At 45.9% G+C, this 115,343-nt stretch carries 99 protein-coding genes, 4 tRNA genes, 3 rRNA genes, 8 pseudogenes, 2 riboswitches and 1 other annotated feature (2 of these 117 cut by a window edge); of the genes and pseudogenes, 83 read left to right on the top strand and 31 right to left on the bottom strand.

Translation table 11 applies throughout. From position 1 onward, the window contains the following. Both ACVC9U_RS16485 and ACVC9U_RS16480 read left to right on the top strand, forming a co-directional pair. Window positions 1-93, top strand: partial view of a DUF2306 domain-containing protein gene (locus tag ACVC9U_RS16485; protein WP_075754011.1) — the end only. It extends 540 nt beyond the left edge of the window; 93 of the gene's 633 nt are visible here — the last part of the coding sequence; the start codon falls outside the window, past its left edge; it ends in the stop codon at window positions 91-93. Between the two features lie 241 nt (window positions 94-334). Further along, on the top strand, window positions 335-694 hold the full coding sequence (locus ACVC9U_RS16480) for a putative zinc-binding protein (RefSeq protein WP_065643214.1): 360 nt from the start codon (window positions 335-337) through the stop codon (window positions 692-694). Between the two features lie 133 nt (window positions 695-827). On the opposite strand, the gene ACVC9U_RS16475 is transcribed toward ACVC9U_RS16480, so the two are convergent. Together ACVC9U_RS16475 and ACVC9U_RS16470 are read right to left on the bottom strand one after the other, a co-directional pair. Next, window positions 828-1,652 (bottom strand): alpha/beta hydrolase, encoded by an 825-nt coding sequence (locus tag ACVC9U_RS16475; protein ID WP_237562701.1) that lies wholly within the window; start codon window positions 1,650-1,652, stop codon window positions 828-830. Window positions 1,653-1,784: 132 nt separating this feature from the next. Next, the gene (locus tag ACVC9U_RS16470; RefSeq protein WP_065643213.1) at window positions 1,785-2,048 is read right to left on the bottom strand and encodes a CD3324 family protein; all 264 of its coding nucleotides are present in this window, start codon (window positions 2,046-2,048) and stop codon (window positions 1,785-1,787) included. 345 nt (window positions 2,049-2,393) lie between these two features. Here ACVC9U_RS16470 and ACVC9U_RS16465 point away from each other — a divergent pair, with 345 nt between their 5' ends. The 3 genes from ACVC9U_RS16465 (at window position 2,394) to ACVC9U_RS16455 (ending at window position 5,875) form a co-directional block, all read left to right on the top strand. Further along, entirely contained in the window at window positions 2,394-2,891 is a 498-nt protein-coding gene (locus ACVC9U_RS16465) for an RNA polymerase sigma factor (protein ID WP_025810032.1), read from the top strand. Continuing rightward, entirely contained in the window at window positions 2,891-3,751 is an 861-nt protein-coding gene (gene rsiV, locus ACVC9U_RS16460) for an anti-sigma-V factor RsiV (RefSeq protein ID WP_020450311.1), read from the top strand. Before ACVC9U_RS16465 ends, rsiV begins: the two co-directional genes overlap by 1 nt. Window positions 3,752-3,979: 228 nt before the next feature. Continuing rightward, window positions 3,980-5,875, top strand: coding sequence for an acyltransferase family protein (locus tag ACVC9U_RS16455; RefSeq protein WP_020450312.1), 1,896 nt, complete (start codon window positions 3,980-3,982; stop codon window positions 5,873-5,875). 23 nt (window positions 5,876-5,898) lie between these two features. Here the strand turns inward: ACVC9U_RS16455 and ACVC9U_RS16450 are convergent, their stop codons facing one another. Continuing rightward, on the bottom strand, window positions 5,899-6,348 hold the full coding sequence (locus ACVC9U_RS16450) for an NUDIX hydrolase (RefSeq protein ID WP_020450313.1): 450 nt from the start codon (window positions 6,346-6,348) through the stop codon (window positions 5,899-5,901). A gap of 197 nt (window positions 6,349-6,545) precedes the next feature. On the opposite strand from ACVC9U_RS16450, the gene ACVC9U_RS16445 reads away from it, so the two are divergent. Beyond that, window positions 6,546-7,751 carry a Bcr/CflA family efflux MFS transporter gene (locus ACVC9U_RS16445; protein ID WP_020450314.1) on the top strand — a complete coding sequence of 402 codons (1,206 nt, stop codon included), beginning with the start codon at window positions 6,546-6,548 and terminating at the stop codon, window positions 7,749-7,751. Between the two features lie 38 nt (window positions 7,752-7,789). Here the strand turns inward: ACVC9U_RS16445 and ACVC9U_RS16440 are convergent, their stop codons facing one another. The 3 genes and pseudogenes from ACVC9U_RS16440 to ACVC9U_RS16430 all read right to left on the bottom strand — a co-directional run. Continuing rightward, entirely contained in the window at window positions 7,790-8,962 is a 1,173-nt protein-coding gene (locus ACVC9U_RS16440; protein WP_023857815.1) for an iron-containing alcohol dehydrogenase, read from the bottom strand. 203 nt (window positions 8,963-9,165) lie between these two features. Beyond that, entirely contained in the window at window positions 9,166-10,176 is a 1,011-nt protein-coding gene (locus ACVC9U_RS16435) for a response regulator (RefSeq protein ID WP_224067391.1), read from the bottom strand. Window positions 10,177-10,338: 162 nt separating this feature from the next. Next, window positions 10,339-11,598 (bottom strand): annotated as a pseudogene (locus ACVC9U_RS16430) (sensor histidine kinase); the annotation flags it as partial. An 802-nt stretch (window positions 11,599-12,400) separates the two neighbouring features. Here ACVC9U_RS16430 and ACVC9U_RS16425 point away from each other — a divergent pair. The 16 genes and pseudogenes from ACVC9U_RS16425 (at window position 12,401) to tsaD (ending at window position 32,186) form a co-directional block, all read left to right on the top strand. Beyond that, a pseudogene (locus tag ACVC9U_RS16425) lies at window positions 12,401-13,483 on the top strand (response regulator). A gap of 286 nt (window positions 13,484-13,769) precedes the next feature. After that, window positions 13,770-19,675, top strand: a pseudogene (locus ACVC9U_RS16420) (SpaA isopeptide-forming pilin-related protein). Window positions 19,676-19,773: 98 nt separating this feature from the next. After that, the gene (locus ACVC9U_RS16415; protein ID WP_020450319.1) at window positions 19,774-20,406 is read left to right on the top strand and encodes a class A sortase; all 633 of its coding nucleotides are present in this window, start codon (window positions 19,774-19,776) and stop codon (window positions 20,404-20,406) included. 569 nt (window positions 20,407-20,975) lie between these two features. Beyond that, the gene (locus tag ACVC9U_RS16410; protein ID WP_277868567.1) at window positions 20,976-22,397 is read left to right on the top strand and encodes a sugar porter family MFS transporter; all 1,422 of its coding nucleotides are present in this window, start codon (window positions 20,976-20,978) and stop codon (window positions 22,395-22,397) included. Window positions 22,398-23,004: 607 nt separating this feature from the next. Continuing rightward, window positions 23,005-23,081: transfer RNA gene (locus tag ACVC9U_RS16405), tRNA-Arg, on the top strand. Window positions 23,082-23,093: 12 nt separating this feature from the next. After that, window positions 23,094-23,167 (top strand) — tRNA-Gly (locus ACVC9U_RS16400). A 98-nt stretch (window positions 23,168-23,265) separates the two neighbouring features. Beyond that, window positions 23,266-24,814 (top strand): 16S ribosomal RNA (locus tag ACVC9U_RS16395). A gap of 171 nt (window positions 24,815-24,985) precedes the next feature. Next, window positions 24,986-27,915, top strand: a 23S ribosomal RNA gene (locus ACVC9U_RS16390). Between the two features lie 132 nt (window positions 27,916-28,047). Further along, window positions 28,048-28,163: ribosomal RNA gene (gene rrf / locus ACVC9U_RS16385) — 5S ribosomal RNA — on the top strand. Together the 16S, 23S and 5S rRNA genes with 4 tRNA genes alongside form the textbook arrangement of a ribosomal RNA operon. A gap of 12 nt (window positions 28,164-28,175) precedes the next feature. Further along, window positions 28,176-28,252 (top strand) — tRNA-Met (locus ACVC9U_RS16380). A gap of 36 nt (window positions 28,253-28,288) precedes the next feature. Further along, window positions 28,289-28,365: transfer RNA gene (locus tag ACVC9U_RS16375), tRNA-Asp, on the top strand. Window positions 28,366-28,561: 196 nt separating this feature from the next. Further along, window positions 28,562-29,536 carry a thiamine-phosphate kinase gene (gene thiL / locus ACVC9U_RS16370; RefSeq protein WP_023855530.1) on the top strand — a complete coding sequence of 325 codons (975 nt, stop codon included), beginning with the start codon at window positions 28,562-28,564 and terminating at the stop codon, window positions 29,534-29,536. A 17-nt stretch (window positions 29,537-29,553) separates the two neighbouring features. Further along, the gene (gene tsaE / locus ACVC9U_RS16365; protein ID WP_020450323.1) at window positions 29,554-30,030 is read left to right on the top strand and encodes a tRNA (adenosine(37)-N6)-threonylcarbamoyltransferase complex ATPase subunit type 1 TsaE; all 477 of its coding nucleotides are present in this window, start codon (window positions 29,554-29,556) and stop codon (window positions 30,028-30,030) included. Beyond that, the gene (tsaB, locus tag ACVC9U_RS16360) at window positions 30,011-30,700 is read left to right on the top strand and encodes a tRNA (adenosine(37)-N6)-threonylcarbamoyltransferase complex dimerization subunit type 1 TsaB (protein WP_095293010.1); all 690 of its coding nucleotides are present in this window, start codon (window positions 30,011-30,013) and stop codon (window positions 30,698-30,700) included. The genes tsaE and tsaB overlap by 20 nt, the downstream gene beginning before the upstream one ends. 12 nt (window positions 30,701-30,712) lie before the next feature. Beyond that, a complete protein-coding gene (gene rimI, locus ACVC9U_RS16355; protein WP_095293008.1) occupies window positions 30,713-31,171 on the top strand; it encodes a ribosomal protein S18-alanine N-acetyltransferase in 459 nt (152 codons plus the stop codon). Further along, window positions 31,161-32,186, top strand: a complete 1,026-nt coding sequence (gene tsaD, locus ACVC9U_RS16350; RefSeq protein WP_145929757.1) for a tRNA (adenosine(37)-N6)-threonylcarbamoyltransferase complex transferase subunit TsaD — start codon at window positions 31,161-31,163, stop codon at window positions 32,184-32,186. Before rimI ends, tsaD begins: the two co-directional genes overlap by 11 nt. 239 nt (window positions 32,187-32,425) lie before the next feature. Here the strand turns inward: tsaD and ACVC9U_RS16345 are convergent, their stop codons facing one another. Continuing rightward, a complete protein-coding gene (locus tag ACVC9U_RS16345; protein WP_441391297.1) occupies window positions 32,426-34,351 on the bottom strand; it encodes an ABC-F family ATP-binding cassette domain-containing protein in 1,926 nt (641 codons plus the stop codon). 146 nt (window positions 34,352-34,497) lie between these two features. Between ACVC9U_RS16345 and moaC the strand changes: the two genes are divergently transcribed. From moaC to tatC, 4 genes are read left to right on the top strand one after another with little or no spacing between them, the layout of a single operon-like run. Next, complete coding sequence (gene moaC / locus ACVC9U_RS16340; RefSeq protein WP_048350303.1) at window positions 34,498-35,004, top strand: cyclic pyranopterin monophosphate synthase MoaC; 507 nt, start codon at window positions 34,498-34,500, stop codon at window positions 35,002-35,004. 3 nt (window positions 35,005-35,007) lie between these two features. Then, on the top strand, window positions 35,008-35,652 hold the full coding sequence (locus ACVC9U_RS16335; protein ID WP_020450329.1) for a redox-sensing transcriptional repressor Rex: 645 nt from the start codon (window positions 35,008-35,010) through the stop codon (window positions 35,650-35,652). A 38-nt stretch (window positions 35,653-35,690) separates the two neighbouring features. After that, the gene (locus ACVC9U_RS16330; protein WP_020450330.1) at window positions 35,691-35,864 is read left to right on the top strand and encodes a twin-arginine translocase TatA/TatE family subunit; all 174 of its coding nucleotides are present in this window, start codon (window positions 35,691-35,693) and stop codon (window positions 35,862-35,864) included. A 17-nt stretch (window positions 35,865-35,881) separates the two neighbouring features. Beyond that, window positions 35,882-36,649 (top strand): twin-arginine translocase subunit TatC, encoded by a 768-nt coding sequence (gene tatC / locus ACVC9U_RS16325; RefSeq protein ID WP_023855535.1) that lies wholly within the window; start codon window positions 35,882-35,884, stop codon window positions 36,647-36,649. Between the two features lie 44 nt (window positions 36,650-36,693). On the opposite strand, the gene ACVC9U_RS16320 is transcribed toward tatC, so the two are convergent. Together ACVC9U_RS16320 and ACVC9U_RS16315 are read right to left on the bottom strand one after the other, a co-directional pair. Further along, window positions 36,694-36,885: a YdiK family protein gene (locus tag ACVC9U_RS16320; RefSeq protein ID WP_023855536.1), complete on the bottom strand. Its 192-nt coding sequence runs from the start codon at window positions 36,883-36,885 to the stop codon at window positions 36,694-36,696. Continuing rightward, window positions 36,885-37,619, bottom strand: coding sequence for a CPBP family intramembrane glutamic endopeptidase (locus ACVC9U_RS16315; protein WP_026578972.1), 735 nt, complete (start codon window positions 37,617-37,619; stop codon window positions 36,885-36,887). The genes ACVC9U_RS16320 and ACVC9U_RS16315 overlap by 1 nt, the downstream gene beginning before the upstream one ends. Window positions 37,620-37,844: 225 nt before the next feature. On the opposite strand from ACVC9U_RS16315, the gene groES reads away from it, so the two are divergent. Both groES and groL read left to right on the top strand, forming a co-directional pair. Continuing rightward, window positions 37,845-38,129, top strand: a complete 285-nt coding sequence (gene groES / locus ACVC9U_RS16310; RefSeq protein WP_003179248.1) for a co-chaperone GroES — start codon at window positions 37,845-37,847, stop codon at window positions 38,127-38,129. A 44-nt stretch (window positions 38,130-38,173) separates the two neighbouring features. After that, entirely contained in the window at window positions 38,174-39,808 is a 1,635-nt protein-coding gene (groL, locus tag ACVC9U_RS16305; RefSeq protein ID WP_020450334.1) for a chaperonin GroEL, read from the top strand. Window positions 39,809-39,885: 77 nt separating this feature from the next. On the opposite strand, the gene ACVC9U_RS16300 is transcribed toward groL, so the two are convergent. Next, window positions 39,886-40,320, bottom strand: coding sequence for a tyrosine-type recombinase/integrase (locus ACVC9U_RS16300; protein WP_249727128.1), 435 nt, complete (start codon window positions 40,318-40,320; stop codon window positions 39,886-39,888). A gap of 148 nt (window positions 40,321-40,468) precedes the next feature. Then, a complete protein-coding gene (locus tag ACVC9U_RS16295; RefSeq protein ID WP_441391296.1) occupies window positions 40,469-41,098 on the bottom strand; it encodes a hypothetical protein in 630 nt (209 codons plus the stop codon). A gap of 512 nt (window positions 41,099-41,610) precedes the next feature. Between ACVC9U_RS16295 and ACVC9U_RS16290 the strand changes: the two genes are divergently transcribed. After that, complete coding sequence (locus ACVC9U_RS16290) at window positions 41,611-41,952, top strand: antibiotic biosynthesis monooxygenase family protein (RefSeq protein WP_145654483.1); 342 nt, start codon at window positions 41,611-41,613, stop codon at window positions 41,950-41,952. Window positions 41,953-42,850: 898 nt separating this feature from the next. On the opposite strand, the pseudogene ACVC9U_RS16285 reads toward ACVC9U_RS16290, so the two are convergent. Continuing rightward, window positions 42,851-43,024, bottom strand: a pseudogene (locus ACVC9U_RS16285) (LysR family transcriptional regulator); the annotation flags it as partial. Between ACVC9U_RS16285 and ACVC9U_RS16280 the strand changes: the two are divergent. From ACVC9U_RS16280 to ACVC9U_RS16265, 4 genes and pseudogenes are all read left to right on the top strand, one after another. Beyond that, a pseudogene (locus ACVC9U_RS16280) lies at window positions 43,007-43,219 on the top strand (HNH/ENDO VII family nuclease); the annotation flags it as partial. The pseudogenes ACVC9U_RS16285 and ACVC9U_RS16280 overlap by 18 nt on opposite strands. An 18-nt stretch (window positions 43,220-43,237) precedes the next feature. Beyond that, window positions 43,238-43,702 carry an SMI1/KNR4 family protein gene (locus ACVC9U_RS16275; protein WP_145654482.1) on the top strand — a complete coding sequence of 155 codons (465 nt, stop codon included), beginning with the start codon at window positions 43,238-43,240 and terminating at the stop codon, window positions 43,700-43,702. Between the two features lie 1,097 nt (window positions 43,703-44,799). Continuing rightward, window positions 44,800-45,717 (top strand): VanW family protein, encoded by a 918-nt coding sequence (locus tag ACVC9U_RS16270; protein ID WP_023855539.1) that lies wholly within the window; start codon window positions 44,800-44,802, stop codon window positions 45,715-45,717. 116 nt (window positions 45,718-45,833) lie between these two features. Beyond that, window positions 45,834-46,283, top strand: a complete 450-nt coding sequence (locus ACVC9U_RS16265; protein ID WP_105979243.1) for a YfmQ family protein — start codon at window positions 45,834-45,836, stop codon at window positions 46,281-46,283. A gap of 25 nt (window positions 46,284-46,308) precedes the next feature. Here ACVC9U_RS16265 and ACVC9U_RS16260 read toward each other — a convergent pair whose 3' ends face one another. Beyond that, window positions 46,309-46,575 carry a hypothetical protein gene (locus ACVC9U_RS16260; RefSeq protein ID WP_142396735.1) on the bottom strand — a complete coding sequence of 89 codons (267 nt, stop codon included), beginning with the start codon at window positions 46,573-46,575 and terminating at the stop codon, window positions 46,309-46,311. Between the two features lie 97 nt (window positions 46,576-46,672). On the opposite strand from ACVC9U_RS16260, the gene ACVC9U_RS16255 reads away from it, so the two are divergent. Then, complete coding sequence (locus ACVC9U_RS16255; protein ID WP_106071196.1) at window positions 46,673-47,134, top strand: GNAT family N-acetyltransferase; 462 nt, start codon at window positions 46,673-46,675, stop codon at window positions 47,132-47,134. 68 nt (window positions 47,135-47,202) lie between these two features. Here ACVC9U_RS16255 and ACVC9U_RS16250 read toward each other — a convergent pair whose 3' ends face one another. Together ACVC9U_RS16250 and ACVC9U_RS16245 are read right to left on the bottom strand one after the other, a co-directional pair. Further along, window positions 47,203-47,877, bottom strand: coding sequence for an SOS response-associated peptidase (locus ACVC9U_RS16250; protein WP_106071195.1), 675 nt, complete (start codon window positions 47,875-47,877; stop codon window positions 47,203-47,205). Window positions 47,878-47,916: 39 nt separating this feature from the next. Further along, window positions 47,917-48,147, bottom strand: coding sequence for a hypothetical protein (locus ACVC9U_RS16245; protein WP_020450373.1), 231 nt, complete (start codon window positions 48,145-48,147; stop codon window positions 47,917-47,919). A 160-nt stretch (window positions 48,148-48,307) separates the two neighbouring features. Between ACVC9U_RS16245 and ACVC9U_RS16240 the strand changes: the two genes are divergently transcribed. Next, on the top strand, window positions 48,308-48,922 hold the full coding sequence (locus tag ACVC9U_RS16240) for a TetR/AcrR family transcriptional regulator (protein ID WP_026578969.1): 615 nt from the start codon (window positions 48,308-48,310) through the stop codon (window positions 48,920-48,922). 15 nt (window positions 48,923-48,937) lie between these two features. Beyond that, the gene (gene ppsA, locus ACVC9U_RS16235) at window positions 48,938-51,562 is read left to right on the top strand and encodes a phosphoenolpyruvate synthase (protein ID WP_146874363.1); all 2,625 of its coding nucleotides are present in this window, start codon (window positions 48,938-48,940) and stop codon (window positions 51,560-51,562) included. Between the two features lie 26 nt (window positions 51,563-51,588). Here ppsA and ACVC9U_RS16230 read toward each other — a convergent pair whose 3' ends face one another. From ACVC9U_RS16230 to ACVC9U_RS16220, 3 genes are all read right to left on the bottom strand, one after another. Continuing rightward, entirely contained in the window at window positions 51,589-51,873 is a 285-nt protein-coding gene (locus tag ACVC9U_RS16230) for a hypothetical protein (protein ID WP_020450376.1), read from the bottom strand. A gap of 65 nt (window positions 51,874-51,938) precedes the next feature. Continuing rightward, window positions 51,939-52,301 carry a DUF488 domain-containing protein gene (locus ACVC9U_RS16225; protein ID WP_035337100.1) on the bottom strand — a complete coding sequence of 121 codons (363 nt, stop codon included), beginning with the start codon at window positions 52,299-52,301 and terminating at the stop codon, window positions 51,939-51,941. 83 nt (window positions 52,302-52,384) lie between these two features. After that, window positions 52,385-53,149 carry an SDR family oxidoreductase gene (locus ACVC9U_RS16220; RefSeq protein ID WP_326250460.1) on the bottom strand — a complete coding sequence of 255 codons (765 nt, stop codon included), beginning with the start codon at window positions 53,147-53,149 and terminating at the stop codon, window positions 52,385-52,387. A 153-nt stretch (window positions 53,150-53,302) separates the two neighbouring features. Here ACVC9U_RS16220 and ACVC9U_RS16215 point away from each other — a divergent pair. Continuing rightward, window positions 53,303-54,775, top strand: a pseudogene (locus tag ACVC9U_RS16215) (carboxylesterase/lipase family protein). Between the two features lie 20 nt (window positions 54,776-54,795). Here the strand turns inward: ACVC9U_RS16215 and ACVC9U_RS16210 are convergent. Further along, the gene (locus ACVC9U_RS16210; RefSeq protein ID WP_020450380.1) at window positions 54,796-56,073 is read right to left on the bottom strand and encodes an MFS transporter; all 1,278 of its coding nucleotides are present in this window, start codon (window positions 56,071-56,073) and stop codon (window positions 54,796-54,798) included. A gap of 369 nt (window positions 56,074-56,442) precedes the next feature. On the opposite strand from ACVC9U_RS16210, the gene ACVC9U_RS16205 reads away from it, so the two are divergent. The 5 genes from ACVC9U_RS16205 to ACVC9U_RS16185 all read left to right on the top strand — a co-directional run bounded on the left by ACVC9U_RS16205 (window position 56,443) and on the right by ACVC9U_RS16185 (window position 61,239). Continuing rightward, window positions 56,443-57,123, top strand: coding sequence for a PspA/IM30 family protein (locus ACVC9U_RS16205; protein WP_039073312.1), 681 nt, complete (start codon window positions 56,443-56,445; stop codon window positions 57,121-57,123). A 35-nt stretch (window positions 57,124-57,158) separates the two neighbouring features. Continuing rightward, on the top strand, window positions 57,159-58,184 hold the full coding sequence (locus ACVC9U_RS16200) for a TFIIB-type zinc ribbon-containing protein (RefSeq protein WP_026578964.1): 1,026 nt from the start codon (window positions 57,159-57,161) through the stop codon (window positions 58,182-58,184). After that, the gene (locus ACVC9U_RS16195) at window positions 58,184-58,951 is read left to right on the top strand and encodes a TPM domain-containing protein (protein ID WP_441391295.1); all 768 of its coding nucleotides are present in this window, start codon (window positions 58,184-58,186) and stop codon (window positions 58,949-58,951) included. The genes ACVC9U_RS16200 and ACVC9U_RS16195 overlap by 1 nt, the downstream gene beginning before the upstream one ends. A gap of 21 nt (window positions 58,952-58,972) precedes the next feature. Next, the gene (locus ACVC9U_RS16190; protein ID WP_065643584.1) at window positions 58,973-59,947 is read left to right on the top strand and encodes an SPFH domain-containing protein; all 975 of its coding nucleotides are present in this window, start codon (window positions 58,973-58,975) and stop codon (window positions 59,945-59,947) included. A 236-nt stretch (window positions 59,948-60,183) separates the two neighbouring features. Further along, window positions 60,184-61,239, top strand: coding sequence for an LLM class flavin-dependent oxidoreductase (locus ACVC9U_RS16185; protein WP_065643585.1), 1,056 nt, complete (start codon window positions 60,184-60,186; stop codon window positions 61,237-61,239). Window positions 61,240-61,274: 35 nt separating this feature from the next. Here the strand turns inward: ACVC9U_RS16185 and ACVC9U_RS16180 are convergent, their stop codons facing one another. Further along, window positions 61,275-62,102, bottom strand: coding sequence for a TrmB family transcriptional regulator (locus ACVC9U_RS16180; RefSeq protein ID WP_020450386.1), 828 nt, complete (start codon window positions 62,100-62,102; stop codon window positions 61,275-61,277). Between the two features lie 147 nt (window positions 62,103-62,249). Here ACVC9U_RS16180 and ACVC9U_RS16175 point away from each other — a divergent pair, with 147 nt between their 5' ends. The 4 genes from ACVC9U_RS16175 to ftsW all read left to right on the top strand — a co-directional run bounded on the left by ACVC9U_RS16175 (window position 62,250) and on the right by ftsW (window position 66,032). Then, window positions 62,250-62,882, top strand: coding sequence for a homoserine/threonine efflux transporter (locus ACVC9U_RS16175; RefSeq protein WP_020450387.1), 633 nt, complete (start codon window positions 62,250-62,252; stop codon window positions 62,880-62,882). Window positions 62,883-63,075: 193 nt separating this feature from the next. Continuing rightward, complete coding sequence (locus ACVC9U_RS16170) at window positions 63,076-63,720, top strand: helix-turn-helix domain-containing protein (protein WP_441391294.1); 645 nt, start codon at window positions 63,076-63,078, stop codon at window positions 63,718-63,720. 15 nt (window positions 63,721-63,735) lie between these two features. Next, window positions 63,736-64,893 carry a rod shape-determining protein RodA gene (rodA, locus tag ACVC9U_RS16165; RefSeq protein ID WP_065643587.1) on the top strand — a complete coding sequence of 386 codons (1,158 nt, stop codon included), beginning with the start codon at window positions 63,736-63,738 and terminating at the stop codon, window positions 64,891-64,893. After that, a complete protein-coding gene (gene ftsW, locus ACVC9U_RS16160; protein WP_035337089.1) occupies window positions 64,890-66,032 on the top strand; it encodes a putative lipid II flippase FtsW in 1,143 nt (380 codons plus the stop codon). Before rodA ends, ftsW begins: the two co-directional genes overlap by 4 nt. A gap of 319 nt (window positions 66,033-66,351) precedes the next feature. Here ftsW and ACVC9U_RS16155 read toward each other — a convergent pair whose 3' ends face one another. Both ACVC9U_RS16155 and ACVC9U_RS16150 read right to left on the bottom strand, forming a co-directional pair. Then, a complete protein-coding gene (locus tag ACVC9U_RS16155) occupies window positions 66,352-66,438 on the bottom strand; it encodes a putative holin-like toxin (protein WP_003179417.1) in 87 nt (28 codons plus the stop codon). Window positions 66,439-66,699: 261 nt separating this feature from the next. Continuing rightward, the gene (locus ACVC9U_RS16150) at window positions 66,700-67,125 is read right to left on the bottom strand and encodes a VOC family protein (protein WP_023855557.1); all 426 of its coding nucleotides are present in this window, start codon (window positions 67,123-67,125) and stop codon (window positions 66,700-66,702) included. Window positions 67,126-67,219: 94 nt separating this feature from the next. On the opposite strand from ACVC9U_RS16150, the gene ACVC9U_RS16145 reads away from it, so the two are divergent. From ACVC9U_RS16145 to pgmB, 13 genes are all read left to right on the top strand, one after another. After that, window positions 67,220-68,167, top strand: a complete 948-nt coding sequence (locus ACVC9U_RS16145; protein ID WP_080131263.1) for a helix-turn-helix transcriptional regulator — start codon at window positions 67,220-67,222, stop codon at window positions 68,165-68,167. 293 nt (window positions 68,168-68,460) lie between these two features. Further along, complete coding sequence (locus tag ACVC9U_RS16140) at window positions 68,461-69,138, top strand: DUF3298 and DUF4163 domain-containing protein (protein ID WP_035337087.1); 678 nt, start codon at window positions 68,461-68,463, stop codon at window positions 69,136-69,138. 71 nt (window positions 69,139-69,209) lie between these two features. Next, window positions 69,210-70,589 carry a polysaccharide deacetylase family protein gene (locus ACVC9U_RS16135; RefSeq protein ID WP_441391293.1) on the top strand — a complete coding sequence of 460 codons (1,380 nt, stop codon included), beginning with the start codon at window positions 69,210-69,212 and terminating at the stop codon, window positions 70,587-70,589. A 130-nt stretch (window positions 70,590-70,719) separates the two neighbouring features. Further along, window positions 70,720-72,258 carry an alpha-amylase gene (gene amyS / locus ACVC9U_RS16130; RefSeq protein ID WP_025811956.1) on the top strand — a complete coding sequence of 513 codons (1,539 nt, stop codon included), beginning with the start codon at window positions 70,720-70,722 and terminating at the stop codon, window positions 72,256-72,258. 167 nt (window positions 72,259-72,425) lie between these two features. Next, complete coding sequence (locus ACVC9U_RS16125; RefSeq protein WP_025810299.1) at window positions 72,426-73,376, top strand: LacI family DNA-binding transcriptional regulator; 951 nt, start codon at window positions 72,426-72,428, stop codon at window positions 73,374-73,376. Between the two features lie 115 nt (window positions 73,377-73,491). After that, a complete protein-coding gene (locus ACVC9U_RS16120; RefSeq protein ID WP_441391292.1) occupies window positions 73,492-75,255 on the top strand; it encodes a glycoside hydrolase family 13 protein in 1,764 nt (587 codons plus the stop codon). A 94-nt stretch (window positions 75,256-75,349) separates the two neighbouring features. After that, a complete protein-coding gene (locus tag ACVC9U_RS16115; protein ID WP_075755255.1) occupies window positions 75,350-76,603 on the top strand; it encodes an extracellular solute-binding protein in 1,254 nt (417 codons plus the stop codon). 41 nt (window positions 76,604-76,644) lie between these two features. After that, a complete protein-coding gene (locus ACVC9U_RS16110) occupies window positions 76,645-77,952 on the top strand; it encodes a carbohydrate ABC transporter permease (protein WP_441391291.1) in 1,308 nt (435 codons plus the stop codon). Next, window positions 77,953-78,804 carry a sugar ABC transporter permease gene (locus ACVC9U_RS16105; protein WP_075755258.1) on the top strand — a complete coding sequence of 284 codons (852 nt, stop codon included), beginning with the start codon at window positions 77,953-77,955 and terminating at the stop codon, window positions 78,802-78,804. Between the two features lie 4 nt (window positions 78,805-78,808). Continuing rightward, window positions 78,809-79,690, top strand: coding sequence for a DUF1189 domain-containing protein (locus tag ACVC9U_RS16100; protein ID WP_003179460.1), 882 nt, complete (start codon window positions 78,809-78,811; stop codon window positions 79,688-79,690). Then, the gene (locus tag ACVC9U_RS16095) at window positions 79,668-82,004 is read left to right on the top strand and encodes a glycoside hydrolase family 65 protein (protein WP_441391290.1); all 2,337 of its coding nucleotides are present in this window, start codon (window positions 79,668-79,670) and stop codon (window positions 82,002-82,004) included. Before ACVC9U_RS16100 ends, ACVC9U_RS16095 begins: the two co-directional genes overlap by 23 nt. Continuing rightward, a complete protein-coding gene (locus tag ACVC9U_RS16090; RefSeq protein WP_075755260.1) occupies window positions 81,946-83,652 on the top strand; it encodes a glycoside hydrolase family 13 protein in 1,707 nt (568 codons plus the stop codon). Before ACVC9U_RS16095 ends, ACVC9U_RS16090 begins: the two co-directional genes overlap by 59 nt. After that, window positions 83,649-84,329, top strand: coding sequence for a beta-phosphoglucomutase (gene pgmB, locus ACVC9U_RS16085; RefSeq protein WP_075755261.1), 681 nt, complete (start codon window positions 83,649-83,651; stop codon window positions 84,327-84,329). The genes ACVC9U_RS16090 and pgmB overlap by 4 nt, the downstream gene beginning before the upstream one ends. Before the next feature lie 262 nt (window positions 84,330-84,591). Here the strand turns inward: pgmB and tyrS are convergent, their stop codons facing one another. Both tyrS and ACVC9U_RS16075 read right to left on the bottom strand, forming a co-directional pair. Further along, window positions 84,592-85,842 carry a tyrosine--tRNA ligase gene (tyrS, locus tag ACVC9U_RS16080; protein WP_075755263.1) on the bottom strand — a complete coding sequence of 417 codons (1,251 nt, stop codon included), beginning with the start codon at window positions 85,840-85,842 and terminating at the stop codon, window positions 84,592-84,594. 43 nt (window positions 85,843-85,885) lie between these two features. Beyond that, window positions 85,886-86,103 (bottom strand) — a binding site (T-box leader). Then, the gene (locus ACVC9U_RS16075; RefSeq protein WP_142238648.1) at window positions 86,098-86,637 is read right to left on the bottom strand and encodes a MarR family transcriptional regulator; all 540 of its coding nucleotides are present in this window, start codon (window positions 86,635-86,637) and stop codon (window positions 86,098-86,100) included. Its footprint overlaps the feature before it by 6 nt. A 293-nt stretch (window positions 86,638-86,930) precedes the next feature. Here ACVC9U_RS16075 and ACVC9U_RS16070 point away from each other — a divergent pair, with 293 nt between their 5' ends. Then, entirely contained in the window at window positions 86,931-87,311 is a 381-nt protein-coding gene (locus tag ACVC9U_RS16070; protein WP_020450411.1) for an RlpA-like double-psi beta-barrel domain-containing protein, read from the top strand. Between the two features lie 56 nt (window positions 87,312-87,367). Next, window positions 87,368-88,387 (top strand): TolB family protein, encoded by a 1,020-nt coding sequence (locus ACVC9U_RS16065; RefSeq protein ID WP_075755370.1) that lies wholly within the window; start codon window positions 87,368-87,370, stop codon window positions 88,385-88,387. A gap of 44 nt (window positions 88,388-88,431) precedes the next feature. On the opposite strand, the gene ACVC9U_RS16060 is transcribed toward ACVC9U_RS16065, so the two are convergent. From ACVC9U_RS16060 to ACVC9U_RS16050, 3 genes are all read right to left on the bottom strand, one after another. Beyond that, on the bottom strand, window positions 88,432-89,427 hold the full coding sequence (locus ACVC9U_RS16060; RefSeq protein WP_075755265.1) for a DUF4003 domain-containing protein: 996 nt from the start codon (window positions 89,425-89,427) through the stop codon (window positions 88,432-88,434). Window positions 89,428-89,521: 94 nt separating this feature from the next. Continuing rightward, a complete protein-coding gene (locus ACVC9U_RS16055; RefSeq protein WP_075755266.1) occupies window positions 89,522-89,824 on the bottom strand; it encodes a small nuclear ribonucleoprotein in 303 nt (100 codons plus the stop codon). A gap of 122 nt (window positions 89,825-89,946) precedes the next feature. Beyond that, window positions 89,947-90,186, bottom strand: a complete 240-nt coding sequence (locus ACVC9U_RS16050; RefSeq protein WP_075755267.1) for a hypothetical protein — start codon at window positions 90,184-90,186, stop codon at window positions 89,947-89,949. A gap of 289 nt (window positions 90,187-90,475) precedes the next feature. On the opposite strand from ACVC9U_RS16050, the gene lepB reads away from it, so the two are divergent. From lepB to ACVC9U_RS16035, 3 genes are all read left to right on the top strand, one after another. Continuing rightward, on the top strand, window positions 90,476-91,024 hold the full coding sequence (lepB, locus tag ACVC9U_RS16045; protein WP_003179488.1) for a signal peptidase I: 549 nt from the start codon (window positions 90,476-90,478) through the stop codon (window positions 91,022-91,024). 549 nt (window positions 91,025-91,573) lie between these two features. After that, window positions 91,574-91,843 carry a methyltransferase gene (locus ACVC9U_RS16040; RefSeq protein ID WP_075755268.1) on the top strand — a complete coding sequence of 90 codons (270 nt, stop codon included), beginning with the start codon at window positions 91,574-91,576 and terminating at the stop codon, window positions 91,841-91,843. Between the two features lie 364 nt (window positions 91,844-92,207). Next, a complete protein-coding gene (locus tag ACVC9U_RS16035; RefSeq protein ID WP_026578946.1) occupies window positions 92,208-92,852 on the top strand; it encodes an SDR family oxidoreductase in 645 nt (214 codons plus the stop codon). Between the two features lie 43 nt (window positions 92,853-92,895). Here ACVC9U_RS16035 and ACVC9U_RS16030 read toward each other — a convergent pair whose 3' ends face one another. Both ACVC9U_RS16030 and ACVC9U_RS16025 read right to left on the bottom strand, forming a co-directional pair. Beyond that, the gene (locus ACVC9U_RS16030) at window positions 92,896-93,768 is read right to left on the bottom strand and encodes an effector binding domain-containing protein (RefSeq protein ID WP_075755269.1); all 873 of its coding nucleotides are present in this window, start codon (window positions 93,766-93,768) and stop codon (window positions 92,896-92,898) included. A 108-nt stretch (window positions 93,769-93,876) separates the two neighbouring features. Next, window positions 93,877-95,418 (bottom strand): multicopper oxidase family protein, encoded by a 1,542-nt coding sequence (locus ACVC9U_RS16025; protein WP_075755270.1) that lies wholly within the window; start codon window positions 95,416-95,418, stop codon window positions 93,877-93,879. 274 nt (window positions 95,419-95,692) lie between these two features. Between ACVC9U_RS16025 and ACVC9U_RS16020 the strand changes: the two genes are divergently transcribed. Continuing rightward, window positions 95,693-96,700, top strand: coding sequence for an acyltransferase family protein (locus ACVC9U_RS16020; protein ID WP_075755272.1), 1,008 nt, complete (start codon window positions 95,693-95,695; stop codon window positions 96,698-96,700). 36 nt (window positions 96,701-96,736) lie between these two features. Here ACVC9U_RS16020 and ACVC9U_RS16015 read toward each other — a convergent pair. Together ACVC9U_RS16015 and ACVC9U_RS16010 are read right to left on the bottom strand one after the other, a co-directional pair. After that, a pseudogene (locus ACVC9U_RS16015) lies at window positions 96,737-97,048 on the bottom strand (DUF4352 domain-containing protein); the annotation flags it as partial. Window positions 97,049-97,312: 264 nt separating this feature from the next. After that, a pseudogene (locus tag ACVC9U_RS16010) lies at window positions 97,313-97,657 on the bottom strand (DUF4064 domain-containing protein); the annotation flags it as partial. Between the two features lie 451 nt (window positions 97,658-98,108). On the opposite strand from ACVC9U_RS16010, the gene ACVC9U_RS16005 reads away from it, so the two are divergent. The 18 genes from ACVC9U_RS16005 to purL all read left to right on the top strand — a co-directional run. Further along, the gene (locus ACVC9U_RS16005; RefSeq protein WP_075755274.1) at window positions 98,109-98,981 is read left to right on the top strand and encodes a cation diffusion facilitator family transporter; all 873 of its coding nucleotides are present in this window, start codon (window positions 98,109-98,111) and stop codon (window positions 98,979-98,981) included. Window positions 98,982-99,137: 156 nt separating this feature from the next. Next, window positions 99,138-100,100: an AAA family ATPase gene (locus ACVC9U_RS16000; protein ID WP_020450424.1), complete on the top strand. Its 963-nt coding sequence runs from the start codon at window positions 99,138-99,140 to the stop codon at window positions 100,098-100,100. After that, on the top strand, window positions 100,100-101,311 hold the full coding sequence (locus ACVC9U_RS15995; RefSeq protein WP_075755276.1) for a DUF58 domain-containing protein: 1,212 nt from the start codon (window positions 100,100-100,102) through the stop codon (window positions 101,309-101,311). The genes ACVC9U_RS16000 and ACVC9U_RS15995 overlap by 1 nt, the downstream gene beginning before the upstream one ends. Before the next feature lie 4 nt (window positions 101,312-101,315). Next, window positions 101,316-103,541: a DUF4129 domain-containing transglutaminase family protein gene (locus tag ACVC9U_RS15990; RefSeq protein WP_075755278.1), complete on the top strand. Its 2,226-nt coding sequence runs from the start codon at window positions 101,316-101,318 to the stop codon at window positions 103,539-103,541. 188 nt (window positions 103,542-103,729) lie between these two features. After that, entirely contained in the window at window positions 103,730-105,271 is a 1,542-nt protein-coding gene (gene guaA, locus ACVC9U_RS15985) for a glutamine-hydrolyzing GMP synthase (RefSeq protein ID WP_145653737.1), read from the top strand. 5 nt (window positions 105,272-105,276) lie between these two features. Next, window positions 105,277-105,402, top strand: a complete 126-nt coding sequence (locus ACVC9U_RS15980) for a hypothetical protein (protein WP_256700785.1) — start codon at window positions 105,277-105,279, stop codon at window positions 105,400-105,402. Window positions 105,403-105,621: 219 nt separating this feature from the next. After that, window positions 105,622-105,723, top strand: a riboswitch (purine riboswitch). Window positions 105,724-105,856: 133 nt separating this feature from the next. Next, window positions 105,857-107,179 (top strand): NCS2 family permease, encoded by a 1,323-nt coding sequence (locus ACVC9U_RS15975; protein WP_075755282.1) that lies wholly within the window; start codon window positions 105,857-105,859, stop codon window positions 107,177-107,179. Window positions 107,180-107,398: 219 nt separating this feature from the next. Beyond that, window positions 107,399-108,154, top strand: a complete 756-nt coding sequence (locus tag ACVC9U_RS15970; protein ID WP_020450430.1) for a BAR domain-containing protein — start codon at window positions 107,399-107,401, stop codon at window positions 108,152-108,154. A gap of 112 nt (window positions 108,155-108,266) precedes the next feature. Beyond that, window positions 108,267-108,455, top strand: coding sequence for a hypothetical protein (locus tag ACVC9U_RS15965; protein WP_075755284.1), 189 nt, complete (start codon window positions 108,267-108,269; stop codon window positions 108,453-108,455). A gap of 219 nt (window positions 108,456-108,674) precedes the next feature. Further along, window positions 108,675-109,196: a DUF2179 domain-containing protein gene (locus tag ACVC9U_RS15960; RefSeq protein ID WP_369878949.1), complete on the top strand. Its 522-nt coding sequence runs from the start codon at window positions 108,675-108,677 to the stop codon at window positions 109,194-109,196. Next, window positions 109,196-109,393 carry an NETI motif-containing protein gene (locus ACVC9U_RS15955; RefSeq protein WP_020450432.1) on the top strand — a complete coding sequence of 66 codons (198 nt, stop codon included), beginning with the start codon at window positions 109,196-109,198 and terminating at the stop codon, window positions 109,391-109,393. Before ACVC9U_RS15960 ends, ACVC9U_RS15955 begins: the two co-directional genes overlap by 1 nt. Before the next feature lie 78 nt (window positions 109,394-109,471). Next, window positions 109,472-109,574: riboswitch (purine riboswitch) on the top strand. A gap of 136 nt (window positions 109,575-109,710) precedes the next feature. Then, window positions 109,711-110,199, top strand: a complete 489-nt coding sequence (gene purE, locus ACVC9U_RS15950; RefSeq protein ID WP_075755286.1) for a 5-(carboxyamino)imidazole ribonucleotide mutase — start codon at window positions 109,711-109,713, stop codon at window positions 110,197-110,199. Continuing rightward, the gene (gene purK, locus ACVC9U_RS15945; RefSeq protein ID WP_081379957.1) at window positions 110,192-111,334 is read left to right on the top strand and encodes a 5-(carboxyamino)imidazole ribonucleotide synthase; all 1,143 of its coding nucleotides are present in this window, start codon (window positions 110,192-110,194) and stop codon (window positions 111,332-111,334) included. The genes purE and purK overlap by 8 nt, the downstream gene beginning before the upstream one ends. Next, complete coding sequence (purB, locus tag ACVC9U_RS15940) at window positions 111,331-112,626, top strand: adenylosuccinate lyase (protein WP_020450435.1); 1,296 nt, start codon at window positions 111,331-111,333, stop codon at window positions 112,624-112,626. The genes purK and purB overlap by 4 nt, the downstream gene beginning before the upstream one ends. A gap of 74 nt (window positions 112,627-112,700) precedes the next feature. After that, window positions 112,701-113,417: a phosphoribosylaminoimidazolesuccinocarboxamide synthase gene (gene purC, locus ACVC9U_RS15935; protein ID WP_020450436.1), complete on the top strand. Its 717-nt coding sequence runs from the start codon at window positions 112,701-112,703 to the stop codon at window positions 113,415-113,417. A gap of 1 nt (window position 113,418) precedes the next feature. Beyond that, complete coding sequence (gene purS, locus ACVC9U_RS15930) at window positions 113,419-113,673, top strand: phosphoribosylformylglycinamidine synthase subunit PurS (RefSeq protein WP_003179532.1); 255 nt, start codon at window positions 113,419-113,421, stop codon at window positions 113,671-113,673. Then, the gene (purQ, locus tag ACVC9U_RS15925; RefSeq protein ID WP_075755290.1) at window positions 113,670-114,353 is read left to right on the top strand and encodes a phosphoribosylformylglycinamidine synthase subunit PurQ; all 684 of its coding nucleotides are present in this window, start codon (window positions 113,670-113,672) and stop codon (window positions 114,351-114,353) included. Before purS ends, purQ begins: the two co-directional genes overlap by 4 nt. Then, window positions 114,337-115,343: the beginning of a phosphoribosylformylglycinamidine synthase subunit PurL gene (purL, locus tag ACVC9U_RS15920; RefSeq protein WP_075755292.1), read on the top strand. 1,222 nt of this gene lie beyond the right edge of the window; the window shows 1,007 of its 2,229 coding nt (coding positions 1-1,007); the start codon lies at window positions 114,337-114,339; the stop codon falls past the right edge of the window. Before purQ ends, purL begins: the two co-directional genes overlap by 17 nt.

The following is a 115,343-nucleotide window of genomic DNA, read 5'->3' as shown; positions in this document are numbered from 1 at the left end:
ATTGTGCTCTGCATCGCGTTGGCCGAATGGATCATTCGGTTCGCCTTTAAAAAGCCAGCGCAAATTTTTCATGCAAATCACAGGGGCTTTTAAGCCCCTGATCTTTTTCCTGAGGCCTCCATATATTGACTGAAGGGATCAAGGAGGCGAGTATTCTCATTGAATACGGGAAAGGATCGTGAAGCCGTTTTGTTTTTGCTTGAGCTGTTTGATTCAGCTCATAGAGTAACAGAAAAAGTGATCTGGCTCACAGTTTTCATCACGCACCTCATGTAAAGTAAATGATAGTTTTTTTGCCGGCGAAAATAAAGAAAAACAGGGGATGAGTCAACCGATGAAAAGAACAGATTTGCCTTTAGTGTATTCGTGCTCCGGGTGTTCCTCGGCCGCGCAAACGGCCAACATGATTGCCATTAAAATGGATCGGGAGAAAACGGCCGAAATGTCGTGCATTGCCGGAGTCGGCGGCGATGTGAAACCGCTTGTCAATACAGCAAAATCCGGGCGGGATATCATTGCGATTGACGGCTGCCCTTTATGCTGCGTCAAGAGCTGTTTAGCTAAGCATGATGTTCAGCCAAAACATCATTTTGTATTATCGGATTTTAACGTGCCGAAGAAAAAAGGAGCAGATCCCGACCCTGTCCTTTATATGAATGCGTATGAACAAATTTTGCAGCTCTTAAAATGCTAGGCCTTTTGGAAATGTTTATTTAGGGTGCTGTTTAGAGTATCAATGAACGAATGCAATTGATTTGAAAATCGAATGCCGATTACAGGCCATACGCTTCCTGCGAACGGCGGATTGATTAAAAATACCGAGGGTTTCATCCCTTGGTATTTTTGTTGTTAAATCTTCTAAAAACCATGTCCAGCCTTTCGGCAAATTCCTCCGGGTATAAAACGCATCCCACATGATTGCCTGGAAAATCGACCACTTTCGTTTTCAAATGACCAGCCAATGCTTCTGCATACTTGTACGGGAGACAGCCTTTTGAATCAATGCCGCCGGCAGGTACGACTGTAACTGATGAAGCTTTAAGCCTGCCGATGTCAGGTGAATATTCTCTTAAACCCGGCACCTCGGACAGGATAAAATAGTCAATGTTGGCCCTGAGCTGCTCCGTCCGGGATTTTGGACGCTCCGGCTGGGCTGTGGACGTAATGCCCATCGCTTTCGCGAATGCTTCTAAAGCCTGTAATCCGCTTCGTTTGTATTGTTTTTCAAGGTTCTCCAAGCTTTCGAACCCTTTGGTGCGGTCACTGCCGGCCAACAATTGCGGAATCGGAGGCTCGTGTGCGACCAACATGCGAATTTGTTCAGGATGGCGGATGGCAAGATCAAGGCCGATGACCGCGCCGGAGCTGCAGCCGAATACATAGGCCGGTTCATCCGTCAGAGCGGCCAGCAGCCGGCTCGCATCATCGCCGTGTACGGAAACCTGGTACTTTTCGTTCGGATCTTCCAGCCTGCTGCGGGAATGCCCGCGGCGGTCGTATGTGACGACCGTGTAACGGTCGGATAGGCGGTCTGTAATCGGGTATGATTCTGCATCGCCATTGCCCCCGTGAATCATAAGCAAGACAGGCCCCGAGCCGCGCACTTCGTAGTAGAGCTTTGCTCCGAGTACTTCCAATACACCGTGTTTCATGACAATATTCTCCTCTCGTTGCATGATCACTTTTACATTACATGACGGAGAAAGCATAGAAAATGCAGAAAATAGCTAATAAACAAACTCGCCATATTAAAAAGCACCGATCACAAGGATCAGTGCTCCAGTTTATTTTGTGTAAACGATTTTTTTCATCGTTTCGATGGAAAGATGATGTTCCGCTGCTAAGTGCTCAATCGTTTCGCCATTTTTAAAGGCCTTTTTTATCGCAGTGTTGCGATCATCGATCAGCTTTCTTGCTCCTGAACGTGCACCCCATTTTTTGTAGGCGGATTCAGTCTTGGGAATATAGATCGTTTCCCCTTGAACATACTTTTGAATTTCCGATATCAGCTTTTCAGGTAGTACAGCGGCAGCCTTTACGTATGCCATGTTTGCCAGCTCCTTATTCCTTTGATTGCAAAATAAGGGGCAAAGCCGATTGCCAGAAAAGCTTACTCTCAGGCGATTTTATTTGTCCACCCCATGCAAAGTATCGCCTTTTCCGATAACAGGCTTTGCATGAGACGCTGCATGATCCGGCATTCTGATGCTTGCCATGTGATCACCTCCTTCGAATTTGCTATTCATTATAAATGAAATCGAGATTGGCGGCACTTGATGATAAAATATTTTTAAAAAGAATGACCAGTCCGCAAACTATTTTTCACGCTCCCGCGTCTATCCTAATGTAACAGCCGTATATACGTATATTCGAAAAAGGAGTTCTTTATTGCAATGAAGAAACAAGCAGCCAGAGCGTCTCTTGTCGCTTGCATAACAGACCGGAAAGAAGACTTTTACCGGCTGGCGTACAGCTATGTGAAAAATCAAGAAGACGCCTTAGATATTGTCCAGGAATCAATCAAAAAAGCGCTCGATTCCGTCGATTCTGTTCGCAATCCGGATACGATCAAAAGCTGGTTTTACAAAATTTTGGTGCGGACGGCAATCGATTTTTTGCGCAAACGGAAAAAACTAAAGGTTATGGATGATCAAACGATCGAATTTTTAAGCAAGGGCAAGGAAGATATCTACCGGGATACAGACCTTCATGAGGCGCTTGACGAGTTGCCGCATCCCTACCACACCATTATTGTTCTGCGATTTTTTGAGGATCTCAAACTGGAAGAGATTGCGGAAATCACAGGCGAAAATTTGAATACGATCAAAACGCGCCTTTACAGAGGATTGAAGCTTATGCGCATCCAATTGACGAAGGAGGATCTTTCTTAATGGAAAAGAAATTGGAACAGCTGAGAAAAGCATATCAAAACGTCCCCATTCCGAAGGAACTGGATCAGGTTGTCGAAACTGCGCTTCAGCATAAACCGAAGAAGAAGAGAAGGCTGGTGGTATGGCCTGCATCAACGCTTGTCGCGGCGGCTGTACTATTGGCTGCCGTCGTGAATATCAATCCCGGAGCAGCCCAGGCCATGTCGCGTTTACCCGTCATCGGCAAGGTCGTTAAGGCCATCACATTCACCGAGATCAAACAGAAAGATGGAGAATCGAGTATTGACGTGAAAACACCGGCTCTGTCCGGCTTGAATAACCGGGAGCTTGAAAATGGCATTAACGAGAAATATGTAAAGGAAAGCCGTCAGCTTTACCGGGAATTCATGAAGGAGACGTCCCGGAATAAAAAAGGGCATCTCAGCATCTACAGCGATTATGAGACAGTCACGGATACGAAGGATTTGATTTCGATTCGGCGAAGCGTCGAAAGAACGGAAGCGTCCAGCTATACCGAACGGCGCTATATCACCATTGACAAAAAGAATGAAATTCTGCTTACCTTGAAGAGTTTGTTTAAAGACGACCGGTATATTACGGCCATCAGCGAAAACATTAAAGAACAAATGAAACAGCAAATGAAAGATGATCCTGATAAAATATATTGGATCAATGACGAGGAAGTCGAGCCATTCAAACGAATCAAGGCCGACCAAAATTTTTATATTACAGAGAATCATAAACTCGTGATTTCATTTGACGATTATGAAGTCGCACCCGGATATATGGGCGCGGTAGAGTTTGAAATTCCGACTAAGGCGATTTCGAGCCTGCTGATCGGCGACCGCTACATCCGCTAGTCAAAAAATCCATGATTCGCTGAAATCATGGATTTTTTACTTTTTACAACTTTGTAACACCATATTCAGCTTGAAACTTTTATACTAGAGAGACGGCATCATTCAGGGTAGATAAAAATGACGATTTTTTGAAACAAAAAACGGTCCTGACTTCGTCTATAATATCGGAGCCGTAAAAGGCGCGAAACATAAAGAAGAACCGTACGTACATATCATTGGAGGAATACCATGCGAGATCAGACACAACAACACCGTTACATACCGGGGTTAGACGGGCTTCGGGCTTTTGCCGTTTTGGCGGTTATCGCTTACCACCTCAACATGAGCTGGGCCGACGGAGGCTTTATTGGCGTTGATATCTTTTTTGTTTTATCAGGATATTTGATTACATCGATTATCCTGCCGGCGTATGGAAATGACATTTCCCTCACATTCAGAGATTTTTGGGTGCGCCGGATACGGCGGCTGCTTCCAGCGGCGACGCTCATGATTTTCGCAACCGTCATATGGGTCGCTTTGTTTAACAGAGAGCTGATGCATACCGTGCGGGGAGATGCGATCTCCTCTCTTTTATATGTCAGCAATTGGTGGTTTATCTTTCACGACCTCTCATATTTTGATAGTTTCGGATCGCCGTCTCCTTTAAAAAACTTGTGGTCACTGGCGATTGAAGAACAGTTTTATTTCATCTGGCCGATCATTTTGCTGTTGGGCATCTACATATTTAAAAAGCGGGAGAGGCTGGCTGCGGCGGTTGTGCTGTGTGCGCTTTGTTCAGCCGTATGGATGAGCATCTTGTACGTCCCTGGCGGCGATCCGAGCCGCGTATATTACGGGACTGATACGCGCGCCTTCGAGCTGTTGATCGGATGCGCATTAGCCCTTGTGTGGCCGATGAAAAGACTATCTGGGAACAGGCTCCCAAGCAGCCTGAAGCACGCGTTGCACGGAACTGAGCTTGCCGCTTTCGCGCTGCTTATGATGAGCATTTATTTTGTCGATGAATTCAGCCCGTTTCTCTATCATGGCGGAATGCTTCTGATCAGCATAATCGCAGCGATTTTGATTGCATGCGTCAGTCATCCGAGCAGCTTCTTGGGCTTTGTCCTTTCCGTGAAGCCGCTGCGCTGGATCGGGAAAAGGTCGTACGGCATTTATCTTTGGCACTATCCCGTCATCGTGCTGAGCACACCTGTTCAAGAGATTGGAAATCCGGTGTTCTGGCATGTTGCGATTAAGGTCGCTGTTACGTTTATTCTGGCGGAACTTTCGTATCGCTTTATCGAGAAGCCAATCCGACAAGACGGTTTTAAACCGTTTGTCAGCCGGGTTTTTCTGGATAAGATCACGGAATGGAAAACCGCTTCCGTTCCCAGCAAAATATCAATCGGACTGATGTTTGCCGCACTCCTCATTTTTGCAGGAGGCCTGTCGGGATTGGCCGACGAAAAGAAACAGCCGCAACAGGCCTATTCCAAATCTTATGAGGAAACAAGCGCCTCAGCGGATCAGCCGGCTGACAAAAGTGAAGAACGGAAGGATGATAAGAAAGCACAAGCTGAAAGCGGGAAAGATGATGAAACTAAAAGCCGGCAGAAAGCCGGCGGGGATGAATCGTCAAATACAAAAGATGAGCAGTCTGCGGAAAAAGAGCCTGATCATATCGAGAAAGAGGTATTGGCTGTCGGGGATTCGGTCATGCTTGACATTGCTTCCAGCCTGCGTAAGAAAATTCCGGGAATCACAATCGACGGTCAGGTTGGAAGGCAAGTGAGGGAAGCGCTTCAATTGACATCAACCTACGCTTCCTTTAATCATTCGGACAAAGCCGTCGTGATTGAACTGGGAACAAACGGCTATTTTACGGACAGTCAGATGGACGCTTTGCTTGATGCGTTCTCAAACGCTGATGTCTATCTCGTGAACACGCGCGTCCCCCGTCAGTGGGAGAGCAAGGTGAATGAATCGCTTCGGAAGCAAGCGGACAGCCGTCAAAACGTGACATTGGTCGATTGGCATACTGAAGCCCTGAAACATCCCGAATATTTCACCGCTGACGGCGTACACCTGATGCCGAAAGGGACCGAAGCTTTGGCATCGCTTATCGTCAAAGCGATGAAATAATGCTTAAACATAAAAAGAGGCTGTTATTTCTTGAATTTCGTGATAAATCTAATCAAATAAGGTGTTTTTAAAGTTTCTTTTACTAGTTTGTTATGATGTTTTGTAAAATTTTTTATTTGTTTTCTTCTATGGGGAACCATTAACAAAGGTAATCTATCTTTGCGAAACCATCCGATTTTTGCTGTTTCTGGCCCTTGTTTAATGGGTTCCCCACCTAGTAATTTTCCTGAATAGATGTACTGTATGTCATGATATTGCGGTTGATCGTACTCTCCTATTTTGCACATAATAGAAATACGGTAGCCTGTTTCTTCTTCCATTTCCCTCATGGCGCATGTTTCCGGCTGCTCGTGCTTTTCCATTCTGCCTCCTGGCAAGTCCCAGACAGGATAATCTTTTCTTTTAACCAGAAGTATTTTTCCTTTGCTATTTTCCACAATTGTAAAGCAACCTACAGTGTTTACTGCATTCAAGTTAAGATAACTCCTTCCTGTGTTTCACTTCAATTATAAATCATCTGACCGATTCGATCTCCGATCTTAACCGGTCATGAGCAATCCTCTTTCACAGCCAAAAAAATATGTTACAATATACAAATGTTTTGCGATCCTCCAGTTTATTTCATGATGAAACAATATATTTTACTAGCTTGAAAGAAAGGTTTGATACTATGCTCCATAATCCAACAGGAAAGGAACGCCTTGCATTGGCTTTTCTGCTCGGCATGCTTGCGATACTGGGCCCGCTGAATATCGATATGTATTTGCCAAGCTTTCCCGAAATTGCCGATGATTTATCAGCTGGAGCCTCGCTCGTACAGCTAAGCTTAACAGCGTGTTTGATCGGGCTTACGTTTGGTCAGCTCGTTATTGGGCCGGTCAGTGATGCACAAGGAAGACGGAAGCCCTTATTAATATCCATCTTTTTATTTGCGTTGTCTTCTTTGTTTTGCGCGCTTTCCCCGAACATTATTATGCTGGTCATTGGTCGTTTTTTACAGGGTTTTACCGCTTCGGCGGGAATTGTGCTGTCGCGCGCCATTGTACGGGACGTGTTTACAGGCAGAGAGCTTTCTAAATTTTTCTCGCTTTTAATGGTGATCACCGCGGTTGCGCCAATGGTCGCACCAATGACGGGGGGAGCCATCTTGCTTTTGCCGTTCGCTACTTGGCATACGATTTTTTATACTCTGTCATTGATCGGATTGTTCCTAGTGCTCGTTATCTCAATGAAATTGACTGAAACATTGCCGCCTGAAAAACGGATTCCAAGCTCAATCGGTTCGTCTCTCAAAACGATGGGAAGCTTGTTGAAGGACCGGTCTTTCATCGGCTATGCGCTGACTGTCGGTTTCATTCACGGAGGCAGCTTTGCATACGTGTCCGGAACCCCTTTTGTATATCAGGACATCTATGGGGTTTCTCCTCAAGTGTTCAGCGTGCTGTTCGGCATTAACGGCCTCGCCATTATTTCGGGAAGCTTTATCATCGGGCGTTTCGGGGGAATCATTCATGAGAGGAAGCTCTTGCGGATCGCGGTTATTACCGCTGTCATCGCGACATCCGTTCTCCTGACGATGACGATTTTGAAAGGACCGCTTGCAGCGATTGTCATTTCCATCTTTATCTACATGATAACCATCGGAATGACGTTGACAAGCACATTTACGCTGGCGATGGAAAACCAGGGACACCGTGCGGGCAGTGCAAGCGCGATGCTCGGCATGCTTCCGCTTCTGCTCGGTTCGATCGTTTCGCCTCTCGTTGGAATGAATGAAACAACGGCCGTTCCAATGGGTGCGATCATGTTTATTACAGCTGTGATCGGATCTTTCACTTTTTTTGCCTTAACACGGGAAAGGCAGGGGGAGCGGTAAAGATAAGGACGGAATCACTTGATTCCGTCCTTTTGTTGTTATAGAGAAGCCCGGAGAATGGCGAGTACGTCATCTTTGTTTAGTTTTTGGAAATTGGCGAAGCCGCCGTGCTCGATTTCTTTAGCGGCGATGTCTGCGATCAGATCGAGCTTTTCTTCGCCGATGCCGTAGTCGGCAAGGCGGGAAGGAGCGCCAAGGCTTGTCCAGAACGCGGACAGCTTATCGATTCCTTCAAGCGCGATGTCTTTATCGGTTTTGCCTTCTGTGTCAATGTCAAACATGTTCAGCATAAGGGCTTTGAAGCGGCTGACATTCGTATCAAGCGTATATCTCATCCAGTTCGGGAACAAGATCGCAAGGCCGCCCGCATGCGGAATGTCGTAAACGGCCGAAACGGCGTGCTCCATTGTATGGGAAGCCCAATCGCCGAAATAGCCCATTTGCAGCGTGCCATTCAAAGCGATTGTGCCTGCGTATAAAATGGTTTCCCGGTGCTCATAGTTTTGCAGGTCTTCCAACAGCTTCGGTGCCGTTTCGATGACCGTCTGCAAAACGGAAAAGCACATTCTGTCCTGAAGCGGCGTGTTTTTGACATTATGAAAATATTGTTCAAACACATGGCTCATCATATCAACAATGCCGTAAACCGTTTGGTTTTCCGGGACGCTGAACGTATTTTCAGGGTCTAAAATGGAGAACTTCGGATGCGTGACATCGCTTCCCCATACATATTTTTCATTCGTTTCCCAGTTTGTAATGACGGAATCGGGGTTCATTTCAGATCCGGTTGCAGCTAAGGTTAAAATCGTACCGAACGGCAGGGCGTCTTTTGCTGTCGTTTTTTTGCTGAAGATATCCCAAGGGTCGCCGTCGTATTTTGCTCCGGCAGCAATCGCTTTTGTGCAGTCGATGACGCTTCCTCCGCCGACAGCGAGGAGAAAATCGATTTCATGCCGGGCACACAATTCGATCCCTTTTTTAACCGTAGCAAGACGCGGATTTGGTTCTACTCCGGAAAGCTCGTGCATGTCAGCGCCTTCTTCTTTCAACACGCGCGTAACTTCGTCATATAGACCGTTCTTTTTAATACTGCCGCCTCCATAAACAAGCAATACATTTTTTCCGTATTCCTTTAATTCTTTTCTTAACTGTTCAAGCTGGCCTTTTCCGAAGATCAATTTCGTTGGATTGTAATAGCTGAAATTTTCCATTGATGAACAAACCTCCTATGGTATATGTAAAAACAGTTTTCTACTATAACATATTGAATCGTATAGAAAAAGAGGCCGTGTTCTTACAAAGGACAGGGTCAAATTGTACAGAGGGGAGGAAGCACACACCTGATTTACTGCATAAAAAAGCTTGCCGACTTTGCCGGCAAGCTGAGGAGGCCGTTCTGTCTTCAGGTTAAAACCTATACTGAGACGTCCGCCGATTCGTTGATAGAGATGACCATTGAGACAGCGGTTCCGTCATCCGGCGCACTCTCGATATTCAGTTCGCTCCCGCAGAAGTGCTTCAGTCTTCGGTTGATATTTTTCATACCGACGCTATGAGTGAAATGAGAGGAAAAGATATCGTGTTGTTTTTCCGGCGGCATGCCGATTCCATTGTCCTCTATCTTGATATAATAGCGGTTTTCGCTTTCTTTTTTTGCCGTCAGCTTGATCCAGCCTCCGCCTCTTTTTTTGCTGATGCCGTGGTGGACGGCATTTTCGACAAGAGGCTGAATCATTAATGGCGGAAGGGCAAAGTCAATGTCTTCGTCAATATCGTAAATGACGTCCAGCCGATCGCCGAAGCGCGTTTTTTCAATAGAAAGATACGAATTCACAATCGACAGTTCATGTTTGAAAGAACTCATCCCTGATGTATTTTGAAAATCAAAACTCATTCTTAAGTAGTTTGTAAAATCAGCCGTTACTTCGCGCGCTTTTTCAATATCCAAATGACTGAGCGCGATAATTGTATTTAATACGTTGAAAAGAAAGTGCGGCTTGATCTGCGACTGGAGGAATGCCATCTCCATATTGGTCGCTTGGGCTGCCGTATCTTTCATCATGATCAGGTTTTTAACGCGGGCTGCAAATTCAGTGTAGTTGTACGGTTTTTGCAAAATGTCATTTGCCCCGGCGTGAAAAGCCTTGTATTTATCATGATCGATGATGGCTGCCGTAATAATGAGAACCGGAAGTTCCACCATTGTGAATCTTTCACGGATTTTCATAGAGACTTCAAACCCTGTCATATCGGGCATCATCAGATCCAAAATCACCAAGTCAAGCTTTGAACGGGAGGCGACTTCGAGAGCCTCTTTGCCGCTTTTTGCTGCGATGACTTGATAAGGAACGCCTTCAAGCATATCGGCCAAAATTTTTAAGCTTTCAATGTTATCATCGACGATCAGAACAGTTGGAGCATCCATTTTCTTTGAATAATACGGCGTGCTGATTGAAACATCGGGCAAACTCCTGACGGCGTGCTGTTGAGGCATGTTCTCCTTATCGTCAAGAAGCGAGTCATCCTTTGCGACAGGCAGTGTGAAATGAAATGCCGATCCTTTCCCTTCTTCCGATTCTACCCAGATCTCCCCATTTTGAAGCTGAACGAGCTGCCTGACGATGCTTAAACCGAGCCCGGCTCCGTCATCTTTATGGTTTCTTGCTTGTTGAAAAGATTCGAATATCGATTGACGGACGGCCTTTGGTATGCCGACTCCTGTATCCGCTACAGTGATTTTGACCTTCTCTTGGTTGATCCTCTCGGCAGAGAGCGTAATTTGTCCCTCCGGCGTATACTTGATTGCGTTATCTACCAGGTTGGTCATGATTTGCCGGAAGCGGTTTTCGTCAGCTAAGACGAGCGGCAGTCCGGATGGAACCCGGTTTACAATCCGGACCTGTTTATTTTTCGACAACAGCCGATAGAAGCCCATTTCCGTACTGATCGCTGAATGGGTATCGACAGGAACGTCTTGAATCTGCAGCATGCCCTGCTTCATTTTTTCCAAATCGAGAATGTCATTCACCAGGCTGGAGAGCCTGTATCCCATGCGGATGACCAGCTGCAGATTTTCTTTTTCTTCCTCTACCGTCCTTTTGCTTTTCCTTGCCAAAAGGGTCTGGCATATATTAATCATGCTGTTCAGCGGCGTTTTAAATTCATGCGATGTTTTGGCGATAAATTCGTCTTTTAATCGATTCATTCTGAGCAATTTCAAGGATAGGACTTCATTCTCGCGGAATGCGCCTGCGAATTGCTGCGCCATCATCAGAACAGCCGCCAGCAAAGCGATGATTGACGGCACGGCATAGAGCGAATTGAACGAAAAGCCTCTTTTGCCGCTGTAAGCAGAAACGGTCGTTAAAATGACGAATGCGCTCATTGAAATCGCTGCAATCGTAAGATAAAGACTGCCTTTCATTTTCCGAAGGGCAGCAATCGCAAACACATACGTAATATAAATCAAAGTCGTGACGGCAAGAACGGAATGCAATACATATGCGAGACGGTCTGTAAAACCCCATGATATAAAATCAATCAACAAAACCAGTGCAGAAAATGCAGTCGCGCCGATTATCCATTTTTTCGAAACGATTTCTCTGTAAGCGAAATAGAGAAAAACCGCTATACTGACAAGCACCATTGTGGTTGCCCTCATTACGCTTAAAGCCGAGAATGAAACAGACGGAAAGAAAAGAAAGATCATTCGTTCTCGTCCGATTAAAAGCACAATGACTGAAAAAAGAAGACACATCGTGGAAAAAAAGAATAAGTGCTTATCCTTTTTTCGATGCAGGAAAAAGCCGAGAAAGTATAAACCGGTAATGAAGAATGCCGTGATCATGCTGGTTTCATTAAAGAAAGAAATTTTGCTTTGGTGTAAAATGTGCTGCTGCGTTCCGAAGGTAATCGGTTTTTCTATTCCCCATGAAGGTGTTTTTTTGAAGTTCGAAAATTGTACAATCAGCTCGTTGTCCCCGCGGTGAATGTCGAAAAAACTCGTATAAGGCCTGTTTTGAGCCCTGAAATTCGCTTTGCTTGAAGGAGTTCCGCTCTGCCCGATCAATTTGCCGTTGAAATAAATTCGGTTTGCGCTGTTAATAAAAGAGGTGCTGATTCCGAACATCTCATTGTCCTGCTTTGACCGGATCATCAGTCTGTATGTACCGTAATCCACGTTTTCTCCTGAATCGGTAAGTTTGACATTGTTAGGCACAGCGGAATAAATGGGGGCTTTTCCAATGCCTGAATGGATCGCCTTTGGCGAGAGAAGCTGGTTTCGATAGAGTGTCCATTCCCCAGTGAGCGCGATGTTCCCATCTTTCTGAAAATCCCATGTTTCCAGATTGATGATTCCTTGCTTTGCTTCAGGGTAATTCTGATCGGACAGTTGATTGTTAATGAATAAGAAAATAAAAAAGAAGCCGGCATAGCCGAGAATAATCGAAAGGAAAACAAATAGCTTTTTCAATATCAGCACTCCTCATTCAGCCTGCTGCAGTGTTGTCGAATCCATATGAATATTGTACTCTTAAATGTTAATAAACGACAAGAATAAGAAAATGAATCCAACTAAGTAGGGCCATTGACATGATATAATCATTATAATAATTTCCAGATGACTCGATGAAATTGGGGTGGGTGTCGTGAAAGCGTTAATTGTGGATGATGAGGAATTGGCATTGCTTCATTTTAAAAATATGCTTGAACGAACAAATTGTTTTCGATCCATTGAAATGTTTCAAGATCCGGCTGATGTTATGGAGTATCCGGATATTCAGGATATAGACACGGTGTTTCTTGACATTGAAATGCCGGGGATCAACGGGATTGAGCTCGCTGAAGCGATTCAATCGATGAATGAAAACATTCAGGTTGTTTTTATCACGGCCTATAACGATTTTGCCATAAAAGCATTTGAATTAAATGCGATGGATTATTTGCTTAAACCCGTCGATTACGTCCGGCTCGTGAAGACGGTTGAACGGATCAGAGAAAACAGCTTGCTGAAGGCTTCCGCGGAAAACGGCGGAGGAGACTATTTCATTCAATGTTTTGGGAGTTTGCAATTTTACAAAACGGAGAAGGATGTCAAAACATATATACCCGTAAAGTGGAGAACGTCCAAAGCACGCGAAATTTACGCATATTTGCTTCATCATCACGGCCATGTGATCAGCAAAGACGTGTTGATCGACCTGTTCTGGCCTGACCATGATGTCTCTAAAGCGAGCACCCAGCTGTATACGGCGATTTATCAAATCAGAAAGTTAATCGAAAGGCTTCCTTTCAGCCAATCCATCGAGAAGACTGACACCGGATATGTCCTCCGGATTTCCGGTGTGAAAGTGGATGCTGACGAATGGGAAAAGTCGCTGAAAGAGGCTCCTCCAATTCATATGGCGACGATCAACCGGCACATGGAATTGCTGCTTGCATACGAAAACCATTAATTTATGGAACACGGTTATTTGTGGGCCGAACCCGAAAAGACACGGCTTGCCCGGATATGGCTTGGAAAAGCTTATGAACTGGTCGATTTCCTTATTCGTGAAAAAGACTACCGCCGGGCGCTTGATATATGTCTGCAGGTCGAGAAATTCGAACCGTACGATCATAAAATCATCCAATACAAGATGCAGCTGTTTAATAAAACCGGGAATGTAGAAGAAGCGATCAAGGAGTATGAGCGCTACAAACTCATCAAGGACAAAATGAATGAAATGTAAACACGAGGACCGGATCAGCCGGTCTTTTTTTTATGCCATTTTCAGCTTACATGCCGATGTTCAGAAATTGTATAGTTCCATCTCATACAATGTAGTTTGGTTCGGATGATCTCAGCTGACATAAAGCAAAATTCATAGCCGCGATATCTTGATTACCGCCGCTAAACATACAGCAGCGAATTTAAAAGCCTGTCATTCTTCAAATAGAAAAGTATTTTCAGGGATTCATTTTCCAGGCTCAATCGATCCGTACACAAAAACATGATAAAAGGGGAGGAATCACAATTTGAGATCGAAAAAATATTCGTTCAGCCTCAGCAAAAAAAGAGGGCTGAAATCATTTTTGATCACTTGCCTGGCATTGTATTTGATCTTCAGTCAAGTTGTCGGCTTTACGCTGACGGCAGTGGCTGCCGGCACATCAACAGGGAGCAGCGTGTTTTTTGATTCAGTGACAATCAAAAACAGCGAAGATCAAACGGTTGACGGGTCAAAGGGAGACGACCCGGCATTAAAACCGGGTGACAAAGTGACACTCACATACGAGTGGGCGTTAAAAAACGATGAAGAAGCCGGCACCGGAAAAAGCTTCACTGTAGAGGTGCCTAAAAGCTTCGAATTCGCTCAGGATGCCAAGGGAGATGTGAAATCGGCAGATCAGCAGATCATCGGAAGCTATGAGGTGAAAGCGGACAGCAACATTTTGACCGTAACCTTGAACAGCACTGCAGAGGCAAAAGGGTCCATCACTCTGGAAGCAAAGTTTGCCGCTGCTGTGAAAAGCGGTACAAAAACGGTCACCGCTCTCTTTCAACTCGGAGCAGGTAAGACGCAGCAAGCAGTCATCCCTGTAAATACAGGCTCCGAATCGGAAACGGCGAAAAACGATTCTCCGTCATCTGAGGATGATCAGGCAGCAGCGGACGATCAATCAAAATCTTCAGGGGAGCAGGACGAAGAGGAAACGAAGACAAAAGCTGCTGGCACTGAGAGCAGCGATTCAAAACCGGCAGCATCTTCAAGACTAGCGGCAGCCGGGAGCCTTGCGTCCGGAGGTAATCAAATCACCCAAAATATTTTAACCGGCGTGACGCTGACAGATGAACACGGAAAGCCTTATGACAAAAGCAACCGGGCCGACACGAATTCTCCGGCAAAAATTTCAATCACTTGGGACATCCCGGATGAGCTCGGAAAGACGATAAATGACGGCGATCGCTATGAATTTGATCTGCCTGAAGCTTTCATTATGTACAACGATATTACGAATCAGCCATTAAGCTCAGGCGGTATCACGTACGGCTATTTTTCAATTGATACAAAAGGCCATGTTGTGATGACGTTTAATGGTGAAGTGAAAACAGATTCGAAGGTCAAAGGGACGTTATTTGTCAATACGCAGTTCAACGCGCAAAAAATAAAAGGATCGACGACTCAAAAGATTCCCTTCCCGGTGAAATCAGGCACTCCGGAGGTAACGGTTTATTTTAAACCAAACGTAAGCAAAACCATCGATAAATCAGGAATTTTTGATAAAGGCATCAATCCGGGGCAAGTCACATGGACAGTCGACCTCAACAAAAAATTGGATCAAGTCAAAAATGCCAAGTTGACCGAGAACTTTCCGGAGGGGCTGATCTATCGTTCTGTCAAAGTTTATCAACTCGATGTCAACATAGATGGTTCAGTCAGCCAGGGAGATGAAGTTCTTTCAGGCTACACTGTAGACGCAAATGGGAATGTCACATTTGACGGTGAGATAGATTCGGCTTATCGCCTGATCTATGTGACGGACATCGATGACTCCGCAAAGCCGGACGAAGGCGGAAATGCTGCATTTACGAACAAGGCGACATTCGGCGGAGACAATCTGGAACCGGCTTCTGCAGAGGCCTCTGTCACAGCCAAATACGGGAAAATGATCGAAAAATCGTCGACAGGTTATAAAAGCGATTCACAGACTTTCAGCTGGACGATTTTATATAACTATGGTGAGAAGAAGATTGACGAATCCAAGGCGAGCATAACAGACTCGTTTGGTTCCGCTAATTTGCAGCTTGTTTCAGATTCCTTGAAGGTGATTCCGATTACCTTCAATCAGAACGGAAGTGAACAGGCGGGAACGCCTCTAACGGAAGGCAAAGACTATACGCTCTCCGATAATGGAAGCGGGTTTGAAATCAAATTTAACCAAAATGTTACCGGAGCTTACAAAATCACATATCAAACCGAGGTCAAACAGCGGAGTGATCATCGATAAATCGACAACGTATACGAACAACGCAGTGACTGGAACAGGGGAATCAAAGAAAGCTTCAGGTACAGCCATTCAACAGAATTTGATAAAAGGCTATTCAAACATTGATTACAAGAATAAAACGGTCGATTGGACGATCGCAATCAACAAAAACAACTACACGATGAACAATTGGAAGTTGGATGATAATTTCGAAAGCGGCGGGCTCGCGCTCCTCGACGGATCATTCCGTCTTCAGGATGTGACGAATAACAAAACGCTTCAAGAAGGCAAAGACTATACATTGACAATAAAACCGGATCATGAAGGTTTTCTTCTGGAACTCATCGGAGATTATGCAACAACAAACAGCCAATTTAAGATCACTTATACGACGAATATGAATGCCGACTTTTCAAACGAAAATGTCAAAAACACGGCTGAATCAACCTGGACTGATCACAGCAGCACTGAACGCAAAAATAAGGAAACGAGCAGTTTTACACCGAATCGCCAGACATCCCACAACGGTTTCAAAAACGGCTCATATAACGCGGTTTCAAAAGAAATCACGTGGAAAATCGGCATCAACTATAATGGTGAGCCGTCAAAGAATCCTTATGTTAAAGATGCTTTAGCAGATGACCAGCAATTTGTTAAAGGTTCAGTGGTCGTCAAGAGCTATGCAGTCAATAAAGACGGTTCCATCACAGAAGGAGACATCCTGCCCGCTTCACAATATGATGTGGAGGAGCCGTCGGCTGACAATAAACAAACGCTGACTGTCCATTTGAAAACGGACGATTCCGTCCCGTATCTTATTGTATTTAAAACTTCGCTTAAAGGGCAGGTCATTAAGCGTGACCCTTACACCAACAAGGCGACGTATTATAATGCCGGATACTCAGAGCGTGAGTTGACGGCATCCGTTTCGGTCGCCGACGGAGGAAGCCTCGTTTTCAAAGGAGGCAAACAAAACGGAGGTTATGTCGATTGGAGTATTAATGTCAATGCGAGCCAGTCGGTATTGGAGGATGTAAAAGTCACCGATACTCCGGATACCAACCAAATTTTAGCTGAAGATTCTTTTAAAGTTTATCAAGCTAAATACGATGAAAAAGGTGCAGTCAAAGACAGCGGAGGAAATCTTGTCCCGGATGATGTTCAGCTTCAAAAAGGCGAAGACTATACACTGGACATCAAGACCGACAATGCAACCGGTGAACAATCATTTGTCCTGAAATTTACAGGTGATTACAAAAAAATCGACCGCGCCTATGTGATTCAATACCAATCATTAATCAATATTGCCGGCACGAGCGGTCATGTTCACAACAAAGTGTCGATTTCGGGAACGAATGTTCAGGAACAAACCCAGGAAAACAACAGCTCGGTCTTTGTTGCCGTTTCAAGCGGCGGCGGTTCAGGCTCAGGTGAAAGAGGCAGCTTGACAATCCTTAAAACGGGGGAAGGCGGCACACCGCTTTCTGGAGCAGATTTTCAATTGCGGACAAAAGCGGCTTCTGCGGACAGGAACGACTGACGACGACGGCAAGCTGACATTCGGTAATATCCGCTACGGGACTTACATTTTAAAAGAAATCAAGCCGCCTGACGGATATACGATCAGCGAGGCTTATGCAGACGGGGTCTCCGTTGAGATTAACAGCAGCTCTTCCAGTGCCGGAGCGCTTTACAAAGTCGTGAATGAAAAGAATAAGGTGACGCTTATCAAACAAGACGAACAAAAGAATCCTTTGGAAGGAGCCGTGTTCAAGCTGGAGAAAAAATCCGGCGATGGCACCTTTACAACAATACGTACGAGTATTAAGAGCAATGAAAACGGAAAAGTAGAAATCAACGGTTTACCGCCCGGCAATTATCGTTTGCTGGAAACGAAAGCTCCAGAAGGATATCTCTTAAATACAAAAGAAATCAGCTTCTCCGTCAAAACGAATGATAAGAATCAAGTACCTGACGTTGATTTAGGAACATTGATCAACTATAAAGGCAGAGCACATTTAACGAAAGAAGATGCAGAAGGCCGTCAATTAGAGGGGGCTGAATTCAAGCTCATTGATCATGAAGGCAAAATCGTTCATGAAAAGCTCACCTCAGATCAAGACGGGAAAATCGCAGTATCTGATCTTGCGCCTGGCCGCTATGCCTTTGTTGAAACCAAAGCCCCCGAGGGCTATGTGATAAACAGCAAGGCAATCGAGTTTACCATATCTGAATCGGCAAAAGAAAAACCGGAATCCGTGGACGCAGGCAAAGCCGTCAACTATAAAGGTTCGGTTTATTTGACAAAAGAGGATGCGGAAGGCCGTACGCTGAAGGGCGCTGAGTTTAAGATCGTTGATCATGAAGGCAAAACCGTTCATGAAAAGCTCACTTCCGATGAAGACGGAAAAATCGCAGTTTCAGGCCTGGCGCCTGGGCGCTATGCTTTCGTGGAAACGAAGGCGCCCGAGGGCTTTATGTTAAACAACGATCAAATAGAATTCACCATCCCGGGCTCAGCTGAAGGGAAACCGGAGCCGGTTGATGCAGGCGCCGCTGTTAATTATAAAGGCTCGGTTCATTTAACAAAAGAAGATGCGGAAGGCCACAAGCTTGAAGGAGCCGTTTTTAAGATCGCAGATCAAAACGGGAATACCGTACAGGAGGAACTGGTCTCAGATCGAAATGGAACTGTTACGGCTTCAGGCCTGGCGCCTGGGCGCTATGCTTTCGTAGAAACGAAAGCGCCTGATGGATTTGTATTGAACAGCGGGAAAATAGAGTTTGTCATCCCGGATGCCGCTGAAGGAAAACCTGCCCATGTAGATGCGGGTAAAGCCATCAACTACAAAGGTTCGGTTTATTTGCAGAAAGAAGATGAAGACGGCAATGGATTAGAAGGAGCCGTGTTTAAAATCATTGACAGCGAAGGCAAAACGGTCAAAGACGATTTGATCTCTAAAGAAGGCGGCAAAATCGAGGCTGGCGATTTGGCGCCGGGAAGCTATCAATTTGTTGAAAAACATGCGCCTGACGGTTACCTGCTGTCAACAGATCCGATCCCATTTTCCATTACCGGGAAACACGAAGGTGAGCCGAAACAGGTTAAACTGACGGCTCTCAACAAGAAAAACAGCGTTGTGCTCACAAAAGTCGGCCAGGATGACAAGAGCGCCGGACTTCAGGGAGCGCAGTTCGATTTGACAGATGAAACCGGCAAGGTGCTGAAAACCGGTTTGGCAACAGACGCAGACGGCCGGATCACAGTGTACGGTCTTAAGCCCGGTAACTACCAATTTGTCGAAACAAAAGCGCCTAAGCATTATCAATTGGATAAGACGCCAATATCGTTCACAGTCAAAAATACTGATACAAAGCCAATTGAAATGACTGCAGAGAATCAATTGACACCGGGCGATGCGAAACTGACGAAAGTGGACCGCAACGATAAAAAAGCTGTGTTGAAAGGAGCAGAATTCAAGCTGCTCGATGCCGATGGAAAGCCTGTTAAAGCCGCAGGCAACGGGAAAAAGCTGCCGGCAGTCTGGACTACAGATCAAAACGGTCAATTTATTGCGGAAGGTTTGGCACCTGGGCGCTATCAATTTGTCGAAACGAAGGCGCCTGACGGTTATAAGTTGGATGAAACGCCGATTCCTTTTGAAATTAAAAAAGGACAGTCAAAACCGGTCGAGATCACAGCATCCAATGAAAAGCTGAAAACGCCGGCTGTTGACAAAGGCACATCGAACCCGAATTCGGGAGACCCTAAAACAGATAACAAAGGCACACCGGACCGAAATTCGAACGGAGATCCTAAAGGCCATTTGAAAGATACGCTTCCGAAAACCGGTGATAGAGACAGCATCATTCCGATCATGATCGGCATCCTGCTGATTCTGTCTGGAGGAGTCTTCGCTTTCTACACAAGAAAGAAACAAAGAAAGGCGTAAACGAATCATTTATGCACCTGATCATGAAACCGGTCAGGTGCTTTTTTGAAAAACGGCATTCGTTCAATTGACATAAAGGTTAGAAAGGACTGTGGGACATGTATAAAAAAATGATCGTTGCCGTACTTGTCATATCAGGTATACTATTCGTCTTGTCTCCTTTTATTAAAGAAAGCATCATCATCAATCTCAGCAAGAATAAAAGTTTTGAATTGACTGCTGAACAGGCGGAACAAAACAATACGCAAAAGGCGTCATTTGATTTTGAAGCGATTCAGCCGCCTTCTTTTATGGAAGCAGTAAAAGCCGGCCTCGATCGTGAATCGAAAGCGGTCATCGGCCGGATCACCATAAGCAGCGTCAATATCAAGCTGCCGATATTGAAAGGCACAACCAATCAAAATCTTCTCTACGGAGCGACAACAATGCGTCCCGATCAGAAAATGGGCGAGGGCAACTACCCGTTGGCCGGACATCATATGAAGCGGGAGAACCTCTTATTCGGCCCTCTTATCCACATTAAAAAAGGGGACACCGTTAAAATCACAGACTTTAAAAAAGACTATATATACACTGTGACATCCAAACAATTCATTTCTGAAACGGACACAGATGTGATTCAAGAGACGAAAGAAAAAGAAATTACGCTGATGACATGTGACAAAGCCGTGAGAACCGAAGGGCGCCTTGCGGTTAAAGGAAAGCTGATTCATGTTGCTGTTCACAGATAATTGAAATGTCCGCTGCAGGCAGGAAAAAATACTGAGGGAAAGCCCCTTGGTATTTTTTTATTGGGACTAAAATTCTACACATCACAAAAAAGTGACAAAAATATAACTATGAAATGACAATAGTGAAAAAATGCTGATAAATAATAAAAAAAGAAATGGAATTATGTGAGTTGGATGAAATTCCTATCATAACGCCCTTAATTAGGCTTTTTAAAATGAAAAAAAGATAAATTTTCTGAAATTTATGTTGACTGAAAGCGCTTTTAAAATTATGATAATATCAGACATAACAAAGATATACCAAAAACATAACTATAATCTAACAATGTATTTAAACGGCATATAAATGAAAGCGATTCCAAAATATTCCGTGGTAGGCAATTGGTTGTGCGGAAGCTTTGGCTTCCATCAAAATAAAATTTTCAATTTTCTGTTAAGGGGGTGGTTGGCGAAACTTTCGAAAGTTGGGAATGAGTCTTTTGGGAAAAGAAATGAGCTCCTTTTAAGGATGTTTTCGAAAACCTTTGGAAATAAATCAATTTTTAAAAACAAAGGCGGGGGAAATCAATATGAATGAACAGGGAAATCAGAAATCATTTTTACGTACTATTATTTTAGTCTCGACGTTCGGCGGACTTCTATTCGGATATGACACCGGAGTGATCAACGGAGCTTTGCCTTATATGTCTGAAGGAGATCAGCTGAACCTGACTGCCTTTACAGAAGGGCTGGTCGCAAGTTCGCTTCTCCTGGGAGCGGCATTGGGGGCGGTATTCGGCGGAAGGCTCTCCGATTATATCGGGCGCCGCAAAAACATCATTTTTCTAGCTGTGCTTTTCTTTTTCTCGACGCTCGGATGTACGCTTGCGCCTGATGTGACGATTATGGTCATCTCTCGGTTCCTGCTTGGAGTTGCTGTAGGGGGAGCATCTGTTACGGTACCGACTTATTTGGCTGAAATGTCTCCTTCAGAGAAAAGGGGACGAATGGTTACCCAAAATGAATTAATGATTGTCTCCGGACAGCTCTTGGCATTTACTTTCAATGCCATCCTCGGAACCACAATGGGGGATAGTTCCCATGTTTGGCGTTACATGCTGGCCATTGCCGCAGTCCCGGCTGTGTTCTTGTTCTTTGGTATGCTGAGAATGCCCGAAAGTCCGCGCTGGCTTGTCTCTAAAGGGAAAAATGAAGCGGCGCTGGGCGTTCTGAAAAGAATCCGCGAGGAAAAAAGGGCGCATTCGGAAGTTGCTGAAATCGAAGCTGCGGTCATGAAAGAATCTGAAATGAAAAAAGCGAATTATAAGGATCTGGCTGTTCCATGGGTGCGCCGAATCGTATTTCTCGGAATCGGGATCGCTGTCGTTCAGCAGCTTACCGGCGTAAACTCTATCATGTATTACGGTACAGAAATACTCAAAAATGCCGGATTTGAAACAAAAGCTGCACTTATCGGAAATATTGCAAACGGTGTCATTTCAGTTTTGGCGACATTCGTGGGGATTTGGCTTTTAGGGAAGGTCGGGCGCAGACCGATGCTGTTGACCGGTTTAATAGGGACGACCTCAGCTTTGCTGCTGATCGGCATCTTCTCAAACGCCCTTCAAGGTTCAGCTGCTCTTCCGTATGTCGTACTTACGCTGACAGTAACCTTTCTTGCATTCCAGCAAGGTGCTATTTCTCCTGTAACATGGCTCATGCTTTCTGAAATATTCCCGCTTCGCGTTCGCGGTCTAGGGATGGGCGTCACCGTGTTTTGTTTGTGGATCGTCAATTTCTTTGTCGGATTTTCATTCCCGATATTGCTTGATGCGATTGGACTGTCATCGACATTCTACATTTTTGTCGGACTTGGACTTCTTTCCATTGCATTCGTGAAAAAATTCCTTCCTGAAACAAAAGGTCTCACACTTGAGCAGCTTGAGCATAATTTCCGCAACTACAAATCGGAAAAAGCACCAAGCGACGCGAGCGCTAAAATCAGCGGATGACAATTTTGTTGAGGGACATACAGGTCGAGTCCCATCGGTGGAGAATATAGATGAAGGATTTGAAGTTTGCAGGCGGAAATCTTCCTATAACAAGATTTCTGCCTGTATTTTTGTATACGGTGCGGAAAAGCAGGCTATTGGAGGCGCCTTTAGGATATCTTAAAAGCCGTTCGTAAAATAAAAGCTTCATTAAATGATCGTGCAAGAGTGATGTCGAAGTTAACGATTTACAGCTTCGGTTCCGTATATAACTTGATGAAGCAGGGAACATTCAATAAAACATCACATAAGATGAAAAGGGCAGGTAAAACGTCATCTATTATGAATGGCTGTAAGCATAATTTTTTTAGAAGTATAAAAAAACGAAAAAAGTGTTGACGGATGAATTGAAGGCATGATATATTATTATTCGTCGCTAAGACAACGAAGTTACAACTTCGAAATGCCGATATAATATTCATCATTTAAAGGGTGTACAAAAACCTTAAAATGTGTATAATGGATAAAGTCGAAACAAAAAAGCTTCATCCTTTCGGTAGAAAAACTTCAAAAAAACTTCTTGACTTTAACTGATATTCATAGTATTATAGTTAAGTCGCCTGATGAAGCGCCCGTAGCTCAATTGGATAGAGCGTTTGACTACGGATCAAAAGGTTAGGGGTTCGACTCCTCTCGGGCGCGCCATATATTCGCAATGCGGGTGTAGTTTAGTGGTAAAACCTCAGCCTTCCAAGCTGATGTCGTGAGTTCGATTCTCATCACCCGCTCCAATTTTAGAATGATCTTTGAAAACTAAACAAGACAAAACGTACCTGTTAATTCATTTTTTATAAATCGCACAGCGATGTGCGTAGTCAGTCAAACTACTTTATCGGAGAGTTTGATCCTGGCTCAGGACGAACGCTGGCGGCGTGCCTAATACATGCAAGTCGAGCGGACAGATGGGAGCTTGCTCCCTGATGTTAGCGGCGGACGGGTGAGTAACACGTGGGTAACCTGCCTGTAAGACTGGGATAACTCCGGGAAACCGGGGCTAATACCGGATGCTTGATTGAACCGCATGGTTCAATTATAAAAGGTGGCTTCGGCTATCACTTACAGATGGACCCGCGGCGCATTAGCTAGTTGGTGAGGTAACGGCTCACCAAGGCAACGATGCGTAGCCGACCTGAGAGGGTGATCGGCCACACTGGGACTGAGACACGGCCCAGACTCCTACGGGAGGCAGCAGTAGGGAATCTTCCGCAATGGACGAAAGTCTGACGGAGCAACGCCGCGTGAGTGATGAAGGTTTTCGGATCGTAAAACTCTGTTGTTAGGGAAGAACAAGTACCGTTCGAATAGGGCGGTACCTTGACGGTACCTAACCAGAAAGCCACGGCTAACTACGTGCCAGCAGCCGCGGTAATACGTAGGTGGCAAGCGTTGTCCGGAATTATTGGGCGTAAAGCGCGCGCAGGCGGTTTCTTAAGTCTGATGTGAAAGCCCCCGGCTCAACCGGGGAGGGTCATTGGAAACTGGGGAACTTGAGTGCAGAAGAGGAGAGTGGAATTCCACGTGTAGCGGTGAAATGCGTAGAGATGTGGAGGAACACCAGTGGCGAAGGCGACTCTCTGGTCTGTAACTGACGCTGAGGCGCGAAAGCGTGGGGAGCGAACAGGATTAGATACCCTGGTAGTCCACGCCGTAAACGATGAGTGCTAAGTGTTAGAGGGTTTCCGCCCTTTAGTGCTGCAGCAAACGCATTAAGCACTCCGCCTGGGGAGTACGGTCGCAAGACTGAAACTCAAAGGAATTGACGGGGGCCCGCACAAGCGGTGGAGCATGTGGTTTAATTCGAAGCAACGCGAAGAACCTTACCAGGTCTTGACATCCTCTGACAACCCTAGAGATAGGGCTTCCCCTTCGGGGGCAGAGTGACAGGTGGTGCATGGTTGTCGTCAGCTCGTGTCGTGAGATGTTGGGTTAAGTCCCGCAACGAGCGCAACCCTTGATCTTAGTTGCCAGCATTCAGTTGGGCACTCTAAGGTGACTGCCGGTGACAAACCGGAGGAAGGTGGGGATGACGTCAAATCATCATGCCCCTTATGACCTGGGCTACACACGTGCTACAATGGACAGAACAAAGGGCAGCGAAGCCGCGAGGCTAAGCCAATCCCACAAATCTGTTCTCAGTTCGGATCGCAGTCTGCAACTCGACTGCGTGAAGCTGGAATCGCTAGTAATCGCGGATCAGCATGCCGCGGTGAATACGTTCCCGGGCCTTGTACACACCGCCCGTCACACCACGAGAGTTTGTAACACCCGAAGTCGGTGAGGTAACCTTTTGGAGCCAGCCGCCGAAGGTGGGACAGATGATTGGGGTGAAGTCGTAACAAGGTAGCCGTATCGGAAGGTGCGGCTGGATCACCTCCTTTCTAAGGATATTATACGGAATATAAGACCTTGCGGTCTTATAGACAGGTGCGTTTAGATCTTGTTTAGTTTTGAAGGATCATTCCTTCAAAGCGTGTTCTTTGAAAACTAGATAACAGTAGACATCACATTCAATTAGTAATGCAAGATATCACGTAGTGATTCTTTTTAACGGTTAAGTTAGAAAGGGCGCACGGTGGATGCCTTGGCACTAGGAGCCGATGAAGGACGGGACGAACACCGATATGCTTCGGGGAGCTGTAAGCAAGCTTTGATCCGGAGATTTCCGAATGGGGAAACCCACTGCTCGTAATGGAGCAGTATCCATATCTGAATTCATAGGATATGAGAAGGCAGACCCGGGGAACTGAAACATCTAAGTACCCGGAGGAAGAGAAAGCAAATGCGATTCCCTGAGTAGCGGCGAGCGAAACGGGAACAGCCCAAACCAAGAGGCTTGCCTCTTGGGGTTGTAGGACACTCTGTACGGAGTTACAAAGGAACGAGGTAGATGAAGAGGCCTGGAAAGGCCCGCCATAGGAGGTAACAGCCCTGTAGTCAAAACTTCGTTCTCTCCTGAGTGGATCCTGAGTACGGCGGAACACGTGAAATTCCGTCGGAATCCGGGAGGACCATCTCCCAAGGCTAAATACTCCCTAGTGACCGATAGTGAACCAGTACCGTGAGGGAAAGGTGAAAAGCACCCCGGAAGGGGAGTGAAAGAGATCCTGAAACCGTGTGCCTACAAGTAGTCAGAGCCCGTTAACGGGTGATGGCGTGCCTTTTGTAGAATGAACCGGCGAGTTACGATCCCGTGCAAGGTTAAGTTTGAAAAGACGGAGCCGCAGCGAAAGCGAGTCTGAATAGGGCGCATGAGTACGTGGTCGTAGACCCGAAACCAGGTGATCTACCCATGTCCAGGGTGAAGTTCAGGTAACACTGAATGGAGGCCCGAACCCACGCACGTTGAAAAGTGCGGGGATGAGGTGTGGGTAGGGGTGAAATGCCAATCGAACCTGGAGATAGCTGGTTCTCTCCGAAATAGCTTTAGGGCTAGCCTCAAGGTAAGAGTCTTGGAGGTAGAGCACTGATTGGACTAGGGGCCCCTACCGGGTTACCGAATTCAGTCAAACTCCGAATGCCAAAGACTTATCCTTGGGAGTCAGACTGCGAGTGATAAGATCCGTAGTCGAAAGGGAAACAGCCCAGACCGCCAGCTAAGGTCCCAAAGTATACGTTAAGTGGAAAAGGATGTGGAGTTGCTTAGACAACCAGGATGTTGGCTTAGAAGCAGCCACCATTTAAAGAGTGCGTAATAGCTCACTGGTCGAGTGACTCTGCGCCGAAAATGTACCGGGGCTAAACGTATCACCGAAGCTGCGGACTGTTCTTACGAACAGTGGTAGGAGAGCGTTCTAAGGGCTGTGAAGCGAGACCGGAAGGACTCGTGGAGCGCTTAGAAGTGAGAATGCCGGTATGAGTAGCGAAAGAGGGGTGAGAATCCCCTCCACCGAATGCCTAAGGTTTCCTGAGGAAGGCTCGTCCGCTCAGGGTTAGTCGGGACCTAAGCCGAGGCCGAAAGGCGTAGGCGATGGACAACAGGTTGATATTCCTGTACCACCTCCTCACCATTTGAGCAATGGGGGGACGCAGGAGGATAGGGTAAGCGCGGTATTGGATATCCGCGTCCAAGCAGTTAGGCTGGGAAATAGGCAAATCCGTTTCCCATAAGGCTGAGCTGTGATGGCGAGCGAAATATAGTAGCGAAGTTCCTGATTCCACACTGCCAAGAAAAGCCTCTAGCGAGGTGAGAGGTGCCCGTACCGCAAACCGACACAGGTAGGCGAGGAGAGAATCCTAAGGTGATCGAGAGAACTCTCGTTAAGGAACTCGGCAAAATGACCCCGTAACTTCGGGAGAAGGGGTGCTCTGTTAGGGTGCAAGCCCGAGAGAGCCGCAGTGAATAGGCCCAGGCGACTGTTTAGCAAAAACACAGGTCTCTGCGAAGCCGTAAGGCGAAGTATAGGGGCTGACGCCTGCCCGGTGCTGGAAGGTTAAGAGGAGCGCTTAGCGTAAGCGAAGGTGCGAATTGAAGCCCCAGTAAACGGCGGCCGTAACTATAACGGTCCTAAGGTAGCGAAATTCCTTGTCGGGTAAGTTCCGACCCGCACGAAAGGCGCAACGATCTGGGCACTGTCTCAACGAGAGACTCGGTGAAATTATAGTACCTGTGAAGATGCAGGTTACCCGCGACAGGACGGAAAGACCCCGTGGAGCTTTACTGCAGCCTGATATTGAATGTTGGTACAGCTTGTACAGGATAGGTAGGAGCCTTGGAAACCGGAGCGCCAGCTTCGGTGGAGGCATCGGTGGGATACTACCCTGGCTGTATTGACCTTCTAACCCGCTGCCCTTATCGGGCAGGGAGACAGTGTCAGGTGGGCAGTTTGACTGGGGCGGTCGCCTCCTAAAAAGTAACGGAGGCGCCCAAAGGTTCCCTCAGAATGGTTGGAAATCATTCGCAGAGTGTAAAGGCACAAGGGAGCTTGACTGCGAGACCTACAAGTCGAGCAGGGACGAAAGTCGGGCTTAGTGATCCGGTGGTTCCGCATGGAAGGGCCATCGCTCAACGGATAAAAGCTACCCCGGGGATAACAGGCTTATCTCCCCCAAGAGTCCACATCGACGGGGAGGTTTGGCACCTCGATGTCGGCTCATCGCATCCTGGGGCTGTAGTCGGTCCCAAGGGTTGGGCTGTTCGCCCATTAAAGCGGTACGCGAGCTGGGTTCAGAACGTCGTGAGACAGTTCGGTCCCTATCCGTCGCGGGCGCAGGAAATTTGAGAGGAGCTGTCCTTAGTACGAGAGGACCGGGATGGACGCACCGCTGGTGTACCAGTTGTTCTGCCAAGGGCATCGCTGGGTAGCTATGTGCGGACGGGATAAGTGCTGAAAGCATCTAAGCATGAAGCCCCCCTCAAGATGAGATTTCCCATTCCGCAAGGAAGTAAGATCCCTGAAAGATGATCAGGTTGATAGGTCTGAGGTGGAAGTGTGGCGACACATGGAGCTGACAGATACTAATCGATCGAGGACTTAACCTAAATATTTGTGAATGTCTGACCGTTATCTAGTTTTGAGAGAATGCTCTCAGAAAGCCAAAGGCAAGGAAACTCGGCTAAAGGCCCTCACATCCTGTGAGGAACGCCCAGTACCTTCGTCCTGAAGGCAAATAGTTTGGTGGCGATAGCGAAGAGGTCACACCCGTTCCCATGCCGAACACGGAAGTTAAGCTCTTCAGCGCCGATGGTAGTTGGGGGATTCCCCCTGTGAGAGTAGGACGCCGCCAAGCTGTTTATATTATCGCGGGGTGGAGCAGTTCGGTAGCTCGTCGGGCTCATAACCCGAAGGTCGCAGGTTCAAATCCTGCCCCCGCAACCAAATCTAATTTCCATACAAAGAAAATAAATAAAAAGTGGTCCGGTAGTTCAGTTGGTTAGAATGCCTGCCTGTCACGCAGGAGGTCGCGGGTTCGAGTCCCGTCCGGACCGCCATGTTGTACACAAACGAAATCTTTGAGGTTTTCGTTTTTTTTTATGTCTTCTTTCAGGTCTATGCTGAAAACTTGGCTTCATCGGCGTTTTTCACAATGTTTGCCGAGTTTCTTTATTTCTTGGATAATTGGTGAGAATTCGATAAACTAATGATAGTGTTTTGATTGGTTGCAACAGCAAAGGAGCAAATGATCTTATGGACGAATTTGAATTGATTCAAAGGATTACGCCCCGTTCGCTTTTTCACCGAGAAATAGAGATCGGTATTGGGGACGATGCCGCTGTTTATCATACAAAGAACGGTTATCAGGAGATTGTTGCGGTCGATACGATGGTCGACGGTATTCATTTTTTATCATCCCATTCATCGCCTGCCGATATCGGATATAAAGCATTGGCTGTGAATATTAGTGATATTGCCGCGATGGGAGGCAGCCCCAAGTATTATCTTGTGTCCATTGCTGTTCCTTCCGGCTGGCACGCGGTGGATATTGAAGCCATGTATGAAGAAATGAATAAACTGGCGACACTATATCAAATGGACTTAATCGGCGGTGACACCGTATCTGCCAACGGGCCGCTCGTTTTGACCGTAACAGTAATCGGCGAGATTGAAAAGGGCAGAACTTGTTTAAGAAGCCATGCCGAACCCGGGGATGTCGTTTTTGTGACGGGAGAACTTGGCTCATCTGCTGCCGGTCTGGCTTTTATATTGGGCCAAGCAGAGATGAAAGACGAGAAGCAGTCTCAATATTTTATAGAGCGGCACAAGAGGCCTTTGCCGAGGGTTGAGGCAGGTTTGCTCTGTTCAGGCTATCATCATGTGGCACTTAATGATATCAGCGACGGGCTTGCCAGCGAATTAAATGAAATTGCCGAAGCGAGCCGTGTTTCCATTGACATATATAAAGAGATGATTCCGGTCCATTCGGATTTACATACACTGAACACAAAATGGGAAGAGTGGGTCCTTTTCGGCGGCGAGGATTTTGAACTCGTCGGTACGATTTCTAACGATCAATGGGAACGTTTTAGTCAGGAATGCTCTGAACGTCATGTGCCGGTTTATCAAATCGGCCGCGTCACACAACAAGGGCAGGCGGACGTGTTTTATCATAATGGACAGGACCGCGTTCTTCTCGAAAAAAAAGGATATAACCATTTTAAATAAGACAGGTGACAAGTAAAGTGAAAACGTTAGAGTGGAAAACGACAGAGCCTGAAGAGACAAAAAACATTGCCAGACTGGCAGCAAAGTATGTTCTGCCCGGTGATGTCATCACATTGGAGGGCGACCTTGGAGCAGGCAAAACGACTTTTACAAAAGGATTTGCCGAAGGGCTCGGAATCAAGCGGGTTGTCAGCAGCCCGACTTTTACCATTATCAAAGAATACCGGGACGGCTCTCTTCCGCTGTTTCATATGGATGTTTACAGAATGGAAGATGAAACGGAAGATCTCGGATTAGATGAATATTTTGAGGGAGACGGCGTCTGCCTTGTGGAATGGGCGCATTTGATTGAGGAGCAGCTTCCGAAAGAGCGCCTAGAGGTGGTCATTAAGCGGCTTGGCGATGATGAACGAAAGCTGACCTTTACCCCTAAAGGCAGCCGCTACGAAAATCTTTGCGAGGAGATCAGCAAACATGACGATACTTGCGATTGATACATCCAATTTAACGCTCGGCGTGGCATTAGTTAAAGACGGAAAAGTGATAGCCGAGCATATATCCCACTTAAAGAAAAACCATTCAGTCAGAGCTATGCCGGCGATCGACGAACTCCTTAAAGAGTGCGGTTTAGAGCCGAATGACCTGACCCAAATTGCAGTTGCCAAAGGTCCGGGTTCATATACAGGCGTGCGGATCGGTGTTACGATTGCCAAAACGCTTGCATGGTCATTAAATATTCCGATTAAAACCGTTTCAAGCCTTGAAGTGCTGGCGGCAAACGGCCGTTTTTTCCAAGGCTTGATTTGTCCGTTGTTTGATGCCAGACGCGGTCAGGTTTATACGGGACTATACCAGTATAGGGACGGCAAACTGCATGGCTTGGAAGAGGACCAAAACATTATGCTTGAGGATTGGCTTAAAAAGCTGAAAGCCATGGATCAGCAAGTCCTTTTCATAGGAAGTGACACAGAGATTCATCAGGAGATGATCGAACAGATTCTCGGTGAACAAGCGGTCATTTCTGGCCCTGCCCTGCAGCTTCCACGACCTTCAGAATTGGCTTTAATCGGAGAACTTAAAGAGGCCGAGCCTGTGCACAGCGTTGTTCCAAACTATATTCGTCTGGCCGAAGCCGAGGCCGTCTGGCTTGAAAAACAAAAGTAAACGGGTGAAGCCATGAACACGCAAATGGTCATACGCGATATGAATCCAAAAGATTTGGACCAGGTTTTTGAAATTGAAAAAAGCTCTTTTTCTTCTCCGTGGAAAAAAGAATCTTTTCATCATGAGCTTTTTCACAATATGTATGCTCATTACCTCGTTCTCGAAGTTGAGGAGCAAGTTGTCGGCTACTGCGGGATTTGGATCGTCATGGATGATGCCCAGATCACCAACATTGCCGTTTCACCTGCATATCGGGGCCGCCGTTTAGGAGAAGCTCTTTTGAAAGCCGCGATGAAGCTTTGCCGGATGAAAAAGGCGGCTCAGCTTTCTTTAGAGGTAAGGGTATCGAATCATATTGCACAAAGCTTATACAAAAAGCTCGGCTTTGAGCCGGGAGGAATTCGTAAAAATTATTATACCGATAATGGGGAAGATGCATTATTAATGTGGGTGAGACTAAATGAATCATAAAAAAGATCTGTATGTATTAGGAATCGAAACAAGCTGTGATGAGACGGCCGCCGCGATTGTCAAAAACGGAACGGATATCATTTCAAATGTCGTAGCGTCGCAAATCGAGAGTCATAAACGGTTTGGCGGCGTTGTTCCCGAGATCGCATCAAGGCATCACGTGGAACAGATGACGATCGTGCTTGAGGAAGCCTTTGCACAAGCGGACATGACATTTGATGACATTGATGCCATCGCAGTAACGGAAGGACCGGGGCTTGTCGGCGCTTTATTGATCGGCGTGAATGCCGCGAAAGCGCTCAGTTTTGCCCGGGGCATACCGCTCGTAGGCGTCCATCACATTGCCGGTCACATCTATGCCAACAGACTTGTTCAGGACATTCAATTTCCGGCGATTGCCCTTGTCGTCTCAGGCGGCCACACCGAACTCGTGTATATGAAAGAGCACGGCTCATTTGAAGTCATCGGAGAGACGCTCGACGATGCGGCAGGCGAAGCCTATGACAAAGTGGCGAGAACGATGGGGCTTCCTTATCCGGGAGGACCTCACATTGACAAACTTGCGCAAAAAGGCGAGGCAAATGTGCCGCTACCGCGCGCATGGCTTGAAGAAGGCTCTTATCATTTCAGCTTCAGCGGATTGAAATCTGCAGTCATCAACACGCTTCACAACGCTTCACAAAAAGGTGAAACGATAGCTCCGGAAGATTTGTCAGCCAGCTTTCAGGAAAGCGTCATTGATGTCCTCGTCACAAAAACGGAACGCGCTGCGAAAGTTTATGGCGTCAAACAGGTGCTGCTTGCCGGAGGAGTTGCTGCAAACAAAGGGCTGAGAGCGGCGCTCGAAAAAACGTTCAGCAGCCATCCGGAGATTGAGCTTTTGATCCCGCCGCTTTCGCTGTGTACGGACAATGCCGCGATGATTGCCGCCGCAGGTACGGTTGCTTTTGAAAAAGGAATCAGAGGAAAATATGATATGAACGGTCAGCCTGGCTTAGATCTGACGTCTTATTAAAACCTCACGCTCTGTGAGGTTTTTTTGCCCGGGAATAGTTATTAACAGGTTATTAACATATATCCACAGTCTTGTGTATAATGTTAAAAACCTTAATTTACAGACCTTTTTTACCTGTTAATAATGTGTATAAATATTATGTTTTTTGTGGATATTGTGGGTAAATCGCTTTCTTTCTTTTAAATAAAGGATTTTAATTGTGGACAAAAAAACCGCTCCGGCTTGGAGCGGTTCATCCTTTATTCATTTGTAGAGAGTGTTTCCCATTCTGTTAACAGTTGTTCAAGCTCCTCATTCAGCCGTTCATTTTCAGAGTGGATTTCCTGGACCTTCTCATGGTCTTGGAAGACGACGGGGTCACACAGGAGCTCCTCATTTTTTTCGATCTGTTCTTCAATGTCCGTAATTCTTGTTTCGATTTCTTCAATCCTTCGCTGCCGCTGGCGTTCTTTTCTTTTCAGCTCTTTTTCTTCCTCATAGCTCTTTTTTGCGCCAGGTTTTTCGGAAGCGTTTTTCTGATGCTCTTCCGTCTGTTTTTCTAGTTCTTTCAGTTCAAGCTGCTGCGCTTTTTTTTCTGTGTAATAATCGTAGTCGCCTAAATATTCTTCTGCTTTGTCGCGGGAAAGCTCCAGTACTTTTGTCGCGATCCGGTTGATAAAATAGCGGTCATGGGACACAAATAATATCGTTCCCGGGTAATCGATCAAAGCGTTCTCCAAGACTTCCTTGCTGTCCAGGTCGAGATGGTTTGTCGGCTCATCAAGAATAAGGAAGTTCGCTTTTTGGAGCATCAGCTTGGCGAGGGCAAGCCTTGCTTTTTCGCCGCCGCTTAACGCGTGTACAGGTTTTAATACGTCTTCTCCCGAAAACAGGAAGTTGCCGAGGCAGGTCCGGATATCCTTTTCATTCATTTCCGGATAATCGTCCCAAAGCTCGTCAAGCACGCGTTTTGACGACGTCAATTCAGCCTGTTCCTGGTCATAGTAGCCGATTGAGACATGGGAGCCTGTCGCGATTGTTCCCGATACCGGCTGCAGCTTTTGAATCAATGCTTTTAAAAGGGTTGACTTGCCGATTCCGTTCGGTCCGACCAGTGCAACGCTTTCCCCGCGGGTGATGTGAAAGTTCAATGAACGGAGAAGCGGGGGCTGCTCCTGATAGCTTACTGTCAAGTCTTCCACCCGCAGTACATCGTTTCCGCTTTGCCTTGTAATTTCAAAGCGGAAAGACGCCGACTTTTCATCTCCGAGCGGTTTGTCCATGATCTCCATCCGTTCAAGCTGCTTTCGTCTGCTCTGCGCCCGTTTCGTCGTCGAAGCTCTAGCCAGATTCCGGTCGACGAACTCCTGCAGCTTGGCGATTTCGTCCTGCTGCTTTTCATAAAGCTTTGTTTCCTTTTCCAGCTGTTCGGCTTTTAATTGGAGATAAGAGCTGTAGTTCCCGGTATATTTTTTGCTTTGGGACCGGCTGATCTCGTAAACTTGGGTAACCACTTTGTCAAGAAAGTACCTGTCATGGGAAACGATTAAAATCGCTCCGCTGTAATTTTGCAAATATTGTTCAAGCCATGTCAGGGTATCGATATCCAAGTGGTTTGTCGGTTCGTCCAAAATGAGGAGGTCGGGTTTTGTCAAAAGCATTTTTCCGAGGGCAAGCCTTGTTTTTTGACCTCCGCTTAAGTCCTGGACGCGGACGGAGTCGTCAAATCCCGCAAAGCCGAGCCCGTGCATGACGGATCTGACCTCTGCCTCATATTGGTAGCCGCCTTTGTCCTTGAACTCCTGCTGAAGCCTGTCATACGTCTTCATCAATGATTCAAGCATGTCCGGTCCGGCCTGCGCCATCTTTTCCTCGATCGCGCGCATTTCTTTTTCCATTTTTTTCAGAAAATCAAATACCGACAGCAATTCCTCTTTGAGCGTCAGCTTGGAATCGAGGCCGGAGTGCTGGTCAAGGTAGCCCATCGTCAAATCTTTCGGCTTGATGATGTCCCCCTTTTCATATGAAAGTTTTCCTGCGATAATCTTTAGAAGAGTCGATTTTCCGGCGCCGTTGCGTCCGACGATCGCAATCCGGTCCCGAGATCTGACTTCGAGTTTTATATTCGTTAAAATCGTATCGGCTCCAAACGATTTTGAAAGTTGGTTCACTTGTAAAATCATCATGATCTTTCACCTCTTGTCTGCTATTTTAAGTGTAGCCTATCACTGCGCAGTCAGCAAACAATTAAGTGAAGTCTGGAAGATTTTAGCCAAAGAAAAAGACAGAATGAAAAAAATAGTGTATGATCGTTATAAGGAGAGTTCAGAACATGAATGAGTTTACACATTTTAATGAACAAGGCAGAGCCAAGATGGTTGATATAAGCGAAAAGGAAGCTTCAGTACGCACAGCTGCGGCTGTTTCAAGCGTGTCTATGAATCGAACAGTACATGAAAAAATCAAAAACCGGGAAATCGGAAAAGGCGATGTATTGTCGGTGGCGCAAGTGGCCGGAATCATGGCCGCAAAACAGACATCCGCCATCATCCCGATGTGCCATCCGATCGCTCTGAAAGGAGTCGACATCGCCTTTCGCTGGGAGGAGAAAGAACAGAAGAGCATCCTGCATATTCAATCTAAAGTGAAGACCAAAGGGAGCACAGGTGTGGAAATGGAAGCGTTAACTTCGGCCTCCGTATGTGCGCTGACCGTATATGACATGTGCAAAGCGGCGGATAAGGGAATGGTGATAGGACCGACCTTTCTTCTCGAAAAGACAGGCGGGAAAAACGGTGACTATAAAAGGGAAAAAGCTGATGTAGACATGGAGGATTAGTTTATGAACATGGATCATTCAAAAATTCCGCAAGCGACAGCGAAACGGTTGCCATTATATTATCGTTTTTTAAAAAACCTTCATGCATCCGGAAAACAGCGTGTATCTTCCGCTGAGCTGAGCGATGCCGTCAAAGTCGATTCTGCGACCATCCGCAGGGACTTCTCGTACTTCGGCGCGCTCGGAAAAAAAGGATACGGCTACAATGTCAATTATTTGCTGTCCTTTTTCAGAAAGACGCTTGATCAGGATGAAATGACGAACGTAACGCTCATTGGCGTGGGGAATTTGGGGACAGCCTTTCTCCATTACAATTTTATCAAAAATAATAATACAAAAATCGCCATGGCGTTTGACATCAATGAGGAAAAAATCGGAACCGAGGTCGGCGGTGTTCCCGTCTATGATCTGAATAGACTTGAAGAGCATATGACGGATGATATCCCCGTCGCCATTTTGACGGTACCGGCTCAAGCCGCACAGTCGATTACAGACAGGCTGGTGGAGCTTGGCATTAAAGGCATTCTTAATTTCACGCCGGCCCGCTTGAATGTGCCGGAACACATTCGCATTCATCATATAGATTTGGCGGTTGAACTTCAGTCGCTGGTGTATTTCATGAAACATTATTCAATGCAGGAAAAGTAAAACGGAAAACGAAAAATAAAGGAAAGGGGGCAGGCTTTATGCCAATCGGTCCTGGAAGCTTTATTTTAATTGTCGTGGTGGCGCTTCTGATATTCGGCCCGAAAAAACTTCCCGAGCTGGGAAGAGCAGCGGGAAACACGCTGAGGGAGTTTAAGAATGCGACAAAAGGTTTGGCTGACGACGATTCCGATAAAAAGAAAGAAGATCAGTAGGATAGGATGACATATTTATGAAGGAAAGAGAAATGTCGCTGATAGAACATATCACAGAACTACGCAGACGGCTTGTGATCACTTTTTTCTTTTTTGTTTTATTTGTTGTGGCAGGCTTTTTATTGGCAAAGCCGCTGATTATCTATCTGCAGCAGACGGATGAAGCGAAGCTGCTGACGCTCAACGCGTTCAAGCTGACCGATCCTTTATTTGTGTACGTGCAGTTCGCTTTCATCATCGGCGCCGTCTTGACTTCGCCGCTTGTTTTATACCAGCTGTGGGCTTTCATCAGCCCGGGGCTGTATGAAAAGGAACGAAAAGTGACGCTCAGCTATATTCCGATATCGATTATTCTTTTTTTAGGCGGCATTGCCTTTTCTTACTTTATTTTATTTCCGTTTGTCGTGGACTTTATGACGAGAGTCTCAGATGATCTGAATGTCAACCAGGTCATCGGAATACACGAATATTTTCAGTTTCTGCTTCAGTTGACGCTTCCTTTTGGCTTATTGTTTCAGATGCCTGTGGTCATCATGTTTATCACAAGGCTCGGCCTCGTGACGCCGATGTTTTTGGCGAAAATCAGAAAATACGCATATTTTGTGTTGTTCGTCATCGCGGCCCTCATTACACCGCCTGAGCTTTTGTCGCATTTAATGGTCTCAGTGCCATTGCTCATTCTTTATGAAATCAGTATCGTGATTTCAAGAATATCCTACAGGCAGGCGCAAAAAACAATGATTCAAGAGGAAAATCAAGCGTTTTTGAACGACCATACAAAATAAGAGCCATTCTTTTTCAGAATGGCTCTTTTCCTTCACAAAAAAGGCTATTGATCTTTTCGCTTCATCTTGCCGGCCAGGGCGAACATTTTAAAGGAAATGCTGATATTATAGGCTGCGAAAAGCATCAGCAGGATCGTGTAAAAAGACCACATGCTTCCGGGCGAGGTTGCCGCCAGATATGTAAACAGCACACCCGTTAATAAATAAATCGCTCCCCAGAATTTAGGGCTTCTCATCATAGAAATCCTCCAATAATCATTTGCATTTTCTCGGCGTGTTTCAAATATTCTTCAATAGGCTCCCGGAACGTCTGCAGTAAGACGACGAGCGTATTCATGGCGACATGGGCGAAAATAGGCACGATAATCCGGTTGGTTCTGACATATAAAAAGGCGAATGTGAATCCCATTGCTGTATAAATGAGCAGATGGCTGAAATCCAAATGGACGACCGAGAAGAGCACCGAACTGAACAAAGCGGCAATGAAAAAATTCGTTTTCTCATAGATTGCACCGAAAATGATCTTTCTGAAAATGATTTCTTCAAGAATCGGACCAAATACAGAAGAGACAAACACCATCAGCGGCAATGCGGTGATGATTTCCATGATCCGCTGCGTATTTTCCGATTCCGGGGTGACCCCGAACAAGTACATTTCGATCGAAGCGGCAATTGACTGCGAAAACAAAGCGAGAAAAACACCGGCTACCGCCCATCCGATTGATGCTCCAACCGATGCTTTCGGCCGGTTGCGAAGCGTCGTCTTCGGCACCGTCCGCAAAATCAGCAGCACGATAACGAGACAGAGGGTAAACGCGATGACAGACCAGACGCCTGTCAATGTAAGCTGGGCTTCAGCCTTTGGCTGTCCTTTGCCCACTCCCAAAAAGTAAAGAAGAGGCAAGCCGACGGCGGCCGACAATTGCATGAGAACGTATGCCAATATAATAAACCAGTATTGTTTTCTCAAGCTTTATGTACTCCTTTTCTAAAAATCTAATTCAGACTATGTTTATTGTAACACACTCTTTTTAAATTATAGGATGATAAGGACATGCGGAGAAATGTAAGCGCAAAAAAATTTGACCTTATCACTTGAAATTGCCTGGGAGATTCTTTATTATAAGAATTGTGTTAGCACTCACCGAGTGCGAGTGCTAAAATTACATATGAAAATATTGAGGAGGTTGTTTCATTGTTAAAGCCATTAGGTGATCGCGTTGTCATTGAGCTCGTTGAGTCTGAAGAAAAAACTGCCAGCGGAATCGTACTTCCTGACTCCGCAAAAGAAAAACCACAAGAGGGTAAAGTGGTTGCAGCCGGTTCAGGCCGTGTGTTAGAGAGCGGAGAGCGCGTTGCATTAGAAGTTAAAACAGGCGACCGCATCATCTTCTCAAAATATGCAGGTACCGAAGTGAAATATGAAGGTACTGACTACTTAATCTTGCGTGAAAGCGACATTTTAGCTGTTATCGGCTAAGTCATAAATAAAAACGAGACAATTATATAGGAGGTTCGAATAACATGGCAAAAGATATTAAGTTTAGCGAAGAAGCCCGCCGTTCAATGCTGCGCGGTGTAGATGCATTGGCTGATGCTGTAAAGGTAACTTTGGGACCTAAAGGACGCAACGTCGTTCTTGAGAAAAAATTCGGTTCTCCATTAATCACAAACGACGGTGTTACCATAGCGAAAGAAATCGAGCTTGAAGACGCGTTCGAAAACATGGGCGCAAAGCTTGTTGCTGAAGTTGCGAGCAAAACAAACGATGTTGCCGGTGACGGTACAACAACAGCGACAGTTCTAGCTCAAGCGATGATTCGCGAAGGTCTTAAAAACGTAACTGCCGGCGCTAACCCTGTAGGCGTGCGCAAAGGTATCGAGCAGGCTGTGGCTGTAGCGGTTGAAAGCCTGAAAGAAATCTCCAAACCAATCGAAGGCAAAGAATCAATCGCACAAGTTGCTTCAATCTCCGCTGCTGACGAAGAAGTCGGAAGCCTGATCGCTGAAGCGATGGAGCGCGTCGGCAACGACGGTGTCATCACGATCGAAGAATCAAAAGGATTCACAACAGAGCTTGAAGTGGTTGAAGGTATGCAGTTCGACCGCGGATATGCGTCTCCTTACATGGTGACAGATTCCGATAAGATGGAAGCGGTTCTTGAGAACCCGTACATCTTAGTAACAGACAAAAAAATCACAAACATTCAAGAAATCCTGCCGGTGCTTGAGCAAGTTGTTCAGCAAGGCAAACCGTTGCTTCTGATTGCTGAAGACGTTGAAGGTGAAGCTCTTGCAACATTGGTTGTCAACAAGCTTCGCGGAACATTCAACGCAGTGGCTGTTAAAGCGCCTGGATTCGGAGACCGCCGCAAAGCGATGCTCGAAGACATCTCTATCCTGACAGGTGCCGAAGTGATCACAGAAGATTTAGGTCTTGACCTTAAATCAACTCAAATCAACCAATTGGGACGCGCTTCTAAAGTTGTTGTGACAAAAGAAAACACAACAATCGTTGAAGGTGCGGGAGATACAGAGCAAATCGCGGCACGCGTCAACCAAATCCGCGCTCAAGTTGAAGAAACAACTTCTGAGTTCGATAAAGAAAAATTACAAGAGCGCCTAGCTAAGCTTGCAGGCGGCGTAGCTGTCATCAAAGTCGGCGCTGCGACTGAAACAGAATTGAAAGAACGCAAGCTTCGCATCGAAGACGCCCTGAACTCTACTCGCGCTGCGGTAGAAGAAGGAATCGTATCCGGCGGTGGTACAGCTCTTGTCAATGTTTACAATAAAGTAGCTGCCCTTGAAGCTGAAGGCGACGAACTGACTGGTATCAACATCGTTCTTCGCGCTCTTGAAGAACCAATCCGTCAAATCGCGCACAATGCGGGTCTTGAAGGATCTGTCATCGTTGAGCGCCTGAAAGGCGAAGCTATTGGTGTAGGCTACAACGCTGCAACAGGCGAATGGGTGAACATGATCGACAAAGGTATCGTTGACCCTACAAAAGTAACACGCTCAGCTCTGCAAAACGCAGCATCTGTAGCGGCTATGTTCCTGACAACTGAAGCAGTTGTTGCCGACAAGCCTGAAGAAAACAAAGGCGGCGCAGGAATGCCTGACATGGGCGGCATGGGCGGCATGGGTGGAATGATGTAAAGCCCACTTAAAACCCCTTGATTTTCAAGGGGTTTTTTGTTTTGTTCATTAAATTGGTCACGAAATGGTCACATCCATCATGAGGATTGGATTTTCATCGATAAATCATTTACAAATGAATTGAATTGTTGAGAAGTTTTTTCCTTACTTTTTCTGGTGGTATGCAGATAAACTTTTCTTGTTACTTCGTCTTTTTCGTGGCCTAAAATTTTCTGGATTTCATCTAAAGGTACACCCGCTTCAGCTGCAAGAGATGTGAAGGTATGACGGAAAGTGTGTTGGGTGATTTTTTTGTTCAGGTTCATTCTCTTTAAAATCCGTCTCATTCTTGTGTCCATTTTCTTTATATTTTCAGGGTTGCCATCCGGACGGGCAAAAATGAAATCCTCATCGCTAAATTTCCGCCCGTTTGCATATGCTATTTTTGCCTGTTTAATTTTAAGCCTTTTTAAGAGCGCCACTAAAATCGGAAAGCGGGTACTTCTCTTACAGTTGCTGGCGTTAGGATGCAATAAATTTTAATCAGATGCTTTGGTGTTGGGCAATACAATGTCTTGTAACTTTTAAATTCGAGCATTGCTTAAAAAGGCATGTAGTCCACCTTGATAAGAATATAGTTCTGTTTTTAGTGTTAAAGAAAAGCCCTAAAAAGGGCAATTTTTAATTATTGACTTCAATTGTATGTTTTACATCTTTTCCGAGACTATCAGCTTTATCATCTATTGGAGCATCGACCCGAATTTCGATTGATTTCAAGTCTTTAACAGATGAATTTTTCAAGATGTAAACATTATGGCCTTTATTTTTAACTTTACCTAAATACTCACCTTCGATATGTTCAGAAAGTAATACCTCGGGTTCAAGCTGTTCCTTAGTATCAGTTATGATTTTCGCTTGCCCTAAAAAAAAGCTTACGTCTTTATCAGAAGTATTTTCGCCTTCCATTTCAATTGTTATTGCGTTGATTTTATCTCCGACCTTCGCATCAAGAAGCGAGGCGGTTTCTTCGTTTTTTGGCTCCAATTCCTTTAATTGAATGGCACTGATCTCATATTTCATAGGGCCGGTTGAGCCTTTAATATTTACATTTTTATTAGTGAAGACGGTTGTAGCTTTCATGTCCCCGTCATCCTGAACATCTTTATTTTCTTTTTTGCTATCAGATTTTTTGTTCTCGCTTGCTGTTGTTTCTTTTTTGTTATCATCTTTTTTTGCGGTGTCTGTAGCACCACAAGCCCCTAAAATAATCCCTAAACAGAGCGCAAGGGATAAAATCAAAAATTTCTTCAAGTAAAGCCCCCCAGTTAATTTATATGTGCATCTTTTATCTTAGGACAAAATTCATGGAAATTCAACATGTCATTACCATTTTTGTAAAAAGTTTCACCGTTTTATAAAGTATGACGTTGCCCTTTCTCGCATTGCAATACTTTTGTTTAGTCTGACTTTTTTTGCGCCCTTCTTTTAGTTGCTCCGAAATGATTTCGAGGGCAGCATCTAAAATCTCCTGTGTTATTTCTTCTTCACGGGCAGCGATGAAGGTTTTTGGATCATTTAAGATTTTTTTAGCTTTATCAGTGAAGATTCTTCTTTATTCCATTAAAGGGCCATATTGTGGAGGATCACTGAAGGAGAATAAAGGCTGAATAATTGCGAGGGAATGGAAGAAGGCTAATCGTTAAAATGGGGCGCATATTTCTGGAACAAATAGGAACTTTTGTTGAATAAGGAAGCGCATTCTATTACACTAGGTTTAACGGGAATATTTCTTAAATAAACTTTTTGAGGGGTTGCATATTACTATGACTAGCAATGCCAATCAAGTTGTTTTAAACATTCGTTTCAAAGTTAAAGCAGGCAAAAAAGAAGCTTTTCGAAAATCACTTTATTCACTTGTTGAAGTGATGTCAAACGAACCTACCTTTATAAATGCTATTATAAGTGATGATATTGAAAAACCAGATGATATTGTAATTTATGAAATCTGGCAAGGTACAAAAGACAGTTGGTTACAGGAAGAATTGCCAAAGCCTTATCGAAAAAAATATGAAGAAGTTCTTGATGATCTCCTTGAGGATAGAATAATAAGTTATTTAACCCCAAAAGGAGAATGGGGAAGTAATTTAACGAATGTCAGTCGCTGATTAAACTTGGCCAGTTATCTTTAGGCAGGTGTAATAGGAAGAAAAACTGTTTTAGTCACTGTTTTTTTAAGGTGCTTTCAACTTGAAGGATGTTTTCTAATATGTCCTTCATTGGTTCTTTCATCATCTTCACCAAGCTAATCAACTGATAACTCCATTGGATACCTCTGTTGGAATACCCCCTTGTCTATAAGCACTATATGAAGATCGCAACTTTGTTCAGCAAAAGGGCGCGATTGCGGAGCGAAAAAAGCCCAATTTTTCAAATTCAATACTGAGAAATTGGGCTTTTAAATATTAGCATTTTCCTGACCTTACGCTACCCCTTATTAAGTTTGCATTTTTTAATTGTCTAAACAGTGTTTTAGCTATTTTGGTCACAAAATCGGTCACTTTTTTGGAAATTGAAGGTGTATTTACCTGGGATTTATTTACGGCAAGAGACAACCTATGCCAAGAAAAATTAGTTTGCTTATCAGAATATACACTCGTGAAAGTGGTTGTTCTATGGGCGGCATGATGTGATAGCGCCCTAACCCTTGATATAACAGGGTTTGAAAAATTTGACCGGATTTTTAAAAATCGTTACTTAATCTAACAAACCTCCCTTTAGTTTGGAGAGGTTTTCTCTATAGCCTTGACATAGCGTTAACTATAGGTATTAACCTATATAATTCAACAAATTGGAGGATAATGAAATCTTCAAAGGACTTTTGCTATCTTGTCGTTAATATTTGTTCAATTGGTTATCTCAACTTCGTGTTACGAAACATTCGATTTGCCAGAATACTGAATACCATATGACAAGAAAGTTTTTATTTCGATTGTTTATGAAATTATATTTATTCTGGTTATAAAAACGATCTCGCTTCCATTTAATTAAATTTAAAAATCTCTCCTAAATTGCTTTTAAAAACATATCAGCAGCTGCGGAAAAAACTTGATGCTTTTTCCAAATAATATTTAGGCCAGATTCGAGTCTAGGCTCTAGTGGTCGAAAACAAAGGTTACTATCACTAGATGTATTCACTATTTTGTCAAGGGCTATCTCATACCCTATGCCCTCATCAACCTCCATCATTTAATTCAAGAAGAACTAGGTCCAATGGTTGAAATCCCTTCCTCAGTACATCAGAATAATTTTAAAGTTCTACACGGTCTGAAAAAAGGTGGCGAGAGTTTTAGGAACGATAAAGAACTCCGGCTACAATATAACAACTTTAGAAAAAGTTATTGGAAATGGAGAGCAGAACAGTTTGAAAATTGAATTTGGTAGGTGTATAAAATGGATTACTCTAAAGTTCAAAATTTCATTGAAAAATATGCAGAAGAGGATGATTTTACAGGTGACGTGAGTGAAGATAAGATAGCTTATATCGAGCATCACCTCAATGTTGTTCTTCCCGAAAGTTATAAATGGTTTTTAAAAAACTATGGCTCAGGTGGAATTTCCGGTGTGGAAATAATCGGATATGACCTTGAGGGGGCCTATGTTGTAGAGCAAACTGAGGACTATAGGAAATATTATGATTTACCCGATGGGATAGTTGTAATAGAGTATGTTGACGAGTTCTCCTATTGTCTCGATACAAATAAAATGGAAGACGGAGAGTGTCCTGTAATTGTATGGGCTAATGACGCAAGTTACGGAGATGTTGTTGCAAATAATTTTCTAGAGTTTTTCATGGAAGACCTGAAGGAGTCTAAAGAAAACTGGGAAGAAGACGAAGAGTGGGACGATGAAGAATAATTGCATATATCACGCACCGATCTCTGATTGAGTGCTTTTTTTATGTTCCAATCCGAGAAAAATCCGACAAAAAGTGGGATAAAATGGGGGACTTTCTCTACTCCATTTTGTCATACGATAGAGATAAGAAAAACGAACGTGATATCAAGTCCAAGAAGGAGAGCTTGCGGACATTGATCTTTTGCACACGGATGTTGTACAGTTGATTGGAGGCCGATTTTTTATTGGCTCAGAATGGTAGATGCACTTTCCATTATTTGAAGTGACCCCAAAAAATAAGAAATTAAGTTGTTCATCAAACATCATTCTTTAAAAGCGATGTTGTAAATTGATCGAAAGATAATTTGTTGAATTTTGGTTAATTAAGGTATAATGGGTTCTGAACTTTTAACAGAAAGGTTAAACAACTGATGTCGCACAACAAACTAATGTTTTTGCTTTTAACATTTTCATCTATTATTCACCTGCTCGGTACAATTTTTGACCCTGCGTCCAGCTGGAAGTCCTGGTTGGTGAACATTGCTTTCATTTTATTGGCCCTTCTATTTTTAAATCTCACTTTAAAAGAAAATCAACAGAACAAGTAATTGTATGCCCTTCTCAAAGAGAAGGGCATATACTTTATATTACTAGAAGAATGAACTCTGGTAAGAGTAGCTTTAATAAATGTCCCTCTAATTCTGCATCTGATATTGGGGCAAATGTGCAAATGGCATTAAAATCGCAAGACCATGGGGGTTTTAAAAATGGTCAAAAAAATTGTGAATCGATTGAATTCATTTTCCCTGCTGGGGACAATCTTTTTTATCGGCAGTTATTTGACGTGCAAATTTAATGGCATAGAGCTAGTTGGGTTCCTGTACTCAGGTATCATTTTTTTGACAGTTCTGATCGCAACCACCGTAATGTTATTCAGGCAAAAAAGAAAAGGAATCAATGAAAATAAACAGGCTTAATGCATGCTTTTACTTATTTTAGCTTCTCTCCATTAGTGTACCTTTTCAATCCGAAAATATAGATCATCATGAAAGCATCATACGTCCAGTACATCAAATATCATCTCCTGTTCATACTAATAGCGGGAGGTACATCGACTTATGCTGAAAATTTGGATGACTGGACTTTTATTATTAGCGCAGCCTGCGGGGCATTCTGACAGCTTAACGATCACCCAGCAAGGGAAGAAAGTGGCCGTTGTGAACCGCGAAGATTTTACAATGCCGCTTCCCGGGACACCGTTGATTGATGATAAAAAATACGCCGAGTTCGTTGACAGGCTTGAGCGGAAAGTACACAAGGATCCCGTCAACGCCGTGATCAATGATCAGGGAAGGATCGTTCCCGGCAAGGTTGGCTACAGCCTTTCCAGGAAGGGGGTTAGAGAGCAGTTTTATGCGTATTTTTATGGGGATGGTCCGTCCACGATAGAAGTGCCTGAATTGAACATTTACCCGAAAGTGGACAGCGAACTGCTTTCCCATATCCGGACACAGCGGATCGGTCAGTATGTGACGTATTTTAATTCCGGGAATAAAAGCAGGACGCACAACATTTCACTCGCGGCAAAAGCGATCGACAATCATGTTGTGTTTCCTAATGAGACGTTTTCATTTAACAAAGTTGTCGGTATGAGGACGCCGGACAAGGGGTATATGAAGGCTCCGGTGATCGTGAGAGGCGAATTGTCTGAAGGGGTTGGCGGAGGCATTTGCCAGGTTTCGTCAACATTGTTTAATGCGGTTGACCGGGCAGGACTGGAAATCGTCCAGCGTTATTCCCACAGCCGGCGTGTCCCTTATGTTCCGCCGGGGCGCGACGCGACGGTCAGCTGGGGCGGGCCTGATTTGCGCTTTCAAAATAAATATAACCAGCCGGTCTTGATCAGGGCGAAACGGCATGGAGGAACGATGGTTGTTACACTTTATTCCTCTGATGTGGTCAATCATCAGCTGCGGAAAGTTCCGAAGGCTCCTTCTGAAATCCCAAAAGAAGAGCATCAGAGCGGGGATCACTAAAGGTGAATGTTCATCTGGGCTGCACTTGTTCACACAATGTACAATAAAATCCTTTAGTCTGTATGATAGGATGAATCAAGGACATCTTTAAATTTCAGACAAGAGGAGATGATCGAGTGACATGGCTTTTTGTAACCTTTTTGGTTATCTTCAGTCTTTTTAAAATATTGGTCACTTGCCTTCCGAGCGGTGTCGTAGAGTGGCTGACCGGCAAATTTCAAGTTCATGTTAAGCTTGAGGAAGCGAATGTTACAGTGACGTTCGGAGGAGAGCGTTTAGAGGGATCTGACAAGAGTCAATTTATTCAAAACTTTAATGAGGCCGTATTTATGGAGCGGTATTACATCTACCCGGGAGACGAGCCGCTTTTTGTAAATCCGAAAAACGCCGGGACACCGTTTGTTATCGAAACAAAAAGAGGGAAAAACGCTGTGAAGCTGTTGGTTTACAGATACGATGATCATATAGACGTCGTTAAACAATATAAGAAAAAGACGGCCGCTTATTGTCTGCGTTCTGACGGTCTGCAAACATGCAGGGGGCTCAAAACGGCGGATTTGGTTTAAAAAGCAGGGAAAACCTGCTTTTTTATTATGATATGAAATAAAGCCTAACAGCGCTGTAACCGATCAAAAATAAACAAGTAGCGATCGTAAAGATAAATTCTCCTTTTTTATTCTTTTTCAAAAGAACGAATGAACGCACACCGAGGTTCAGTCCAAACAGGATGAATCCCACATTCAAATAAACGGGATTGAACCCGGATGGAATGATGAGAAGAAATATCCCGGCAAGCGTGATATAATGGAATGCTTTGACAAGCGGCGGTTCTTTTTCCCGCGCTGTACGGCTGTCCATTTCACCATCACCTTTCTTTAGCAGTAAAATCCTTGTATTGCATATTATTCTAATTTAAAATGTGGTTGATGAAAAGTCTTGCAAAGGGAGAAACGCCATGACTATACATATTCAACAGCTTGATGCCCCTCTGAAGCCTGAGTTTGTTGATGAACTGATTAATTTGTGGAATGATAATGCATTGGAAACGGCTGATTGCACATTGGATGATCAAGATAGACAAATGATACAGCAGCAGCTGAAACAATATGTTCAATCTGCATACGGAGCGGTTTTTGCCGTCGTGAATGAGAAGCAAGAAGCGGTCGGATACGGGCTGGCCTCTATTAAGAAAGATTTGGTCAGCGATTGTCTGAGCGGGCAAATCGATGAAGTGTACATAGCCCCGGTCTATCGAAGAAACAAGCTGGGAAAGCTTGTTGTAGATCGTATGATGGATTGGTTTGAAAGGCATCAAGTGTCTCACGTTCAAGTATCGGTTGATATCGATAATCAATCGGCGCTGCGTTTTTGGGAAGGCATCGGCTTCAGCAGTGAATTTTACCTTTTGACACAATAAATATTTTTAGAATCATGGAGGCGGTGCCCTCACCATTATGACCCGGCCGCCTCGCTAAAAAGCCCCTTTTAAGGGGCTTTTTTGATGAGCTCAGGAGAATTATGATGCGGTGAATTGACGAGAGGCGCGACTTCATACGCTTCCATCTCTTTTGACGCATATGGTTTTAAAAGGCTTTCTAAGTATGCAAGGTCTTGATTTTTCGGATTCAGCCATTCTTTTTCAGCTTGACGATCAAGAATGACGGGCATGCGATCATGAATATCTTTCATTAAATCGTTGGGCATTGTCGTAATGATTGTGCATGTATAGACGGGCTTGCCGCCGGCAGGCTGCCACTTCTCCCAAAGCCCCGCAAACGAAAACAGTCCATTTGTTTTGAGCTTGATCCTCATCGGCCGCTTTGTCTTTGCATCGGTCCGCTTCCACTCATAAAAACTGTCTGCCGGAATGAGACACCTTTGTCTGATCAGCGGCTTTCGAAAGCTCGGCTTCTCAGCCAAAGTCTCAGCGCGCGCATTGATCATTTTATAACCGATTTTCTCATCCTTTGACCACGGCGGAATCAATCCCCACCGCAGCCGCCCTAACCGGTTATGGGAACCGTCGCTGATGACGGTGAGAATGCGCTGGGAAGGCGCGATGTTATAACTGGGGCTGTAATCTTCAACCGTCATTTGATCAATCTCGAAACGGTCAATAATCTCATCAAATTCAGAAAAGAGCGTAAACCTGCCGCACATCTTAGTCACCCTTGTTTGTTTATTGAAAGTTTGAGGCTTTTATATATAAATGGCCAACAAGGCCGCTGAAACAGCCATGACAAAGCAGTCATCGCCCGTCATGGCCACGCCGTTTTTGATGAATACGCTGCAGGTCCAGTTGAGCGCCGATCCTTCTGCGGTCCGGTCAATCAGCTTTTTACCCGCTGTGTAAACACATGCTTTAAATAAAGAAAACGAAATGGAACATAAAATAAAGAGCAAAATAAACTTTACCACCAACATCAGCATTGGCTTTTCACCCCGGCATATTTTGTAAGCTCCACCTTCATTTTACCAATAAATTCATATGTTAAAACCATATTCTTGTTTTATTTTATTGACCGACTGGTCAGTAAGCGCTGCAATTTATACTAACCGATTGGTCAATAACGAAAAGGAATGATGATCAATGCCTTTACAGCTTTATGAAAAAGAACAAATACTCGATGCCTGTTTGGAGGTTTTTGCCCGGCATGGCTATGCAAAGACTTCGACTGGAATGCTGGCGGAAGCGGCCGGTATTTCAAAGGCGCTGATTTTTCATCACTTTAAAAGCAAAAAAATTCTGTACTTAACTGTGCTCGATTATTGTATTGAAAAGGTAAAGTCGCGCCTTTCCCTTGATGACCTGTCGTCTTATCATGATTTTTTTGAAGCGAAAGAAAAAATAAGTCTGGCTAAGCTTGAGTTTTTCGCGGATTATCCAAACGTATATAAGCTCACGAAAGAAGCCTTTTTTTCACCGCCTTCCGAATTAAAAGAAGAAATCGCCGCAAAGTATGGGGAGCAATTTGCCGTTAGAAATCGTATTCTAAAACAGCTTTTTGCGAAAGTTCCGTTGAGGAAAGGAGTCGATCGTGAAGAGGCGTTCGAACTCATCATGGTCATGATGGGGCATTTTGAACAAAAGTTTCTAGCGAAAGTAACGGCTGAGAACGATTATGATCCAGCCTGGAGCAGACGTCTTCTTGAAGAACGAAAACGGTTTTTGGATATGATTCGTTTCGGTATTGAAGGCGAATAAAAAGGGGGATTTCTGATGGAACACTATGTATTGGGCTTTCATGAGGTCGATCGAGCCGATTTGCCGCTTGTCGGCGGGAAAGGGATGAACTTGGGCGAGTTGTCGAAAATGGGCGGCATTCAAGTGCCTCACGGCTTTTGTGTAACCACAAAGGCATATGAAAGGATGATTGGCGAAAACGGCAGAGTCAGTGAACTGATTGATCAGCTGTCACTTTTGAAAGTGATCGATCGAGAGCAGATTAACGAACTCGCCCTACAGATCCGCAATGGTATTGAAAGGGCCGAAATCGCCGAAGAGATCAAAGAAGCGGTTAAAAGCGCTCACTCAAATGCTGGCGGCGGTGCATATGCCGTCCGATCAAGCGCTACAGCGGAAGATTTGCCTCATGCCTCTTTCGCCGGGCAGCAAGATACGTATTTAAATATAAAAGGAATAGAGGCGATCTTGAAGCATATCAGCAAATGCTGGGCTTCATTGTTTACAGAGCGGGCTGTGATCTACCGGATTCAAAACGGTTTTGACCACCGTAAAGTTCAATTATCGGTCGTCATCCAGCAGATGGTGTTTTCGAATGCGTCCGGCATTTTGTTTACGGCAGATCCCGTTACATCCAACCGGAAGGTCACATCGATTGATGCGAGCTTTGCTTTGGGGGAGGCGCTTGTATCTGGTACGGTTTCGGCAGACAACTACAAGGTTCGCGAAGGAGAGATCGTTCAAAAAACGATTTCCGAGAAAAAGACGGCAGTCTATTCTTTAGAAAGCGGCGGCACTGAGGCGCGCGAAGTCGAAGCGGGACGCCGGAAAAAGCAAACATTAACAGATGAACAGATCATAAAGCTTGAAGCACTGGGAAGGAGAATCGAAGCTCATTTCGGTTTTCCGCAGGATATTGAATGGTGTCTGGCTGATGGCGAATTTTTCTTTGTCCAGAGCAGGCCTGTAACGACATTGTTTCCTCTTCCGAAACAGAGCGATGACAAGCTGCGCGTCTATATGTCTGTCGGGCATCAGCAAATGATGACAGAGCCGATCAATCCGCTTGGGATATCGTTTTTCGGGTTGATCTCGGATTATGAGCTGACCTGTGCCGGCGGAAGGCTTTTTATTGATTTATCACACGATTTGGCATCTTTTGCTGGTCGGAAAGTCGTCCTCAGCACGGCGGGGAAAAATGATCCCTTCATGCATAGCGCTCTTGTGAATTTTTTGAAAAGAAAGGAGCTTGTCAAAACGCTACCGAAAGGGAAGCGGATGTTTAGATTAGGGGCTGAGGGGCTGTCATGGTCGCTGCCTGGTCATGCGCTGAAGATTTACCGGAAAAACGACACCGGTGTAGTCAAACGGCTCATGTCCAAAGCGGAAGCATCCATTCATGAGGCTGAACAGCGATTGAAAAATGCATCGGGTGAAACGTTATTTGCACAGATAGAAGAGGATCAAAAAAACTTGAAAAAAGTTCTCTATGATTCAGAGAGCATGGCTGTGATTATGGTTGGTTTATATGCGGTATACTGGCTCAATCGAAAAATGGAGAAATGGCTTGGCGAAAAAAATGTCGCCGATACCCTTTCTCAATCGGTATTGCACAATGTCACATCTGAAATGGGATTGGCGCTTTTGGATGTTTCCGATGCTGCCAGAGGATACCCCGAGGTTCAGAAATATTTAGCGCATGCCAATGATGAAACCTTTTTCGAAGATCTCAAACAGCTTGACGGCGGTCCCGCTTTTATCAGCGCATTGCGGGCATTCCTTGAGAAATACGGCATGCGCTGCACCGGTGAGATCGATATGACCAAGACGCGCTGGAGCGAACGCCCTTCCATTCTTGCTCCAGTGATTTTGAGCAACATCAAAAACTTTGAACCTGGTGCGCGAACGGTCAAGTTTGAACAGGGACGATTGGAAGCGGAGCAAAAGGAGAGGGATCTGTTAAGCCGTCTGCAACAACTAAAGGGAGGCAGACAAAAGGCAAAAAAGACAAAGAAGATGATCAGCGTTTTGCGGAATTTTATCGGTTATCGGGAATATCCCAAATATGCTCTGATCAAACGCTATTTTATATATAAGGAAGCGTTGATGAAAGAAGCCGCCGTTTTGCAGCGAAAGAAGCTGATTCAAGCGAAGGAGGATATTTATTATCTGTCTTTTGATGAATTGAGAGAGGCCGTTTGCGCTAATCGTCTCGATGTGAAGAAGATCGAGGAAAGAAAAGCAGAATATCAGCATTATGAAAAATTAACGCCTCCGCGAATGATGACTTCAGAAGGCGAGGTCATCACGGGAGAAGTTTTGGGAGACCACATTCCGGCGGGTGCATTGGCGGGCGTTCCTGTTTCATCGGGAGTCATCGAAGGTAGGGCAAGAGTGATTCTGAAATTGGAAGAAGCCGATATCGAAGAGGGGGATATCCTTGTCACGCCTTTTACAGATCCGAGCTGGACACCGCTGTTTGTCTCAATCAAAGGTTTGGTGACGGAAGTGGGCGGCCTCATGACACATGGCGCCGTCATTGCGCGGGAATACGGGCTTCCGGCGGTGGTGGGGGTTGAGCATGCGACGAAAGAAATTAAAGACGGACAGAAGATCAGGATTAACGGATCGGAAGGCTATGTTGAAATACTCGAATCATAAAAGTGAGCGCAGCTTCAAGCTGCGCTTTACTGTTTATAAAGGTCGGCGGACAACATCCAATCCATCAAATGCTGATACGGATAATAGGTTGTGCCATTTAATTCAATTTTAGGTATGTCAGGATATTTACTCAGCATTTCTTTCGTTTCTACTTTACTTAAACCTAAATAATAATGTAAATCGCCTTCTTTAACTAAATAGGGATAGCCTGAATAACTCCCTTTTGGGTTTTTAAAGTTTTTCAAGCCGTCACCGATAAAATAGCCTAAAGCCGCTAAACCAAGCCCGATCCAAAACAGGTTCATTTCCATGTTTACCATCCTTTTCGCATATTGCTTTATCTGTCATACGAAAAGCGTTGAAAAAAGTTTCAAGGTCAAAGGCTTTGCCGGTTCAGCATCTCATAAAGAACGACGGCATGGTTATGGCGCTCATCCTTTGCACCGTAAAGCAGAATAACGGTTTCGTCCGCAGCCATTTCTTTTAATTCCTTGAAGCTTCTCTGTTTTTCAGGCTGTTGTTTGATTTCATTTTGATAGGCTTCTTTAAACGATTCGAATTTTTTCGGGTCATGACCGAACCATTTTCTTAAATCAGGACTTGGAGCGATTTCTTTCATCCAGCAGTCAAGGTTCGCTTTTTCTTTTGAAATGCCGCGCGGCCACACACGGTCGATTAAAATGCGGCGTCCTTCTGCTTGCTGGTTTTCTTGATAAATGCGCTGGAGAATAAACGGCATTTGGATCACTCCTTCTCATTTTATGATAAAACGGCCGTCTGGAAGGAACAACCTCTATTGAAATGACAATGCCAACATTCCTTTTATTCGATGGAATGTTTTAAAGAACTGTACATTTGGCTGACGCTTTCATCGATTTCATCTCTTGACATCCGCAAGGCTTTTTCCGATCTGGCATAGCCGATTTCTAATCGGCCTTCTTCTAGCCCTTTAAAAATCGCATCGGCAAATTCATCCAAAGGAGCTCCGGAATCATGCAGTCCGACACCGCCCAGATCTGTATTGACCGCGGGAGGAGCGACCTCTTTGACCTCAACGCCGGCCTCGGAAAGCTGATGTCTTAAACTCATCGTAAAAGAATGGAGAGCGGCTTTTGTCGATGAGTAGATCGGTGCGATCGCCATCGGTGTAAACGCCAGGCCTGATGTCACATTGATGATCGCTGTTTTCCCCGGTTTTTTGGCAAAGTATTGGCTAAAGAGCATGGCCAGGTGGATCGGCGCCTCCATGTTGACGGTGATTTCTTTTTTGTAGTCAGCCCAATTGTCTATGACATCTGCTTTTAAAATGTGGTAGCGCTGCTGTATACCCGCATTATTCACAAGTACGTTTACGCCAGGGTGACGTTCTTTGACCCATTCAAATAATGCCAGTCGTTCCGTTTCATCGGTTACATCGCATACACGCGTGATCAGCTCCGGATATTTTTCCTTTGCTTCTTTCAACTTGCTTTCCCTTCTCCCGCAGACGATGACCGTATTTCCCGATTTCATAAATCGTTCGGCAAAAGCAAAGCCGATTCCTGATGCGCCGCCTGTGATCAGTATTGTGTGTCCCGACAGTTTCATTGAAACCCCTCTTTTCCGTCAAATTTTTAAACAATAGGTTGAACATCTCTTCTGATCCTATACTAGACCCTTCATTTTCCAAAATGCAAGTATTCCGATTAGACGGTATCGTCCGATTCCATTATCATTGAAAAGTGAAAGGGGTGGAATAAAATGTATGAAACGACTGTCGAAACGTGCTTTGGAAAGCTGAAAGGCAGAACGGAAAACGGTGTCCGTATCTTTAAAGGCGTACCTTTCGCAAAACCTCCCGTCGGCAAGTTAAGGTTTCGGGAACCGCAGCGAATGGAAGCCTAGGAAGGTGAGCGGGAGGCCTTTCAATTTGGTCCGGTTTGTCCGCAGCCTGACAGGGGGTTGCCTGGTGAGTCAACGGGGGTTGAAAAGTCTGAGGATTGCCTTTATTTAAATGTGTACGCACCTGAAGAGGCGGATGGGGATCTGCCTGTTATGGTGTGGATTCATGGGGGCGCTTTTTATCTCGGAGCCGGCAGTGAACCGTTCTATGACGGGACTCAGCTCGCAAAGCAGGGAAAGGTGATCGTGGTCACCATCAATTATCGCCTCGGTCCGTTCGGTTTTTTGCATCTTTCTGCAATTGATGATTCCTACACAAGCAACCTTGGCCTCTTGGATCAAATCGCGGCCCTTGAGTGGGTGAAAGAAAATATCGCTTTCTTTGGCGGAGACCGTCATCATATTACGGTATTTGGAGAATCGGCGGGATCGATGAGCATCGCTTCGCTCTTGGCGATGCCGAAAGCAAAGGGGCTTTTTCAACAGGCCATTATGGAAAGCGGGGCCGCCGCAACAATATCTGAAAAGCTTGCGAAAGCCGCAGCAGAAAGATTCTTAACGATTCTCGATATTGATCATCATCTGGAGCGCCTTTGCGATGTATCTGATCAAGAACTTCTTCAAGCCGCCGATCAGCTGCGTACTTTAATGGGAGAAAATATTTTTGAACTGATCTTTCAGCCTGCACTTGACGAAAAAACCCTCCCGCTGAAGCCGGAGGCCGCCGTCGCGAAGGGCGCGGCAAAAGGAATCGGTCTATTAATCGGAACAAACCGCGATGAAGGCGCCTTGTTTTTTGCCTCTGATTCGGAACTTTTGCCTGAGAGGAAGATCAATGAGATTTTAGAAGAATACATGGGAAAAGAGGCCGCTGAAGCCGCCGCGCCTCTGTATCCGAGATCATTGAAAGGCCATGTTGATATGATGACAGATCTAGTCTTTTGGCATCCGTCCGTTGTGTTCGCTTCGGCTCAATCACGACATGCATCTGTCTTTATGTACCGGTTTGACTGGCATGCCGATTCGGAGCATCCGCCGTTCAACAAAGCGGTGCACGGCTTAGAGATTCCGTTTGTATTTGGCAATATGGACAGTTTGGAACAACTGACAGGTACGAAGGCTGGGGAGGAAGCACAGCTGCTTGCTAAACAGATCCAGGCTGCCTGGGTGTCTTTTGCCCGCTCCGGAAATCCGAGCACCGATGATGTCAGCTGGCCTGATTATGATGAAGACTCACGGAAAACGCTGATTTTTGATCAAGAGATCGCGATTGAAAACGACACGTATTCAGAGAAGAGGAAGCTGTTGACAGCCTCAAACCTGCAGGTTTAGAACAAGCGGCTGACCACAGGTCAGCCGCTTTGGTGGTAGCGTTCGCTTTGAATGGCTTCAAGCGATTTGCCGCGCGTTTCCGGCGCCATACGGAGCCCGATGATCATATGAATGACGAGAAATGCAATCATGACGGCGCCGGCTGTTTTAAAGCCCAATCCCGTAATCATCGCAGGAACGATCAATGAGATGAGCCCGACGCCGATGCGGACGATGAAGAACATAAAGCCTTGGGCGAGCGCCCTGTATTTCGTATGAAAAAGTTCTGCCGCCCACAGCCCGTAAAACGCCTGCGCTCCAAATCCCGCAGAAATGCCCCACAGGCATACGAATAATAAAAGCTCCGTGATGTTCATCGTACCGAAGGTGAGGATGACCCATGCGGCGGTTGCCATGGCTGCTCCTATGCCAAAAAGCGTTTTCCGATTGACTTTATCGCCGAGACGGATAAAGACGAAGTATGTGGACGCCACTGTCAAAATCCATAAAAATGCCTGCAGCAGGTTGGCTTGCGCCGCTGTTAAACCGCCGACCGTCTCATAAATATACGGCATGAAATATCCCATTGTTCCGGCAACAAGGTTCCAAAACGCGTAAATTCCGATAAGGAGAATCATGGCGTGGAGGTTCGCTTTGTTGGTCAACAGCTCTTTGATCGATGCCTTTTCTGCAACTCCTTTTGCTTTGTCTTCAGCTTCTTTTCGCTTTTGCTCCTCCCAGATGGACGATTCGTGAATCTGCTGCTGCAAAATCCACGTGATGACCGCGACAACGAATAATTGGGCAAAAATCAACCGGCTTCCCAGCAAACCGAGCGGTGCCAAGGCAACCGATAGCAGCAGCGTAAGCGCCGGTCCGACCGACCATGCCAGCTGCCCCCAGCCGACGCGTCCGGCGCGTTCGTGATCAGGCGCCTCCTCGGCAATATAAGTCCAAGCAGCCGGAATCGCTGCGCCCACCGCAATTCCCGTCACGATGTAACCGGTTAAAAGCATCGGAAAATTAAACGACACGGCAATCAGCAAAACGCCAAGCATATAGACTAATAAATCGTACTTGTATATGAATTTTCTCCCGTAACGGTCGACTAAAAAACCGCCGAGAAAAGCGCCGATCGCCGCGCCGAAACCATTTGCGCTTAAGGCGCCGAGAAGCCCGACCCGGGCGTCGTCCAACCCTAAATATTCAACCCATAACGAAAGCCCGCCGGCCCCTGCGACGATTGATCCCGCCTCCAAATAGTTGGACATGGCAACCGTGATCGTCGACTTCAAACTGCCTTTTTTTCTCCCTGGCATGATTCGCTCCCCTTTCAAATCAGAATTCTTTTCTGACAGAAGCCGGATTGATGCGTTGAATGCTGGATTTTTCTTTCGTGAGTCACGCGAATATGTAAGCGCTGTCATTTTCTGGTGATACCGACCCTGCATCCGTTCCAGCTTGCATGCTGTTCCGAATGTTTTTCATATAGTATTACTTTATTCCGAAATCAAAAATAAATCAACATATAAATCAGAATATTCCGTCTGAATATTTTTGTTTTTGTTTGAAAATTTTTCTCGAAAAACTGCCATTATATCAATTTTTTATTAAAAAACCGAAACTTTTCCTCTGGAAAAATAGTATATTTAAACTAAGTATATTTTACTATAAGGAGGAGTTTTTAGATGAGTATATTAAGCAGGTTCAAAGACATTATGGCCAGCAATATTAACGCTTTGCTTGATAAAGCAGAGGACCCGGAAAAAATGGTGGATCAGTACGTCAGGAACTTAAACAGCGACTTAAACAAAGTAAAGGCGGAAACGGCGTCTGTCATGGCGGCCGAGCAAAGGGCAAAAAGAGAACTGGCGGATTGCCGGGCGGAAATCGACAAGCTTGAGCGCTATGCAATGAAGGCATTGGAAGCCGGCAGCGAGGCGGATGCCCGAACATTTTTAGAAAAGAAAGCGGTGCTGGAAACGAAGGGGTCCGAATTAGAAACTGCATTACAAACGGCGTCATCCAATGCGCTTCAAATGAAAAAAATGCACGATAAGCTTGTTTCTGATATCGGAGAGCTTGAAGCGCGTCGGGCCGCGATCAAAGCGAAATGGACAGCGGCGAAAACACAGGAAAGAATGAATAAACTCGGTGCATCTGCAGCGAATGCCAACCATTCAATGTCCGCTTTTGGCAGAATGGAAGAAAAGGCCAACCGGGCGCTTGATGAAGCGAATGCGATGGCTGAACTGAACGCCGCTCCTCAAGATGACGTAGAAGACCTGAAAGCTAAATATGATAGCCCCTCTGGTGTGGATGATGCGCTTGCCGCACTGAAAGCAAAAATGGCGGGTCAAAAGTCATAACAATTTGAAATGAATAAAGTGAGAGGTTAAGAGACATGGTGATTTCTTATAAATGTCCGGGCTGCGGGGATGACATGGCCTTTGACGCTGAATCCGGCACGCTGGCCTGCCGGAGCTGCGGGAGACAGGACAAGATTGAAAACATTCCGGAAGAATTAAAAACAGCGAGATTTACTGAAGACGAAGCAACAGAATATCATTGCCAAAACTGCGGCGCTATTTTGATCACTGAAAAAGAAACGACGGCTACCTCCTGCAGCTTTTGCGGGGGAGCGGCAGTGATCGCCGACCGCCTGTCCGGAAACCTTGCCCCGGCAAAGGTCATTCCTTTTACGATCAGCAAAGAGGAAGCGGCAGACGCGTTTCGCAAGTGGTGCAGAAAAGGGCTGTTAACACCAAAGGGCTTTATGTCGGCGGACCGGATTAAAAGCATCACAGGCATGTACGTTCCTTTCTGGATGTACGATTTAAACAGCAAAGTGCAGGTCAGCGCCCGCTGCACAAAGGTACATAGGTATACACAGGGCGACTACATCTATACGAAGACCGAACATTATGATGCGTTTCGCGATATCAATCTCGACTACATCAAAGTCCCGGTGGATGCATCAGAAAAGATGAACGATGAATTGATGGACAAATTGGAGCCTTATCCGTATGATCAGCTGAAAGATTTTAAAACCGCCTATTTGGCAGGCTACATCGCTGAAAAATATAATTACGATGATGAAGAGCTTTTTCCGCGGGCGAAAAGCAAAATCAGCGGCTACATCGAGTCATATATCGATTCCACCTTATCCGGATACAGCTCCGTCGATGTGAAAACGAAACACGTCGATACGCAAAAAATGAAAAGCTTTTATGTGCTTTTGCCCGTCTGGATGGTCAATTACAACTACAAACAAAAGGATTACATTTTTGCGATGAACGGACAAACGGGAAAAGTCGTCGGCAAGCCGCCGATCAGCTCATTTAAAGAAAAGATGTGGTTTAGCGGACTGGCTGTCTCCATATTTGCGGTCTGGAAAATCATCGCTGCTGTGATGGGAGGCGGGGCATGATGAGAAATTTATTGAGAAGCGCAATGATCCTATGTATGATTTTCCTTGTCTTCATCCCTATAGCCTCCGGTGCGGCAGCCTCTGAACAGAAGCGGTATGTTTATGATGAAGCCGGGCTTCTGACCAAACAGGAAATCGAGAAGCTGGAGACGCTGGCAGCCAAATTGGGAGCCGAACGGGAAACCGACTTTATCATTGTGACGACCGATGATACGAATGGCCGCGATGTAAAGAAATATGCGGAGGACTTCTATGACGAAAAAGCGCCCGGCTATCAGAAGAAGCATGGAAACGCAGCTGTGTTAACGGTTGATATGGAGCATAGAGAAGTCTATCTTGCCGGCTTTAAAAAGGCTGAAGAATATTTGAATGACGCCAGACTGGACAAAATTAGAGAAAAAATCACGCCGGATATATCTGGCAATCATTATGAGGCCGCATTCGAAATGTTTATGAAGGCGGCGTATGATGATATGGAGAAGAAACCATGGGCGGACAGCATCTTTTTTAAGACATGGTTTCAATTGCTTGTGTCAGCAGTCATCGCGGGAATTGCCGTCGCCATTATGAAATACAATTCAGGCGGCAGAGTGACCGTAAGTGCAAACACGTATATGAACGGTGATACTTCCGGAGTGATCAGAAAGAATGACGAGTACATCAGAACGACCGTCACAAATCAAAGAAAACCGTCCAATAATAAAAGCTCAGGCGGCGGAACGACGAGCGGAGGACATTCGCACAGCGGCAGCCGGGGAAGCTTTTAGAAAGGGAAAGGAAGAGCTCAAATGGTGTTTTTTAAAAATCAATTTGCAAATGTAGTAGAGTGGGATGAATTTCGCGATGATATGATTTTCTACAAATGGAACAACCGCGAAATCAAAAAGGGGAGCCGGCTGATCATTCGTCCCGGTCAGGATGCCGTCTTTTTAAACAATGGAAAAATTGAAGGCATATTCCAAGATGAAGGCGACTATGATATCGAATCTGAAATTATTCCTTTTTTATCTACTTTAAAAGGTTTTAAATTTGGCTTTAACAGCGGGATACGCGCCGAAGTCCTGTTTGTCAATACGAAGGAGTTTACCGTCAAATGGGGGACGAAGAATGCCATCAATATCCCGGCTGCAGGACTACCGGGCGGCATGCCGATCAGAGCGAACGGCACATTTAATTTTAAGGTGAATGATTATGTCGCATTAATCGATAAAATTGCCGGTGTGAAAGATCAGTATGTTGTGGAAGATATCAAAATACGGATCACATCTATCCTTGATCAGCTTTTGATGAAGTGGATCACAAAAGAAGGAAAAGATATGTTCAACCTTCAAGCCAACGCCTTTGATATCGCAAAAGGGATCAAGGAAGACCTTGATATGGAGATTGTCAGCGACGGCATGACGGTTACAGGCTTTAACATCATGAGTTTCAATTATCCGAAAGAAATCCAGGACATGATCACGAAGAACGCTTCCCACGGCATGGTTGGCGATCTGAACAGATATCAGCAGATCTCCATGACAGACGGCATGGCGTCAGGAAAGATGACAGGCGGCAGTGCCGCATCCGATATGGCCGGCATGATGATGGGGATGAACGTAGCGAACCAAATGATGAATCAGATGAACCAAAATCAGCAGGCGCAGACACCAACGCCCCAAAGCACGCCGCAGGCAGGGACAAAGCCGAACTTCTGTCCAAACTGTGGAACGAAAACGGGGGAAGCCAACTTCTGTCCGAACTGCGGGCAGAAACTTGTGTAAGCTGGTATCTTCTTTGTGAATGCATGAATACCAGACCGGCATGATTGCCGGCAGACCAAGCTGGAAAACAAATGGAGCAGAAGCTGATCCTGATTCACAAGTCGGATCAATTGCATGATCAGAACGCCCGCCGTATTCTATATATAACAATGTGAGTGCCGGGTGAAAAGAATACGGCATACATCAATCAACGATGTACAGAATAATTAAAGGATACAATGTGGAGGAAAAGCGACATGGAATTAGGCATCAGCACCTTTGTAGAAACGACCCCTGATATCAAAACCGGAAAAGCCATTAGCCATGCGGAGCGGCTGCGCGAAGTAGTGGAGGAGATCGTCCTTGCCGATCAGGTGGGCTTGGATGTATTCGGAGTTGGAGAGCATCATCGTCAAGATTACGCAGCTTCTTCTCCTGCCGTCGTCCTGGCCGCAGCGGCTGCACAGACGAAGCACATCAGATTAACGAGCGCGGTCACCGTGCTGTCGTCGGCTGATCCCGTCCGTGTTTTTCAGGATTTTGCGACGCTCGACGGGATTTCAAACGGCAGGGCGGAAATCATGGCGGGCCGAGGGTCTTTCATCGAATCCTTTCCGCTGTTTGGATATGATTTAGATGATTATAATGAGCTCTTTGAAGAAAAGCTTGATCTGCTGCTCGAGCTGCAAAAGTCGGAAAGGGTCACATGGAGCGGCAAACATCGTCCGGCTATTCAAAATACAGGCGTGTACCCGCGCCCTGTGCAGAATCCGCTGCCCGTATGGATCGGAAGCGGCGGAAACCAGGAATCCGTCGTGCGCGCCGGCCTGCTCGGCCTGCCGCTGGTTCTCGCGATTATCGGGGGGAGTCCGCAGCATTTCGCCCCGCTTGTTGAGCTTTATTACAAAGCGGCGGAACATGCAGGGCATGATGCCTCAAAGCTGACAGTCGCTTCCCATTCCCACGGCTTTATTGCGGAGGATACCGAGACGGCCGCCGATCGGTTTTTCCCTTCCACCCAGCAGGCTATGAATACACTTGCGAGGGAGCGGGGCTGGGGGCCGTACAGCCGGTCGAGCTTCGATGCAGCCAGAAGCTTTGAAGGGGCGCTCTATGTAGGCGATCCCGAGACGGTGGCGGAAAAAATTATTCACCTGCGCAAGAATGTCGGGATCACCCGCTTTTTGCTTCACGTTCCGGTCGGTTCGATGCCGCACGAAGATGTCATGAAGGCGATTGAACTTTTTGGAACAAAAACGGCGCCGCTCGTCAGGGAAGAAGTATCCCGCTGGGAGGCAACCGAAAGATCATAATTATAAAAGGCCCGCGCTTTCTTTGCGCGGGCCTTTTATTTCATATAATGCTTTTTGAAATCCGGATGAATCGAAAATTTTCGGCGCAAATGGATCAGGTTTTCGCCGAAACTTTCCTCCAATACCTCTCTGTGCTTCTTCATGATTTCCATCAGATACAGATCATGAATCATCACTTCGGTAATCGGCATCACCAAGCCTACATGCATCGTCCAGGCTGCGCGGCTGTCTTTCCCGTGCGAGACAATGCCGGCCACGACTTCCGAATCGTCGACGCTGAATACAAGCCAGCGTCCGTCGTACTCTTCTGTAATTTGCGTGCTGCTGTCATGGAGATAGACATTGGCGAAATCAGCTTCAATGTCGCCGTACGCAATGATGGTGACGATGACGCCTTTTTTTGCGGCCTGCTTGAGTTCCGGCTCCAATTCAGGAAAATCCTCTTTCCAAATTTCGAGGAGAATCCTTTTTCCGGCTGATGATATACAAGCCTTTACTTTATCGATAATCTCGCTTCGTCCGGTGATGTTCCAAATATTTTCCCGGTCATTTGCAGTGCGCTCAAACTTCTCGAAATATTTTTCTGCCTGTTCAAAAGTCTCTTCCGCTTTCAGCCGCCGGTTTTTAATCAGTTCCTTGGCGGGAACGGGGATGTACTGCGGTGTGCCGCCGTAGCTGACAAAGATATCGCCGCGGATCACGAGGCTCTCCAGCACTTCGTATATTTTCGACCGGGGAACACCCGATTTTTTTGCCACCGCATAGCCTGTCAGCGGCGATTCTTCCAAAAGCGCCAAGTATGCTTTCGACTCATACTCGGTGAAATTCAGGTTTTTCAGTACGTCTAATATGTTTTCCTTCATAAGCCCTCCAGCTTCAACAAGAGTCGCTACCTTTGTCACTCATATTTTGCTGGATGTATTGATTTATTTCAAGTCCGCTGATACACTTTTTAATAAGTGGTTACTAAAGTAGTCACTATATAAAACCAGTATGGGGGGAGACATCTGATGGATAGCCTGCTGTCATACATATCGATTGCCGCCATGATGGTGGTGATACCAGGAGCAGATACGATGCTTGTGGTGAAAAACACGCTTCGCTACGGGCCGAACGCCGGGCGCTGCAATGTTCTCGGTTTGGCGACAGGGCTTTCTTTCTGGACGCTGATTGCCGTTCTCGGCTTAGCGGTGGTGATTGCGAAATCGGTGATTCTGTTCAATACGATCAAATACTTGGGGGCGGCCTATTTAATATATTTAGGCATTAAAAGCTTTTTCGCGAAAAAAATGTTTTCTTTGGAGGACATACAAGCCGAGAAGAACAAAACCGAAAACGCATCAAGCCGGCATTATAAGGATTCGTTTATGCAAGGATTGTTCAGCAACGTTCTGAATCCGAAAACTGTTTTGGTTTATATCACGATTATGCCTCAATTTATTAATTTAAGAGAAAGCGTCAACCAGCAGTTGATCATCCTCGCTTTAATCCTTACCTTTCTTGCTGTGTTTTGGTTCCTCATCCTCGTATATTTGATCGATTTCGCAAAAAAATGGCTGAGAAGCGTGAAATTCCAGAAGGTCTTTCAAAAAGCCGCGGGGCTGGTGCTTGTCGGGTTTGGCGTTAAAACGGGTTTGGATTGATATCGGATAAGGAGTGAGTTTTGACTCGCTCTTTTTTTGTTTATTTGTCAACGATTATAGGGTGGAATAAGTGAGATAAAACAGATGTCTATGGTTATTTGTTGACATTTTGACAACGGTTCTATATATTTATACCGACTTGGCCTTTTGGCTGATAGATTGATACATTTTTAGTGTGAGAGGAGAAAGGCTCGTGGATGAACAAAAGAAAAATCAGCTGGGGGCGCTGCTGAAAGAGCATTTGCGAAAAAGATCATTATCTTTAAGAGAATTGAGCGAACGCACTCAAATCGATAAAGCGACCATCTCAAGAATCATCAATGGCAAAAGAAAAGCAAACCTGAACCATTTGCAAAGGTTTTCAGAAAGTCTCGGCGTTTCTTTTGATGAGATGATGACAGCGGCCGGCTATGCGATCGAGAAGACGAGGGAAAGCGAACGTCAGGATATTCACTCGTCAGTTGCCGAAATTGAAGATGTTTTGCAAACCTCAAATGTCTATGATCGGTCCTTTACCACGGAAGAACTGAAAAACAAATTGAATGAGTACGAACAATATTCCCAGACGGAGGAAGGAAAGCGTACCATTCTGGCTGAGTTTGAATCCAAAGTCGAGAAAGTCGCCGGCGTTGGTCCTTTTCTGACCCGTTTGCACGACATGTACAGACGATTTACCTCAGGGCGGGGGACGCCGCGTGAATTGCTGCTGATGGGCGGCGCTTTGCTGTATTTCATCGTTTCTGTTGATGTCATACCGGATTATATTTTTCCAATCGGCTATATTGATGATGCCGCAGCGGTTCAATTCGTTTTCAACCAGCTGTCACATAAATCATGATGGAGCATGTTACAGATGAAAAGAAAGCCTATCAACATTGACATCAGCCTTCTGCTCATTCTATTTTGTTTGTTTATCATCAGTCTGCTGGCCGTTTACAGCGGGTCCGGCCAGTATGAAACACAGGACCCTTTTTATTTTGCGAAACGGCAGGTTTTTTGGTATCTTGTCGGGTTTGGCGTCATGGCGGGAACGGCCTACATCGACTATGAGCTGCTAGAACGATTGGCGCTTCGTTTATTTGCGGGAGCCGTTTTTCTTCTGATTCTCGTTCATTTTTTTGGAACTTATAAAAATGGTTCGCAAAGGTGGATCAGCTTCGGAGTCATCGAAATCCAGCCTTCAGAATTTATGAAGATCATTTTGATTCTTCTGTTGGCTTCGATACTCAACCAATTTCAGCATAAAAGGTTCTCCTTCACGGAGAGCATCATACCGACGGGGAAAATCATGGTGTACACGGTGATTCCGTTTTTCTTCATATTGGTACAGCCTGATTTAGGGTCCGCATTGGTGATTTTGTCGATCGCATTCACGTTGATGCTTGTCTCGGGGATTTCGGGGAGAATGATCATGTCCTTGTCGCTTGGATTCATGGGATTGGTCGCCTTTTTGACGTATTTGCACAATCATTACTTTGAGATTTTTTCAAAGATAATTAAGCCTCACCAGCTTGACCGGATATACGGCTGGCTCAGTCCTCATGAACATGCTTCTACATATGGATACCAGCTGACGCAGGCGTTATTGGGGATCGGATCGGGCCAGATGTCAGGAAGCGGCTTTACTCATGGAACCCAAGTGCAGGGAGGGAAGATTCCGGAGGCTCATACCGATTTTATTTTCGCCGTGATTGGTGAAGAATTCGGCTTTTTGGGTGCCGTCACATTAGTCTGTCTCTATTTTCTGATGATCTACAGAATCATCAGGATCGCGATTTCGTCCAACAGTCTGTTCGGTCTTTATATATGTGCGGGGGTTGCGGGGTTGATTGTATTCCAAGTGTTCCAAAATATCGGGATGACGATCGGGTTAATGCCGATCACAGGGCTCGCTCTTCCGTTTATCAGCTATGGCGGCAGCGCGCTGCTGACCAACATGATCGCCTTAGGTCTCGTTTTCAGTGTGAATATCAGATCTAAACATTACATGTTTGGGAATGACTGGGGATGAAGGTGCACAAAATGATTCTTTCCCATCTAAAGAAACTGGATTATGTATTGATTGCTTCGGTTCTGTTTTTATCCTCGTTTGGCTTGCTGATGGTATACAGTGCCGGCTACCCCCTCGGATATATGAAGTATCATGATGGCAGCTATTTTTTTATGAAGCAGCTGCAGTGGCTGCTCATCGGTTTGACCTTTTTTTCGGCTGCCGTCTTTTTCCCTTACAAAGCTTACAGCAAACTCATCCGTTTTTTGGTGAAGCTTTCTTTTTTGCTGCTGATTCTCGTTTTGCTGCCGGGAATCGGGATGGAGAAAAACAATTCTCAAAGGTGGATTCAACTCGGTTCGCTCATGATCCAGCCGTCCGAGGCTGTGAAGCTTGTGATGGTTATTTATTTCGCCTATGTGTATGCAAAAAAGCAGAGATACATCGCCGATTTTGGAAAGGGCGTCATGCCGCCGCTGATCATTTTGGCCGCTGTGTTTTTTTTGATTTTAAAACAGCCCGACTTGGGCACCGCTGTTTCGATCCTGTTAAGCTGCGGAGCGGTTCTGTTGTGCGCCGGCCTTAGAATACGGCACTTGCTGCTTCTCGGAACAATGGCAGGGGCGGGCATCGCATATTTTGCTATGACAGCGTCGTACCGGTTAAAAAGGCTGACATCGTTCAGCGATCCTTTTCAAAATGAAAACGGAGACGGCTACCAGTTGATCAATTCCTACCTTGCCATTGATTCGGGCGGGGTATGGGGGAATGGATTGGGGAACAGCGTTCAAAAGCTGGGGTTTCTTCCTGAAGCCCATACAGACTTTATCATGGCGGTCATCAGTGAAGAACTCGGCGGTGTCGGGCTGTTGATGATCATCGGGGCCTACCTGTTGATCATGTTCAGAGGTGTTAAGATCGCTGCACAAATCGATGATCCGTTTGGAAAGCTGCTGGCGGTCGGCATTACTTTCCAGATCATGATTCAGGCATTATTTAACCTGGGCGCTGTTTTCGGCCTTCTTCCCATTACCGGAATTCCTCTTCCGTTTGTCAGCTACGGAGGTTCTTCGTTAATGTTCATGCTGACGTCAGCCGGGATATTGGTCAACCTCTCCTCACATGTGAAGCGGGGAGTAAAAAAAGAGGGGCCTTTCTGATGTAGAAAGGCCTTTTCCCGATTTTGAAGTTAAAATTGACGAGATGATCCTGTCATCAGGAATTTATCTTCTCATATCGCATTTGACCGTGACTCCATTTTTATATAAACGCATCCATATTGATAAATAAAGGAAATCGTGATATATTCAAGGTGTGAAACAGAATAATCTTTAGATGAATGCGTAAACTGAAAAAAAACCGGAAGATGCGGCAACATCTCCCGGAAGCAACAGAGAGGCTCCGTAAAAAGGAGTCGGCTCTATTTTTAGATCCCAATTAAAAAGTAAGATCGTCTTGGTGTGGGAATCAAGGGCGATCTTACTTTTTTTTGTCGTTCGATGACAGAATTGCCACGACAAGAATGCCGAAAGAGACCATGAGTTGCAACGCCTCTGATACTGTCACATGCTCACCCCCTTTCTCTCCAAGAGATGGAGGGTGAGCCGACCGCCCTTATATAGAACCGAACTGTTGCTACCCCTTATTATACCAAAAAGAAGAGGCGTTTCCATAAATGCCCTTTGTCAAGTGAATTTGAAAAAACGCAGTTTTTTAAATTTTTGTGGTCAAATACCGCTTTTTAGCCAAAAAACCCTGAAAATTTTTCCGTGCAAAAAAGGCCGGTTCATGAAACCCGGCCTTTTTTGATATGTCTCATTTGTTCATTTATGCGGGACGCGCGGCAAAAATTTGAAAGGTAACGCCGAACGGATCGGTGACAATGCCGTAAGCGGGACTGAAATAAGTCTCCTTCAGCTCAAGCTTGACCTCGCCCCGCTCGCTCAGCTTGCCGAACAGCCGCTTGGCCGAAGAAACGTCAGCTGCCGTTACGCAAATGGACAATTGGTTTCCGCTTTGGAAAGGCAGTTCAGGAATGATGTCGGCGATCATCATGACGGCGTCGCCGATTGTCAAAACGGCGTGTGCGATGAAATCCAATTCGTCATCCTTAAAATTCGCCGCCTCATCTGCGGGGCCTTCGCCAATCGTCTGACTGAACTTTACTTCAGCCTCGAGTACATCACGATAATAATCAATCGCTTCCTTTGCTCTTCCATTCATCAGGATGTAAGGTGTAAATTGCGTTTTCATAGAGCGAACATCTCCTTTTTTTGTTGATCTAAGAAGATTGTATATTATAATGGTGACAACTTATGTCATGGTTAAAAAATGATTGGAGGTTTTCATGTCTAAAGCGAAACGATTGAATGAAATGATCATGATGGTAAACCGGAAAAAACGATTTACGGTCGGGGAGCTGGCGCAGGAATTCGGCGTTTCCAAGAGAACGGTTTTAAGGGATTTGCAAGAGCTCAGCGAAATGGGGGTGCCCCTCTATTCTGAAACCGGCCCCCACGGAGGGTATCAAGTGTTAAATGAAAGGATTCTTCCTCCCATCGCCTTCAGCGAGAACGAAGCGATCGCCATCTTCTTTGCGATCGATGCGCTGAAGCATTATATATCCCTGCCGTTTGACGCTCAGTACGACTCCATCAAAAAGAAGTTTTATTTGAACCTTACAGGAGACATCCGGGATGCGATTGACAGTATGAAGGATCGCGTTGCTTTTTATACGCCTTATGAGCAAAAAGACGACATTCCGGTCTTAAAGGTGCTGCTTGAAGCGGCAGTTCAGCAAAAGGTGTTGATCATCGAATATGAAGCAAATGGTGCAGCAAGCAAGAGAAACATTCAGCCGATCGGAATCTATGCCAATCAAGGGAAGTGGTATTGCCCGGCTTACTGTTTTTTAAGACAAGACTACCGCATCTTCAGGTGTGACCGGATTAAGCGGGCCGAGCTTGATGAACATACGGCCCCGCTCGATTTGACCGATCTTAATTTAAAGAACCGTTTTTCAGCTGTGTCCCGGCCAAGGGAGACATTGGAATTATCCGCGGAGCTGACAAAAAAAGGAGTAGAACGGCACGGTTCACTCAAATGGCCGCACCTTGAGCTGGATGTAAAAGAAGACGGGTCCGGCGTGCTGAAAGGAGAGATCGCGCCGAAGGACATTGATTTTTTTGCGGATTATTTCATTTCATTCGGCCGGGAAGCAATTATTCAGAAGCCTTCCGAATTAATCGAAAGGATGAAGCGGACATTATCCGACATGCTGAAACAATACGGCTAAAATGAAGACTCCGGTCAGACTGATCACGAAGACCGCAGCCTGCGTTTTTCCTGCATTTTACAGCCCCTCAAAAAAAGCGTGAAGACGCACGTCTCATTCATCATTCCGTTAACGACACTCTCAGGAATTGAGAGTGTCTTATTTTTGCCGTCAGAAGAAATTTTTACCCAAAAAAGTTGACGGGGGATTTAAAAGTGGGTATCATTACAAATATGAAATAAATATTACATTTGTGTTACAAAAGAAAATGATATGTTACGAGTTTAAAAGAAGATTGACAAAGGAGCATGCTTATGAAAAAAGCGATGGCTATTTTAGGATTCCTTGTACTCACAGCATCGCTGCTATTCATCATCAATAAAGGAACATCTCAAATAAACGCTTCACAAAATAGAAAAGCCGCGATTCACACGGAATATTACAAAGACATCAGTTCGCTTTCTTTTCCGGTATTCAGCGATTTGAAGGAAGAAGATGCCCAGCTGGCCAACGAAGCGGTAAAACATCATTTAAAAAACTCTTATAAAGAATTTCAAAAAATCGTTAAAGATGCCGAAAAGAAGGATAAGGACGAGGAGAACGTCTATGAAACGTCCTACAAAGTCAAATACAACGAGGAAGGCAAACTGAGTTTTTTAATCTATGACTATCAGTTCTCCGGCGGCGCGCACGGCATGTACACCGCTACATCCTACAACTTTGACTTTGACAAGCGCAAACAAGTCGTGCTGACTGACGTATTAAACAATCAGGCAAAAATCGAAAAAGCAAAAAACTATATTTTCAGCTATATCAACGAACATCCGGAACAGTTTTATTCTGATCTTAAAAAGAGCGATATCCGCTTGGATGAACACACGGCTTTCTATTATACAAGCAGCGGAATTTCAATTGTATTTCAGCAGTATGATATCGCCCCGTATGCGGCCGGAAATCAGGAAATAAAGCTTCCGTCGACGCTTTTATATTAGTCCCGGTATGAGAAACAATATTTGTAATAGAAACAGAGAAAGCAAGTCATGAAACAGGAGAGTGAGCAGCGATGTCTGGCAAACCATCATTTCGATGGGTTAAAATGTTGATTTTTTTAACGATATTAATAGGTTTGGCGGGGTACTCTTACAATAAGGTGTCAAGCAACAGTCAAGAGCCCCCTCAACCAAAAAAAGACGGCGCACAATCCGGCCTCGGCGTCGAATCAATGGTCAGCGACAGCAAACAAGAGCGGTATGCCATCCACTATCCGGTATTTCGCATAAAAGAAATCGATGAACAAATAAAAGCTTATGTGAATCAAGAATTGGCCAGTTTTAAAGAGGATAATGCAAAGGCCCAGGCTCAGCATGAAGACGGGCCTTTTGAACTGAACATCAAATATAAGGTTGTCTATTACACAAAAGATGCAGCCAGTGTGGTGCTGAATCAATACATAGAGGCCGGGGGCGTTTCGGGTACAACGTCTGTCAAGACGTTTAACGCCGATTTAAAACAGAAAAAGCTGCTGTCCCTTCAAGACCTGTTCGAAGAAAATTCAGATTTTCTGAACAGGATTTCAAGCATTGCCTATCAGGAATTGAAAAATCGGAATCCGTCTGCCGACACGGCTTTATTAAAAGAAGGGACAAGCCCTCAGGAAGAGCATTTCAGCCGCTTCGCGCTCCTGGAAAATGAAGTCGAATTTTATTTTGAGAAAAAACAAACCGGTCTTGAGCAGTCTGTAAAAATAAAAAAAGAATGGGTAAAAGATATTTTAAAAGACCAATATCAGGATATGAAAAAGAGCCGTCTTCAGGCCAAACGAGAGCAGGAGCCTGTCCCCCTTCCGAAACAAGCGAAAATAAATCCTGATGAAAAAGTGATTGCTCTCACATTTGATGACGGCCCGAATCCCGCTACAACGAATAAAATATTGAATGCTTTACAAAAGCATGAAGGGCATGCGACCTTCTTTGTGCTTGGAAGCAGAGCCCAATATTATCCCGAAACGATAAAACGGATGCTGAAGGAAGGAAACGAAGTCGGCAACCATTCCTGGGACCATCCGTTATTGACAAGGCTGTCAAATGAAAAAGCGTATCAGGAAATTAACGACACGCAAGAAATGATCGAAAAAATCAGCGGACACCAGCCGGCACACTTGCGCCCTCCATATGGCGGAATCAATGATTCCGTCCGCTCGCTTTCCAATCTGAAGGTCTCGTTGTGGGATGTTGATCCGGAAGATTGGAAGTACAGAAATAAACAAAAGATTGTCAATCATGTCATGAGTCATGCGGGAGACGGAAAAATCGTCTTAATGCACGATATTTATGCAACGTCCGCAGAAGCGGCGGAAGAGATTATTAAAAAGCTGAAAGCAAAGGGCTATCAATTGGTAACTGTATCTCAGCTTGAAGAAGTGAAGAAGCAGAGAGGATATTGAATAAATGAGAAGAAAGCGCCATATCGGCGCTTTTCTGTTGCAAGAAAATATAGGGAAAACGATATTTGTTAAAAATTCAAAATATTTATACAATAGCATGTGTTTCACTTTGAAAGGGGAGAGGAAAATCATGAAACAACACAAACGGCTTTATGCCCGATTGCTGCCGCTGTTATTTGCGCTCATCTTCTTGCTGCCTCACTCTGCAGCTGCGGCGGCAAATCTTAATGGGACGCTGATGCAATATTTTGAGTGGTACATGCCAAATGACGGCCAACATTGGAAACGCTTACAAAATGACTCGGCATATTTGGCTGAACACGGTATTACTGCCGTCTGGATTCCCCCGGCATATAAGGGAACGAGTCAAGACGATGTAGGCTACGGCGCTTACGATCTGTATGATTTAGGGGAGTTTCATCAAAAAGGGACGGTTCGGACAAAGTACGGCACAAAGGGAGAACTGCAATCTGCGATCAACAGTCTTCATTCCCGGGACATCAACGTTTACGGCGATGTAGTCATCAACCACAAAGGCGGCGCTGATGCGACCGAAGATGTAACGGCTGTTGAAGTCGATCCCGCCGACCGCAACCGCGTAACATCAGGAGAACAGCGAATCAAAGCGTGGACACATTTTCAATTCCCGGGGCGCGGCAGCACATACAGCGATTTCAAATGGCATTGGTACCATTTTGACGGAACCGATTGGGACGAGTCCCGAAAGCTGAACCGCATCTATAAGTTTCAAGGAAAGGCATGGGATTGGGAAGTTTCCAATGAAAACGGCAACTATGATTACTTGATGTATGCCGACATCGATTATGATCATCCTGATGTCACGGCAGAAATAAAGAGATGGGGAACGTGGTATGCCAATGAGCTGCAATTGGACGGATTCCGCCTTGATGCCGTCAAACACATTAAATTTTCTTTTTTGCGGGATTGGGTCAATCATGTCAGGGAAAAAACAGGAAAGGAAATGTTTACGGTAGCCGAATATTGGCAGAATGACTTAGGTGCGCTGGAAAACTATTTGAACAAAACAAACTTTAATCATTCAGTGTTTGACGTGCCGCTTCATTACCAGTTCCATGCTGCATCGACACAGGGAGGCGGCTATGATATGAGGAAATTGCTGAACGGAACAGTCGTTTCCAAGCATCCTGTGAAAGCGGTTACGTTTGTTGATAACCATGATACACAGCCGGGGCAATCGCTTGAGTCGACTGTCCAAACATGGTTTAAGCCGCTGGCTTACGCTTTTATTTTGACAAGAGAAGCAGGCTACCCGCAGATTTTCTACGGGGATATGTACGGGACGAAAGGAGCCTCGCAGCGCGAAATTCCTGCCCTGAAACACAAAATCGAACCGATCTTAAAAGCGAGAATACAATATGCGTACGGAGCACAGCATGATTATTTCGATCATCATGACATTGTCGGCTGGACGAGGGAAGGCGACAGCTCGGTTGCAAATTCTGGTTTGGCGGCGTTAATAACAGACGGACCCGGCGGGACAAAGCGAATGTATGTCGGCCGGCAAAACGCCGGTGAGACATGGCATGACATCACCGGAAACCGTTCCGATTCTGTTGTCATCAATGCAGAAGGCTGGGGAGAGTTTCACGTAAACGGCGGATCGGTTTCGATCTATGTTCAAAGATAGAAGAAAAGAGTGATAGGACGGATTTCCTAAAGGAAATCCGTTTTTTTATTTTCTCCTTCTTATAAAATTTCTTTGATTCCATCTTATAATTAATTTTAACAAGGTGTCATCAGCCCTCAGGAAGGACTAGCTGACAGTTTGAATCGTATAGGTAAGGCGGGGATGAAATGGCAACGTTATCTGATGTAGCAAAGAAAGCAAATGTATCGAAAATGACGGTATCGCGGGTGATCAATCATCCTGAGACTGTGACGGATGAATTGAAAAAGCTTGTTCATTCCGCAATGAAGGAGCTCAATTATATACCGAACTATGCAGCAAGAGCGCTCGTTCAAAACAGAACACAGGTCGTCAAGCTGCTCATACTGGAAGAAATGGATACGACTGAACCTTATTATATGAACCTGTTAACGGGAATCAGCCGCGAGCTGGACCGTCACCATTATGCTTTGCAGCTTGTCACAAGGAAATCTCTCAATATCGGCCAGTGTGACGGCATTATAGCGACGGGATTGAGAAAAGCCGATTTTGAAGGGCTGATTAAAGTATTTGAAAAGCCTGTCGTTGTATTTGGCCAAAATGAAATGGGCTATGATTTTATTGATGTTAACAATGAAAAAGGTACCTATATGGCAACACGCCACGTCATTGGGCTGGGCGTCCGCAATGTCGTCTTTTTTGGAATCGATTTGGATGAACCCTTTGAACGGTCAAGGGAAAAAGGCTACCTTCAGGCGATGGAAGGCAGTCTGAAAAAAGCGGCGATTTTCCGGATGGAAAACAGTTCGAAAAAAAGTGAAGCACGCGCACTGGAAGTGCTGGCATCCCTTGATGCACCGGCAGCCGTGGTTTGCGCTTCCGACCGCATCGCGCTCGGGGTCATCCGTGCGGCGCAATTGCTCGGCAAAAAAATTCCGGAAGATGTCGCGGTTACCGGCTATGACGGGGTGTTTCTCGACCGGATCGCTTCGCCTCGCCTGACGACGATCAGACAGCCTGTTGTTGAAATGGGAGAGGCTTGCGCCAGAATCCTGCTGAAAAAAATCAATGAAGACGGAGCGTCGCAAGGCAATCAATTTTTTGAGCCGGAACTTATTGTCCGGGAATCGACTTTGTAAGGGTCTCATTCTGTTACCGGTAACAAGCTGAAAATGATTGTTCCTGTTATGCCGTCATGATAATTTCAGAATAAAAGCCGGTTTATCACAGCCGGACAACCAAAAAGGGGGAAACATGATGGAATATGCAGCGATTCATCATCAGCCTTTCAGCTCTGATGCCTATTCTTACGATGGAAGGACATTGCACATCAAAATCCGTACAAAAAAGAATGATGCCGAACACGTCTGCTTGATTTGGGGAGATCCTTACGAACACACCGGCGGCACATGGAAAGCGAACGAGCTTGCGATGGCGAAAATTGCCGCGACAAGCACGCATGATTACTGGTTTGCCGAAGTGGCGCCTCCATTCAGGCGTCTGCAATACGGGTTTATCCTTACAGGCGCTGATGGTCAAGACACTTTTTACGGAAGCAGTGGTGCCTGTCCGTTTGCCGGAAAAGCGGCAGATATGGCCAAGTACTGTTTTAAATTTCCGTTTGTTCATGAGGCAGATACGTTTAATGCACCTGACTGGGTCAAATCAACCGTCTGGTATCAAATTTTTCCGGAGCGCTTTGCCAGCGGCCGAGAGGATTTGTCTCCGGAAAACGCTTTGCCATGGGGAAGCAAGGACCCCGAGGTGGACGATTTTTTCGGAGGGGATTTGCAGGGGATCATAAACAAACTGGACTATCTGGAAGACTTGGGGGTAGGCGGCATTTATTTGACGCCGATCTTTGCCGCGCCTTCCAACCATAAATACGATACATTGGACTATTGCTCGATCGATCCGCATTTTGGCGATGAGGAACTCTTTCGCACGCTGGTCAGCCGGCTTCACGAGCGGGGAATGAAGATCATGCTTGACGCTGTTTTTAATCACATCGGCAGCGCTTCGCGAGAGTGGCAGGATGTCGTCAAAAACGGTGAAAAGTCCCGTTATAAAGACTGGTTTCATGTTCATTCTTTTCCTGTTAAAGAAGGCGGCTACGATACATTTGCGTTTACGCCCGAGATGCCGAAGCTCAATACCGCCAACCCGGAAGTTCAGGCTTATTTACTTGATATCGCGCTGTACTGGATACGCGAATTTGATATCGACGGCTGGCGTTTGGATGTGGCAAATGAAGTCGATCATGCGTTTTGGAAGAAGTTCCGTCAAGCCGTTACTGCAGAAAAGCCCGACATTTTTATATTGGGCGAAATCTGGCATCAGGCTGATCCGTGGCTTAGAGGAGACGAATTTCATTCGGTTATGAACTACCCGTTCACAGAACCGATGATTGACTATTTTGCAGACGGATCGATTTCAGCTTCGCAAATGGCGAGCCGCATCAATTCGCATCTCATGAGCGGGATGAAGCAGGTCAATGAGGTGATGTTTAATTTGCTGGACAGCCATGACACGAAGCGGATTTTGACAAGATGCGGAGGAGATGAGAAAAAAGTACGCTCTCTTTTGGCATTTATGTTTGCTCAGACAGGCTCGCCGTGCATTTATTACGGAACCGAAATCGGGCTGGACGGCGGGGATGACCCATTGTGCCGGAAGTGCATGGTTTGGGAAGAAGAGAAACAGAATCAAGAGATGCTCACATTTATGAAACGGCTGATCGCTTTGCGAAAACAAGAAAATGATGTATTGACTTATGGAGCGCTCGAGTGGAGGCTGGTTGACGACGAAAACGATTTTGTCAGTTTTTCCCGAACGCATGAAGGAAAAGAGCTGATCTACTTCTTCCACCAGGGCAGCGAAGTGCGTCGTGTCAGATTGCGGGATTTGAAGATTGCAAGCGATAAAAGAATATATGATGCGTGGTCGGAAGATACGCTTCATCATGATGATGCGGTCGGCATACAGCCAGGCGGGTTTTTCATTTTGGGGGCGGTTTAAATTCTGTTACCGTTAACAGAATTTAAACTATTGTAACCGCTTTCTATCGAGGATTACAATTGTCTCAGATTCTAAGATAGAAGGGGGAAAAAAGATGCAACATTTAAAAAAAGGATTTATAGCGATGCTGGCGTCAGTTCTGCTGTTCGGTCTTGCCGCCTGTTCAAGTTCAAAGGAAACGGGGGGCAGCAGCGGGAAAAAAGTGCTCACCGTGTCTGTAGAAGAGGTCTATAAACCTTACGTTGAAAGCATAAAGGAAGGTTTTGAAAAAGAGAATGATGTGACAGTCAAAATTGTTGAAAAGCCAATGTTCGATCAGCTTGAAGCGCTTCCTCTTGACGGCCCGGCAGGCAATGCGCCCGATGTCATGCTTGGGGCATACGACCGTATCGGCGGCTTAGGGCAGCAAGGGCATTTGTTGGAAGTCAAACCGTCTGATACTAAAAGCTTCGGAGACAAAGAAATGCAGCAAGTAACAGTTGACGGAAAAGTCTACGGAATCCCGCTTGTTATTGAAACTCTCGTACTCTATTACAACAAAGACCTGTTAAAAGCGCCGCCAAAAACCTTTAACGAGCTTGAGGATTTAACAAAAGACAAGAGGTTCGCTTTTTCTTCGGAAAAAGGAAAATCGACCGCTTTTCTCGCAAAGTGGACGGACTTTTACATGTCATACGGTTTAATGGCGGGATACGGCGGATATGTATTCGGAGCTGAAGGCACGGATTCAGGAGACATCGGTCTGAACAACAAGGGAGCCGTGGAAGCGGTGGAATACGCCGAGAAATGGTTCAGTGAATATTGGCCGAAAGGCATGCAGGACAATACGAGCGCTGACGATTTTATTCAGCAGACCTTTATGGACGGAAAAGCAGCGGCTGTTATCGGAGGCCCCTGGTCGGCTTCCAATTATAAAGAAGCCGGTTTGAACTACGGCGCCGCGAAAATCCCGACATTGCCAAACGGAAAAGAATATGCCCCGTTTGCAGGCGGAAAAGGCTGGGTCGCCTCAAAATATACGAAAGAGGCGGAGCTTGCTGAAAAGTGGCTGCAATATGCCGCAAATGACGAAAACGCTTACCGTTTTTATGAAGATACGAACGAAGTTCCGGCCAACCTCGCCGCACGAAAAAAAGCAGGGGAACAAAAAAGCGAGCTGACGTCGGCGGTCATCACACAATACGAAACGGCGACGCCGACTCCAAACATTCCGGAGATGGCCGAGGTGTGGACAGGTGCAGAAAGCCTGATATTTGACGCAGCAGCAGGGAAAAAATCGGCTCAGCAATCAGCGGATGATGCCGTCGGCGTAATCAAAGAAAACATTAAAGAAAAGTATGTGAAATAAAACGGCGGTTTTAGCGTCCGGAAGAATAGAGGGCGAAAAAAATGAACAAAGACCAAACACTTGCAAAACGGAGCCGGAAGGCAGCGCTGTTATCGATTATTCCCGGTGCTGGCCAGATTGCAAACCGGCAGTTTTCAAAGGGGATCCTTTTTCTTGTCATCACAGGCTTGTTTATTTGTGAGTTAGCGGTTTTCGGTTATCAGGCGCTGATCGGCCTCGCGACACTGGGGACTGTCCCGGGAGAAGATCACTCGCTGTTTCTGTTGATAGAGGGCACGCTGCAATTGATATTGACGCTCGTTTTTCTGATGTTTTACATCTTTAATCTGTATGATGCCCGGAAGACCGCCGCGATGAAAGCGGCGGGTTTGAAAATCAGCGAGACGGCCGGGGATATGATCAGAAATGCAGGTGACAAAGGGTTCCCGTATTTATTTACGCTGCCGGCATACCTCATGATGGTGTTTGTGATTATTTTTCCGGTGCTGGTGACTCTGTTTATCGCGTTTACAAACTACGATTTTTATCATATTCCGCCTAACAGTCTCATCGACTGGGTCGGCTTTAAAAATTTCATGAACATCTTTTTCCTTGGCTCGTATCGGCAAACATTCGCCGATGTACTGGGCTGGACGATCATCTGGACGATCTGTGCGACGACGCTGCAAATTGTTCTCGGCATCGTGACAGCGCTGATCGTCAATCAGAACTTTATTAAAGGCAAGCGGATGTTCCGGATCATCTTCCTGCTTTCGTGGGCCGTTCCGGCATTTATTACGATTATGAGCTTTGCCAACATTTTCAATGACTCGGCGGGCGCGATGAACGTCCAAGTGATCCCGCTTTTGAACCAGCTTCCGTTCGTCGATATCCCGGCTGTCGCATGGAAGACCGATCCGTTCTGGACGAAGACGGCTTTGATTATGATTCAGACGTGGCTCGGTTTTCCATACATTTATGTCATGGTGACAGGGGTGCTTCAGGCGATTCCCGGAGAGCTTTATGAAGCGGCAAAGATTGACGGCGCGACATTTATTCAGCGCTTTAAACACATTACGCTGCCGATGATTTTATTTGCGACCGCACCGGTGATGATTACTCAGTATACGTTTAATTTCAATAACTTCTCGATCATCTATTTATTTAATGAGGGCGGTCCGGGGAGTGCGGGGGCCGGAGCCGGGTCAACCGACATCTTAATATCCTGGATCTATAAGCTGACGACGGGAACGTCGCCGCAGTATTCCGTGGCGGCTGCTGTCACACTGCTCATTTCTTTCATTGTCATCGGGGTTTCCCTGATTGCTTTTAAGAAATCGAATGCCTTCGGCAATGAGGAGGTCATGTAGATGAGAGGGATTTTCAAAAATACGCGGTTCACCGGGATGTTGAACAAAGTTTCGACCTATATATTTTTAACGTTTTTAAGCATCGTGATTATTTATCCGCTTTTGATCACGGCATCATCTGCATTTCGGGTCGGGAATGTAGCGGCTTTTACACTCGATTTTTCGGGCGCATGGACATTGGACCACTTTAAGCGGCTGTTTGAAGAGACGCTTTATCTCAACTGGTACGGGAATACGCTTGTAATCGCGCTGTCTGTCATGGTGTTCCAGGTGACGATTGTGACGCTTGCCGGCTATACGTACAGCCGCTACCGGTTTGCGGGCCGAAAAAAGAGCCTCATTTTCTTTTTGATCATTCAAATGGTGCCGACGATGGCGGCGCTGACCGCTTTTTACGTCCTGGCCATGCTGATCGGAGCTTTGGACCAATATTGGTTTTTAACTGCCATCTATATCGGCGGCGGAATTCCGATGAACACATGGCTGATGAAGGGCTACTTTGATACAGTGCCGAGAGAAATCGATGAAGCGGCGCGGATTGACGGCGCGGGGCACCTGCGGATCTTTGCTTCGGTCGTTCTCCCGCTTGTGAAACCGATGCTTGCAGTCCAGGCGCTGTGGGCGTTTATGGGGCCGTTCGGCGACTATCTGCTGGCGAAATTTCTGCTTCGGTCGCCGGAAAGCCTGACCATCGCCGTCGGTTTGCAGACATTCATCTCCAATCCGCAGCAGCAAAAAGTCGCGCTGTTTGCAGCTGGGGCGATTCTTGCAGCTCTGCCGATTTGCATCTTGTTCTTCTTTCTCCAAAAGAACTTTGTGTCCGGTTTGACATCCGGCGGAACGAAGGGATAAATCGATGAACGACATGCGAAACGAAAAGCTGATCGTCCGATTTCTTAAAGCAGCGGCATCACCGGCGGGCGTCATGCGCTGCAAACATGCATTCAGCTGGCTCGAAATTTCTTTTCTGTTTATGTTTTTGACTGCTTGTTTAATGGCGCCTATGACCCTTGCGTTTATGAAAATGGACCGCTTCAATGCCGGGTATCTGATCCCGAACGTCGCTCAAGAGGCTGACGCGGCATTCATCAAACAATTAAAAGGCTACCAATTGACAAACGGAAGATTGAAGGGCGAAGACGAGCTGTACCGTGTGGAGAAAGGGAGAACCCTGCTGGCCGTCGATTTGAAGGATGAATTAAAAACAAGCGGTGAGAACGGGCGGATAAAAGCGGAAGGCTATCAAAATGCGCTCATCTTTCAGTCAGATCATCTGATCATCAGTGATCAAAGCGGAGCGGGGTTTTCCGTTCGCTATCCGGCAAAGGCTGGGCTGAATGATCTGGATGCCGGTCATTTGGGGGATTTTATCGGTGCAATGTGGTTTGCCCAATATAAGCCGCTTATCATCATGCTGGCCTGTTCGGCGGTTTTCATCATCTCGCTTTTTTTAACGGCCGTTCTGGCGGGAGGCATCTGGATCTCCAAAAAATCCAACATGACCGGGATAAGGTCGTTTAAGGAAGCGGCCGCAGCGGCGGTGTGCGGATCGGCGCTTCCGGCAGGAGCCGCAATGGCTTTCGGTATGATCAGCTTTGACTTCATCGCGATGCTGCTCATCCATTCGTGCGGTAGTGCTTTGATGGTCTCTTTCATTTTCAGGCACATCTTCAAGAACCGCCATCACAACGAAAATCTACAGTCAGGAGGAAATCATGGCAAATCAGCGGCTATTTGAGATCGACCAGTGGAAAATCAAAACAAACAAATTTGAAAAGGAACATAAACGGCTTCAGGAAAGTCTGACATCTTTGGCGAACGGATATATGGGAATCAGGGGGAATTTTGAAGAAAGCTATTCAGGCGAAAGTCTCAAAGGCACATATATCGCAGGGGTTTGGTTCCCTGACAAAACGCGTGTCGGCTGGTGGAAAAACGGCTATCCCGAATATTTCGGGAAAGTGATCAATGCGATGAATTTCATCGGAATTGATGTATATGTAGACGACGAAAAAGTCGACCTCAGCCAAAACGACATCGAATCGTTTGAATTGGAGCTTAATATGAAAGAAGGCATCTTGCGGAGAAGCGCTGTCGTCCGTGTGAATCAAAAGGCTGTCAAAATTTCGTCCGAGCGCTTTCTTAGCCTCGATGTCCCGCAACTGTGCGCGATCCATTATGAAGCGGAATGCCTGAACGATGAAGCGGTCATCACGCTTGTTCCTTATCTTGATGGAAATGTCGCAAATGAGGATGCCAATTTCGAAGAGCGGTTTTGGCAGGAAGAAGCGAAAGGCGCCGAATCTCATCGCGGCCATCTTGTGACGAAAACGATTGAGAATCCGTTTGGAACCCCGCGTTTTACGGTGGCTGCTTCTATGTGCAATGTGACGGAAGGATATGTCAGCGAGCATTTTCAAACGGATGCAATGTACGCGGAAAACCGCTACTGTTACGAAGTGGGACCGGGAACAAAGGCTTCTTTAAAGAAATTGATCATTGTCACAACGTCCCGGGATTTTGAAGAAGCAGAGCTTTTAGTACAGGGCAGGGCGCTTTTGGCGAATGTTCTTCGGCAGGGATATGAAGAAGCGAAGCGGAGGCATACCGAACATTGGATGGAAAGGTGGGCAAAAGCGGACATTGAAATTAAAGGGGATGATGAGCTTCAGCAGGGCATCCGGTACAACCTCTTTCAGCTCTTCTCGACATACTACGGAGCCGATTCACGCTTAAACATCGGGCCGAAAGGATTCACCGGCGAGAAATACGGCGGAGCCGCCTATTGGGATACTGAGGCGTACGCCGTTCCTGTGTATTTGGCGACGGCCGAGCCGGAGGTGACGAAGAATCTGCTTTTATACCGATATCATCATTTGGAGGCAGCTAAACGGAATGCGGCCAAACTGGGGCTGAAGGGGGCCCTTTATCCGATGGTGACCTTCACAGGCGATGAATGCCACAATGAATGGGAGATCACCTTCGAAGAAATTCACCGCAACGGCGCAATCTGTTATGCGATCTACAATTATGTCAATTATACAGGCGACCGGGACTATATGAAAGAATACGGGATAGACGTTCTCGTCGAAATCAGCAGATTTTGGGCGGACCGCGTCCACTTCTCAAAACGTAACAACAAATATATGATCCACGGAGTTACAGGGCCGAATGAATATGAAAACAATGTCAACAACAATTGGTATACGAATTTAATTGCGTCGTGGACGCTTGAGTACACGCTCGAAAACCTCGCTGTCCTCCCGGAGGAAAACCGCCGCCGGCTTGATATACGGGAAGCCGAAATCGAGAAGTGGAAGGATATCATTGCGAAAATGTACTATCCATACAGTGAGGAATTAAATATTTTTATTCAGCATGATACATTCCTGGATAAAGAGCTTCAGGCAACGGATGAGCTTGAAGCGGATGACCGCCCGCTCTATCAGAATTGGTCATGGGACAAAATTCTCCGCTCCAGTTTTATTAAGCAGGCTGATGTTCTGCAAGGCATTTATTTCTTTAATCACCGATTTACGAAGGAAGAAAAACGGCGCAACTTTGAATTTTATGAACCGATGACCGTTCATGAATCGAGCCTTTCGCCGTCTGTCCATGCGGTGCTGGCGGCTGAACTCAAAATGGAAAAGAAGGCGCTTGAACTGTATAAGCGTACAGCGAGGCTTGATCTGGATAATTACAATCATGACACAGAGGAAGGGCTTCATATTACATCAATGACCGGAAGCTGGCTCGCGATCGTGCAAGGATTTGCCGGCATGCGGACCCAGGAGGAGACGCTGTCGTTTGCTCCGTTTTTGCCGAAGGAATGGGACGGTTATTCGTTTAACATCAATTATCGGAACCGGCTAATCAATGTGCAGGTAGAGGAAAACAGCGTCGCCTTCAACCTTGTAAAAGGAGAACCGCTTTCTATGACAGTTTATGGAGAGCAGATCGCACTGAACGGACGGTATGAAAGGAGGATGCCTGATGAGCCAATGGTGGAAAGAGGCAGTCGTGTATCAAATTTACCCGCGGAGTTTTTATGATTCCAACGGAGACGGATTCGGTGATTTGCAGGGCGTGATTCAAAAGCTCGATTACATCAAAAGCCTCGGAGCCGATGTTATCTGGCTGTGTCCTGTGTTTGACTCTCCGCAGGATGACAACGGCTACGACATCAGCGACTACAGAAGCATATACGAAAAGTTCGGGACGAACGATGATATGTTTCAATTGATTGATGAAGTGCATAAACGCGGAATGAAAATCATCATGGATCTTGTCGTGAACCACACGTCTGATGAACATGCCTGGTTTGCCGAAAGCCGCAAGTCAAAGGACAATCCTTACCGTGATTATTATTTTTGGAAGGATCCAAAGGCGGACGGTTCAGAACCGAACAATTGGGGATCGATCTTTTCAGGGCCGGCGTGGACATTCGATGAGCGGACAGGGCAGTATTATCTTCACTACTTTTCGAATAAGCAGCCTGACTTAAACTGGGAGAATGAAGCGGTTCGCCGGGAAGTATACGATTTGATGACGTTTTGGATGGACAGAGGCGTGGACGGCTGGCGGATGGATGTGATCGGTTCCATTTCCAAATATGTCGACTTTCCCGATTATGAAACAGATGACAACCGTCCTTATGTCGTCGGCCGCTATCATTCAAACGGCCCCCGTCTGCACGAATTTATACAAGAGATGAACCGGGAAGTACTGTCCCGTTACGACTGCATGACGGTCGGCGAAGCAAACGGCTCAGATGTTGAAGAAGCGATAAAATACACGGATCCAAGCAGACATGAGCTGAACATGATTTTTACATTTGAACATATGGACATCGATACAAAACAACATTCGCCGAATGGGAAATGGCAGATGAAGCCGTTTGATCCGATCGCTTTAAAAAAGACGATGACGATGTGGCAGGCCGCTTTAATGAATGTCGGCTGGAACACGCTTTATTTCGAAAATCATGATCAGCCGAGGGTCATATCCCGCTGGGGCAATGACCGCGAACTGCGCAAACAATGCGCCAAAGCATTTGCAACGGTCCTCCACGGCATGAAGGGAACCCCGTTCATTTATCAGGGAGAAGAAATCGGCATGACAAACAGCGAGATGCCGCTCGAGATGTATGATGATCTCGAAATCAAAAACGCATACCGCGAACTTGTCCTCGAAAATAAAACGATGACAGAGGAAGACTTTCGAAAAGCCGTGGCGAAAAAAGGGCGGGATCATGCGAGAACGCCGATGCAATGGGATGACGGAAAACATGCGGGCTTCACAGATGGAGAGCCTTGGCTGGCGGTAAATCCCCGCTATCAAGAAATCAATGTGAAAGAATCGCTCTCAGATGAAGATTCGATTTTCTATTATTATCAGAAGCTCATCGGGCTGCGCAAACAACATAAAGTCATCGTCTACGGAGACTACCGGCTGCTGCTCGAGGATGATCCGCAAATCTTTGCGTATATCCGCGAATACCGGGGCGAAAAGCTGTTAGTTGCCGTGAATTTGTCAGAAGAAAAGGCGCTGTTTCATGCTCCGCCGGAATTGCTTGAAGACAAGTGGGATGTGCTGTTATCCAATTACGCCCGCGAGCGGCTTGATATAAGCGGCAGTATCGACATGGAACCCTATGAAGCTTTTATGATGATCAGCCGGGCAAAGGGTTCGACATTATGAAAGCGGTCATTTTTGACTTGGACGGCGTGATCACGGATACGGCCGAACATCATTATCTCGCTTGGAAACATACTGCCGAACAAATCGGCATTGAGATTGACCGGAGCTTTAATGAACGACTGAAAGGCATCGACAGAGAGCGGTCGCTTGACACGATTTTGATTCACGGCGGTGCGGCCGGAACATATCGTGAGGCGGAGAAACAAGAGATCATGCGCCGGAAAAATCAATACTACCAACAGCTGATCCAAAGCTTGACCCCGCATGACCTGTTGCCGGGAATCGCCGGGCTATTTTCCGAATTGAAAAGGGAAAATGTAAGCATCGCGTTAGCTTCGTCAAGCCGAAACGCGCCCGCTATTTTGGAACGGCTCGGGGTCATGGACGAATTTCAGGCTGTCGTTGATCCGGCAGGACTTGCTCACGGAAAGCCCGACCCCGAAATCTTTTTGACAGCCGCCGCGCTGCTCGGTGTGCCTCCGTCTGAATGTGCAGCAATCGAAGACGCTGAAGCCGGGATCGCCGCGATCAAATCCGCAGGGATGTTCGCCGTGGGAGTCGGTGATGAGACATCGCTGAGCGGGGCCGATTTGATCGTCCCCAACACAAACGAGCTGACATTTGAGCTGCTGAATGAAGGATGGCGGCGCTGTTGCTGCATAAGAGAAGACAAATGAATCGTAAAATGGCAGGCCGCCGCCGGCGGCCTTATTTGCAATCAGAGAGGAGAATTGCAACATCAAAATCAAGGCATTCGGCCGGCCGGAGAGGAAGGCTGTTCGGATATGCTTTTTGCTGTTTATACAACGTTCTTAGCAATTCGGCTTCGAATCGAAACGATCAGATGATTGGATACCGTCCTGTTGCAAATTCTAACGCCTGCGCTTTTCATGAAAAACAGCCTAACGATCCTTTTAAAAGGATGATTAGGCTGATTGTTTATTGAGGCATTTGCAATTTGACAAACTTCCGTTTGCCGACTTGGATCATCATACCGTGTTCGACCGCCACATCCGCATGAATCGATTCTGCTTTGATGCCGTTGATTTTAACGCCGCCGTTTTGGATCATTCGGCGGGCTTCGCTTTTGGAAGGGAGGAGTCCGAGCGTCACCAATAAATCGGTGACAGGTACCGTTCCGTCACCTTGCCAGTGTACAGGCGTTATATTGTCCGGCGCGCTGTTTTGCTGAAAAACCTTTTTAAACTGCTGTTCGGCCGCTTCGGCCGCCTCGCTTCCATGATACATGTTGACGATGGTTTTCCCGAGAAGCATTTTCGCATCTCGCGGATGTACGGCCCCCGTTTCCAAATCTTTGACAAGTCGTTTTTTATCTTCCGCCTCCAAGTCGGTCGCAAGATGGATATATTTTTTCATCAAACTGTCCGGAAGCGACATCGTTTTCCCGAACATTTCATGAGGGTCTTCATCGATGCCGATGTAATTGTTCTTTGATTTAGACATTTTTTCAACGCCGTCAAGTCCTTCAAGCAGCGGCATAAGAATGACGACCTGTTTTTCTTTTCCGTACTTTTCCTGAAAGTGTCTGCCCATGAGCACGTTAAAATGCTGATCCGTTCCGCCCAGTTCAATATCGCTGTCCAGAACGACTGAATCATATCCCTGCATCAACGGGTAAAAGAACTCATGAAGCGAAATCGGCTTTTGCATGGCAATTCTTTCTTCAAAATCATCGCGTTCCATTAAACGGGCGACGGTAATTTTGCCGGCGAGTTCAATGACGTCTTCCAAGGTTAATCGTTTAAGCCATTTTGAGTTGTAGTGAAGCTCGACCTTGTTCTGATCAAGCACTTTTCCAAACTGGTGAAAGTATGTTTCGGCATTGCGGCGGACTTCTTCGTCCGTCAGCTGTTTTCTGGCGGCGGATTTTCCTGTCGGATCGCCGATTTTTCCTGTGAAATCCCCGATCAGGAGCTGGACGATATGACCATTTTCCTGAAATTGGCGCAGCTTATTCAAGACGACGGTGTGGCCCAAATGAACATCAGGTGCCGACGGATCGAGGCCAAGCTTAATTTTCAGCGGTTCGCCGGTCAAAATCGATTTGGCCAGCTTTGCCCGCAGTTCTTCCGGGGGAATGACCTCCTCCGCTCCGTCCATATATAAGTGAAGCTGCCTTTCGACTTCCCGCTTCTCGGCAGTTGTCAGTTGATCAAATTGTTGCTGCATGATAACTCCTCCTTTTTTTGTATAAAAAAAGAGCCTCATCCCGATAAGGGACGTGGCTCAAATGCACGCGGTACCACCCTGGTTGAAGACTTTCATCTTCCGCTTTATTTCAGATAACGGTTTCCCGTTCTTTGCTACTTAAAGGTTCACAAAGAAAGCTCAGGGAGGTAATTCACGTCTGCCTTTGCACCGGCTCGCACCAGCCGCCGGCTCTCTGGAACAGGGAGACAGCCCGCTACTTGTTCCCGTCGTTGCTTATGGTTTATGAAGATTGTCGTTCACTTTTCGAAGGAGCTCGATCAATGTATTCTGCTCCTCTTTTGTCATGCCCTTGATCAGCATGGTTTCCCCTTTGTGGAACGCCGGATAGAGCTCTTCAATAGCGGCTTTTCCTTCAGGGGTGATCTCGGCGTATACGTGTCTGCGGTCTCTCGGATCCGCGCTTTTTCCGCAAAAGTTCTTTTTTTCAAGCGTTTTAATGACATTGCTCGCAGTGGCTGTTGAAATGCCTGACAGTTCAGCGAGTTTTCTCGTTTCAAGCCTGCCCCATACCCATAGATCGTAAAGAATCGAAAAAGCCGTCCATGACAATTGATATGAGGAAAGAATCTCGGTCTCCATTTTGACACGGAGCTTTTGCGCTGACCGGTAAAGGTTGGTGGCGACCGAAATGGCTTCAAGATTCAAGGACTCGATCGGCATGCGTTTCAGCTTGATGAGTGTGTCGTGTTCTTCCTGTCGAAGATGGGGGGATCTATCCAATCGTGACGCCTGCCTTTTTATTTTCAGAATCATTAGCTATGAAACGAATTTTAACAGATGGTTTTCATTCATGCAAGCCCTTTTTTGATATGACGAGAAAAGCCGGCATCATGATGATGACCGGCACTTGTTTCAGCTAGGACTTTGGTTTGGTTCAGGGGTTCCGCAAGCGCGGTGCCTGAGTCATCTATTGTTGCGGTTATTGCCGGCCATTTAAACGTAATAATTGCATTTTAAACGTAAACAAACTGTAAAATACCATTTCTATGAAAAAAGGTATAATTTGAATGTCAGAAAAAAATCCCATTCACGGAGGATATTTTTATATGAAGAAGATACTTTTTTCTGTTTTTGTTTTGGCAGGCAGCTTGCTATTGGCATTCAATTTTGCCGGTGAGGCGAGTGCTAAAACGAAAAAAGTCAGCGGCTACATCACTTGGTACAACGGCGTGGGCAAAGTCGGCGCTGACGGCAAAAGGCTCGGCCATTGGGACTGCGCCACAAAGATGGGCTTCGATGTTCCGAGAAAAGGCACAAAAATAAGAGCCTATTCTAAAGCAAAACCAAAGAAAGTCATTACAGTCTATAAATATGATGTCGGCAGAATGCCGGGCGCTGTGTTGGATGTAAGCCCGAAAGCTTTTAGAGCTTTGGGATTTCCGACAAGCAAAGGAAAGGTAGCCGGACATTATACATATAAAAAATAGGAGAAATGAAGCAAGAAAAATCGTTTTCTTGCTTCTTTCAATTGGCGGGGTCGAATATGAAAAAAGTCTTTGTGTTTTTGTTGGCGGCCGTCATTTTAGCCGCAGGCGCATTTGCGGCCTTCCGCTATTTCGTCCCGGAAAAAGCGGAGCCGGCAAAGGGCGGCGGTTCAGACCTGCTCGTATCGATAACCGATCAGAAGCTGATGACCGCTTACTACGAAAATCAAAATAAGCTGTATGAAGAAAAGATGACGGATTACCCGGCTGTGGCATTAGACCGGAAAAAACGCATTCTTTATTATACGAACACCGATAACAGCAATGTGAAGCATTTGATCAGGCTCTATTTGCAGTCGGGCGAAAAAACAACCCTATATTCAGGGGATGAATATGTTGACGGGCTCAGTTTATCGGCGGACGGTGCGAAGCTGTTCATGCGATACAACCTTGCGGAGGAGAGGAATTTTCACCTCGCTTCCTTTGATTTAAAACAAAAGGCGTTTCACATCATTTATCCATCGTTAAAAAACAAGGACGAGAGCGTTAGCTACTATCAGTACAACAAAGCTAACAATCAATTCGTTATGCTGCATTATTCATTGAAAGAAGACTATCAAAAAACAGATAAGGCGAACAGCAAAGGAGTGCCGCCCGAACCGACGAATATGAACATTTCCCTGGCTGATGAGAAAGATCAGCAACAGGTGAGAACGATCGCAAAATTTATCAATGACACGGCAATTTCGCCGGATGGCAAAACGATCGTCTTTACAGAATCGGCTGATGATCAGAAGGCGATTTATGCGATGGATGCCGAAACGAAAAAATATAAAGCGATCATTTCAGATCAGCGGGCATTTTCATTAGTCGACTCAGCACAGCCGCAATTCTCGAAAGACGGGAAAAAACTTTACTTTCTCGCTGAAGCAAAAGATGCGAAGCTGCTTGAAGATGAAACGGGGAGCGAAGCAAGGGTGAGAACGATTTATTCGTATGATATGGATACGAAAAAAGTGAGCAAAGCCTGGGAAAAAACAAACGGGATTATCAACACCTTTTCCGTTATTGACGAATAATGAGCATCAGCCGGCACAAACAAACTGTGCCGGCTGATTTTTTATCAAGAGCCGTTTGCCTGAGACGCCGCAGCCGCCGAGCTCGTCATAATAGCGATTGCTGCTGTCTGCTGTGCTTGAATAACGGCTTCAAGCGTTTGATAAAGTCCTGTTTCCAGAAGCGCCGGATCTTCCGTTTTTTCGCTCATGTACAAGTTGACAGCCGTTTTCAGATTCATGTCTTTCTGCCACCTGAACAGTTTATCGCTGTTCAATGCGCCTGCTATGATTGTGATGGCATCTATGTCTTTTTCACCGTTCTCAAGCAATGCAAGCAGTCCGATTTCCGGGTAATGGACAGACTTCGGTCTTCTATGCTTTTTTGTCAATTCATCGTATATCCGAAGGGAGCGGGCGACAAGCTGATCGGAATCCCGCTCCGGCACAAGCGAGAGGATGTGGCTGAGAAACTGCAAATCGTTCCCTTTGCGAAAACCCGCTTGGTTCAGCTTTTGGTAAAACGCTTCGATATAGTCAATCAGTTCACCTGTCTCCATGTCTGAACCGGCCAAAAGCACGGCGAGCGGGTAGTCGCCGGCAGATGTTAAAAAGACGTGCTTGTCCTTCATTCCTTTGTAAATAGACAAAGCCCGGTTGATTTTGTCTTCATGATCATGCTCATCAGGATATTTTGTTAAAAGGATGAGTGCGGACAAGTAGGTGAAAATGCTTTTTTTGAATCCGTTGCCGGTCAGTTTTTCGTAAAGAATGAAAAAAGGTCTGATATGCGTTTCAGGTTCTTCGAAGCGCACGTCAAACATAGCGGCGAATGTATAGCGATGGGCCGACTTTAACGGCGAAAATGTCCCGGCGGCCTGTTTGACGGCCTCACTAAGCGTTAAAAACCGTTCTTTATCAAAAGGCCGCTTGTTGACGACATACATGGAAGCAATCATCATCAATGTCCGCTGATCTGTGACTTTCCATTTCAAATCGCTTTTTAACTCAGAGTAAATTGCTTTATATTGATCCAATCGCTGCTGCAGTTTAGCAGATGCCATTTTATCTGTCTCCTTCCTCGGTTTGCGTCGTTTTTGTATATACGAAACAAAGGAAATTAAGTTTCATGGATTTGGCATCATACCGGGCTTTTGCTTAATAATATGGAAAAGGATACAGCGCGGCAATAATAACAAACGGGAAGAGCCTTCTCCTGAACCGTCGGAATCGCCGGCGCGGATATCCGTATCCGCCGTAAAACTGCCTTTCATCTGTCACGTCTTCGGGAATGAGGAGAGATGTTTCCTGACGGTTCACCCCTTCAAGGATGCCGTGAACGGAACGGCCGTCCTTCATTTTCAGCACGACGTGATAGTGCATGTATTTGCGGCATAAATCGTGCAAAGACCTTTGATGATCATGGGGCATTGAGCAAACGGCATCTTTCGGAACACTCATATTCCTTTCCATCTCCTTTTAGATTCATGGTATTCATCTAATGGATGAATGTTCCGGTTTGGAACGGTGGAGCCGTGATATATGTAAAAAAGCCGATATAAATCGGCTTTAAAGATCAATGGTCAGCACTTCTTTCTGCGGCACTTGAAACGGTCGTCATCATCATCAGAAAAACACTTTCTTTTTCTGCACTTGAACCGGTCATCGTCAGAGCTGCGGGTTTTATCCGTTGTATCCGTTTTATTCGTTTTATCCGCTTTATCGGTATCCGCCGAACGCAGCGCGTTCCTTGACTGTCTTTCTTTTTCCCGCTCAGGGCTGTATGGATCGTAATTGTCATAGTACTCTTCGTAGCTGTTCATTTTGAGGCAATCACCTGCCTTTGACTCATGATATGATAATGTATTATAAAGAGGGGCGATTTGCCTGTGCATATATAATGGTTTGTTGTGCCGTAAATAAGCTGATCAACTGACAAAATTCAACATTGAATAAAGGATTTTTTGCTTCAACCGCTAATATTATATGTATCAACCATTTTTTTACGGCTGCGCCTGCCGGTGCTTGAGAGAAAGCATTCAGGCGGACAGTCTGATAGGATAGAAGGAGCGGAATGCCGATGAAGCGATACGGAAGTGAAGGAGAGTACTTATGAAAAATAGTAGAAAAAAAGAAATCTTATCGTGGGTGAAAACACTTGTCATAGCCGCCGCGCTTGTGATGGTTTGCCGCTATTTTCTGTTTACGCCGTCAACTGTTTTGGGAGATTCAATGTATCCGACTTTAGAGGACGGCAACATGGTCATGGTTAGTAAAATCAGCGATATTCAGCGCTTTGATAAAATTATTTTTCACGCGCCTGATTCGGATGAAAACTATGTGAAAAGGGTGATCGGCCTTCCGGGAGATACGATCGAAATGAAGGATGATGTCCTTTATATCAACGGAAAAGCATACGATGAGCCTTATTTAAAGAAAAACAAACAAAAATTGACGCTTCATGAACATTTAACAGATAATTTCACACTGGAGAAATTGACCGGTGAACAAAAGGTGCCGGAAGACCACTTATTCGTGATGGGGGATAACCGCCAAAACAGCAAGGACAGCCGCTTTTTCGGATTTATTACAATGGACTCCGTTGTCGGCAAAGTTGAGTTCCGTTATTTTCCTTTCAATGAGATCGGCGGAATAGAATAGAAACGAAAAAGGCTTCCCATGATATGAATGGGAAGTTTTTTTTGTTTGTCGGCAAAGTCATCAAAAGTGGTCTAAACCAAGTCGCTATGCTTGAGCGCGGCGGCAATTCTACTATTCAATTAAATTTAAATTAGAGCCCAGTTTTGGATGTCACAGTTGCTCTCTGAATTAAAAGGATTGCCATGTTTGATTGTTGATTATAATTTATGAATGAAACAAAAATAACTAAAAAATCCCGATTTAACAATTTAGTGTATGGTATTCTTTAAGCACAAAAATTGTTCACTTTTACTATACATATTATTAGGGGGATAAATGGAATCAAAAAATAGTAAACTAACACCGTCTATAACTATATTTTTCGCTATGAAAAAGCACAATACCGAATTTCTTGGTTAGTTTTTTAGTTGTTCTAAATCAGAGGTTTCAGCTTTTCTAAGGAGTACTCTTGATTTTTTTATTTTTATCTCAATTCTTACGTTGTTTGCAGCGATGATTGAAGTACTGGTGACACCTTATGTATTACATAAATTCTGATAGGAGGTCATTATGTTTAATAAACAACAGATAGATAAGCTGCCAGAACTGAAGAAAAAGTTTGGAAGTGGTTTTATCGCAGTTTTCTATATCTCTATTCTTCTTTCCATGTGTACGTTTTTTATAGAATACAAATATTTTCTCATTGTATTATTCGCGCCCACTATTATTGTTATGTTAATCAACCCTCCTTTTTCCGAAAAAAAGGGGATGTTTCGTTTCATTGCCGGCCTTTATTTGCTTTTATTGGCACTGGTAACATACTTGTGGCTTCAAGCATAAACAGTCCGGATATAAAGATCAGGACTGTCATCAGCGCGAGGTTTTTTCGAATAGGGGAGAGGTTGGTTATTTTCGGCCCGCGGAGAAAAGATGAATTTACGTTTAACGCTTTTGCTGCCAAAATCTCAAAAATCCAGCAAGCTTGACTTGAAAGGTTCTCATCGCCAAAAAACAGAATGAATGAGATAAAAATAGGGCAGATTATAAAAGTCCGACCTATTTTGTCAACAATCTGAAGGGCTGCCTACAGTGATAATGGGGAGCCTTTTTAGCATTCGCACATTTTGGCGAGCGGGCGGTTTGAAACATTGTCTGTACAGTGGAATAATGAAAAAAGAAGCTGGACAACAAGGAGGATGAGCAGATGAAAGTGTTTGTAGTGGGGGCGAACGGACAAATCGGGCGCCGCTTGACAAAAAGCTTGAATGAAAGCGACGAACATCAAGTCAGAGCAATGGTGAGAAACGAAGAGCAGGCGCAGGCTTTGAAACAATCGGGAACAGAAACCGCGCTCGCTAATTTAGAAGGCACCGTGGAAAGCATCGCAGAAGCGGCGAAAGGCTGCGACGCGATTGTCTTTACCGCCGGCTCAGGCGGCAAAACGGGCGCTGATAAAACGCTTCTGGTGGATTTGGATGGGGCGGTTAAAACGATCGAAGCCGCCGAAAAAGCGGGCATCCGCCGATTTATTATGGTCAGCACATTGCAGGCACACCGCCGTGAAAATTGGAGTGAAGCGTTAAAGCCGTATTATGTCGCCAAACATTATGCGGATCGGATTCTTGAAGGCAGCGGATTAAACTACACGATTATCCGTCCGGGCGGCCTGTTAAACGAACCGGGTACAGGCCGGGTGAAAGCGGCGGAAAACCTTGAGCGCAGAACGATTCCGCGAGAAGATGTGGCTGATACCATCTTGGCGGCGCTCACCGAAGAGCATACATTCCGGCGTTCATTCGATTTGGTTTCGGGTGATCAAACGCCCGCCGAGGCGCTTAAATCGATATAAAAGTGATTCGGGGAACCTGTGGTCAGAAGGTTCCCCGGCGTTTTTACAGAAGCGGAATATAGATGGTCATCTTCATCTCGTTCGGCGGCACCGAACGGCACACATCAGTCACTTCAAAGTCCGGTCCTTCTGTTCTCTCGTAATTGGTATTCATCAGCCATGATCCATAGATGTATCTTCTTGTGTTCTGCACGGATTCGGTCGATCCGTTCACATGAAATACGGCGTATTTGCCGCCGGGAATTTTCGTATACATAAGCGGCTCCGGCACTTCTCCGGCTGCTGTTTCGCGAACGGCTTCCCCGATGATAAATGAGAAACCTCCGTCATCCCGGAAGCGGCATGACAGCCCGTAACACATATTCGGAGCCGTTTTTTGAGGGATTTGCATAAAGTATCCATTTCTGCCGAAATCGTTGTAGAATTTCGGGATATCTTCGAAATACTTTTCATCGTTTAAATTTGTCCGGTACTCATATCCGATCATATGTATATCATTTAAATGAGTAATGTGCGGCTTTGGGATGTTCATATCTCCAGTCATCCTTTCTTTATATTCGAGAAAATTAATTTTGGTTTGAAAATCAAGCTTGACCTTTGCTTTGCGATACTTGGCCGGAGTGATGCCGAAGTACTGTGAGAATGCCCTGCCGAAAGCTTCCTGTGAGCCATAGCCGAAATCGATTGCGATCTCGAGAATGGAACGGTCCGTTTTCTCAAGCAGAAGCGCAGCTTCAGACAGACGCCGGTTGCGAATGTACTGATAAACGGAAAAACCGGAAATCGCCTGAAAAAGCCTTTGAAAATGAAACGGGGAGAAACATGATTTAGCCGCAATATCCGTAATGTTTAAATCGTTTTGAAGGTGTTCTTCGATAAAATGAACCGCGTTTTGAATTCTTTCGTAATCATCCATATTCATCCACAGCCTTTACGATTTGATGATCCTATTGTACAGGATCAAGCGATGGTTTTTTTGATGATTTGTGCTTTTTTAAAAGCCTCCAAATGCGGAGGCTTTTTCTTATTGATGACGAACATCCGTCACTTCAAGAGGGCGCATCATATCGTAATCTTCGTGTTCCAGGATGTGGCAGTGCCAGACATATCTGCCGCTGTACGGCGCAAAGGTTGCGATAATGCGCGTCACCGAGCCCGGAGGTACTTTGACGGTGTCTTTCAGCCCTTTTTCATTCTGTGCCGGTGGAACTGCCGGACCTGTAAAGACAAGTTCTCCGTTTTCCTGATACCGCTCGATATCAAACGGCCGGTGGTCGAGAATCAAAAATTGGACAAGATGTAAATGGATCGGATGGATCGCCCTTCCGGCATTGATGATCGACCAGATCTCAGTGCTGCCGAGGGCGGGAGTTTCAGTTACCGGTTCATGCCATTTTGTGTTGTTTAAAAGCAGAACAGGTCTTCCATATTGATCAAGGGACGCGCCCAATGACAGATTTCTAAGGGTATTGATCTTGTGTCTCCGGTAAAATGGGCGTTTTCTCAATATTCTCGGCAATGAACTTGTATCTTTTTGCTTCAATGGTTTTGAGATGCGGAATTGCATGATGTCGGCATCTGTATCGGGATCTGCGTCTTGTCCGCCGCAGCCGATCCGGTTTTTCAATGTCACGGTTTTTCCTTCAGCTCGTGAAAAATCAACGATGATATCGCACCTTTCAGCCGGTGCGATCACCAGTTCATTGACTTTAACCGGATGCTGCAGAAGACCGCCGTCCGTACCGATTTGATGACATGTGATGTCATGATCGAAATACAGCTCAAAGATTCTCGTATTGGAGGCGTTCAGTATCCGAAACCGGTATTTTCGGGGTTCCAGTTCAGCAAAAGGCCATACCTTGCCGTTGACTAAAATGGTATCACCGCAAAAAGCCGGAACAATCGACGGGTCCGGAAGATCCGGCGAAGGGTTGTCAGGCTGCCGCGGATAAAACAATGAACCATCTTCATGAAAGGACTTATCTTGAATCAAGAGCGGAATTTCATATTCTCCCTTCGGCAAGTTCAACGACCGCTCTTCCCTGTCGCGGATAAAATATAAACCGACAAGCCCCGCATATACATTCAGCCTTGTGATGGCCATTGCATGATCATGATACCAGAGAGCCGTAGCATCCTGCTCATTCGGATATTCATACACCTCCCTTTCAAAAAAAGGGCCTTTGGCTTGAAAGTCTTTAGTGTACCAGGCTTCCGGGTAACCGTCGCTATCAGGCGGTGTCCGGCCTCCATGCAGATGAACGACTGTTTTGACTTCATGTTCATGATGGCCGTCGTCATGAATTGTATGGTCGACGGGGAGAAAATGATGATCCGGAAGCTTATTCAACCATTTGACCGCGACTTTTTCGTGTTTTTGCACTTCAAAGGTGGGGCCGGGATAGACTCCGTTATATCCAAACAGCCGGGTCGGCGGCAGATCGCGGTGGAGCTGCTGCTGAAATTCTTTCATTGAGACTTCATAATAGGTCATTTCCTTGCTTTTGCTGTGGGGGTTAAGCACTTTCGGAATGGGGAGTTTGTCAACGAATTTTTCAAGTTTCATGTTTCACCTGTCCTCTTTTGTTCTGATGAAAAGATCATTACATTATAAGACGGGTTGCATGGTCTGGTTCCTCATGATGAGAATAAGAAATGTAATTTGTGCTGAGAATGTTAAAAAAAAGAATCGATCATGACAAGAAGATGAACAGAATATTTCCTAACGATTAAAAATCGCCTTAAGGCATGTTTCGCGGAGGAAGAAAGGCGGGGATGATGATACATTATGTGTAAACCCTTTCTTATGGGGCGAAGCGGTCTGAAAGGAGATACCCGTATTGCAGAAAAGAATAGAGTGGATTGATGTTTCGAAGGGCGTGGGAATTATATTGGTCGTGTTGGGCCATACACCGACGCCGGATTGGCTGAAAACGTTCATTTTCGCATTTCATATGCCGCTGTTTTTCTTTCTGTCCGGCCTCGTTTACCATGATGGGAAGATGACTTTTACATCATTTCTCTTTAAAAAAATAAAGACGCTTCTTTTGCCGTACTTCATTTTCTCCGTTCTTGCCTATTTATTCTGGGTTCTCGTCGAGAGACATTTTACGTTCACCGGGAGTTCGGATGTCGATCCGGTTGTACCGTTTAAAGGCATTTTTTATTCGATGCCTGATGACTACATGCTGACACACAACCCGGCGCTCTGGTTTTTAACATGCTTATTCATCGTTGAAATGCTGTTTTTTATCGTGAAGAGATGGGGGAAAGGCAGGCTGTTTATCGTCATTGCCGTAATGGTGTCGGCCGCTTTGGGCTATTTGAATGACCAGTATGTGGACATTAAGCTGCCGTGGAATATTGAAGTGGCCCTGACCGCCATCGTATTTTATTCGGCCGGTTTTCTGTCGAGAAATAGCCTGAGGGAGATGAAAGACCGAAGAACGCTGCTCCCAGCGCTTCTCTTATTCATCGCGGTCGGCTGTTTACAGACCATGAACGTCAGAGTGGATATGAGGGCCAATGAGTACGGAAACATGGCAATCTTTTATTTGACCTCATTTCTGGGAACGGCAGGCGTCATTTTCAGCAGCTTTAAACTCGAAAAAGCGAAGCTTCTCCAATTTCTCGGCAAAAACTCGCTGATCATTCTCGTACTGCACTACCCGGTCATCAGGATGCTGAAAGCCGTCGTCTACTACTTTACCCAGGTTTCCCTTGATGAGACATACGGCTCCCTGTTGTGGAGCACGCTTTACACCGGCATGACATTGCTTGTTATGGTGCCTTGCATCTTTTTATTGAACCGGTATCCGATCGTGCTTGGGCGGAAGAAATGCAATTAAAAAACTTGCAAAGTTTTCTTTGCAAGTTTTTTTGAATTATTGAAGTTTGAAAGTAATCTTTTTATCATTCCAAAATTCAGGAGTGTAGAGGACCTTATATGTTTTGCTCTTTTTAGACTCGAAAGTGATTGTTCCAGATACCTTGCCGTTTGGTGTCAGGTTTCCAGATGATAGGTCATTATCATCTGATGGTCCAAACGTATTTTGCGTAATTTGTCCATCCTCATTTTGAATTTGAAAATCAAGTGGGTTATAGGAAATATCTTTATCGCTTTTATTTTCTATGTTAAGTGTTACAACTACATATTCATTACCGTTTTTTGGCTTGAAATATTCATTGCCCATCGATTTTTTAACGTTAGTAACTGTGATTTGGGTGCCATCCAGATCAGCTGTTTCATTTAAACCAAATTCAGTTTTTTCTTCTTTGGCATCGTCATTGCTTTTTTCTTCGCTAGTTTTTGCGGCTGTCGTCTTTGCACTGCTACCGGACGACTTGCTTTCTTGAGAAGAAGAGCCGCTTGAAGCGAATATCATGACGAATACGATGGATCCAATAATCGTGACATAGAACCACCATTTTTTAAAGACAAGGCCTTTATTCTCGCCGCTGAACAATGCTTTACATCCGCCGATTAAAAGCAGAATAAGCGGAACGATATATGCCAGGCTGACGCCGACAGTTCCTCCTATTGCAGCCGCGATATAAAAAGTACCCGCTAATTTAGTATGTTTTTTTACGATACATGCACCGACGATGGCCAGTGCAGACAGCAAAATAACCGCCCAGGATGATCCGATAACTTCTCCAGCGCCATCCGCCTCTAAAGCGGCGCCTAACCCTCCGAATAATAAACCTGAAAATCCTGCAAAAATCCCGAAAATACCGCCTAGTAACCCCAGTACAAATTCTGCCGTACGTTTGACAGGGGCTTGAAAATTTGTTTGTTCTGACATGTAATGTCCCCCTTATAATCTATGTCATAATGTCTAAAACATAATAATCCAAAAAAGGAAAAAAGTCCATATATTTTTCATGACTATTTTACTATTATTTTATATTGTCAGAGTGTTAAGGACTATTTTAGACTTTTTTTAATATCGTTTAAATTTTGGGTTTGTTTAATGTTTTTTAGAAGAATCATGCAGGGACACTAAAGAAAAAATATTCAGAAAGAAGATACCGACCTTTTAATCCTATGCAGCGTGAATAAATTGAGGTTTTCGCAAAATCCTTATACAGAGCGGGTTTTACCGGTTTTGACCCGACTGAAATTTGTTTCCTTAAATAAAAAAAGTTCTACTCTGACTATATTTCTGCAAGAAGTGAATCATGTTTCTATAGACTCACTCAAGTTTTGCTTTGTATGATTAAAAGCGAAAACACGGATGGGAAAGGAAGCTTTTTATGGAACGGTATGATGAATTAAAAAAAGGTGAAACCGGGGCATGGGTCAGCATCATCGCTTACATTGTGCTGTCGGCTGTTAAATTGGCCGTCGGGCTTCTATTTCACTCCGAAGCCCTCAGAGCCGACGGACTGAACAATACAACAGATATTATCGCCTCAGTAGCGGTGCTGATCGGCCTCAGGATTTCTCAGAAGCCGCCTGATGAAGACCATCCGTACGGACATTTCCGCGCTGAGACGATTGCCTCGATGATCGCTTCATTTATCATGATGGTGGTCGGTCTTGAAGTGCTGTACAGTTCGGGCGAAATGCTGTTTAATCCGAAAGAAACGACACCGGACATGATTGCGGCCTGGACGGCGGCAGGCAGTGCCATCGTGATGTTTTTGGTTTTCCTCTACAATAAAAGGCTGGCAAAAAAGGTAAACAGCCATGCCCTCTATGCAGCCGCCGCCGATAATAAATCAGATGCCTATGTCAGCATCGGAACGTTCGCAGGCATCTTTGCTTCGCAATTTAACCTTGCCTGGGTCGATACGGCAGCAGCGTTTATCATCGGATTGATCATCTGCAAAACGGCTTGGGGGATTTTTAAAGAGGCGGCCCATTCTTTGACGGACGGGTTCGATATTAAACATATTTCAACGTATAAAGAAACGATCCGGAAAGTTCCCGGCGTCGGCAAAATCAAAGATGTTAAAGCGCGTTATTTGGGCAGCACCATCCACGTGGAAATCATTGTGGAAGTGAGATCAGACCTCAACATTGCAGAAAGCCATGATATCGCCGATGAAATTGAGAGAAGAATGCAGGAGGAACACTCGATCGTTCATTCCCATGTTCATATCGAGCCCTCTGGAGAGAAATAAGAAGCGGTTACTGACCGCTTTTTTTGTTTTTCCACTCTGAAATTCGAAATAAAAAAAGACAAAACTCTATTTTCCTCCAGTTAGTTGTTTTCTGAGAGTACATCGTTTATGGTAAAGTTATATAAATTCGATTCGTCAGCAATGAGGAGGAAGAGGATGGCATACGAAGAAACGCTGCATCCCGTTTTGGGAAAAGTAGCTGATAATATTGACAAAGTAATGGTAGGAAAGAAAGATATTGCCGTTTTAAGCCTGACTGCCATTCTTGCAAACGGACACGTCCTGCTGGAAGACGTTCCAGGCGTCGGAAAGACGATGATGGTTCGCGCCCTGGCAAAGTCAACCGGCGCTGAATTTAAGAGAATCCAGTTTACGCCAGATTTACTGCCTTCAGATGTAACAGGCGTTTCCATATATAATCCCAAAACACTGGAATTTGAATACCGTTCAGGTCCGATTATGGGAGATATCATCCTCGCAGATGAAATCAACAGAACGTCGCCGAAAACGCAGTCGGCGCTTCTGGAAGCGATGGAAGAAGGAAGTGTGACAGTAGACGGCGTGACAATGCCGCTTTCAAAACCTTTTTTTGTAATGGCTACGCAAAACCCCGTCGAGTATGAAGGGACATATCCGCTGCCGGAAGCTCAGCTTGACCGCTTTTTATTCAAGCTGAGAATGGGATATCCGACAGTGCGCGAAGAGCTTCAAGTGCTCGATCTTCAGGAAAACCGCAGCCCGATTGAGGAAGTTGAGCCTGTCATAGAGAAAGAAGAGCTTGCCGCATTTCAAAAAGAGGCTGAAAAGGTGTATGTAGACGCTGCGATTAAAGAATACATTGTTGAGATCGCCCAAAAAACGAGGAGTCATTCCGCCGTTTATCTCGGCGTGAGTCCGCGCGGCTCAATCGCCTTGATGAAGGCTGCTCAGGCGTTTGCATTTTTATATAACCGTGATTATGTCATTCCTGATGATATTCAGTATTTGGCGCCTTTTACCCTTGCACACAGAATGATTCTGCGGTCAGAGGCGAAATTTGAAGGAAAGCGGCCTGAAGCTGTCCTTCAGGACATTATGTCAAAAACGGAAGTTCCGGTCAGAAGGCCGATGAGCAACTGATGAGAGAGCGCATCGGTCTTGTGAAGTACGGATGGAAGCTGTTTATCGTGTTTCTTCTGTTTGCTTCAACGTTTTGCTATGCGATGTTTCAAGGGGGATTTGTCAGCTGGTTTTTGTTCTACTCATTTCTTCCCTTTGTGCTTTACGCTTTCCTGTTTGCCTTTTATCCGCTGAAGAACATGACAGCGGAGCGGAGGCTGAGCCGCGGACAGTATAAAGCCGGTGATCAATTGGAGGCTTTCGTCGTGTTAAAGAGAAAATGGCCCTTTCCGATCATGTTTATGGTCGTGGAAGACTGTCTGCCTGATTCGCTGGGGAGAAACGGGGGTTCGGCAGAAGCCAAACAGTTTCTCTTTCCTTGGTTTAAAAAAGAAATTAAGATGACGTACACGATCAATTCGGTTCCGAGAGGAGACCACCGTTTAGCAAAAATCAGGGTCCGCACAGGTGATCCGCTCGGACTGCTGGAAAGAGAATGCGAGATTCAATTGGAAGACTCCTTTCTCGTTCTGCCTTCCTATCAAGAGATTAATTTCCGCGCCAGCGGAGGCTCTTATGATGAACATGCAGGCCGCGTTTCAGAGCTTCGCCGAAAGGACAGCACACTGGCATCAGGTATCAGGGAATACCAGCCGGGCGACCGGTTTGCATGGGTCGACTGGAAGACGTCAGCACGGCGCAGCCAGCTGATGACGAAGGAATTTGAGCAGACGAAAGGGGATGACCTGCTCGTCTTCATGGATCAGTCTCCCTCTGATGCTTTTGAAGAGATCGTCGCGTTTACCGCTTCCATCATTCGTTCGGCCATGCGGAGCGGGACGAATGCAGGGCTTGTTTCCACAGGAAAGGAGCGGAATGTCTTCCCGGTTCGGCAAGGGGAGGAGCATCTGAGAAAGCTGTTTTACTACTTGGCGCTTGCCGATTGCGATGCGGTCCAGCCGTTTCACAGTCTGCTGGAGGGTGAATTCGGCCATCCAGATATGAGAAAAGCCGTTAAATATATTGTGACAAGCCGCATCACCAACGAATTGGTGCAGGTTTTGAAGAAACCGCTCTCCGGCGGACTGCCCGTCATTTGTTTGGTGAAAAAAAAAGGCGGAGCCCTCTCAAGTGAGGAAAGCGCCGCTGTCCAACAATTAAAAGCGCGGGGGATTGAAGTGAACGTTATTTACGGGGAACATTTTTCCCGGGGTTTTGCTGAAGCGAGGTGAGAAAATGTTGTCCGGGGGAAAAAGAAACAGTTTCGGTTTATTGCTTTTTTATGTGCTAACCTTTTTGCTGCTGTGGGAATGGCTGCGTCCTTTGCAGTATTTTACCGATACGGGGCACACCGTCTTTTTTATTTTGTTTATTGCCTTAGTATTTTTGCTTACATTTTTTAAGGTCCCTTGGTTTATCAGATTTCCGGTCAGCCTTGGCTTCGTTCTGTTTGCGCTACACACGATTTTTTACGAAGGATCGGTGTTTTCACCTTCATGGATTGCCCTGCTTTTTCAGGATTTAAATCAAAATTTCTCCTATATTTTCTCCGGCATGTGGCGGGATATGTCGCCGTTGTTTCGGACGCTGCTCTTTTACGTCCTTCTTTGGCTGCTTGTATACTTGCTGCACTACTGGGTGATCTATCAGCGCAGAATTTTATTCTTTTTTATCATGACCGTTGTTTATATCGCGGTGATCGATACATTTACGCCGTTTGACGCATCATATGCGATCGTCCGGATCGTGCTGATCGGCTTTTTGCTTCTCGGCCTGCTGTATTTGGAACGGATCAGGGAATCAGAAGCGTTAAAATCCTCAAGATCGCGGTTTGCCAAATGGTTTGCACCGCTCTTATTGATGACTGCCGCCGCCGTTTGCATCGGCGCGGTCTCGCCGAAAGCCGATCCCGTCTGGCCTGATCCGGTGCCGTTTCTGCAGACGGCTGCGACCGGCGATTTTGCTTCCTCAGGCAAAAGCAAAGTCGGCTATGGAACGAATGATGAGGCATTGGGCGGGCCATTTTCAAAAGACGATACATGGGTATTTACATGGCAGGGAAATGAACGAAGCTATTTCAGGGTAGAAACGAAAAGCCGCTATACAGGTAAAGGCTGGATTGAAGACGAAAAAGCGGGCGCGTCCATCCAGCTTGACGAGGGTGAGCTGGATTACCAGTGGTACGACGAAGACGTGAAGACCGAAACGCGCAAAGCGATCGTCGATATCGATCCGGCTTATCGGTACGATCACGTCCTGTATCCGATCGGGACGACTGAAATCAAGCTCAACAATTTCTTTGTGCCGCTCCGCATGAACTTAAACACAGAGAAAATAAAACCGGCCGGCAAGACAGGCGCGGACATTCAGAACCTGGAAAGCTATTCGGCCACCTATAAATCACCCGTCTTTGATGTTGAGCAGCTGAGGAAGGTCAGCTTGGAGTCGGAGGGGAAATGGAGCAGAAGCCATGAGAAGTACCTTCAGCTTCCCACTTCCCTTCCCGACCGCGTGAAAACATTGGCGCACGATTTAACGAAAGACGAAGATAATATATATGACAAAGCGAAAGCGATTGAGAAGTATCTCGGTTCTTCCGAGTTTTCTTATGAAACGGAAGATGTGGCTGTTCCTAAAGGAGACCAGGATTATGTCGATCAGTTCTTATTTGAGACGAAAATCGGCTACTGCGACAATTTCTCCACAGCTATGATCGTGCTGCTACGGTCGGCCGGAATACCGGCCCGCTGGGTAAAAGGCTATACATCCGGTGAATATGCAGGAACGACGGCAGACCGGAAACGGACGATTTACGAGGTGACAAACAACAATGCCCACTCCTGGGTTGAAGTGTACTTTGAAGGACAAGGCTGGGTTACGTTTGAACCGACGAAAGGCTTTTTAAATCCGGAGCAGCTCGTTGAAGAGTCCAGCGACCGGCAAGCCGGTGCGGCTTCTGATAAAAAAGAAGATGATAAGAAAAACGACGGAGGTCAGCGTCCGCAGGATGTAAAAGAACAAGACAACAAAGAGAAGCCCGAATCTCAGACAAAGCGTGATGCCGAAGGCGGTTCTCATGCCGGCAGCGGGGATGCAGATCGCTCCCTTTTGACCGGTGCGGCCGTCCTCGGTCTGTTGCTGGCGTTGACAGCGGTGCTTTACTTTACAAGGGCAAAATGGATGCCGCACATCATCATCAACAGGCTGAAAAAACGGCGTGATGGCGCGGTTTTCTTCAAAGCTTACGAAGAGCTGCTCCGCCAGCTGAAGCGCCAAGGCATGCAAAAAGAAGAAGGCCAGACGCTGCGCGAGTTTGCGAAGACGGTTGATGAACGCTTTCAAAGCGGGGAAATGACAGCTTTGACCCGTCAATATGAACGGGCTCTGTATCGAAAGGAAGACGCCGCAAAACTTTGGAATGATTCGGCGGAGTTATGGGAAAATTTAATTAAAAAGAGATAGTCTTGACCGCTTTCAGTCGTATTGTTAGAATAAGTGAATATTAAAAACCCTTATATATTCTTGCTGGCAGGCTCGGCGGCTTATCTATCGGACAAGCCGGGCCTTGTCCCGTGAATGGGGGCAGGACGGCCGTGTGTCTGCCGCCATTTTTTCTGTGCAAAAAGACAATTTGATAAAGAGGTGACACCATGACGAAGTTAGTAAATGAAATGATTCTTGTGTTGGATTTTGGAAGTCAGTACAACCAGCTGATTACCCGCCGTATTCGTGAGTTTGGTGTATACAGTGAATTACATCCTCATACGTTGACGGCAGAGGAAATTAAAGAAATGAATCCGAAAGGAATTATTTTGTCCGGCGGTCCGAACAGCGTTTATGACGAAGGATCTTTCCGCTGCGACGAAAAGATTTTCGAACTGGATATCCCTGTTCTTGGCATTTGCTACGGCATGCAGCTGATGACGCATTACCTTGGCGGAAAAGTAGAAGCGGCGAGCCAGCGCGAATACGGAAAAGCGAACATTCATATCGAGGGTGAACCGGATCTGTTTAAAGATCTTCCAAACGAACAGGTCGTCTGGATGAGTCATGGTGATCTAGTTGTTGAAGTTCCAGAAGGCTTTACCGTTGATGCGACAAGCCATCATTGCCCGAATTCAGCTATGAGCAAGAAGGATAAGAAATGGTACGGCGTTCAATTCCATCCGGAAGTCCGCCATTCAGAATACGGAAACGACCTTTTGAAAAACTTCGTTTTCGGTGTTTGTGAATGCGCCGGCGAATGGTCAATGGAAAACTTTATTGAGATTGAAATGCAGAAAATCCGCGAAACAGTCGGCGACAAGCAAGTGCTGTGCGCCTTGAGCGGCGGGGTTGACTCCTCTGTCGTTGCGGTCTTGATCCATAAAGCGATCGGCGACCAGCTCACTTGTATTTTCGTAGACCACGGTCTCCTTCGAAAAGGCGAAGCGGAAGGCGTGATGAAGACGTTCAGCGAAGGCTTCAACATGAACGTGATCAAAGTTGATGCGAAAGACCGCTTCCTGAACAAGCTTAAAGGTGTCTCAGACCCTGAGCAAAAACGTAAAATCATCGGTAATGAGTTTATCTACGTGTTTGACGATGAAGCGGAAAAACTGAAAGGTATTGACTTCCTTGCACAGGGAACGCTTTATACCGACATTATCGAGAGCGGAACAGCGACAGCTCAGACGATCAAGTCGCATCACAATGTCGGCGGACTTCCGGAAGACATGCAGTTTGAACTGATCGAACCGCTGAATACGCTCTTCAAAGACGAAGTGCGTGCGCTCGGAACCGAACTCGGCATCCCTGACGAAATCGTTTGGCGCCAGCCGTTCCCTGGTCCAGGCCTCGGCATCCGCGTTCTTGGAGAAGTGACGGAGGAAAAGCTTGAAATTGTCCGCGAATCAGATGCGATTCTCCGCGAAGAAATCGCCAAAGCTGATCTTGAAAAAGATATTTGGCAATACTTCACTGTTCTTCCTGATATCCGCAGCGTCGGCGTCATGGGAGACGCAAGAACTTATGACTATACGATCGGTATTCGCGCCGTGACATCGATTGACGGCATGACATCCGACTGGGCGAGAATTCCTTGGGATGTTCTTGAGACAATCTCAACACGGATCGTCAATGAAGTGAAGCACATTAACCGTGTGGTTTACGACATTACGAGCAAGCCGCCTGCAACAATCGAGTGGGAATAAGACAAATGCCTCAGCCGCATAAAGGCTGGGGCGTTTTTTATTGGGAGCAAAAGGTTGGAGCTGATACCGGTTATATTCACCGCTTTCATCGCCGCAACTGCCTTGTCATGTATCTTCTGATCGCGGCGTGACAACCGAAAGGCATCAAAATTAAAGAGTCATTTTCAAACCGTGTGCGAAACGCCATGGCAGAATATGGAACACGAATACGATATCATGATAAATCGTGTTTTATTCAAAAACGATTCACGGTCAGAATCTGGAAAAAACAACGAACGAAGCGAACATTAAAATCATTAATGTTCGTTTTTTTATATTGTGTTCAGCGTTAGATATTGCTACAATAGTATAGTAATTCAAAAAAGACTTGTCGTATAATCATGGGGATATGGCCCATAAGTTTCTACCAAGCTACCGTAAATAGCTTGACTACGCTTGTATACAATATTTTGTCCGTGAAAAAAACATTTTTTCAGTATGAAATATGCCGTAGTCAAGCGTCCCGCCAATTGGGGCGTTTTTTGTTTAAAAGCAAAGGTTTTTGAAACAATAAAAGCGACAGACAAACGAGAGGAGTATACCATTTTGAAGCGTTACTTTCAGTTTGAAGAATTGGGCACAAACTACCGGAGAGAAATGATCGGCGGACTCACCACATTTTTGTCCATGGCATATATTTTGATCGTCAACCCGCTTACCCTTTCTCTGGCGTCGGTGGAAAATTTCCCGGATGCATTGAGAATGGATCAAAGCGCGGTCTTTACGGCAACAGCGGTTTCAGCAGCTGTCGGCTGTTTTATCATGGGGCTGCTTGCGAAGTATCCGATCGCCCTTGCGCCCGGAATGGGGCTTAACGCATTCTTTGCATTCTCCGTTATTCTGAACATGCAGATTCCATGGCAGACGGCCCTTTCCGGCGTTATGGTTTCCGGACTTATTTTTATCGCTCTTTCGCTGTCCGGTTTGAGGGAAAAAATAATCAATTCGATTCCTTATGAGCTGAAAATGGCTGTCGGTGCGGGAATTGGTCTGTTTATCGCTTTCGTCGGTTTGCAGGGCTCCAAAATCGTCGTATCCAACCCGGATACCATTGTGTCGTTTGGAAATATTCATTCAGGTCCCGTTCTTTTGACTGTTTTCGGACTGATCATTACTGTCATTTTAATGGTATTGCGCGTGAACGGCGGCATTTTCTTCGGTATGCTGCTCACGGCGATTGTCGGCATGATCTTCGGTCAGATTGACGTTCCTGACAGAATTGTCGGTGCTGTTCCCAGCCTTGCACCGACATTTGGACAAGCCTTTATCCACCTTCACGATATCTTTTCGGTGCAGATGCTTGTCGTCATTTTAACGTTTTTATTCGTCGACTTTTTTGATACGGCCGGTACATTGGTGGGTGTTGCATCACAAGCCGGTTTGATGAAGGATAACAAACTGCCGCGCGCTGGCAGGGCATTGCTTGCCGATTCTTCCGCAACTGTTGCCGGAGCGATTCTTGGTACATCGACTACGACCGCTTATGTTGAGTCAAGTGCCGGGGTAGCGGCCGGAGCGAGAAGCGGTTTTGCGGCGATCGTAACAGGCGTTTTGTTCTTGCTGTCGCTGTTCTTCTCGCCTGTCCTGAGCGTTATCACTTCGCAAGTGACGGCGCCTGCTTTAATCATCGTCGGCGTGCTGATGGTGGCGAATCTCAACAAAATCGACTGGACGAAGTTTGAGATTGCGGTGCCCGCATTCTTAACGATGATCGCGATGCCGCTGACATACAGCATCGCCACCGGAATCGCGATCGGATTTATTTTCTACCCGATCACGATGATCTTTAAAGGCAAAGCAAAAGAGATCCATCCGATTATGTACGGGTTGGCTGTTGTGTTCATTCTTTATTTCATTTTCTTGAAATAAGGTGTGCTGTGCGAAAAAGGGGCTTGTTCATTTGGACAAGCCTTTTTTATTTTCAAATCATTAAAAACGGAACCTTCCGCCTTCGTTTTTCGTCATATATAAGGGCTGCCGCATCTATGATAAAAAGAGGTTTGTCTTGACTGTTTCACACAGCTTATGTAATTTATAAAAGTGCTTTTCATTTATGTAAAGCTTTTGAATAGAATAGGAGTTGCTTATATGATTGAAGAACATCACAAACGAAATGAAGATGATATAGAAGAACCTGCTTCGAGGATGTCGAGGAATTCCCGGAAAAAAGCGAAGAAAAGCAAGGAGACAAATCCGTCCGCGGCGAAAGTTAAATCGGTGATGGAGAGCGTGATTGCCGCTTTGTTCCGCTATTTCAGCTTTGTGCTCGATATTTTAAAATCCCCGGTGCGCAGCGCACTTGATTTTGATCGGTCTTATTTTAAGTATTCCGTTATTTCAATGACGCTTTTAGCCGTTTTCTTTTCGCTCGGCAACTTTTATCAGCTGCTTGCAGGCAGGGGGAGAATTCTCGGGTTCGGCGTATCAGTGCCGTTCCTGGAAGTGTTTTTGGTTGTGTTTATCTATTGCATGGCTTTCATGTTTTGGATGGCTGCATCGAGCTGGGTTGTATCGAATTTTATGCTCAGGTATAAAGTTTCTTTTTTCGATATCACGGCAAAGTACGGTTCTCTATTGGTTCCGTTTATCGTCCCCGCCGCTTTGTGGATGATATTCGCGATTATCAACTTCACGGCCGCGACGGTGATTCTCTCGATCGTCATCTTTATGGGATTGACATTCGGGACTTTTACGCTGATTCAATCGATTTATGAAAAAAGCGAAAAAGCGCGGTTTGACCTGATGTACTGTGTGTTTACCGTCTTTTTGCTTGAATTGGTATTCGTTGCGGCAACATGGAAGCTGGTAGGCGGATACTTGTTGTCGTCGCTTATCCCGGTTTAAGGAGATATAGCCGGTTCTTCTAGAAGAACCGGTTTTTTCTCCGCATCAATTCTGAGTTTACTCATAAGAATAATGTGTATATATTGTAACCAATTAGATGGGGGAGTGATCGATGGCTAACTTTCTTCGAAAAGCCGTAAAGCAAAAAAAGGAGTATTTAATCAGGCAGCTTGCAAAATCAGGACGGCTGGACAATTTGAAAGACCTCTCGTCATACACGCTGAGCGATTTGGAAAAGGAACACCGCAAGCTGAGCGAATCAGATGAAGATCGTCAGCGGGATCATAAGCACCAGCTCTGAAAGACGTTCATTTGAACGTCTTTTTTAATTGCGTTTCAATGCTTTGAAACCGGCAGAAAAAGGGTAAACTGATGGGAGTGAACAATGTCGAAAAATTTTGTGGTGAAGCAGGGCCATTACAGGATTGTGCATGGAGAATTTCTCTAGTAGAATATGATTGCTTTGCATCTAAAGGAGGGATTTCAATTGCTTCACTCAGCACTATTGAACGGTGTGATCATGGTTGGAATTATTCTGGTTATCAATATTATATACGTAACGTTTTTAACCCTTCGAATGATACTGACTCTTAAAGGCCAGCGGTATCTCGCCGCTTTTATCGGGACAATCGAAATGCTTGTCTACGTCGTCGGGCTGGGGCTCGTTCTAGATAATTTAAATCAAATCCAAAACGTGATTGCTTACGCGGTCGGATTTGGAATCGGCATCATCGTCGGCACGAAAATTGAAGAAAAGCTCGCTTTGGGCTATATTACCGTTAACGCCATTACGAAAGAGCTTGATTTGGATTTGCCGAAACAGCTCAGGGAAAAAGGCTACGGCGTCACCCACTGGGTCGTCGGCGGACTTGAGGGAGACAGAACGGCGATGCAGATTTTGACGCCGAGAAAATACGAACTGCAGCTGTACGAAACGATTAAATCAATCGATTCAAAAGCATTTATCATTTCCTATGAACCGAAGACGATACACGGCGGATTCTGGGTGAAAGCCGTAAAGAAAAGGAGAATTAAAGAATAATGACAAAGCCGAAAAAAAAGCGCTTTGAAGTAACGGAAGGCGAAACGATCGAATCCGTGTTGACGAAGATGCAGGAAGAAGGCTATACACCGGTGCGCCGAATGGAGGAGCCGGTCTTCAAAGAAACAAAGGAAAATGGAACGATTCAGGTTGTTCCATGCGGAAGAAAAATTATATTCGAAGGGAAATTACTCTAAACCCGAACATTAGAACAACAAAATATACTATCGTTCGATAATGTCGTTGACATTATCACAGTCCGTTGTTAAGATAAACATGACATGAAAACACATCCTCATATAATCTTGGGAATATGGCCCATAAGTCTCTACCCGATGACCGTAAATCATCGGACTATGCAGGAAAGTGGACAATAAACTGACATGGAGATCGCGAGAAGCGGACTAACTGACGATACACGCGCCATGCCCGGTTTGTGTTGCTTCCTACAAATGCAATACATGCCGGGCTTTTTATTTGCGAAGAATAACAGCTAAAGGTGGGACAAAAAGATATGCAGCCTCTTCTTGGTGTTATCATGGGAAGCACATCTGACTGGGAAACGATGAAACATGCCTGCGGCATACTCGATGAACTGGGAATTCCGTTCGAAAAAAAGGTCGTTTCCGCACATCGGACGCCTGATTTAATGTTTGAATATGCCGAAACGGCGCGGGAAAGAGGCTTGAAAGTCATCATTGCCGGAGCTGGCGGAGCCGCCCACCTGCCGGGAATGGTCGCAGCCAAAACGACGCTGCCCGTCATCGGTGTGCCGGTTCAGTCAAAAGCGCTGAACGGCCTCGATTCGTTGCTTTCAATCGTTCAAATGCCGGGCGGTGTACCCGTTGCGACCGTTGCCATCGGCAAAGCGGGGGCGGTCAACGCCGGACTGCTTGCGGCGCAGATTTTGTCAGCTTTTGACGAAAAGCTTGCCGGAAGATTGGATGAACGAAGGGAAAGCATCAGAAAAACCGTGTTGGAAAGCAGTGATCAGCTTGTATAAACAAACGATTTTTCCGGGAGCGACAATCGGCATTATCGGAGGCGGACAGCTTGGCAAAATGATGGCGGTCGCGGCCAAACAAATGGGCTATAAAATCGCTGTGGTTGACCCTGTTCCTTCATCACCGTGCGGCCAGGTCGCAGACCTTGAAATTACGGCTGCCTATAATGATCGCGAAGCGATACGGAAGCTTGCCGAAGCGAGCGATGTGATTACTTATGAATTCGAAAACATCGATTATGATGCGCTGAACTGGCTGAAAGAGCACGCATACCTTCCGCAAGGGAGCGAGCTGTTGCTCCTTACGCAAAACAGGGAAACCGAGAAAAAAGCGATTGAATCAGCGGGCTGCAAAGTTGCCCCGTACCGAATCATTCACGACCGGACGGAACTGGAAGCGTCTGTAGCGGAGCTCGGTCTTCCGGCGGTGCTGAAAACTTGCCGCGGCGGGTATGACGGAAAAGGGCAGTTCGTCCTGAAACAACAAGCACAAATCGGCGAGGCCGCAGCACTTTTACAGCACGGCACATGCATTTTGGAAAGCTGGGTTCCTTTCAAAATGGAATTGTCCGTGATCGTGACGAGATCGGTTCACGGAGAGACAACAGTTTTTCCGGCGGCAGAGAACATCCATAAACAAAATATCTTATTCCAGAGCATCGTCCCGGCACGGGTCGATGAAAAGGTTCAGGAACAAGCGGCAGCACTTGCCCTCAGGCTTGCCGAAAAGCTTCAGCTTGTCGGAACGCTGGCCGTTGAGCTTTTCCTGAAAGAAGACGGCGGGCTTCTCGTCAATGAGCTGGCGCCGCGGCCGCATAATTCCGGCCATTACACCCTTGATCTTTGCGAAACGAGCCAGTTTGAACAGCATATCCGTGCAGTCTGCGGACTGCCGCTCGGCAAAACGGACCTTTTGAAGGAAGGAATGATGGTAAACCTTCTCGGAGACGAAGTGTACATGGCTGAAGAAGATCCCGAACTATTAAAAGAAGCGAAGCTTTATATATACGGAAAGCATGAAGTCAAACCGGGCCGCAAAATGGGGCACATCACATTTTTAAGAACACCCGACAATGAATGGATCGGGAAGATGACAGAAAAGTGGATTGAAAGAGATGGAGGACGAAAACAATGATCGAACGTTATTCAAGACCTGAAATGGCTGCGATTTGGACGGATGAAAACAGATTCCAAGCATGGCTGGAAGTTGAAATACTGGCTTGTGAAGCTTGGGCGGAGCTCGGCGTCATTCCGAAAGAAGATGTGAAGGTTTTGCGGGAAAAAGCGTCATTTGACATCAACCGCATCTTTGAAATCGAGCAGGACACGCGCCACGATGTCGTCGCATTTACCCGCGCCGTATCGGAAACGCTTGGCGAAGAGAAAAAATGGGTGCACTACGGACTGACATCAACAGATGTGGTCGATACCGCTCTTTCCTATCTATTAAAACAGGCGAACGATATTTTGCTCAAGGACATTGAGAGATTTGTTGACATCTTGAAAGAAAAAGCGAAGGAACATAAATATACGGTCATGATGGGACGCACACACGGCGTGCATGCAGAACCGACGACATTCGGCTTGAAGCTCGCCCTTTGGTATGAAGAAATGAAGCGCAACCTGGAGCGCTTCAAGCAGGCGAAAGAAGGCATCGAAGTCGGTAAAATCTCAGGCGCCGTCGGAACTTACGCGAACATCGATCCATTCGTCGAGCAGTACGTATGTGAGAAGCTCGGCTTAAAACCGGCGCCGATTTCAACACAGACGCTGCAGCGCGACCGCCATGCCGATTATATGGCTGCACTGGCGCTAGTAGCGACAAGCATCGAGAAATTCGCCGTTGAGATCCGCGGCCTCCAAAAAAGCGAAACCCGCGAAGTCGAAGAATTTTTCGCAAAAGGCCAAAAGGGTTCATCTGCCATGCCGCATAAACGCAACCCGATCGGTTCGGAAAACATGACGGGAATGGCGCGCGTCATCCGCGGCTACATGCTGACCGCCTATGAAAATGTACCGCTTTGGCATGAACGCGACATTTCGCATTCATCAGCAGAGCGCATCATTCTGCCTGATGCGACGATCGCGCTGAATTACATGCTGAACCGCTTCGGCAACATTGTGAAAAACTTGACCGTGTTCCCTGAAAACATGAAGCGCAACATGGACCGCACACTCGGATTGATCTACTCTCAGCGCGTTCTTCTTGCTCTCATTGATACCGGCATGGCGCGCGAAGAAGCGTATGACACCGTTCAGCCGAAAGCGATGGAAGCATGGGAGAAACAAGTACCGTTCCGCCAGCTTGTCGAGGCTGAGGAAAAAATTACGTCCCGACTGTCTCCGGAACAAATTAACGACTGCTTTGATTACAATTACCACTTGAAAAACGTCGACTACATTTTTGAACGTTTAGGCTTAGCGTAGAATAGACCGCCCGCTTTGACAGGCGGGGGTCTAAAAGATGAAATATTTCCAACATTCGGGTTAGGAGGCCTTCTGTGAATATTGTGAAAAATGAACTTTTATATGAAGGAAAAGCGAAAAAGATATACCTGACGGATGATGACAACACGTTGTTTGTCGAATACAAAGACTCGGCGACAGCTTTTAACGGAGAAAAAAAAGCCGAGATTGACGGAAAAGGCCGTTTAAATAACGAAATTTCCAGCCTGATTTTCACAAGGCTTCACGAGAAGGGAATCAACAACCACTTTGTTGAACGAATTTCTGAAACGGAGCAGCTCATTAAAAAAGTGACGATCATCCCGCTTGAAGTCGTTGTCCGCAATGTCGTTGCCGGAAGCATGTCCAAACGGCTCGGCATTCCGGAAGGCACGGAGCTGGAGCAGCCGATTATCGAGTTTTACTACAAGGATGACGCGCTCGGCGATCCGCTGATCACAGAAGACCACATCCGAATTTTAAACGCGGCTGAGCCTGAACAGGTGGAGAAAATCAAATCGATTACGAGACAGGTAAACGAAGAGCTGCAGACGATTTTCGCGGCTTGCGGTGTCAGATTGATAGATTTCAAGCTTGAGTTCGGGCGCGATAAAGACGGCGAGGTCCTGCTGGCCGATGAAATTTCCCCGGATACGTGCCGGCTGTGGGATAAAGAAACGAATGAAAAGCTTGATAAAGATGTGTTCAGAAGAAACCTGGGCGGATTGACGGATGCATACGAAGAAATATTCAAAAGACTTGGAGGCATGTAATATGTACAAAGTTAAAGTGTATGTCAGCTTAAAAGAGAGTGTTTTAGATCCTCAGGGGAGCGCCGTTCAGCATGCTTTGCACAGCATGTCCTACAAAGAAGTTCAGGACGTCCGCATCGGCAAATACATGGAGCTCACAATCGAAAAATCGGACCGCGACCTTGACGTTCTCGTCAAAGAAATGTGCGAAAAACTTTTGGCCAACACGGTGATTGAAGATTACAGATACGAAGTCGAGGAGGTTGTCGCACAGTGAAATTTGCGGTGATTGTGCTGCCTGGCTCAAACTGCGATATCGATATGTTCCACGCGATCAAGGATGAGCTTGGCGAAGAAGCTGAATACGTCTGGCATACAGAAACAAGTCTTGATGAATATGACGGCGTCCTCATTCCGGGGGGATTCTCATACGGGGATTATTTAAGATGCGGCGCGATCGCCCGCTTCGCAAACATTATGCCGGCCGTCAAAAAAGCGGCTGAAGAAGGAAAGCCGGTGCTCGGCGTCTGCAACGGCTTTCAAATTTTGCAGGAGCTCGGTCTTTTGCCGGGCGCGATGAGACGCAACAAAGATTTGAAATTTATCTGCCGTCCGGTTGAACTGGTCGTCCAAAACGATGAAACGATTTTTACATCTTCCTACGGCAAAGGCGAATCCATCACGATTCCGGTCGCTCACGGCGAAGGAAACTTCTACTGTGATGAAGAAACGCTTGCAGGATTACAAGAAAACAACCAAATCGCTTTCACATACGGAACGGATATCAACGGAAGCGTCGCCGGCATTGCAGGCGTCGTCAATGAAAAAGGCAATGTATTAGGCATGATGCCTCACCCTGAACGCGCAGTCGATTCTCTGCTCGGAAGCGCCGACGGTCTTAAACTGTTTCAATCTATCGTGAAAAATTGGAGGGAAACTCATGTCGCTACTGCTTGAACCAAGTCAAGAACAAATTAAGGAAGAGAAGCTCTATCAGCAAATGGGTGTCAGCGATGACGAGTTTGCCATGATTGAATCGATTCTCGGAAGACTTCCAAACTATACGGAAATCGGGATTTTTTCGGTCATGTGGTCAGAGCACTGCAGCTACAAAAATTCCAAGCCGATCCTGAAAAAGTTCCCGACAAAAGGCGAACGCGTCCTGCAAGGACCGGGGGAAGGCGCAGGAATCGTCGATATCGGCGACAATCAGGCGGTTGTCTTCAAAATCGAATCGCACAACCATCCGTCAGCGATTGAGCCTTATCAGGGAGCTGCAACTGGTGTGGGCGGCATCATCCGCGACGTCTTTTCAATGGGCGCGCGTCCCATCGCTGTTTTGAACTCTCTCCGGTTTGGCGAACTCACTTCACCGCGTGTGAAGTACTTGTTTGAAGAAGTAGTCGCGGGCATTGCCGGGTACGGAAACTGCATCGGCATTCCGACCGTAGGCGGGGAAGTTCAGTTTGACAGCTGCTATGAAGGCAATCCGCTTGTCAACGCGATGTGTGTCGGTTTAATCAACCATGAAGATATTAAAAAAGGGCAGGCGAAAGGCGTCGGCAATACGGTCATGTACGTCGGCGCGAAAACGGGGCGCGACGGCATCCACGGCGCCACGTTCGCCTCAGAGGAAATGTCTGACCAATCAGAAGAAAAACGCTCGGCTGTGCAAGTCGGCGATCCGTTCATGGAGAAGCTGCTTCTTGAAGCGTGTCTGGAAGTCATCAAATCAGACGCCTTGGTCGGTATTCAGGACATGGGGGCGGCAGGACTGACAAGTTCAAGCGCGGAAATGGCGTCCAAAGCCGGATCGGGCATTGAGATGAACCTTGACTTGATCCCGCAGCGCGAAACAGGGATGACGCCGTACGAAATGATGCTTTCCGAATCCCAGGAGCGTATGCTTTTAGTCATCGAACGCGGCCGCGAACAGGAAATCATCGA

The sequence above is a fragment of the Bacillus sp. GM2 genome, from assembly GCF_056155945.1.
The sequence above is the reverse complement of the archived record's forward strand: the minus strand, read 5'-3'. Positions and strand labels throughout refer to the sequence as shown.

Bases quoted from the DNA above. Each gene is read 5' to 3' on its own strand.
- ACVC9U_RS16480 (WP_065643214.1), top strand. From the start codon at position 335: ATGAAAAGAACAGATTTGCCTTTAGTGTATTCGTGCTCCGGGTGTTCC.
- ACVC9U_RS16475 (WP_237562701.1), bottom strand. From the start codon at position 1,652: ATGAAACACGGTGTATTGGAAGTACTCGGAGCAAAGCTCTACTACGAA.
- ACVC9U_RS16470 (WP_065643213.1), bottom strand. From the start codon at position 2,048: ATGGCATACGTAAAGGCTGCCGCTGTACTACCTGAAAAGCTGATATCG.
- ACVC9U_RS16465 (WP_025810032.1), top strand. From the start codon at position 2,394: ATGAAGAAACAAGCAGCCAGAGCGTCTCTTGTCGCTTGCATAACAGAC.
- rsiV (WP_020450311.1), top strand. From the start codon at position 2,891: ATGGAAAAGAAATTGGAACAGCTGAGAAAAGCATATCAAAACGTCCCC.
- ACVC9U_RS16455 (WP_020450312.1), top strand. From the start codon at position 3,980: ATGCGAGATCAGACACAACAACACCGTTACATACCGGGGTTAGACGGG.
- ACVC9U_RS16445 (WP_020450314.1), top strand. From the start codon at position 6,546: ATGCTCCATAATCCAACAGGAAAGGAACGCCTTGCATTGGCTTTTCTG.
- ACVC9U_RS16440 (WP_023857815.1), bottom strand. From the start codon at position 8,962: ATGGAAAATTTCAGCTATTACAATCCAACGAAATTGATCTTCGGAAAA.
- ACVC9U_RS16435 (WP_224067391.1), bottom strand. From the start codon at position 10,176: ATGGATGCTCCAACTGTTCTGATCGTCGATGATAACATTGAAAGCTTA.
- ACVC9U_RS16415 (WP_020450319.1), top strand. From the start codon at position 19,774: ATGTATAAAAAAATGATCGTTGCCGTACTTGTCATATCAGGTATACTA.
- ACVC9U_RS16410 (WP_277868567.1), top strand. From the start codon at position 20,976: ATGAATGAACAGGGAAATCAGAAATCATTTTTACGTACTATTATTTTA.
- thiL (WP_023855530.1), top strand. From the start codon at position 28,562: ATGGACGAATTTGAATTGATTCAAAGGATTACGCCCCGTTCGCTTTTT.
- tsaB (WP_095293010.1), top strand. From the start codon at position 30,011: ATGACGATACTTGCGATTGATACATCCAATTTAACGCTCGGCGTGGCA.
- rimI (WP_095293008.1), top strand. From the start codon at position 30,713: ATGAACACGCAAATGGTCATACGCGATATGAATCCAAAAGATTTGGAC.
- tsaD (WP_145929757.1), top strand. From the start codon at position 31,161: ATGAATCATAAAAAAGATCTGTATGTATTAGGAATCGAAACAAGCTGT.
- ACVC9U_RS16345 (WP_441391297.1), bottom strand. From the start codon at position 34,351: ATGATGATTTTACAAGTGAACCAACTTTCAAAATCGTTTGGAGCCGAT.
- moaC (WP_048350303.1), top strand. From the start codon at position 34,498: ATGAATGAGTTTACACATTTTAATGAACAAGGCAGAGCCAAGATGGTT.
- ACVC9U_RS16335 (WP_020450329.1), top strand. From the start codon at position 35,008: ATGAACATGGATCATTCAAAAATTCCGCAAGCGACAGCGAAACGGTTG.
- ACVC9U_RS16330 (WP_020450330.1), top strand. From the start codon at position 35,691: ATGCCAATCGGTCCTGGAAGCTTTATTTTAATTGTCGTGGTGGCGCTT.
- tatC (WP_023855535.1), top strand. From the start codon at position 35,882: ATGAAGGAAAGAGAAATGTCGCTGATAGAACATATCACAGAACTACGC.
- ACVC9U_RS16320 (WP_023855536.1), bottom strand. From the start codon at position 36,885: ATGAGAAGCCCTAAATTCTGGGGAGCGATTTATTTATTAACGGGTGTG.
- groL (WP_020450334.1), top strand. From the start codon at position 38,174: ATGGCAAAAGATATTAAGTTTAGCGAAGAAGCCCGCCGTTCAATGCTG.
- ACVC9U_RS16290 (WP_145654483.1), top strand. From the start codon at position 41,611: ATGACTAGCAATGCCAATCAAGTTGTTTTAAACATTCGTTTCAAAGTT.
- ACVC9U_RS16275 (WP_145654482.1), top strand. From the start codon at position 43,238: ATGGATTACTCTAAAGTTCAAAATTTCATTGAAAAATATGCAGAAGAG.
- ACVC9U_RS16270 (WP_023855539.1), top strand. From the start codon at position 44,800: ATGCTGAAAATTTGGATGACTGGACTTTTATTATTAGCGCAGCCTGCG.
- ACVC9U_RS16260 (WP_142396735.1), bottom strand. From the start codon at position 46,575: ATGGACAGCCGTACAGCGCGGGAAAAAGAACCGCCGCTTGTCAAAGCA.
- ACVC9U_RS16255 (WP_106071196.1), top strand. From the start codon at position 46,673: ATGACTATACATATTCAACAGCTTGATGCCCCTCTGAAGCCTGAGTTT.
- ACVC9U_RS16250 (WP_106071195.1), bottom strand. From the start codon at position 47,877: ATGTGCGGCAGGTTTACGCTCTTTTCTGAATTTGATGAGATTATTGAC.
- ACVC9U_RS16245 (WP_020450373.1), bottom strand. From the start codon at position 48,147: ATGCTGATGTTGGTGGTAAAGTTTATTTTGCTCTTTATTTTATGTTCC.
- ACVC9U_RS16240 (WP_026578969.1), top strand. From the start codon at position 48,308: ATGCCTTTACAGCTTTATGAAAAAGAACAAATACTCGATGCCTGTTTG.
- ppsA (WP_146874363.1), top strand. From the start codon at position 48,938: ATGGAACACTATGTATTGGGCTTTCATGAGGTCGATCGAGCCGATTTG.
- ACVC9U_RS16230 (WP_020450376.1), bottom strand. From the start codon at position 51,873: ATGGAAATGAACCTGTTTTGGATCGGGCTTGGTTTAGCGGCTTTAGGC.
- ACVC9U_RS16225 (WP_035337100.1), bottom strand. From the start codon at position 52,301: ATGCCGTTTATTCTCCAGCGCATTTATCAAGAAAACCAGCAAGCAGAA.
- ACVC9U_RS16220 (WP_326250460.1), bottom strand. From the start codon at position 53,149: ATGAAACTGTCGGGACACACAATACTGATCACAGGCGGCGCATCAGGA.
- ACVC9U_RS16210 (WP_020450380.1), bottom strand. From the start codon at position 56,073: ATGCCAGGGAGAAAAAAAGGCAGTTTGAAGTCGACGATCACGGTTGCC.
- ACVC9U_RS16205 (WP_039073312.1), top strand. From the start codon at position 56,443: ATGAGTATATTAAGCAGGTTCAAAGACATTATGGCCAGCAATATTAAC.
- ACVC9U_RS16200 (WP_026578964.1), top strand. From the start codon at position 57,159: ATGGTGATTTCTTATAAATGTCCGGGCTGCGGGGATGACATGGCCTTT.
- ACVC9U_RS16195 (WP_441391295.1), top strand. From the start codon at position 58,184: ATGAGAAATTTATTGAGAAGCGCAATGATCCTATGTATGATTTTCCTT.
- ACVC9U_RS16190 (WP_065643584.1), top strand. From the start codon at position 58,973: ATGGTGTTTTTTAAAAATCAATTTGCAAATGTAGTAGAGTGGGATGAA.
- ACVC9U_RS16185 (WP_065643585.1), top strand. From the start codon at position 60,184: ATGGAATTAGGCATCAGCACCTTTGTAGAAACGACCCCTGATATCAAA.
- ACVC9U_RS16180 (WP_020450386.1), bottom strand. From the start codon at position 62,102: ATGAAGGAAAACATATTAGACGTACTGAAAAACCTGAATTTCACCGAG.
- ACVC9U_RS16175 (WP_020450387.1), top strand. From the start codon at position 62,250: ATGGATAGCCTGCTGTCATACATATCGATTGCCGCCATGATGGTGGTG.
- rodA (WP_065643587.1), top strand. From the start codon at position 63,736: ATGAAAAGAAAGCCTATCAACATTGACATCAGCCTTCTGCTCATTCTA.
- ftsW (WP_035337089.1), top strand. From the start codon at position 64,890: ATGAAGGTGCACAAAATGATTCTTTCCCATCTAAAGAAACTGGATTAT.
- ACVC9U_RS16150 (WP_023855557.1), bottom strand. From the start codon at position 67,125: ATGAAAACGCAATTTACACCTTACATCCTGATGAATGGAAGAGCAAAG.
- ACVC9U_RS16145 (WP_080131263.1), top strand. From the start codon at position 67,220: ATGTCTAAAGCGAAACGATTGAATGAAATGATCATGATGGTAAACCGG.
- ACVC9U_RS16140 (WP_035337087.1), top strand. From the start codon at position 68,461: ATGAAAAAAGCGATGGCTATTTTAGGATTCCTTGTACTCACAGCATCG.
- ACVC9U_RS16135 (WP_441391293.1), top strand. From the start codon at position 69,210: ATGTCTGGCAAACCATCATTTCGATGGGTTAAAATGTTGATTTTTTTA.
- amyS (WP_025811956.1), top strand. From the start codon at position 70,720: ATGAAACAACACAAACGGCTTTATGCCCGATTGCTGCCGCTGTTATTT.
- ACVC9U_RS16125 (WP_025810299.1), top strand. From the start codon at position 72,426: ATGGCAACGTTATCTGATGTAGCAAAGAAAGCAAATGTATCGAAAATG.
- ACVC9U_RS16120 (WP_441391292.1), top strand. From the start codon at position 73,492: ATGATGGAATATGCAGCGATTCATCATCAGCCTTTCAGCTCTGATGCC.
- ACVC9U_RS16115 (WP_075755255.1), top strand. From the start codon at position 75,350: ATGCAACATTTAAAAAAAGGATTTATAGCGATGCTGGCGTCAGTTCTG.
- ACVC9U_RS16110 (WP_441391291.1), top strand. From the start codon at position 76,645: ATGAACAAAGACCAAACACTTGCAAAACGGAGCCGGAAGGCAGCGCTG.
- ACVC9U_RS16105 (WP_075755258.1), top strand. From the start codon at position 77,953: ATGAGAGGGATTTTCAAAAATACGCGGTTCACCGGGATGTTGAACAAA.
- ACVC9U_RS16100 (WP_003179460.1), top strand. From the start codon at position 78,809: ATGAACGACATGCGAAACGAAAAGCTGATCGTCCGATTTCTTAAAGCA.
- ACVC9U_RS16095 (WP_441391290.1), top strand. From the start codon at position 79,668: ATGGCAAATCAGCGGCTATTTGAGATCGACCAGTGGAAAATCAAAACA.
- ACVC9U_RS16090 (WP_075755260.1), top strand. From the start codon at position 81,946: ATGAGCCAATGGTGGAAAGAGGCAGTCGTGTATCAAATTTACCCGCGG.
- pgmB (WP_075755261.1), top strand. From the start codon at position 83,649: ATGAAAGCGGTCATTTTTGACTTGGACGGCGTGATCACGGATACGGCC.
- tyrS (WP_075755263.1), bottom strand. From the start codon at position 85,842: ATGCAGCAACAATTTGATCAACTGACAACTGCCGAGAAGCGGGAAGTC.
- ACVC9U_RS16075 (WP_142238648.1), bottom strand. From the start codon at position 86,637: ATGATTCTGAAAATAAAAAGGCAGGCGTCACGATTGGATAGATCCCCC.
- ACVC9U_RS16070 (WP_020450411.1), top strand. From the start codon at position 86,931: ATGAAGAAGATACTTTTTTCTGTTTTTGTTTTGGCAGGCAGCTTGCTA.
- ACVC9U_RS16065 (WP_075755370.1), top strand. From the start codon at position 87,368: ATGAAAAAAGTCTTTGTGTTTTTGTTGGCGGCCGTCATTTTAGCCGCA.
- ACVC9U_RS16060 (WP_075755265.1), bottom strand. From the start codon at position 89,427: ATGGCATCTGCTAAACTGCAGCAGCGATTGGATCAATATAAAGCAATT.
- ACVC9U_RS16055 (WP_075755266.1), bottom strand. From the start codon at position 89,824: ATGAGTGTTCCGAAAGATGCCGTTTGCTCAATGCCCCATGATCATCAA.
- ACVC9U_RS16050 (WP_075755267.1), bottom strand. From the start codon at position 90,186: ATGAACAGCTACGAAGAGTACTATGACAATTACGATCCATACAGCCCT.
- lepB (WP_003179488.1), top strand. From the start codon at position 90,476: ATGAAAAATAGTAGAAAAAAAGAAATCTTATCGTGGGTGAAAACACTT.
- ACVC9U_RS16040 (WP_075755268.1), top strand. From the start codon at position 91,574: ATGTTTAATAAACAACAGATAGATAAGCTGCCAGAACTGAAGAAAAAG.
- ACVC9U_RS16035 (WP_026578946.1), top strand. From the start codon at position 92,208: ATGAAAGTGTTTGTAGTGGGGGCGAACGGACAAATCGGGCGCCGCTTG.
- ACVC9U_RS16030 (WP_075755269.1), bottom strand. From the start codon at position 93,768: ATGGATGATTACGAAAGAATTCAAAACGCGGTTCATTTTATCGAAGAA.
- ACVC9U_RS16025 (WP_075755270.1), bottom strand. From the start codon at position 95,418: ATGAAACTTGAAAAATTCGTTGACAAACTCCCCATTCCGAAAGTGCTT.
- ACVC9U_RS16005 (WP_075755274.1), top strand. From the start codon at position 98,109: ATGGAACGGTATGATGAATTAAAAAAAGGTGAAACCGGGGCATGGGTC.
- ACVC9U_RS16000 (WP_020450424.1), top strand. From the start codon at position 99,138: ATGGCATACGAAGAAACGCTGCATCCCGTTTTGGGAAAAGTAGCTGAT.
- ACVC9U_RS15995 (WP_075755276.1), top strand. From the start codon at position 100,100: ATGAGAGAGCGCATCGGTCTTGTGAAGTACGGATGGAAGCTGTTTATC.
- ACVC9U_RS15990 (WP_075755278.1), top strand. From the start codon at position 101,316: ATGTTGTCCGGGGGAAAAAGAAACAGTTTCGGTTTATTGCTTTTTTAT.
- guaA (WP_145653737.1), top strand. From the start codon at position 103,730: ATGACGAAGTTAGTAAATGAAATGATTCTTGTGTTGGATTTTGGAAGT.
- ACVC9U_RS15980 (WP_256700785.1), top strand. From the start codon at position 105,277: ATGCCTCAGCCGCATAAAGGCTGGGGCGTTTTTTATTGGGAGCAAAAG.
- ACVC9U_RS15970 (WP_020450430.1), top strand. From the start codon at position 107,399: ATGATTGAAGAACATCACAAACGAAATGAAGATGATATAGAAGAACCT.
- ACVC9U_RS15965 (WP_075755284.1), top strand. From the start codon at position 108,267: ATGGCTAACTTTCTTCGAAAAGCCGTAAAGCAAAAAAAGGAGTATTTA.
- ACVC9U_RS15960 (WP_369878949.1), top strand. From the start codon at position 108,675: ATGGTTGGAATTATTCTGGTTATCAATATTATATACGTAACGTTTTTA.
- ACVC9U_RS15955 (WP_020450432.1), top strand. From the start codon at position 109,196: ATGACAAAGCCGAAAAAAAAGCGCTTTGAAGTAACGGAAGGCGAAACG.
- purE (WP_075755286.1), top strand. From the start codon at position 109,711: ATGCAGCCTCTTCTTGGTGTTATCATGGGAAGCACATCTGACTGGGAA.
- purB (WP_020450435.1), top strand. From the start codon at position 111,331: ATGATCGAACGTTATTCAAGACCTGAAATGGCTGCGATTTGGACGGAT.
- purS (WP_003179532.1), top strand. From the start codon at position 113,419: ATGTACAAAGTTAAAGTGTATGTCAGCTTAAAAGAGAGTGTTTTAGAT.